Origin of the sequence: Yersinia aldovae 670-83 (genome assembly GCF_000834395.1) — a bacterium.
In the GTDB taxonomy this organism is placed as follows: Bacteria; Pseudomonadota; Gammaproteobacteria; order Enterobacterales; family Enterobacteriaceae; genus Yersinia; species Yersinia aldovae.
Genome location: NZ_CP009781.1, coordinates 346,029 through 461,371 on the forward strand (window position 1 = coordinate 346,029; position 115,343 = coordinate 461,371).

A 115,343-nucleotide genomic window follows, 5' to 3' on the forward strand; every position below is an offset into this window, starting at 1 on the left:
CATCAGCAGCACTATTCCAGCGATAAACCGTTTCACCCGATTGCCAGTTATCCGTTGGAAAATTACGATTGAGGTCAACGCCATTAGCATTAGCACGTAACCCTAGCTGGCAACCATCGGGATTAACTGCCAATATCACATGATGGCGCTGCTGGGCAGGGGATATACTGCGCAGCGCACAGGAGAGAGCAACAATTGCTGCACTTTCATCACCATGTGTTCCTGCAATAATCAAACCGGTGTTAGCCGCCAGGGAGGGCGCTGGAAAATAAAGCAGTGGGGCACCTAATAGAGACTGGCCGTAGCGTTGACCGGGTTTAATTAAATTGCCTCGAGCGGAACGGAGAGTGGTCATGATGTTGATATTATCACTTCAAATATTATGTTAATCCGAAACTACCACTTAATTGTTAAGTGTTCAAACTAATGTAACGTCAATCTGTGTTTACAACATTACACCTGTCCTTTCAGACTTGAAAACGAATAGTCTGGATATATATATAATCGGGCAAATAACTACCGGTGGTTAATTCATAGGGGCGTCCCGCGGGTGGGTTATTTCAACGAATAAAGTGAGTCTGTATATTAGACAATAGTGACTTAGATGCCTTAAGTGTGGTGGGGAAATGGCTGTGACGTTAACCTGCGGATAATGTCGGCTAACGGGGGTTATCTGGCAATCAACTGTGATAACGTCTGTAGCAATACCTCCTTAACACAGGTGTTAAATTGAGTTTTTGATTGCTTAGCTGATATAAAACAGCATTAGCGGCGTCTTTGTGCGCCGTTTTTTTTATTTTCTCATCGTCATGAGGGGGCTTTATCTGCTAGTTTATGTTTATTCGATTTTTTTGTTTCGCTGACATGGAACAACAACGATAAGGTTATCGATTATGCACTATTCCCATTATGTATTGTGCGTCACATTAGTCGGCACTTCGCTGGGAGTGGCAAATGCTGCGGATGTCCCTGCGGGTACGGTACTGGCTAAAAAACAAGAAATTGTTCGTCATATTAAAGATGAGCCTGCCTCGCTTGATCCGGTGAAAGCTGTTGGGTTAATCGAAGCACAGATTGCCAGAGATCTGTTTGAAGGCTTGGTTAATCAGGATGCGCAGGGGAAAATCATTCCCGGCGTTGCTACCAGTTGGCAAACGACCGATAACCAAACGTATATATTCACCTTACGTAAAGAGGCTAAATGGTCTGATGGCAAACCGGTTACCGCACAAGATTTTGTCTACAGTTGGCGTCGCCTGGTTGACCCTAAAAGTTTATCACCTTTTGCCTGGTTTGCGGATCTGGCAGGGATTGAGAACGCCCAGCAGATTATCTCCGGTAAAATGTCTCCTGAGACGCTTGGCGTCAGTGCGGTTAATAACCACACCCTGAAAATAAAACTCAGCAAACCGGTGCCTTATTTCCCGAGCCTGACCGCTAACTTTAGTTTATTCCCGGTACCACAAACCATTGTCGAGAAATACGGTAATGAGTGGACTAAAATTGGTAATCTGGTTGGCAACGGTGCATTTAAGTTGCAAGACCGAGTGGTAAATGAAAAATTAGTCTTAGTTCCCAATAAATATTATTGGGACCATGCTCATACTGTTTTAACCAAAGTGACCTTTATTCCCATTAATCAGGAAGCAAATGCCACAAAACGTTATCAGGCCGGGGATATTGATATTACGGAATCTTTCCCGAAGAATCTGTATCAGAAGCTGCTAAAAGATATCCCCGATCAGGTTTATACCCCAGATCAGCTCGGCACCTATTATTACGCTTTTAATACGCAACGTGCGCCGACCAATGATGTTCGGGTGCGTAAAGCGCTATCTTATGCTATTGACCGTAAAATAATTGCGGAAAAGGTATTGGGCACCGGTGAGAAACCGGCGTATAACTTCACCCCTGACGTCACTGCGGGCTATCATCCGATGGTGAATGTTTTACAGCAACAGGATCAGAATGAATTAAATGCGCAAGCTAAAGCGTTGCTCCATGCGGCAGGTTATGGCCCTGATAACCCCTTGAAGTTATCGCTGCTATATAACACCTCTGATAATAACCAGAAATTGGCTATAGCTATCGCCTCAATGTGGAAGAAGACATTAGGTGTGGATGTCAAAATGGTCAATCAGGAGTGGAAAACGTATATTGATAGCCGCAATACCGGTAATTTTGATGTGGTTCGCGCTTCATGGGTTGGGGATTACAACGAACCCTCAACTTTCTTGTCTCTTCTGACGTCAACCCATAGTGGTAATATTGCCAAGTTCTCTGATGATAACTACGATTATTTGCTAACTGAAGCGGGTAAGCAGACAAATCCAAAAGCGTTGAACGACGATTATAATCGTGCTGAACAGATTATTGCTGAACAGTCGCCGATCGCGCCAATCTATCAATTTACCAATGGGCGTTTAATTAAGCCGTGGGTAAAAGGTTATCCTATCACTAACCCTGAAGACGTGGCTTATAGCCAAACAATGTATATTATTAAGCATTAAGCATTAAGCATTAAGCTATAGGTGATATTGTTTTTTCCACTTGTTCTATTACTTTATAAGTATAGATCAAGTGGATTAACTTCATTCAATTGATTTGCGTTGTGATTGTTTTGGCACAATAGCAGAAACAGAAATCATAAATCCGGTTAGAGATGCTATTATTAATGGAAAGATGAATGCGTCTGATGTCCTCAATGGGTTTTCTATATCAAAAAGCATAACAAAGAAAAATGCGCTGGTAGCAAAAGTCGATGAGGAATATAACTCATTCAGTTTATATTGCAGATTTTCTAATGCGAAGGGCGGTGTTTTTATCGAAATACAATCCCAGGTAATATGGACTGCCATATAAGTGATGCAGATAAGGCAGTAGAATATGGTTAAATCATTAGTGGTTTGGGGAAGATACCAGTGGGTCGCGTTTGGATTCAAATTAAACTACCCGGCTATTTTTCAGGTAAACCCCTGCGGTTACGATTCCGCCGAGGGCGGCAAACGTGAAAGCAAAAGAAGTGGTCACGGTCAATGCAGGAATAAGGAGTGATAAGCCACCGCTCAGTGCAAACCCCGCGCCAGCCCCCCCAATCAATGCTTTTAATAATGTCATTATATCCATAATTTCTCCTCCTTGAATGCAGTGTTGTTGATAACTCTGAGCCAAGTTTATCGCAAAACAAGGCGATTTCTGCGTTATTCTTTATTACTAAACCTTAAACCTACATTCTATTATCACCGGTGCTTCCTCACTATTTTAGGCTATCCCTGACCCTCGCCTTTCAAGATAGTGCTGCTAGCGCTACACTGAGCTAATTGCATGATTAATTTTGAAAAGAGGGTGCTGTTGTGGATGTAGTTGAAGGAAAAGCGCTTCAAGTTTCTGATGCCGTATATGCCTATCAGCTTGACGGTAAAGGCGGTGTGAAACCCATCAGCCTCGATGCGGTTGCTACGGCCGAACAGCCTTGCTGGTTGCATCTGGATTACACTCACCCAGAAAGCGAGGCTTGGCTGCAAAACACGCCTCTGTTGCCAGAAGTGGTGCGGGGTGGTTTAGCCGGTGAGAGTATGCGCCCTAAAGTCACCCGCTTGGGTGATGGCACGATGATAACGCTGCGGGGCATCAACTTTAACCATGATGCCCGTCCAGATCAGCTAGTTACGATTCGGGTTTATATGACAGATAAGCTGATTGTCTCAACCCGACATCGCAAAATTTACTCTATCGATGATGTACTAAACGATCTGCAAAACGGTACTGGCCCGAAGGACAGTGGTAACTGGCTGGTGGAAATTGCCGATGGTTTCACCGACCATACCAGTGAGTTTATTGAAGATTTACACGATAAAATTATCGATCTCGAAGATGATTTACTGGAACAAAAAATCCCACAACGTGGGCAGATGGCGTTGTTACGTAAGCAACTTATTGTATTACGTCGTTATATGGCCCCACAACGCGATGTATTCTCCCGGCTGGCCAGTGAGCGCTTGCCGTGGATGAATGATGATGATCGCCGCCGGATGCAGGAAATTTCAGAACGCTTAGGGCGTGGTTTGGAAGATTTAGATTCGAGTATTGCCCGTACCGCGGTGCTATCCGATGAAATAAGTTCATTAATGGCTGATGCCATGAACCGGCGTACCTATACGATGTCGCTGTTGGCGATGGTGTTCTTACCGACTACGTTTCTTACCGGGCTATTTGGTGTCAACCTTGGTGGCATTCCCGGTAATACCGATTCTTTCGGTTTTGCTGCTTTTTGTCTGATGTTAGTGACATTAATTCTTAGTGTTGCCTGGTGGTTAAGGCGCAGTAAATGGTTGTAGGAACTCAAGAATTAGGCAGTAAAAGAGTTTGCTCGCGATGGGGCTAATCACTGCAAAATTGAGCCATATCAAGATTTGATGGTTATGAGTCAGGCATTATGGTTTTGCAGGTGAATGTGACGTCAAGCGATGGGCGTTGCGCTCCATATTTGTAATACTTTTATTTTGAATTACTGCATAGCACATAATTGTTACGATGCCGATGTTATTTCAACATCGGCATTTTTTTATGCGTTATTTATGAATAAACCATTTGTGATAAATAGATTTTGAATGAAATTTTATAAAAATAAAGGATTAGATAATGGAGCTAATGCCTCATCCTGCGCAATGAGGCAATAAAAGCTGACGACTTATTTAATCTCCAGCACATCAAGGCGCACCGGCTGTAGCTTGCCGGTGCCTTCTTGGTCATCTTCCGGCTGCCAGCCTGCCGGTTGCAGTGGCAATTCTTCCCGGTCAAAGGCCAAATCACCCCCATCGACGATTTCGCTGTCGTGAGTAATACTTTTGAAATCAAACAGTTTATGGTCATTCAAATGTGATGGCACTACGTTTTGCATCGCGCTGAACATGGTTTCGATCCGGCCCGGATACTGTTTATCCCAGTCACGTAACATATCTTTGATCACCTGACGTTGCAGGTTGGGCTGAGAACCGCATAAGTTACAAGGGATAATTGGATACTCTCTGGCAAGCGCAAACCGTTCAATGTCTTTTTCGCGGCAGTAGGCCAACGGGCGGATGACCACATGTTTACCGTCGTCACTCATCAATTTGGGTGGCATACCTTTGAGCTTTCCACCGTAGAACATATTCAAAAACAGGGTTTGCAGAATGTCATCACGGTGGTGCCCCAGTGCTATTTTAGTGGCACCCAGCTCAGTGGCGGTGCGGTATAAAATCCCACGCCGCAGGCGTGAACACAGTGAACAGGTGGTTTTGCCTTCGGGAATAATCTCTTTGACGATCCCGTAGGTGTTCTCTTCAACAATCTGATATTCCACACCTTGTTTGTTCAGGTAGGCTGGCAGGATATCTTCCGGGAAGCCGGGCTGCTTCTGATCGAGATTAACAGCAATTAACGTGAAATTAATTGGCGCACTTTTTTGCAAGTTTTGCAGAATATCCAGCATGGTATAGCTGTCCTTGCCACCGGACAGGCAAACCATCACGCGGTCACCTTCTTCAATCATATTGAAATCGGCAATTGCCTGACCCACATTACGGCGCAGTCGCTTGTGTAATTTATTCAGATCGTAATGTTCTTTTTGATTAACCACTTGTTTCTCTTGCATTTATTCGTGACTCATATTCAGTTGGCATGGCGTGTATTGATGCTATGGCGTAAGTTTATCATTCAACAAACAGAGTTATTAGTATTTTTCAGCTTTAAACCCCCCCCCAAGAGAGCGGCGGTGGTTTTTATTTATACAAGGCGGTGGGTTGTGATGCTGGTTAACCTGGTGGTCTATATGAAATTATTCGAATTGACTATCGTTTTAATAATTGCTCCATCCTCAATATCAACAAAATCGGCAACAATAATGCCCATTTTTTGCTTCTCTCTGTATTGTTTACAGAACCAGATATTCATGCCATCAATCAAGAAATGCCCCTTTGCGCCAGAATACGGCGTTAATATACCTGAGACACTGATGAAGTTAATATATAAGCTTAAGGACAGTTTATCTTTTGCAGACTTCAATAAACTTTCAACAAACTTTCTTTTGAAACGTAGATTCAGGTCGGTATAACCATCATAATGATCTTGGACGTAGATATTAAAGCTGCTATTTTTAACCGTAAATGAGGTGTCATTTTTCCAGGGGAGTGCATTAATACCTATTTTTGCTCCACCATAACGCCGCAATAGCACTATCTTCCCTCTGATTGCGTCAATGATGGGTATTCCATTAATTAAGTAAAACATATCCTTATGGGGTTTAATATAATTATCATACATCACGGCAGCAAAATCTTTGGTGCTATTTTCCGTTGTATGTTCTTGTTTAACAGATAAAATAATAAACTCGCCAGGATGGCGTTTTAAAAAATCAAGGCAGGTGTTGAGAACGTCACCGAATTGTTGTTTTAGAAAAACCGGGCCGTGGTGCAGGGTGAATACGTTATCAATAAGGCGACAGCGGGCATCCAAAAAACGTATACCATTATCAAGTTGTTCTTTTATATTCCATGATTGCGTTTGTGTAAACATACCGCCAAAAACGTCAGTGCGAAATGAAGCAGAATCATGCGTTCCTGGTATGCTTATTTCGCTTAATGCTTTATTACCGTCTATACGTGATATCCAATTTCTCATGTCCATAATATCTTCCTTGTAATTGAGATCTGAAAATAGCGCGGTACTTAATTTGAGGACATTCCAAATTTAGACGTATGAGTAATAGAAGTTGGCACAAAAAAAAGCCAGTCAGGGGATATTGACTGGCTTGATGATTTATTTAATTCAATTTCACTCTGAGCGGGCAATCTCTGCTTTCCCTGCCAGTAGGCTCAGGAAGTCATAACGTTTTTTCAAATCCTTCTCGGCATCCGCATATAATTGTGCGGCCACTTCCGGTTCTTGGCTATTGAGCCGACGAAAGCGTTGCTCATTGAGCAGTGTGGTGGTCAGGTCGCTGCTCGGTGGGCGTGAATCCAATGTCAGCGCCACGTTACCTTCATCAGCGCGACGTGGATCAAAGCGATATAATGGCCAGAATCCGGTGGCAGTTAATTGCTTCATTTGCGCGTGGCTGTAAGCCAGGTCGTAGCCGTGCTCTTCACAAGGGCTGTAAGCGATAATCAGTGACGGGCCGGGGTAGGCTTCTGCTTCCTGAATCGCTTTGACCGTCTGGTTGAGCTGCGCACCGAGGGAGATTTGAGCCACATACACATGACCGTACATCATCATGCTGACGCCTAAATCTTTGCGGGCTTTACGTTTGCCGTGTTCACCAAATTTGGTGACCGCCCCCAGTGGTGTTGCTTTTGATTGCTGCCCGCCGGTATTGGAGTAGCACTGGGTATCTAGCACCAGCACATTGACGTTTTCTGTCAGGCTAAGTACATGATCCAGCCCACCAAAGCCGATATCGTAAGCCCAACCGTCGCCACCAATCAGCCAAATGGACTTATCCACCAGATAATCGGCGTCGGTTGCCAGTTGTTGCGCATCGTTGCCGGGGATAGCGCGTAATAACTCACGCAGTTGTGTTACTTGCTCGCGCCGCACTTCTGGCGTGGCAGCTTGATTGATTAACTGACTGACCAGTCCAGCCGGTAACTGGGGTGCCAATTGATTAATCAAACGGGTTACGCGCTGGCGATGTTGATCGACCGTCAGGCGGAAGCCCAAACCAAACTCGGCATTATCTTCAAACAGCGAATTGGCCCACGCCGGGCCACGGCCATCGGCATTGGTGGTGTACGGTGTGGTCGGCAGATTGCCGCCATAGATTGATGAGCAACCGGTGGCATTGGCAATTAATAGCCGATCGCCATACAACTGGGTCAACAGCTTGATATACGGCGTTTCACCACAGCCGGAGCAGGCACCTGAGTATTCAAACAGCGGCGAGATTAACTGTGAGGTGCGGATATCGATACGTTCGATTTGAGTTTTATCGATCTCTGGCAATTTGAGGAAGAAATCGTAATGCGCTTTCTCTGCCGCCAGATGTTCCAGACGCGGCTTCATGTTAATCGCTTTAATTTCTGGATTCTGGCGATCTTTGGCCGGGCAGACCTCATAACACAAATTACAGCCGGTACAGTCCTCTGGGGCCACTTGCAATACGTATTTCTGGCCGCGCATATCACGCGCTTTGACATCCAGCGATTGCAAACTGTCCGGCGCACCGGACATGGCCGCGGGTTGAACCACTTTGGCACGAATTGCCGAGTGCGGGCAGGCCGCGACACAGTGGTTACACTGCGTACAAAGGTCAGGCTGCCAGATGGGAATGTCTTCGGCAATATTGCGTTTTTCCCACTGGGTGGTGCCGACCGGCCAGGTGCCATCCGGTGGGAAAGCGGATACCGGCAGGGCATCACCTAAACCCGCCAACATGGTGGCGGTAACGGTTTTGACGAAATCAGGGGCCAAATCAGAGACGATCGGTGGCCGCATCGGGCTGTTTTCATTAATCGGTTGCCGCGGGATTTCAACCAACGCATCCAGGGTGGCATCCAGTGCCTGCCAGTTACGAGTAACAATTTCTGGCCCTTTATTGCGGTAACTGCGGTCAATGGCGGCTCTAAGTTGCTCAAGGGCCATTGCCGTTGGCAAGATTTGGGTGAGATGGAAGAACGCCATCTGCATCACGGTATTGATACGGGCACCCAGTTTGCATTCGCGAGCAATTTTAGCCGCATTAATCACAAACAGGCGGGCCTGGCGTTGATGCAGCACTGCCTGAACTTCTTGCGGCAGGCGTTGCCACATTTCATCGGCGCTGAAAGGGGAGTTGATCAGGAAAATACCGCCGGGCTTCAGCCGTTCAGCCATTTGGTAGGTGTCAATAAACTGTAGCTGATGACAACCGACAAAGTCGGCATGACTAATCAGATAGGCTGAGTTGATCGGCGTCTTGCTGACACGTAAGTGAGAAACCGTCAGGCCGCCGGCCTTCTTCGAGTCATAAACAAAATAACCCTGCGCATACAAAGGTGTACTGTTACCGATAATTTTGATGTTATTTTTGGTGGCAGAAACCGAGCCATCACTGCCCAGGCCATAGAACAGGGCTTCCAGTGTGGCGCGTTGCTCAATTGTCTCATCGGTCAGCGGTAACGATAAACCGGTTACATCATCAAAAATGCCAACAGTAAAGCGCGCACGCGGCAAATCCAGGGATAACTCTTTGAAAATAGCCAGTGCGCAGTCGGGGCCAAACTCTTTGGAGGATAACCCATAACGGCCACCTATCACTTTGGGCAATGTGGCGCGTTCACCTCGACTGTAGGCTTCAGCCAGCGCGGTCATCACCTCAAGATAGAGCGGTTCGGCCAAGGCCCCTGGCTCTTTGGTTCTGTCCAGTACGGCGATTTTGGTTACTGACTGTGGCAATACACCTAACAGATGTTCGGCGGAGAAAGGGCGGAACAGGCGCACTTTCAGTACACCGACTCTCTCGCCACGGGTCAGCAAGGTGTCAATCACCTCTTCGCAGGTGCCGATCGCCGAACCCATCAAGATAATAACGCGCTCAGCCTGTGGGTGGCCGTAATATTCGAAAGGCTGATATTCACGGCCAGTCGCTTGGGCAAACGCCTGCATTGCAGCGGCGACATGCTGATAAGTGCTGTTATACCAAGGATTGGTCGCTTCCCTGGATTGGAAATAGGTATCCGGGTTAGCCGATGTGCCGCGCACTACCGGCCGGTCTGGTGTCAGCGCCCGGCTGCGGTGGGCATCTATGCCTTTTTGTGGCAGTAGCTGACGCAGTGTGTCGTCACTGAGCGGCACAATTTTATTGATCTCATGAGAGGTACGGAAACCATCAAAGAAATGAATAAATGGAATACGACTATTAAGGGTTGCCACCTGAGAAATCAAGGCAAAATCCTGTGCTTCCTGCACACTGCTGGCACACAGCATGGCGCAACCGGTCTGGCGCACCGCCATTACATCAGAGTGGTCACCGAAGATAGATAACGCATGGGTTGCCACGGTTCTGGCGGCCACATGCAGCACAAAGGGGGTCAGTTCGCCCGCCAGCTTGTACAGGGTCGGGATCATTAACAATAATCCCTGAGAAGAGGTAAAAGAGGTTGATAGCGCGCCGGTTTGCAACGCACCATGCACCGTGGCGATAGCGCCGCCTTCCGACTGCATTTCAACCACGCGTGGCACATCGCCCCAGATATTCACTTTACCGTCGCCAGACCATGCATCAGCTTGCTCTGCCATCGTGGAGCTGGGGGTAATAGGGTAGATAGCAATCACTTCACTGGCACGATAAGCCACAGAAGCGACAGCACTGTTACCGTCAGTTGTAATCATTAATTTATACCTTCACATTGCTTATCAAGCAGAGGCCGTTTCTCATTAATCGGAAAAGTAGTAATGAAGGTCTCTGATGGCTCACGATTTATTTGAACTAATAGAGAAATTCTAGCAGAGGGTACTTTTGTCAGTTATCGCGTTTGTGTGGCAGCGGTGAACCGATAATGGGTACAAAATAAGGCCGTTAGGCGGGTTTAGGATATATAGCGAGCATTCGGATAATAATTATTACAATTAGAAAACTATTTATTACGTTGTTCGGACATCCGTTGGGTAACACAGTCAAAATCAGTGAGTTTGTAAAATAATTGTGAGATTGATTTAATGAATATTGCATTATGCGTGGGCATAATACCGGTCCGATGTTGATAAGGAGAGATTAACAATGAGCGGTTTTGCTTATTTAATGATGGCAGTTGTGGCTGAAGTGGTGGCTACCACCATGCTAAAAGCATCTGATGGTTTTACGCGGTTAGTGCCTTCGGGCGTGGTAGTGATTGGCTATGGCATTGCTTTCTGGGGGCTTTCTCAAGTGGTTAAAACCATGCCTCTGGGGATCGCTTACGCTATTTGGTCGGGATTGGGGATTGTTTTGGTTTCTATTGCGGCAACGTTTATGTATCAACAAAAGCTGGATTGGGCTGCTATCTTAGGCATGACATTGATTGTGGCCGGCGTCATGGTGATTAATCTGCTGTCCAAGACGCCGATGCACTAATATATTCTGCTTACTTGGCGTTGTAGGGGGCGGCTCTCGCTTACCCGAATCACTGACTTTAGTGAGTTCATCGGGATATATTCGTTTGCTGCCTACCTGCCACGCCAATGGCTTTAGGGATATATTTATAATTAATTGTGGGTAGTGGGGAGAATGAACCCGCTACTTAATATCTAACTGATGTATTCCATCAATAGCCAGTAACTTTTCATATACCTGATCCACGCTTTTTCTTGGTGACAACGTCACGTCCATTGAGAGATCACAATCAGAATCGTCTTCGTCACGTTTTTGCGTCACGGAGAGGTTAATGGGCCGCAGGCGCAGTTTCTGTAGTGCAACCAATACCTGTGGCACACTTTCCGGTAACAGTTTGATGTATATATAATAGTGTTGCCCGAGCAGGCGATTACTTAACTGGCGGAAGATCTCCAATACGATCAATGTCATTAACGTGCCATAAATACCAATCTCATACAGGCCACTGCCGATCACTAAGCCGATTGCCGCCGTGACCCACATTCCTGCCGCGGTGGTTAGCCCTTTAACCATCTGTTTTTGGATCATAATCGTACCGGCACCAAGGAACCCCATGCCGCTAACCACCTGTGCGGCGACCCTGCTCGGATCAAAACTGACGTGTTCGAGTATCAATAAATCCTCAAAACCATACTTGGAAACAATCATAAACATAGCGCTACCGATACCCACCAGAATGTGTGTGCGCAATCCTGCTTCTTTTGCACGTAACTGGCGCTCAATACCAATTAACCCACCCAGCGCCCCGGCAAGGGCAATTCGTAGCAATAAATCCGTGATCATAATTATTTCCTTTTATTTTTGTTCGCACTATAGGTATATGATTATCTATCCGATTAATATTAGCTCATTTGTTTTGCACGAAATTTAAACGTAAAAATAACCTGGTCAGCAGGCTACTCGCCCTGACTTAAGCTAAATTAAATTATCATATTGGCGCTTATTTATGTTGTCTTTTAATTGTAACCGATATTATATAAGACTTTTGCGGATCATCCGTACTGTTTTTCTAAGACAATAACTTTATATATTTCTCACGCCGGAGCAGAAGAATGAACGTATTATCTTGGTTGGCAGGCGGCGCAGTATTCTTTTTAGCCGCTTGTAGCAGCAATGATCCAACGACCGCATCGAACCGTGCTGATGTCGATGAGCCAGTACAACAAGCGACCAGTGCCAGCACGCATCACAACCTGAATATGTCAAACCCGGCATCAGTGAATTGCGCCAATGCGGGCGGCGTTTTGACCCTCGCCAGGCAACTCAATGGCAGCAGTGTGGGGATGTGCCAATTACCAGACGGTAAACGCTGTGAAGAGTGGGCATTAATGCGCGGAGCATGTCCGGCGCGTTAATAAACGGCAGTATTTAATGCATTATTAAATACTGCCGTGCAGACAGGTTTAACCGAGATCAGTTTACCCAGTCTTTTTGTTGGTAAATTAACGTATGAGCATTATTGCTTAGGGTTAACTGCCCCTTGTTTAAGGTCACTTTTACACCGTTGCCCAATGCTTCGCCAATTAGTGCATCCCACTGATTTAACTGCTCATCGGCACACAGCATCCGGGTGCTTGCCAGCCCTTTGGCAGTAAGTACCCCCTCTTTCAGCTCACCCTGGCCCATAAATCGATTACACATCGCGCCGGAAATATGCATTTTTTCGCCGAATTCAATACTCGGTGCAGGGTTTTTTAGCGGGGCTTGACCATTAACACTTAGCAGCACAAAGTTGTGATGCAGCAGATCGTTTTCAGTCACGCTGCGCGTGGTGTCATTGCCGGATTGACTCATACCGCATCCTGTAAGAAGTACGCCAACGATGGCGAAGGGAAGTATTTTCTTCATGTTATCTCCTGCTGCGGTGTGGTTGTGTCGTTATTGTCAAAATCTAACGATAAGGTAATTACGGGGGATTATAACTGATAAGCAGATTATTATAACGGCACGGGGCTGTTTTCAGGATTAATCTGTCTTGGGGATAACAAATAAGCCGCACCCTGATAGGGTGTCTTATTGCACACCCTATCAGTGATACGCGATAGTTAATCAGTCAATAAGATTCGGGCAAGGTTTGTTATCTTTCAATTGTGCGATATTCTGCATTGTGGTGTTAGAAATACTGGTCAGCGCCTCTTCAGTCAGAAATGCCTGATGCCCGGTAAATAACACGTTATGGCAGGAAGAGAGGCGGCGGAAAATATCATCCTGAATCACGTCATTGGATTTATCTTCAAAGAACAGGTCACGTTCATTCTCATAAACGTCCATACCCAGAGCACCAATCTTCTGCTGTTTTAAGGCTTCGATCGCCGCCGCAGAATCAATCAATCCTCCGCGGCTGGTGTTGATGATCATGACGCCTTTTTTCATCTTATCGAAGGACTGTTTATTGAGCAGGTGATGGTTCTCTGCTGTCATCGGGCAATGCAACGAGATGACATCCGACTTATGGTATAAGGTATCCAAATCGACATATTCAGTGCCGAGTTCCAGAGCTTGTTGGCTTGGAAACGGATCATAGGCCAGTAAGTTCATGCCGAAACCTTTCAAAATACGCAGGGTGGCCACACCAATTTTACCGGTACCAATCACCCCCGCAGTACGGTTGTGCATATTGAAACCGATCAACCCCTCTAATGAGAAGTTAGCATCACGGGTTCGCTGATAAGCACGGTGAATGCGTCGATTTAGGCTCATCATCATACCAACAGCATGTTCTGCTACGGCTTCAGGTGAGTAAGCCGGAACACGGACAACCTGAATGCCCAGCTCTTTAGCGGCTTGCAGATCGACATTATTAAAACCCGCACAGCGCAAAGCGAGTATTTTAACGCCAACGGCGGCCAGCTCGGTTAATACTTCGCGGCAACCATCATCATTGACAAAAATACACACCGCCTGACAGCCCTCAGCCATTTTTGCTGTTTTCGGGGTCAACAGAAAGTCGAAAAACTCCAATTCAAAGCCAAAATCTTTATTGACCAATTCGAGGTATTTACGGTCATACTGTTTGGTACTGTAAACGGCTAATTTCATCGTGATTTCTCCGCTAAAATAATGTGATCAATCTAGCATATTTGAATAAATCATACAATTTGAGACAATGAACCATAAATAACAATTATGGTATCTTGCAGGGATTAAAGCACAACGTGAGTCCGGTCGGTGATAAAACAAGGCAAGTCATGACTAAATGCGCAAAAATAGTGGGTTGGTTGTTATTGATAGGGGTAATTTCTCTGCTGGTATTATGGAAAACCCTGCCTCAGTGGTTACCCAAAGTCGCGCAATACTGGCTGCCCGTCGGAACTCAATTGAGAGTGGCACACGCGCCAGTTTGGCATGATGGCGCACTGCGTATTGACCAACTGAGTTATCTGGCGCAGGGCTGCACGCTAACCAATATCTCCCAACTGAGTGTGGCTTATCATCTGGGCCGCTGGCAACTGGGTGCTGATAAAGTGGCACTGGATACTGCCTGCCTGAGTCAGCTTCCCTCCAGTGCTGACAGCGCACCGCAAGACCTGGCTCACTGGCAGCAACAACTATCGCGGCTGGATCTGAATATTGGCAATTTGCTGATAACGCCGTGGCAGCAATATGCCGGCAAACTGACGCTCTCTTCGAAAGGTAAGTTGACACAAGAACTGCGCTATCAGGGCCAGCAGCTCAGTTTTGCCGCCACGTTGGATGAGCAGCAGCAACTTAACTTACATCAATTCTCTATTGCGGTACCCGGCACGCCACAACCCTTCCAACTGCGCGGTAAGATCAAGGTTCCGCTGTCACTGGATGACTGGCCGAGTCAAGGTGCGCTGGCGGGGGTATTGACCACCGGTTATCTCTCTAAGCCATTGTTGCTGAACCTGAACTGGCAGCAACAGCATGGGGTATTAACGTTGACGGAGCAAGGTGACAGCCAACCGCTGGCCTATTTTCCGTGGCAGGTTTCAACCAATCAGATTCAGATTGTGGCAGGGCAATGGCAATGGCCTTACGGCCAGCACCCCCTGAGTGGTGGGGTTAACCTGACCTTACATGACTGGGATAACGGTCTGGAACAGACCTCGATTGATGCCCGCATCAATGTGATCACCTCCGGTAAGAGTGGCAAAGGCAATGCGGTATTGACCGTTGGTCCCGGTAATCTGAGCATGATTAACAGTGATTTAAAGTTCCAGCTCAGCGGGCAGGCGAATCTGGAAAGAATGATTTTGAACGCCACGCTTCCCGGCGTGTTCAGCGGTTCGGTGCTGAACCCCACCTGGGTGCTGTATCCGGGCGCGTTGCTGCGTGCGCATGGTAATGTGACCCCTGAATTGCGTATAAGAGATGCCCGCTGGCCGCTGGCTGGCGTCAAAGTCACTGCGCAGGGGGTTACCGGGCGTTTACAGGCTATCGTCGATGCGCAAGACCGCTATTGGGGCAATTTCAATCTGCATCTGGATGGTCAGGCGCAGGCGTTCTGGCCCGATAAAGGTCACTGGCAATGGCGTTATTGGGGTAATGGTGATCTGCCACCGCTGGCTGCCCGTTGGGATATGGCAGGCAAGGGGAGTTGGCACGACAGGGTGATCACCGTCGATAAGCTATCAACCGGTTTTGATCACTTGCAATATGGCTTGGTCAAAGTCGAAGCACCATGCCTGACATTAACGAAGCCGTTGACCTGGCAGCGTGATAACCACCATCCGGCGTTTATTGCCGGTCTTGAATTGGTCGCTAAGAAAGTGGCATTCAGTGATGGCGGGGGTTATCTGCCGCCAGCGGTGCTCTCGTTGCAACTCAATGGCCGTGATCTGGACAGTTTTCTGTGGCAGGGGCAGTTACAGGCCAACACTATCGGGCCTATCCCGCTGCGCGGTCGTTGGGATGGGGAGCGCTTACGCGGTGAGGGCTGGTGGCCTAAACAGTCGTTGATGGTATTCCAGCCACTTATCTCTAAAGAGCTTGGCATCAAACTGCGTGATGGTGAGTTCTATGCACAGGCCGCATTCTCGGCCGCGCGTGAGCAAGGTTTTACCGCCGGTGGGCACTGGGTGGTGAAGAACGGTGGGATGTGGCTGAAAGACGGCGAGCTGAGTGGTTTGGACTTTGTTATGTCCTACCGATTGAAAAATCACCACTGGCAGTTGGGGGCGAAAGAACCGGTTATGCTGCGGATTGCTGCGCTTAACAACTTATTTGAAATGCAGAATATTACCGCTGATTTGCAAGGGACTTACCCTTACTCAGAAGGTGCGCCGTTAACCTTAAGCAATGTCGGTATGGATATCCTCAATGGGCATATGAGTTTGTCGGCATTACGTTTGCCGCAACATGATGCCGCAGTGTTGAAGCTAAACGCCATCGATCTCAGCGCACTGTTTACTGTATTACAACCGAAGCAGTTTGCTATGTCAGGCAAAGTGAATGGTGAGTTGCCGCTCTACCTTAATAACCCGCAATGGCTGGTGCGCAATGGCTGGATTGCCAATGATGGCATGGTGACTTTGCGGTTGGACCCTGATCTGGCCAATTCGATCAGTGAGAGTAATCTGGTGGCCGGCACCGCAATTGACTGGCTGCGCTACATGGAGATTTATCATTCTTATGCCAAAGTGGACTTGGATAACCTGGGCCACTTGACGCTCAGTTCAAAAATTCATGGCGTGAATACGCAGAAAAATAATAAGCGTGAGATAATACTGAATTACCAGCATCAGGAAAATGTATTCCAGCTCTGGCGTAGCCTGCGTTTTGGCGACAATTTACAAGAATGGCTACAACAAACGCTTTCAGCGCAACCGGCCATTTCATTACAACCTGCCCATTTATCTCAACCAAAAACATCGGCGAGGACCAAGGAATGAAGAGCTTAACCGCGGAACGTATGGCGATAGCACTGGGTGTTTTACTGCTCAGTGGCTGTGTACGCCTTGAAGTCGCGACTCCTGAAAAACCCATCACTATCAACATGAACGTCAAGATTGAGCATGAGATCCAGATCAAAGTGGACAAAGATGTGGAAAGTTTGCTGAAAAATCAATCCAATCTGTTTTAGGGAGCCAATATGACAAAGCAAATTTTAGCCTGGATTGGTGCGAGATCGCGGCAGTTTGGTGCCATAGTGTGTTATATGGCCTTGGCAGGCAGCCTGCTGTTCAGTTCAATGGCGTTTGCCTTGACACTAGAGCAAGCAAAGCAGCAAGGCCGGGTAGGGGAAACGCTGAACGGTTATCTGGCGGCGGTGAAAAAAGATGCTGAAACGCTAGCGTTGGTGGAGCAGATCAATATTGCGCGAACCGAGAAGTATCAGGAAGTCGCCCAGAAAAACCATATCTCTACCGAGGATGTCGCCAAATTAGCAGGGCAGAAGCTGGTTAACCGCGCAGCTCCCGGTGAATATGTGCGTGGCATTAACGGTCAGTGGATGCGACGCTGACCACGCGGAACGAATCGTGCGAGTTAAGACAAGGCAAGCCGTCGTTTAACGCGGCACCCGCCAGAAAAAAGCGCGCCCGAAGGCGCGCAATGATCAAATGACACTATGGGTAAAACGAGGGTAATACACGGTCATTTTCAGTGGCGCGTGACGAAGACACCCGCCATTGCGCAAAAGTGATTCATTAAGCGCTGACAACCTGAGTCAGTAATTCTTTCGCATCTGCCTGTGCTTTGGTCGCTACTTCAGGGCCGTAAGCGATACCCTCGGCAAATACGAACTCAACATCGCTAATCCCGATAAAGCCGAGGAACAGACGCAGATAAGGTACAACCAGGTCTGTTGGGGTATCTTTATGAATACCGCCACGGCTGGTCAGGATAATGGCACGTTTACCGGTCACTAACCCTTCTGGGCCTTTTTCGGTGTAGCGGAATGTCACGCCAGCACGGGCAATCAGGTCAAAATAGTTTTTCAACTGGGTCGGGATATTGAAGTTGTACATCGGTGCGGCAATGACGATGACATCATTGGCTTGCAACTCCGCAATCAGCTCGTCAGACAGCGCCAGCGCATCTTGTTGACGTGGCGTTAATGCCGCGTCAGAAGGGCGCAGGGCACCCACCAATTCACCGTCCAATACTGGGATTGGTTGAGCGGCGAGGTCACGCACGGTAATCTGGTCGTCGGCATGGGCTGCCTGCCACTGTTCAACGAAGAAGTCAGCCAATTGGTTGGACTGTGAATAGGTTGCCAGAATGCTTGATTTAAGAACCAGAACTTTGCTCATCGTAATTCCTTAACAGGTAACAGAGACTTAGGCGATACGCCCTTTCAATGAGATACACTTTATTCATATTTTTAAACCAGTGATAGCGCAATAATTTGCGTTCTTTGTTCGATTTTATTGAATGAAGAAAATAGGCCCGAAATACGGCTTAGGTTACGGCGTAAAGCGAGGCTGTGTTACCCTATCCGATAAGGATTGATACGATAAAAAATGAGTAATAATCAGAATGAGATTAGCGGTTCATATCGTCTATCAATGAATAAAAAAGTCAGCTAATCAGACGAATAGCATAAAACATTGGGCTGATACTGTCAGTGGCAGCCGCATCGTAACAAGGAATACTGAACGTGAAATCTTCGCTCGCAGCGTTATCCACCCAACTTGGTGAGTTGATGCTCCGTGACCAACAGCGTATGCGGCGTCGGCTGCAAGGCGCACGAAAAATCAATGATCCCGACGCCGTGGCGGCCTTTACCCGCGAAATCGAAACAGAGCTTGGCGTTGCCATGCAGCGGGTCAATAGCCGTCGTGCCGCTTGCCCTGCAATTACCTATCCTGCGAATTTGCCGGTTAGCCAGAAGAAACCGGATATCTATAACGCCATCCGCGACCATCAGGTGGTGATTGTTGCCGGTGAAACCGGCTCCGGTAAAACGACGCAGATACCGAAAATCTGCCTGGAGCTGGGCCGTGGCGTGAAAGGGGTGATCGGCCATACCCAACCACGGCGTCTGGCGGCACGCACCGTCGCAAACCGCATTGCCGAAGAGTTGGACACGACGCTCGGCGGTTGTGTCGGTTATAAAGTCCGTTTTAATGATCAGGTTGGCGAGAACACGCTGGTCAAATTAATGACCGACGGCATTTTACTGGCGGAGATTCAGCAAGACCGTCTGCTGCTGCAATATGACACCTTGATCATTGATGAGGCTCATGAACGTAGCCTGAATATTGATTTCATTCTGGGTTATCTGCGGGAGTTATTACCCAAACGGCCAGACTTGAAAGTCATTATTACCTCTGCAACCATCGATCCACAGCGTTTCTCACGTCATTTCAATAATGCGCCGATCATTGAGGTTTCTGGCCGCACCTATCCGGTGGAGGTGCGTTACCGTCCAGTCGTTGATGACGCCGATGATGTTGAGCGCGATCAGCTACAAGCTATTTTTGATGCGGTAGATGAACTGGGGCGGGAAAGCCCCGGTGACATTTTGATCTTTATGAGCGGCGAGCGTGAAATTCGCGATACCGCCGATGCGCTGATGAAGCAAAATCTGCCACATACCGAAGTGTTGCCGCTGTATGCCCGTTTATCAAATAGTGAGCAGAATCGGGTATTTCAGTCTCATCATGGGCGGCGCATTGTGCTGGCGACCAACGTGGCTGAAACGTCGCTAACGGTGCCGGGGATCAAATATGTGATTGATCCCGGCACGGCGCGTATCAGCCGTTATAGCTTCCGCACCAAGGTGCAACGCTTACCGATTGAACCGGTATCCCAGGCGTCGGCTAATCAGCGCAAAGGGCGCTGTGGCCGTGTCTCCGATGGTATTTGTATCCGCCTCTACGCAGAGCAGGATTTCCTCTCTCGCCCTGAATTTACCGATCCCGAGATTCTGCGTACCAATCTGGCGTCAGTTATTCTGCAAATGACCTCACTCGGTTTGGGTGATATTGCGGCATTCCCGTTTGTTGAAGCGCCAGATAAGCGTAATATCCAGGATGGCGTGCGCCTGCTGGAAGAGCTGGGGGCGATACAAACTGCCAGTAATGGCCATCAACAACTGACGCCGTTAGGACGGCAGTTGGCACAGTTACCGGTTGATCCACGGTTGGCGCGTATGGTGTTGGAAGCACAGCGAAGCGGCAGTGTCCGTGAGCTGATGATCATTACTTCTGCGCTCTCGATTCAAGATCCTCGCGAACGACCAATGGATAAGCAGCAGGCATCCGATGAAAAACATCGCCGTTTTGCTGATAAAGACTCGGATTTCCTCGCTTTTGTTAACTTATGGGATTATCTGAAAGAGCAGCAAAAAGCGTTGTCTTCGGCGCAGTTTCGCAAGTTGTGTCGCAGTGATTTCCTTAACTATCTGCGGGTGCGCGAATGGCAGGATATCTACACGCAACTGCGTCAGGTGGTGAAAGAGCTGGGGATACCGGTTAACAGTGTCGTGGCGGATTATCGCAGTGTCCATAGCGCGATATTGACCGGTCTGCTCTCGCATGTCGGCCAGAAAGATGTTGAAAAGCAAGAGTTTACCGGCGCACGTAATGCCCGCTTTGCAGTTTTTCCAGGGTCTGGGTTATTCAAAAAACCGCCTAAATGGGTGATGGTGGCGGAACTGGTTGAGACTAGCCGCCTGTGGGGGCGCATTGCGGCGCGCATTGAACCGGAATGGATCGAACCCCTGGCGCAGCATTTGGTGAAACACCATTACAGTGATCCACATTGGGAAAAAGCGCAGGGTGCGGTCATGGCCTGCGAAAAAGTGACCTTATTTGGCTTACCGATTGTGGCGGAGCGTAAGATCAATTATGGCCCGATTGATCCGCCGCTGTGTCGCGAACTGTTTATCCGGCATGGCTTAGTGGAAGGGGATTGGCAGACGCGTCATGCCTTCTTCCGTGCCAATCTCAAGTTATTGGCAGAAGTCGAAGAGCTGGAACATAAATCACGTCGGCGTGACATTCTGGTTGATGATGAAACACTGTTTAACTTTTACGATCAGCGCATTGGCCGTGACGTAATTTCTGCCCGTCATTTTGATAGCTGGTGGAAGAAAACCAGCCAGACACAGCCAGAATTGCTTAACTTTGAGAAAACCATGCTTATCAAGGATGGTGCGAACAAAGTTAACCCATTGGATTACCCCAATTTTTGGTATCAAGGTTCAATCAAACTGCGCTTATCCTATCAATTTGAACCAGGCACGGATGCCGATGGTGTCACGGTCCATATACCGTTACAAATCCTCAACCAAATTCAAGAGCAGGGTTTTGACTGGCAAATTCCAGGTATCCGCCGTGAACTGATAATCGCACTGATCAAATCTCTGCCAAAACCAGTGCGGCGTAATTTTGTGCCTGCGCCCAACTATGCTGAAGCATTTTTAGCGCGAGTAACACCGTTGGAAACTGGCCTGCTGGATGCGCTGGAGCGCGAACTGCGGCGCATGACTGGCGTGACAGTGTCACGAGAAACGTGGCAGTGGGATCAAGTGCCTGACCATCTTAAAATGACGTTCCGGGTACTGGATGATAAAAATCGCACCTTACGAGAAGGCAAAGATCTTGCTGCACTGAAGTTACAATTGCAGGAAAAAGTACAAGAAACCCTTTCTGCAGTTGCCGATGATGGTATTGAACAAAATGATCTGCACATTTGGAGCTTTGGTGACTTGCCGGTGTGCTATGAGCAACGCCGTGGCGGTTACGAAGTTAAAGCCTATCCCGCATTGGTGGATGAGAAAGACAGTGTGGCGATCCGCCTGTTCGATAGCGAATCCCAGCAGCAGCAAGCGATGTGGCAGGGGACGCGCCGTTTATTACTGCTAAATATTCCTTCGCCTATCAAGTATTTGCACGAAAAACTGCCGAACAAATCCAAGCTGGGGCTGTATTTTAATACCTATGGCAAAGTAATGGATTTAATTGATGATTGTATCGCCTGTGGTGTGGATAAACTGGTTGCGCAATATGGTGGCCCGGTTTGGCAGGAGGCGGATTTTGCGCGTCTACAGGAGAAAGTTCGCGCCGAACTGAATGATACGGTGGTCGATATCGCGCAACAGGTTGAGCAGATCCTGACGATGGTATTTAGTATCAACAAACGTTTAAAAGGGCGGGTTGATATTTCTCAGGCTCTGGCACTGTCGGATATCAAAGCACAGCTTGGTGGTTTGATTTATCGTGGTTTTGTGACCAATAACGGCTGGAAACGTCTGCCCGATACGCTGCGGTATTTGCGCGCCATAGAGCGCCGACTGGAGAAACTGGCGGTGGACCCTCATCGTGACCGCGCCCAAATGGTGCGGGTAGAACACATTCAGAAAATGTGGCAGCAATGGCTCACCAAGTTGCCACCCAAACGCCAGCAGGATGAAGAGGTAAAAGAAGTGCGCTGGATGATTGAGGAGCTGCGCGTCAGCCTGTTTGCCCAACAACTCGGGACGCCTTATCCAATATCGGATAAGCGTATTTTACAAACGATTGAGCAACTCTCCATCTAATACCTCAGTCTATTTAAACCGTCATTTTCAGCGCCCGAAAGCAGAGTCTATTCGGGCGCTGAGTTTATCCGCTCGTTCCGCCTTCCTTATAACATTATCCTTATAGTTCATAAGTCGGATAAGCACAGCCAGTTACCTGACTGTGCTCTCCTAAGAACGGAGCGTGCGACTTTCACCGCACTCCGCTCAAGCCTCTCAAAGGCAATTATTGTTACCCGGCAAACTTCTCATAACGCGGTTTCCAGCGACATATGCCAGCTGTTTCGGCTTTTGTCCCTATTTTCCTTACGTGAACTCCAGTAACTGGCGAATGTCGGATCATAAGGTGTTGCCTCACAGCGGATTTTGGTATGCCGTTTTATCGGGATAGTGACCAGTTGCGTAAGATATTCTGAGAGCGTCACACCATCAATATGTGACTTCCCCCGAAAACACCAGTGCCGCGCATATTCCGGTAAAAAGTACTTTCTGGTTACCCATCTTGCACCTTTGTTCGGATGTCTTCGCTTTGCCCAGCGTTGTAATGTTCTGAATATCTGGCAGTCAACATATCCAAAGGTTTGTTTGGCGACACTGTGTCTGTAATAGTTTCCCCAGCCCCGTAATTTGGGATTGAGTAGTCTGATCAATTCACCTGTAGCCATTGTGGGATGAGATTTGATGAGTGCTCTTATGTTCCGAATGAACGTTAATACGTTGGCTTTGCTGGGTTTAATCAACAATTTATCTCTGTATTTACGAATATTGAAACCCAGAAAATCAAACCCCTGTCTGATGGACGTCGTGATAGTCTTCTCGGGAGAGAGTTCCAGCCCGCGCTCTTTCAGGAACGACACAATTAACGGTTTTATTGTATTCTCCAGCAACTCCCCTGAGGCACCGGTGACCACAAAATCATCGGCGTAGGAGATGAAGTTGACCTTTTCTGCTTTTCTGGGCGCAGCCTGTTTAATGCGCTGCTCCAGTCCTGCCAGTGTCAGTAACATCAGTGTTGGAGAGATAATTCCACCCTGTGGTGTTCCTGCATCAGTATGATAAAACAAGCCTTTATCGATATAGCCAGCTGACAACCATTGGCGTAACATTGATTTGTCTATCAGGATATTATCCATGAGCCATTGATGACCGATTTTGTCAAAACAAGCCTTTATATCGCCTTCAAGGATCCATTGTGCAGATGTTTTCCTACATAACGTTTTAAAACATTGCTCAACAGCATCGGCCGCGCAGCGTTTTGGGCGAAACCCGTATGAGTTTTTGTCCGCTATCGTTTCCGATATCGGCTCCAGAGCCAGCAGATACAGCGCCTGCTGTGCTTTATCAATCATACAAGGGATGCCCAATGGGCGCTGTTTGCCGTTCTTTTTAGGAATATAAACGCGTCTCAGCGGTTTAGCATGATAGCCACGCCGTTTGAGCTGTCCGACAGCGGCCAATTTGTGGTTGTCGGTTCGCCACGTAATACCATCAGTGCCAGCAGTTTTACTGCCTTTGTTTTGAGAAACTCGCCTTACTGCCAGTAATTTGGCGGCATGCGAGTGGGTCAGCAGCCATTGCAGGGATTTTACCTTGCCATAGCGGCCTTCCCGCATTGCCTTTGCAATACGCATTTGCAGCCTTGAAACCTGCTGTTCAATGACCGACCAGTTGATGGACTGCCATTTTGCTGAGGCTGAGGTTGCACCAGACCGTTGACCGGTTACTGTCATTTGCTTTACCTCATTGATAAGGTTCTGAAAACTATCTTGCAAAGAGAGACCAACTGGAAGTGGGCTACGCTTTCGCGTTGAGTAACGTTTAAACTCCTGTCCGGGCCATTACAGTCCGGCTTTCGCTTTTTCCAGTATCCTTTACCCGCAGAGCTATCGGTTGGCCTCGCGGTCAACTTTCCCGAAGGGAGCGCTACGGGCTTACCATGTTCCGTATATCTCGTGTGTCAGGTTAGGTGCCTACTTGAATGCGGAGGGCATGTGGATCACGAGAAGATAACCCCATAGTCTTCTACCCACCCTCGGTGCCTTTTGGCCACAGCGTGTTAACCACTTCCGCTGTTTACCTCGTGACGCGTTCTACGTAGATTCACTTATGTTCACCGTGCTGACTACCTTGCACTTACCCGACTGTGGTTGTCAGGAAGACACGCCTCTCACGATTTGTATCCCACGCATCAGAGTGCGTTTTGTTACGTTGTCAGATCCGCTACTTTATTCAGGATCCTAGGCTCACCTGGTGATACAGGCGGTTCTCTCGAATCGGAGAACAACGATTTATACAGCCTCATGTCGCACTGGGGTTTGAGGTCCAATGGGGCGAAAACCTACGCTAAGCGTCTATATATTCGTTAACCTGTTGATTTAACGGCCTTAGCTCACCTTTTATCACATTTTCAGACAATGTGAATGAGTAATGACCTAACATATTGATATGGCCATGCATCAATGGTGATAATCTGGATATATCTTCTTCATTAATTTCAGTAGGCTGACTATCAGTATTAATATGTCTAAGGGCTTCCTGCATATACAGCGTATTCCATAAAACAGTAGCATTTGTTACCAGTCCCAACGATCCAAGTTGATCCTCTTGCCCTTCGCGATAGCGCTTTCTGATTTCGCCACGTTGACCATGACAAATGGCGCGAGCCACACTATGTCTTCCTTCACCCCTGTTTAGTTGCGTTAGTATTCGGCGACGGTAATCTTCATCATCAATATAATTCAACAGATACAGCGTTTTATTTATTCGCCCCGCTTCAATGATGGCCTGTGCCAGACTGGACGGACGCGTGCTCTTCAATAAACTACGGATTAACTCTGATGCTTGTACAGTACCCAACTTAAGAGAGCCTGCAATCCGCATCATATCGTCCCAGTTAGCCTCAATCAGTGCCAGATTAATGCAACCACGGGCCAGTTCATCAAGAGGGCCGTAATCAGCATTTTTATCTACTCGCCAGAAAACGGCATCTCCGGCGTCCGCCAGACGGGGAGAAAACTGGTATCCCAACAGCCAGAACAGACCGAATATCAAATCGCTGGCACCTGCTGTATCAGTCATAATTTCCTGTGGATTCAACCCCGTTTGCTGTTCAAGTAAACCTTCCAGAACAAAGATTGAGTCCCTCAAGGTGCCCGGTACAACAATGCCGTGAAAACCAGAAAACTGATCGGAAATAAAGTTGTACCAGGTAATTCCCCGATTGGAGCCAAAGTATTTTCGATTTGGTCCGGCGTTAATCGTTTTTACTGGCGTAACAAAACGCATACCGTCAGCAGAAGCAACTTCCCCACCACCCCATCGCTGTGCCAGGCTCAAGGTAGCCTGATAATCAACCAGGCGGGCATTGGCTTTGATAAGCGTTTCGGCCCGAAAATAATTTTGTTTAACCCAGCTCAGGCGATGCCGGGTTAATGATGGAATATTGTGCTTAATCAATGGCTCAAAACCAATATTGCAGGCTTCTGACAGTAATACGGCACAAATGCTGATATGCAGATCTTTCGCTCGCGCATTGGACTCACTGACATGAGTAAATTCTTCGGCAAATCCTGTATGAGCATTGATTTCCAGCAATAGCTCCGTCAGATCCACCAAGGGTAAAAGACGTCTGACTTGCCTGTTGAGAGCTATCAGGCTGGGTGGTTCATCCAGTTTCTCAAGGTTGCTGATAGTCAGCGTAGGATGTTTCCCTGCGTGGTCAATATGAACTGACGCATTATCATTAAAACCCTCAGCTACCGTTTTCCAGGCAAAATCTAACTGTTGAGCCAGCTTTTCTGTTGCCTGCCGAGCATTTACAGGGTGACCTAATGCTCGACAGACAGGGACGCGTTGGGCTTGCCATTCTGCCCCTTGTAACAGTTTTGACCGTGGATCACCCCAACGATCGCTATTCTCAAGGTAAATATCCCGCCGCCTTAATGCATCCTGAAACCGTTCCAGTAAGCATAGTGAATAGCCAGGTCGTCTCACTCGGCCTTCTTCGTCAAAGACCAGTCGTTTCCAGGCACCGGTGATAATATTTTTCGGCGCGTCGTCAAGTATGTGCTTTCTTGAAGTGCCTAGTGACGATAAATAGTTGAAGGCTGCCAGGGTATGTTCTCCCGCCGGAGCAGCCCGAAAAGTTAACTCTCGGAGTACTCTGGGCAGAAAACGGCGAACGCGTCCATATTGTTCAATCATTTCATCCTGGAAATTATTGTCTGCCGGCCGGGCCAACTCATTGACCATTTTGACCGACTCAGCCAGCCTTTCTTTGGGAATACAGGAAGAAATCGATTTTCGGAGGTACGCATCATCAGTTACCTCATCCAGCAGGAGTGCACAGGCTTTTGCCAGCATCAACGAAGAGCGGTCCAGATCCTTCAGCGTCCTCAGCAGCTTCTTTTGCCCCGCTTTTTTAGCCTCTCCCGCAATATTAGTGATCAGCATATCCAAAACATCGATGGCTTCATCCAGCGCAGTGACCTCCAATGATTTAACAAAGGCAATAAGTATCGCTGTACGTTTCTTCATGGGCATACGAGCTATCTTTTTTACCGAGGTAACATTGGCATAGCGGGCGAGACTTTTTAGCTGAGCCGGTGGAAGACCTGTAAAATCAAGTTGCTGAAAACCCAGTTGGTGCAATGTGTTATAACGATCCAGTGCATCATTAAACGCAGGGCTACTAATTGTCACAGGACCTTTTTTCAGTCGCTCGAACATTGATACTCTCTGACCTTCACTAAAGCTGAGTAATTCATCCAGTTGCTGTTTCTGTTCATCATTGGGCAATGCTAGCAATCGTTGCCAAAGCCGGTTAGCCGCTCGTTTGCGGATTTCGGTGATCACTCTGGTGAGTGTTGTGGCCCCTGGTAATAAAATTTTATGCTGTACCAGCCATGCAGTGGCGAAATCGAACATCAGGCTGGGGCGTTCATTGCTAATCCATGCTCGGGTATACAACAATCGGTTCAGCCTAAATGTCCACGGAAACTCCCCGAATTCATGATAGTGATAATACTTTTTGATTTGAGCGTAATGCTCCCAACGGGTTGGTTCTCGTTTGGCGTATTCTGCCAGAATCTCAGTCCGACTGATTGAAAGCTGCCTGGCAACAAAGGTTTGTACATTGCGCGGAACCAAAGTCAAATCAGACAGGAACGCGCCTAAAAATCGGACTGATGTCAGTTGAAGGGCTATCCCAAGACGGTTCTGGTCCCCGCGCCGTTGTGCTATGAATGTCAGGTCATTTTCATCCAGAATAAAATAACGGGACAGTTGTACCTCATTCGGTTCTGCCGCATAACGCCCATAATTTTGTTTCTGCTCTTCGGTCAAAAAATCGATAGGCATTCAGCATTCCTTGCATAAGTATGACTTTGGTCTACTTTTAATCGTCTCAAATATTATGATATTTGATACCTGTCTAAAACAGTCCGAAAGTAGGTTTCAAAAGTCGCATTTCGTGCATTATGATACCACTCAGTATCAAAAACGATAAGTGAGACCAAAAATGGCATTACTGGGGTATGCACGGGTATCAACCAGCCATCAAAAATTGACGCATCAGATTATGGAGTTGAAAAGTGCCGGTATCCGCGAGGATCGCATTTTTACAGATATGATGACGGGGGCAACGGATGAGCGAGAGGGGTTACAGCGTTTGTTGGCCCGTGCAGAGAAAGATGATGTCATCATCTGCACAAAAATGGATCGTCTTGGACGTAACACCGCCGACATGATCCGTGTTGTTGATGGCTGCTACAAGAAAGGAATAGCAATCCGCTTCCTGGAGAATGGCCTCAGCACCGAAGGTACTATGGGGAAAATGGTTATCCAGATCCTGGCCGCAGTGGCAGAAGCTGAGCGTGAACGCATCCTGGAACGGACTAATGACGGTAGAATAGTCGCACTGGCAGCAGGCGTAAAATTTGGCCGTAAGATTCATCCCCGGACACCGGCAGCTCTGACCTTGATTTTGCAGGGTGAAACGGTGAACAGTGTGACAGAAAAAACAGGGGTTTCGCGAGCGACATACTTTCGGCTGAAAAGAAAAATTAAAAATAATGTTAAAAATCAACCACTTTATCATGTTAATTCAAAGTGATATGACGTAAAGGTGGAACTTTTGGAGGAACTGTGCACGGAACCGTCGAGGAAACTCGGGTCTATTCAGTTTTGGAGTTTTGGCTAGTTCGTGAGTCAGAACCTGTAACTGTTCCTCATCCATAAGTTAGCCTGTTTATAATATAGGATTGAACATATCAAAATCAGGCAGATACACAATTTAAATTACAGTCTCCGTTAATGCGATAAAGCCCTTTTTAACGCCGACATCGCTCAGAGCACTTACGCACGTCCTCCCAGCATTTCCCCCACTTTTTCCGCCAGCTAAAAGGGCGCCCGCATACTGTACAAATTTTTGTCGGAAGTTCGTTTTTTTTCAAAGTGATTCTCCTGCGTCAAGTTTTGCCAGCAGCATTTGACCTCGTTGCCAGAGCGCTAGCCGCTTAGATTCAGACAGACGATCGAGGTTTTTGTATGTCATGCCCATGCGATGATTACCGCGCAGCAGTTCGCCGTGTCGCATGACGAAATGCCAGTAGAGCGCATTGAAGGGGCAGGCATTATCTGTAGTGCTTTCACTGACTTTGTACACGCAACTGCGACAGTAGTCAGACATGCGGTTTATATACTGGCCGCTCGCACAGTAGGGTTTAGAACCCAGGTAGCCCCCATCGGCGTGCATCACCATGCCGAGTGTGTTGGGTAGTTCAACCCAGTCGAATGCATCCATATAAATGGCAAGATACCATTCGCATATCTCAGATGGCGCAATGCCCGCGAGCAGTGCAAAGTTGCCCGTGACCATCAGCCGTTGTATATGGTGGGCATAGGCATATTCAAGGCTTTGGCCAATGGCTTGCCGCATGCAGTTCATCTGCGTTTTACCGGTCCAATAGAACTTAGGCAGTGGCCTGCTGTTACCAAAGACGTTGCCACCTGCATAGGCTGGCATCTTCAACCAGTAGACGCCGCGTACATATTCACGCCATCCGATAAGCTGGCGAATAAAGCCCTCGGCCGCATTTAGCTTAATTCTGCCAGACAAATAGGCGGATTCCACATCACTGCATAACTGCCGCACATCCAGCAGACCAATATTGAGAGCGGCACTGATACGGGAGTGGAAAAGAAAGGGTTCATCACAGGCCATTGCATCCTGATAATCTCCGAATCCGGCCAGACCATAATCAAGAAAATAATCCCACAGCGTCTGTGCATCAGCGCGTGTCACCGGATAATCGAAGACGTCGATTGAACCGTAATGGTTTGTGAAATGTTCGCGTACCAGTTGAAGCACTTCCTGAGTGATAGCATCTGCACTAAATCGTGCTGGATAGGGCGCGGCCACGTTTTTGGGGAGTGTTTTCCGGTTATCTGAATCAAAATTCCAATTGCCTCCTATCGGACTGCCGTCGCTATTCATCAACAGTCCGCTTTTACGGCGCATCTCCCGATAGAAAAACTCCATGCGCAACTGTTTTTTATCTTCAGCCCAGGATGAGAACTCATCGCGCATGCACAAAAAGCGAGTGTCGGGATGCCACTGTATTGACAGGCCACACTCTTTAAGCGACTTCTCAAGACGCCAGTCACCGCATTCTGTCAGGTGCAGTTCCTCAGGCTGTAACAGCAACTGCCAGCGCATCAATTCACTCGGCACTGACCCGGTATTTAGCGGGTCATCGAGACGAACGTAATACACACAAATACCCTGCTGATGCAACTCACTGGCAAAGTGACGCATTGCACTGAAAATAAAAACGATTTTTTGCGGGTGATGGGGGACATGGCGTGCTTCCTCCCTCACTTCGACCATAAGAACGGCATCACGTTGAGCGTCCAATTCCGTCAAAGAAGCCAGGTCAAACGATAGCTGATCGCCCAGGACCAAGCACAACCGGCGATTCTTATTCATTAGTTTGAACCTTATAGTAAAGGTAAAAGTCTCTCTGAACGTTATAAAATTGCTTCTTCAGGGGACATCATCAGTATGTCGGAAGATCTCTAAAAGTGAATTTTTTTTGTGGAGTATCTGCCAGCCGAGACAACGCTACTCACTCGTTCATAGGTCCGGACAATTTTCATGGGCAGAGGCCAAAATGAGTCTACTTGACTTGGCTAAGGGGTTCGAGGGCCAATGGAACGAAAACGTACGCTAAGAAGATAAGCGGTTGTTTGTAAATTATTTTTAATCCCCCAAAGATAATAGGCTTGATGCTATGTGAAACGAAAACTCACTTAAGGCGGGGGGACTGAAGTCCCCATAGGGTGCTGCAGTTTAGATATCGAGAACTATTGTACTATAAGGGCTTCCCCGGCATGTCAACGCCGGTTTTATGGTTTCTGTCTGCTCGTCAGTAAAAGAAAGGGGAGAGACTGCGGTACTATAAACGGCCATGATGAATCGTTATCGATTCGGGCCCTGATGAAAGACGCGCGTGAGGTTCTTGTTCGTTAAGCGGATACGTATATCCTGTACAATAGCCAGATAGGCCTCACGGGGTCTAACCCTTTTTCATCAACGAGTTGCAGGTCAGATGGTTATACTGCTTTGTGCTTTAGCTGGCTGAGTACAGCCTGAAATCATCACCGTAATGCAACGATGCCCAGCACAGCCTCGCGTTTTTGGCGGCGATGGCCACAACAGCCCGCCAGTACCCTCTGCGCTCAACCAACGTACAAACCCAGCGGCTGAATGAGTCAGTCCTTTTCTCTGCACCAATCAAAACCGAACGGGCTCCCTGAACCAGAAGCGTTCGCAGATATGAATCGCCCGCTTTCGTTATTCTGCCCAGCTTTGATTTTCCGCCACTGCTGTACTGTGATGGTGTAAGTCCCAGCCAAGCTGCCAGTTGGCGTCCATTCTTAAAATCATGGGCATTACCGATACTGGCGACCAACGCACAAGCCGTTGTGGGACCAATCCCCTTCAGTTCCATCAGTCGTTGGCTGCGGTGATCCGTTTTTGCCATGCGGGACAGGATCCGGTCATATTCAGCGATGTTATCTTCAATGCGATTAATGTGTTCCAGCAGATCATCAACGCATTGCTGAACCTGAAGCGGCAAAGAATTCTTCTGTTCAGAAACCATGTGGCGCAGGGCATCTGTACTTTGTGGAGCGATGACGCCGAATTCAGATATCAAACCTCTTAATCGGTTATATGTTGCTGTTTTCTCTTCGATAAAACCTTGTCTGGTACGGTGTAGACATTGCATCGCCTGCTGACTCTCATCCTTCACTGGCACGAACCGCATATGCGGGCGACGGACAGCCTCACAAATAGCCTGGGCATCAGCTGCATCATTTTTCCCTGATTTACCGGCCATGCGGTAAGGCGATACGAACTTTGCAGCCATCAAACGGGGCTCATGGCCATACTGCCGAAACACTCTTGCCCAGTAATGGGCGCCGGAGCACGCCTCCATCCCGATGACACAAGGAGGTAAACTTGCAATCAACTCTGGAAGCGCTGCACGCGATACTTTGGGTTTAACCAGAACAGTTTTTCCATTTTGATCAACGCAGTGAACAGCGAACACATTTTTAGCAAGATCGATACCGACAGTAGTGATAGTCATAACTAATCCCTCCAAGGCTATGTTTACCCCATGATTACACAATAGTTAATCAGGCGCATATCCAGGGGAAGTCCCTTCCATTCGTTAAGGCCAAATTTCAACCATAAATCGGTTATGCATACCACTTACTGAATTAGTACATAAAGATGGTTTTGAGGTGCATTTTTGAGCTTGGCGTACGCTGTTTGCCATTTCTTCTCTGCTTATTTATGGCATCTCTCGTAATAGCTGATCATCAGCGCTTTATCTGTACTCATTACCGTAAAATTTGGTTTTTCGCCTTTACATACAATGTCGCACGATTTCATATCATGAATTCCGTTAAAATGCATGAGCAGTGACCTTGTGTCACTGCAAAGACTCGTCAGCGCTGGTTGTGTCTGTCCGCACCCCCGAACGTGAAGATATAAGGTGCACCATGATACAGTTGGATCTGATTTGCATCCTGTAAATTATCATCGATAGCCAACCCGGGGAAATCATGTTGTTGGATCAGACCGTATTCTATGTTAGACACAACCGCATACTCTGTGAAATCAGGACTCACCTCATATTTATCGCTGATCATATCTAGCCTTTCGAAGAAAGCCCCCTCATTATTTTCATGCCGCGTTGCCGCCTGGCGAAGGGCATTCAGGTTACGTGTCCTAAGATGAGCTTCACGGTCTGGATCTGCGTATCCTATGAAGTCGGGAATAGGCCATCCCAGCTCTTGAGCTACACGACGCGCGAGAATCTCAGTGGGTCCTAGCTCTATATTACTATCTCTGGATGGATCGCTGGCTCCTGTAACATGATGAATGATCTCGTGAATCAGCCCTTCCTGCCACGATGGCATCTCGTAAGAGTCAGCATCTGGTGCCACACTAAAACTGACATAAGGTTCTTCGTGATCGTCTTCTCCCGCCTCGCAAATGGGGAAAACTAGCTCTTGCCCGACATCGTATTCATATAATTCGGTACACGTCAGTGATTGAATATCATCAACTTCGGCGGGGGATTCTCCGTTGAGTTCGTATTCGTTTCTGTATTTAATGCAACCAAGGTGCACTTCATTATTATGAATGCCATAGCTTACGGCGTCACGAAAGGTCTGTGAGCGGCTCAAAGCATCAAGTACAGTGTTACCGATCATATCGGCCGTATGCTGATCTATGAGCCTGCTACGGCTGTCATGGACGGCGCGAATGACATTTTCGTATAGGTTGCCTAAATCGGCGGTAGAAAATGGTATTCGATTGCCTATATCCAACACGTAATCCGCATAGGCATTGTCCGAATGATTAGGGGCAACGGCAGCAGAGTATCCTTCTTGAGCGGAAAAGTTGAAGCTGGGCTGGAGAGAGGTAATTTTCATGTTGATACCCAATATGATTTTGTACATTTCAGTGTCGCCAACTCGCGAGTACCAAGATTGATTTATCCAGTTCCTTCGAGAATAGGAGCCATTTTTTGCCCTAGTTTCTGGTATCTTGGGCGATGACAGACAGCATAGCTGCCCAGAACATATTTTTATCCCGGCTGAAATAGTTTTCTATCAGGAAAACACATTTTCTCTATAGAGCGCCTGAATGGGGCGTTTGAATTCAACCGGTCCATTCACAGTATTTATACGCTGCGTTACCTGCGCGATCCTCAACTCAAATAGAGCGTAGTTCCCATCGTTCGCAAAACCGTGTCGAATCTTATCACCAGCTCCGTTCGGCTATAGCCAAAGTCGGCGGCAGGAAAGAGCTAACGGGGCGTACCGATATTGAAATCGAGATCAGCAACCAGTGTGACCGCCTGGTTGCCAACGGTATCATTTATTACAACTCCGCGATCCTGTCACGATTGCTGACAAAGCACGAAGCCAGTGGCAACACCAAAGCAGTGGAACTGCTCACCCGGATATCACCGGTTGCCTGGCAGCACATCCTGCTAAACGGACATTACCGATGGGAAGACTATAGATCTCGATACGCTGATTGCCGAACTTGAGCTGTGATGACGGAAATAGACTTTAACGTTAACTCACTGAATCAGAAAATGATCACAAATACCGATAGGATTGCAATACATTTACGCAACAAGCATGTCGTCCGCACGTAATACCAGAAAGTCTGGCTCCAGTACAAACGAACGTTTGTGCAACGCTGTTAAGTCCCAAAAAGTCGATTTATAGGCCAGCCTGAATTTTCGGCGGTTTGGGCGTGGAACCCCAACATAAGTGACCGACAGGGCGGCCACCATAAACTCCACACAGAAGAGTAAATAGTTTCCACTATTCAATGAAACCCAGCTTAAACTGCGCCTTACCGGCCAGTGACACCAGACCCGGGTTCTCCGGATAAGAGGTAAGCAGGGGTAAAAAGACAGCACCGCCAATAATACTCCGGCTGTCGGAGTCTGCCGGTCGTAGCCCCCATATATTCTGGTATGTCATCGGTACATTCTGTCCGTTAATTACCGTATTACCGGTATACAGCATGATATGCCCCTGAATGTATACAAGCGTGGAGAACGGCCTGCCATACTCCGTGAGATAACGAAGCCGTGCGCTGGTATTCTCTTGGCTAAGGTCGATAATCCGGGCTGCGGCCTGTATCTGTTCCGCAGAGTTTCTGGGAAGAAATATACCAAAGGGCATCATGAGGCTGCGCATTTCGGCAGAGCAATCATTATAGAAGTTATAATTTCCCCAGCCATAGGACCTGCCGCTCATCGACTTCATCAGTACAGCCATATTACCGGGCGTCATTTTCCATGGCATGTCGACAAACGCCCCTTCCTTCAGTCTGATCTGGCGAATTTGTGCGCGACCATCACTTTTCCGCACCGGCACAGTAACGTCAAAAAATCCGGGCTGTTTATTCCTGAATGGCATAATGGTTCCGGGGCGTGCAGTAAAATAATACTGTCCTCCTTCATGAACGGAAACCGGTTCTTTAATAAATGCGCCCAGGTTTTTATCTGCCAGCGTCAGCCATTCGGTAACAAACTGCTGATCCACCTCTGCAATATCTTCGTTGTGCACCCACCCGGTGACTGTGGGGGATAAAACGTATTTCCAGCGGCTGTCGCGGCTGACCGCCAGCACGTAGACGGGCGTGCCGGGACGGACTGAGGACATCTGTAAATTGTCAAAAGGGTAGCCCTGCCCGGCCTGACGGGGATCTTCATAAGCCGGGTCATCTGTCGGAAGAACCCTGACCAGCGTTTCCCTGACGGCAATCCCCCGTCCCGAAGAGTGATAAATACGGTCAATGCCGGTGGCAGCGTTGTCTCTTACCTCTAGCTTCCAGCGTTCCGGGTGAACCCTGAAGTTCTCGCCCCAGGAAACACTTTGGTCCCCCAGGTATTTTCTGATGCTAGCATCACGGGCAGCTTCTGCTCCTTTACTCAGGACTGATGCAATGTAAGAAGGGCTCCAGGGAGACTTTTCGCCCGCCCCCATACCAAAATAACGGGATTTCAGGTCAGAAAAATGGCGCTGCTGTGCAGCGGTATCCATAATGGGAACGTTCATACCCGGGCCAGGAGGGAGCCATTTATCGACGGACTGCGGGTAATTGCTCAGCGGGAACAGAGATTTGGTAGGGTCAATATCAACTGCTGGCATATGGCCGGCAGTCATCACGTCATTTAACCCCGGCCTTGGCGGAGCTGTGTGGCATGCCGATAGCAGCAGCGGAACAATCAGGCAAAGGGGCTTTATTCCTTCCGGCATCTGGATTTTTTTCATACAGCAACTCCGGTAATCGGCTGGTCACTCAGCCCGCAGCACGACGATGCACGGTTTCGCGCGCATGTATTCCAGAAACGACGAATCCACCATTTTTCTGTTGGCAGCCAGCGAGGAGGCATTCCTGAATCTAAGTAAAACCGGCCATATTTTTACGTTCACAATCATCTTCCTTAAAGGTAAAAATCTCACTTGTACCTTTAAGGAAGATGATTGTAATTGATACAAAAAAGTGCCATCGGTTGATTACCGGTTGAAAAATCAGGAACCGGATGGTGCGGAATGTGAAGGCCATCACACGACCTGGCTCTGCAGGGTTATCCTGTGGGGCTGATCGCTCAGTGATGCCTGAATGCGAGTGGGTGTCGGAAATCTCGGCGGTTCCGGCGTAGAACCCCATATTGTTCAATCATTTCATCGTGGAAATTATTGTCTGCCGGCCGAGCCAGCTCGTTGACCATTTTGATGGTTCTGTCGTATTAAGGCGTCGTCAGGTAACATGCTGTTTTTTTACGATGTTGCTTGCCCATGTCTCTCATCCGAAAAGCCTTCCGTCGCCTGCATTACCCCACTGATGTTATCGCTCAGTGTGTTCGCGGGTATCTCGCTTATGCCCTCAGCCTGCGTAATCTCGAGGAAATGATGGCAGAGCGTGGCGTTATTGTTGACCACTCCACGTTACACCGCTGGGTCATCCGTCTGGTGCCCTTGCTGGATAAGGTATTTCGACGCCATAAACGCTCAGTAGGTCGTCGGTGGCGCATGGACGAAACCTACATAAAAATCAAAGGTCAGTGGAAATATTTGTGCCGGGCGGTCGATACTGCAGGGCAGACCATCGACTTCCTGCTGACCGCCAAACGGGACGCTGCAGCCGCATTGCGCTTCTTTCGCAAGGCCATTCGTCATCACGGATAACCTGATGTGGTCACCCTCGATAAAAGTGGTGCCAACACCGCAGCTTTAGCCACGCTCAACGCTGAAAAACCTGATGAGGAAGCGATTACCGTCAGGCAGAGTAAATACCTGAACAACCTGATTGAGCAAGATCATCGAAACATCAAACGCCGGATACGGTCGATGCTGGGATTCAAATCGTTTCGACGGTCACAGACGCTCCTGGCTGAGATCTAACAGAGCCACATGATACGAAAAGGGCAATATCAACATTCGCAAAGTGAGGGATTGTCACCTGCGGAACAATTCTTTCTGCTGGCTGCCTAAATAACCGGCAACGCAACTTTTGCTGACTGACCTACATTAATGCGACAGAACCGTTTATTCCTTCATGTTTGCTGTAAGTAATATTTACACCTAAAGAAGCAAAGGGGCAATCCCCCTTTAAAAATGGCTAATTTTAAAAGCGCATGTATTTTAGTAAAAGTACTTCAGTTATCTGTAATATAATAAACCAATGCTGAATCAATTATTTTATCTTCAATTGAGGATATTAATCCTATTTTTATAGCCTCGTCAGGAGTGAACGTTAATCTATTCGATTCACTGTAAAGTATTTCATCTATCTTCTCATTGCTAATGTTAGTACATTTCTCATATGCTCTATGAAACATTTTATTAAATCTATTACTTTCTTTGCTTAAGGCTTGGATGTCACTCGGTCTTACATCACCATTATATTCTATAAATGATGGGTGCAGATAGATACTACCATCAGGTAAAGATTTTCGTTCTTTTGCTGCACACAACATTAATGTTGCAGAAGAGCCTACAGTAGACATGGCAACTGTTGTTACAGGAATTCTAGAGCTTTGAATAGATGATGATGCCATTAGACCTGCATCCATATCACCACCGTAGCTATTTATATAGATATATATTTTCCGAACATTATCTTTTGTATTAATATCGTCAATAGCCTCTATAAGGTTGCTTACTATCTTAACTGTCATATTACCTCTATAGTAAACTTTAGCAACGTCGTTATGTCGCTCTGCTTTTACTGAAAAACTCAGCATTAATATCATTACCAATAAGTTAATACTACTGCGCATTTAACACTCCTTTATTTTATTTTTTTGACTTATACATTTAAATAAAAATAGCTAAATTCATAATTTAAATGAACGTAGCCCGCCTACGGCGGGAGCTAAGACTCTGTTAAAAAGTGACTTTCTTCAGCCATCGTAGCTCGCTATAATCCCATGTATGCACATACCCCGCCCCGCAAAACTCCTCTTCCAAATTGATGATGGCTGGGGCCAGTTACTCGCAAAACACGGCAGATCCGTCCCAGAATGGACCAAGCTCGTCATCGAACGGATGCTTGCTTGCGGTACCAGGGCAATGGGCGTTCGCCGATATTGTTGTGCTTCCTCCCACTGTTCTCACACCAAATACTTCTGCCAAAGTTGCAAAAGCAAAGTGTGCAGCGCCTGTGGCATGAAGGCCACCGAGCAATGGATTGCTGAGCAACAGCATGTTCTCCCCGACTGCGAATGGCAGCACATTACCTTACACCATGCCCGATAAACTCTGGCCCGCCTTTGCCAACAACTGGCCCTTGCTCAATAAACTTTTCGCCTGTGCCGCCAATACTCTGCTCAAATGGGCCAAAAAACTTGGTATCGAAATAGGCCTGTTTGTAGCCCTGCATACCTACGGTCGCCAGCTTAATCAGCATCCCCACATTCATCTGTCCGTCACCCGCGGGGGGCTGTATCTCAAACACGGTGTCTGGCGACCGGTTTACTTCAAAAAGAAAATCGTTGAGCGTTACTGGCGTCAGGCCGTCATCGCCCTGTTGCGGGAAAGCTATGCTGAGCTCGACTTATCCTCTGCTGGCTATGAGCACGTTCGGGATTATCGCGAGTGGTGCCAGTTTCTTGAGGTGCAGTTCCAGCGGCGCTGGAAAATCCACTTTGCCAAAAAGATAAAGCACGCCCGGCAAAACGTCAACTACCTGGACCGTTATCTGAAACGGCCGCCCATTGCCGCCTCAAAGTTGCGCCATTACAACGGCGGAGCCGTTGTTCATCATTACTATGACCACCGGACTCAGCGGCACCGCACACAACGACTTAGCCAGGAAGAGATGCTGTGGCGCTATATCAGTCATATCCCGTCACGGCATTTTAAAATGGTGAGATATTACGGTTTCCTGGCCAACCGCAAACGGGGGAAGTTATTGCCGAGGGTTTATACCGCTCTGGGGATTGAAATGAAGGAAAAACAGCAGAAGCCGGGCTTTGCGTCGCTGATGAAACAATTTACCCATGTGGATCCGTACCAGTGCGTGTTGTGTGGTAGTCGGATGGTTTTTAACAGTGCGGAGGCCGGTATAAAGGCAGAAGAGTTGTTGGCCAGACGTCGGCTGGAGTTCAAAACAGAGCGATGGTTGCGACAGGCAGCATAGGGAAGGTCTGCCTGAAATTTGGATTGGGCATCAAAGCGGTACTTATTTTAATCAATTGTCAGCCTTGCGCTGCCTAATCTGATAAAAATCATGGCCCTATCACCCTATTTTGCCTCTGAACTAAGGGACAACAATGGATCCAACTTCCTAACCATCAAGGGATTGGCCAGAGAGTTCCTACCAAGTTGATGGCCATTAATTTAACAATTAGCGAGTCTGAATCCAGATCGTTAAGTGAACCATGCAGCGGAATCTACTTCGATTGGGAATGGGGCACAGAGCTACCATTCTCATATAGGGGTTCGGGGAGTAACGGAACCCAAAACGCTGTTGATAGGACAATTTGAATGGCTATTTACTTTAAAATCAAGTTATTACTCTTCATTAGCAGCTCTTGGTTATCTTTACTCCCAGTAGTCTGACGCCGACGACGACTCTCATAATACTTCCTGCCCCATTCCCAGTCGAAACGCAACAAAACGGTAGGGCATTATGCCGCCTGTAAGTGCGTTAAAAATACCTCATTCGGAGAGCGATAGCCCAGACATTTTCTCCCTCGCGTATTGAGCAGGTGTTCGAGTGCTGCGACCTTGCGATGGGTGACCTGATTGAAATCTGTTCCCTTCGGGTAAAACCGCCGTATCAGCCCGTTGGTGTGCTCATTCAATCCGCGCTCCCAGGAATGATAAGGGCGGGCAAAGTAGACCGGTGCTCCCGTTATTTTCGTTATCTCCTCGTGCTGGGAAAACTCAGGGCCGTTATCGGCGGTCAGGGTTTTAAACTCGCAGAAAGTATTGGCGACGATGTCCCTGAAAGCGGCGACCACCGTCTCTGCACGCTTGTTGGGCAGTTTGCGAATGATGACCAGCTTGACGGCTTTATCCACCACGGTCAGCAGGAATGACTTCTGGTCTTTGCCAAAAATGGTATCAATTTCAAAGTGTCCGGGCTGTTGTTTGAGGTCCGCTTCGGCAGGCCGGTGCTCAATGCCAACGCGGTTGGGAATAGGACCACGGGTGGCCTGGTCGGTCTGATAGTTATACCGCTTACCCCGATGCGGGAGCTGCTGATACAGGTCTCCGCCGGCCTGGCGCTCCTGCTGGATATAGCGATAGAGCGAGTTCTTGCTGACCGATAAACCAAATTCCAGGAACAGGCGGCCACTGATGACCTCAGGTGAAGTGTGGGTAGACAGCGCCTGCCTGATAAATTCTTAAATGTGCGGTTCAAGCTGGTTAACCACGTTATCCGGACGTGCTTTCTGACGCCGTCCTCTGGCCAGTGTTTCTGCCCTTCTGCAGGAATAAACGCCGTTGAAAGCGGCGTCGGTATTGCGTCTGAGTTCCCGGCTGATGGTAGAGCGCGGAAGCTGAAGCTCCCTGGCAATGGTGGCCTGATTAACCCCATCATCACGACGTTTTTCGATGTAGAACCGCTCTTTCTGAGTCAGATGTTTTCCCTGCATGCAAAGGGATCTCCAGTAGGGCCAGAACGGTGATTTTATCCGGGTCTAGCCAGTGGGTCACTTTGTTGCATTTCAAGTGGGAATGGGGCCCTGGCTATACAACTCTTTTCGCAGTGAGTTATTTGTGTTGTTCAGGAACGTTGACTACCTTACATAGGGGCTTACCGCACTCTCTATTTTATTTACAAGGATCTTTACCATGAAAAAAGCACTCATTATTTCTATTTTAGCATTAGGCGTAACCTCTTTTTCCAGTGTGGCAGCAGATAGCGTAACCATGCATAAAGAGGCGGCCCAGCAACATGAAGCCGCAGCCAAGCAACACAAAAAAGCGGCAAAGGATCATAAGGAAGGCATGCACGAGGAAGCCAAGAAAGAATCCGCTATGGCTACTGAAAATTCAAAAGCGGCTCATGAGAAAACCGTCGCTGCGGATGCTGCAAGCACTCAACACTGATCGTCACTAAACAAGAAAGTGGCTTTATAGCCGCTTTCTTGTTTAGTAGGGGCGTGAGGGCCATTGTAGCAAACGGTTGTTGTACACCCAGTAATCCTCTTCAGTCTTCACGGACACGCGAGCCACGTGATACTTTTCGAGAAAGTACGGTATTGCAGTGTCGGTTACAGCTATATTCATCGTGGATATTTACATAATGAAATACGTGCTTCGACTTCATCGGCCGCTATCACGTTTGTTCTTTGGGACACCGATGTACCTGATAGAGCAGGCCGTGGAGACCGCTGTATGGATCTACCTCAATCTGGCATTCAGTTTGCGGGACATGTGCCGTTCCATCTATCTTGCGCGGTCAGACAGGTGAAGGAGAGCGACAATATCCATAGTTCCCAGGCAAGGATAAGCTCGGGGTTAACCTACTGACTTGTCATTCCCGTGGAAAACCATAGTTTGAAACCAGACCTTGATACTGATGTGTTAACTATCGTTGTTCTGCTTCTTTCCGCTGCTGCGTTCACCCTGTTAGCATGGTGGGCATGGCATTGATGTTGCGGCAACTACAGTGATCCATCGATTGTGGTGGCGTTGATAGTAACCGCCACCTTACACAATCCTTCTTATATGACTCTCCAGTTCGAGCAACTCATTAAGTAAGACATAATGTCCGCCGTGTGCGATCCGAAGAATAGCAGACAGACCAGCTTGACGCTGATGGCTGGCAGTGCTTTGGCGTGGTATTTTGCGATATTGGTACCCGCCCGCTGTATACCCTGAAAACCTTTTTATTCTTGTCGGGTGATGCGCCTTCGCTACCGGTGATCTTGGGGGGCTGTCGCTGATTTTTTGGACCTTGGTGATTGTGACCTCGGTAAAATCCGCCATCTTAGCCATGCGGATTTATAACAACGGCGAAGGCGGGATCCTGACGCTGATAGTGCATAACGGCATGTATATTAAGCACTATTATTATCGATCGGGCCATCAGATAGTTGAAATAAGCCCTACAACCAACAGGAGTCAGCAAGGTGCAATATGTGTCAGGACAATTTCCGTTTGAGGAATAACGGAAACAAGGATGTACTCAGAGCCAATATTCAACTAACGCATATTACCCGCATAAATGATGGCACGGTTATGCAGGGCTTTGAAGCGAATCGAATGTTTCCAGCAACATGGTCATGGCTGCATTGCAATCGTCTTGCTTCGGTGTATCGGCCCGTAGGGCAGTCAATGCACGGTCAATGTCCTTGTCAAGGACGTGCCAATCCTCGGCAGATCGAGGTTTCAATCCCGCTTCGGCCGAATCCCATGCGACTTCTAAATCCTTGATGCGGATCTTTGCTGCGGGCAGATCCCCCTTGTTCACCATGGCAGCAACATCGCTGGCGATGGCGCTAAACGCCGATAAATCGCCGAGCCTGGAGGCCGTTTTGGTCTGTGAGGTTGCCGTGCTCTGAGCCGTTGTAGCCGACGAGGGGCTTTTACCCGCTGGATCGGTAGCATCGTTGCAGCCCACAGCCACAGCCAAAAACAGGACGGTCGAAACCATGGCAACAGGGCGGATGATATAGTCTAGGTTGTTAAACATTACATTATCCTTAATAAGTGAAAAGAGGCTTAATCAGTGGATTGAGAGGATGAGTTTACGTTCAAGCTGAACTGGGCGATAGCCACAAGAATAATGATCACAGAGAGGAACAGGGCACTTGTCCACATAGCCCCCATCCCAAGTCCACCGTAGGTCTTGTCCTGAGTAAGCAGGTCGCCGAGAGATGCGCCGAATGGACGGGTCAAGATGTACGCGATCCAGAAAGTCAGCACAGCATTCCCCCCCATTCGCCAGATGGCGTATGTCACGCCGATTAGCACACCAAAAATGACCGCCCCAAAAGTGAAGCCCAGGCCCAGGGCCTCGGTCGCCAGATCACCTGCCGCGGTCCCCAAAGCGAACGTACACAGGATGGTTACCCAGTAAAATAGCTCTCGCCTGTACGTCACGATATCGTGAATGGACAGAGTACGTTCGACCCGATACCAGACGAAAAAGATCGCTGCAAGCGCCACAGCAAACACAGAGGTGCTGACATACAGACTGATGCCCAGGCCATCGGTAAGCAGGTCGGTGATTTGGGTGCCAACTACGCTGACCAGTACCACCGTCAGCCAGTAAATCCAAGGGGTGTAGCGATGTGTACGTAACTGTATACACAAAGCGACTATTAACAATACGGTCATGACCGTGCGGGTCACCCCCTGCCCCAAGCCCGCATTGACGGCCAGATAATCGGCCCCGGTTTCACCCACCGTAGTAGACATTATCTTGACGATCCAAAATGAAAGTGCGACTTCAGGAACTTTATTGAGCCAGCCGTTTGCTCCGACTGAAGGCCATGTTCTCATGATTTTCTCTTTGTCTGAATAATTGAGCCGCATTCAGTGTAGTCGAGTTTGCTTAGCCCAGGCTTAGGTTAATCACTTTCGTACCGATCAACGTTTGATTAGGCTGGTGAAAAGCCGGTCATGGATACTGCCAGCAAGTTGATAGCATGGTGCTAAATATCCATTAGCAAACTTACGCTACCGACAATCCACACCCCGGAGGGGATAAGCATAAACGTGGAAAAAATGGATTAACATGCAGACTCAATAACAACACTTACAGTGAGAAAACCGCCATTAAACGTCATCGGCGTGGGATAATAAATAGATAATTGCAGAACCGAACCTGCCGACTGGAGCTCCGCTGAAAGCGACGTCAACAGTCATTTTAAATAGCTAAAAATCAACCAGCCATTTACATAGCAGATTGTCCTTCTTAGCCACCTCATTTACGATAGCCAAATTACCTATACTCATTTTGGCCGTATTTTGCGTAAGCCTGTCGGGAATAATCAAATTACTGATTTATCTAATCTTAGCCACTCAATTTACCCCCTTAACTGTCATTCAGGTTCCGTTACACCCCAGACCCCCATATAGCGGAAAAATGCAAAATTGACCTAAATGCCATGGTTGAGAGCGTTAAGTTAGATTGACAAATTTTTGGCGGGTTCCCGCTTACAACCCCAAACTGGGCATTTAAAATCAAATGTCAACCGAGGTCCTGAGTGACACAAACATAACTTTCTCACCAGTTGCTTACACTACTCCTCTCAGTAAAGGATAACTGCGCGCAATCCCGTCAGCGCAGGAAGACACACGTCCCCCCGTTGTAACGGTATAATCATCGGCAATCACTACCGACAGCATTTCCTTACCGTCTTTGTCCATGATATCGAAATGGTTCAACCCATTCCGATCAATCTGAATATTATCCACATACCCCGGGTGGGCTAATTCCTTTAGACGCTCAAACAGCGTCTTCACATCGTCTGGCGTTGTTCCCGCGGGTGGATGGCAGAGTCGATTAATACATTCCAGTGCTTCAGCCTGATGAGTAAAGCAGAAAAAATCTTTAATCTTCTCCCATAAACTCATCTCAGGGGGAATATCCGACATGAGTATATTGTTAATTTTATCATTGCTTATGCAGGCAGGAAAATAGCCGGAACCGATACAAAACGACATTGTACACCCCTTCAACAAACGTTTGTGAATAACTCAACTTTATAGTCGTCGCTAACATACGTTGTGAATAAGGTAAAAGGCTTAATCTATGGCAGATGATGGCTAAATCAGCCACCATAATTGGGGAAGACCTATGTATATAATCTATTGATTAATAATTTAATAGCTATTTAATTTGACCAATTAACGGCGTTTACTGTTCCGTTGCTCCCCAAACCCCAGGATCAACTGGGATCGTTGGGACTGGTAACAAATGCTACTGTTTTATGGAACACGTTGTATATGCAGGAAGCCCTTGGACATATTAATACTGATAGCCAGTCCACTGAAATTAATGAAGAAGATATATCCAGATTATCACCATTGATGCATGGCCATATCAATATGTTAGGTCATTACTCATTCACATTGTCTGAAAATGTGATAAAAGGTGAGCTAAGGCCGTTAAATCAACAGGTTAACGAATATATAGACGCTTAGCGTAGGTTTTCGCCCCATTGGACCTCAAACCCCAGTGCGACATGAGGCTGTATAAATCGTTGTTCTCCGATTCGAGAGAACCGCCTGTATCACCAGGTGAGCCTAGGATCCTGAATAAAGTAGCGGATCTGACAACGTAACAAAACGCACTCTGATGCGTGGGATACAAATCGTGAGAGGCGTGTCTTCCTGACAACCACAGTCGGGTAAGTGCAAGGTAGTCAGCACGGTGAACATAAGTGAATCTACGTAGAACGCGTCACGAGGTAAACAGCGGAAGTGGTTAACACGCTGTGGCCAAAAGGCACCGAGGGTGGGTAGAAGACTATGGGGTTATCTTCTCGTGATCCACATGCCCTCCGCATTCAAGTAGGCACCTAACCTGACACACGAGATATACGGAACATGGTAAGCCCGTAGCGCTCCCTTCGGGAAAGTTGACCGCGAGGCCAACCGATAGCTCTGCGGGTAAAGGATACTGGAAAAAGCGAAAGCCGGACTGTAATGGCCCGGACAGGAGTTTAAACGTTACTCAACGCGAAAGCGTAGCCCACTTCCAGTTGGTCTCTCTTTGCAAGATAGTTTTCAGAACCTTATCAATGAGGTAAAGCAAATGACAGTAACCGGTCAACGGTCTGGTGCAACCTCAGCCTCAGCAAAATGGCAGTCCATCAACTGGTCGGTCATTGAACAGCAGGTTTCAAGGCTGCAAATGCGTATTGCAAAGGCAATGCGGGAAGGCCGCTATGGCAAGGTAAAATCCCTGCAATGGCTGCTGACCCACTCGCATGCCGCCAAATTACTGGCAGTAAGGCGAGTTTCTCAAAACAAAGGCAGTAAAACTGCTGGCACTGATGGTATTACGTGGCGAACCGACAACCACAAATTGGCCGCTGTCGGACAGCTCAAACGGCGTGGCTATCATGCTAAACCGCTGAGACGCGTTTATATTCCTAAAAAGAACGGCAAACAGCGCCCATTGGGCATCCCTTGTATGATTGATAAAGCACAGCAGGCGCTGTATCTGCTGGCTCTGGAGCCGATATCGGAAACGATAGCGGACAAAAACTCATACGGGTTTCGCCCAAAACGCTGCGCGGCCGATGCTGTTGAGCAATGTTTTAAAACGTTATGTAGGAAAACATCTGCACAATGGATCCTTGAAGGCGATATAAAGGCTTGTTTTGACAAAATCGGTCATCAATGGCTCATGGATAATATCCTGATAGACAAATCAATGTTACGCCAATGGTTGTCAGCTGGCTATATCGATAAAGGCTTGTTTTATCATACTGATGCAGGAACACCACAGGGTGGAATTATCTCTCCAACACTGATGTTACTGACACTGGCAGGACTGGAGCAGCGCATTAAACAGGCTGCGCCCAGAAAAGCAGAAAAGGTCAACTTCATCTCCTACGCCGATGATTTTGTGGTCACCGGTGCCTCAGGGGAGTTGCTGGAGAATACAATAAAACCGTTAATTGTGTCGTTCCTGAAAGAGCGCGGGCTGGAACTCTCTCCCGAGAAGACTATCACGACGTCCATCAGACAGGGGTTTGATTTTCTGGGTTTCAATATTCGTAAATACAGAGATAAATTGTTGATTAAACCCAGCAAAGCCAACGTATTAACGTTCATTCGGAACATAAGAGCACTCATCAAATCTCATCCCACAATGGCTACAGGTGAATTGATCAGACTACTCAATCCCAAATTACGGGGCTGGGGAAACTATTACAGACACAGTGTCGCCAAACAAACCTTTGGATATGTTGACTGCCAGATATTCAGAACATTACAACGCTGGGCAAAGCGAAGACATCCGAACAAAGGTGCAAGATGGGTAACCAGAAAGTACTTTTTACCGGAATATGCGCGGCACTGGTGTTTTCGGGGGAAGTCACATATTGATGGTGTGACGCTCTCAGAATATCTTACGCAACTGGTCACTATCCCGATAAAACGGCATACCAAAATCCGCTGTGAGGCAACACCTTATGATCCGACATTCGCCAGTTACTGGAGTTCACGTAAGGAAAATAGGGACAAAAGCCGAAACAGCTGGCATATGTCGCTGGAAACCGCGTTATGAGAAGTTTGCCGGGTAACAATAATTGCCTTTGAGAGGCTTGAGCGGAGTGCGGTGAAAGTCGCACGCTCCGTTCTTAGGAGAGCACAGTCAGGTAACTGGCTGTGCTTATCCGACTAACGTAAACCCCAATGTAATCAATGAAAACTACCCGTTACGATGCGAGGCATTTCCAGAATAGTGAATTAACACGGCTATCTGGCCACGGAGTTATTGTGTGAATCACTTGCTGGCAGTATACCTGCGTCAACAAACGTGCAGCGTGCACAAAGTTTGTCTGATTTTGGTCACCATATTTGATTACTTATGGTGAGTTTGTTAGAGTTTTTACCGAGCAAGGATGGCTTATGTATGAGATTAGTGTGTTGCGTTTGGCACAAAGGGAGCTATTAAAGTTGCCCGCGGGTATTCAGGCGGCATTGATTAAAGCGATGGATGAGCTGGAGGCTTATGGTCATGAATTACGGGAGCCGGAAGTCAGGGATATCGGCCAGGGGCTAAAGGAGCTGCGTGTCAGTGCAAAGGAGGGTATCGGGCGTGGTTTTTTCTTTTACCACGCGAATCGGCAGGTTTATATCATCCATATTCTACAGAAAAAGACGCCAAAAACCCCGAGACGAACCCTGATATTGGCCTACCGGCGTATGAAGGAACTCAAACGGAGATTGCAGTCATGAAAAAACAAGATGATTTTGATGTCATACCCTTCAGTGAGGTGAAAGCCACTGCATTGAGTCAGCCTCAGGTAAATGATGCCTATACCGATTTACAGATCCGGCAGGCGATGATGACTGAGCTGAAGGCGGCTCGTCAGCGATGCAACTTGACTCAGGAGGATGTCGCCCTGCGCGCGGGGCTAAAGAAGCAAAACATTAGCCGCATGGAGAAAGGCATTATTTCGCCCAACCTCACAACTTTAAGCCGTTATGCAGCAGCGTTGGGAGGCACGTTCGTTTTTAAATTCAATTCTGAATCTTCTTGTGTTTCCAAGGAGTGATGGCAACGCGTAATCAGCAAATATGCATGATCACTTAGTGATATTAGCGGCTTTTATCGCCAGCGCCTTTAATCGGTCTTTAATGGCAGGAACGGCTAAGGCTCGGTTATCTGCCAGATAACGATCTTTAGCCGCCGGTGCCGAACTTTGAATCGCAATCAATGACCAACTATTACCTGTTTTCAGCAGCAAGGGTGAGCCACTGTCGCCCGGTAAAGTATCACATTGGTGTGAGAGTACACCTTTCTGAGCCCAGCCAGTGACCAGGCAGTCCTCATGACGATAGAGTGTATCCAGATGATCTAGCGGGTAACCTGCTTGCGTTATCTTGCGGTTAACCAACTTGAGGACTTGAGTCAGCTCAGCCGCGGAACCTTCCCACAACGGTAATGGTTTAATCGGTATGGGCTTTGCGTTAGTTAAGCGGATAAGTGCAAAGTCATAAGCGGCAGCGGCGGGGGGAACAATCCATCCGTCACCATCAGGTTTTAGTTTTTTCCCCAATTTAGTATCAACCAGCGTTTCTAAACTGGTTACCTGATATTTCCAATGGCCGTTATCAGAGATAAAGCGCAAGGCAACGGCGCGATCAATATGACCCGGTGGGGCCAGAACACAATGGCCTGCCGTGAGTGCCAGGCGAGGGGATATCAATGTTGCAGTGCAAAGATTGCCGCTTGCAGTTTCAACCTGCCCAATCGCTTGCCACGGCCATTGGTTACTATTGGTTATCGCTGTCCGATCATCTTTGCCGAAAAATAGCGTAGTTTGATCAGCGATAGTGCTGTCAGCATCTTGCTTCTCCGCAGGAGAGCGCGCTAACGCGGTAGTGACCGAAAAAGGCAATAAACTTAATAGAAATAATGACGATAAGCGCATAAATAATCAGCCCTGCTTTTTTCTGATCGAGGAGTTATCCATTAAACACTCCAGAGGCGTTGCTAGCTAAACCAAACAGCATTTAAGTCTCTAAGTTACTTTGATTTCTAATCGATTCATTGTTCGGTATCGCTAACTATAGACAGATTCAGTCGCACTGTGCATTGCCAGTAATTATTTTTTTGATAACGCTAGAGTTTTTGACTATAAATAAAAAAATAATGTGGTCAGACCGCATATAACTAAAGTCGCCAAGGTAATTTCAAATAAATAACGGCGCAGCATTATCAGCACTCCTGATAAAAAACACCCGGCAAAAACCGGGTGTTGAGTGAATTAGCTGTTACAGGTCAATCGAGGCCGTGAGTTTTCGTTTTCTCGATTCAAACCCTACTATTTTACGGCAGGGGTTGCTGTCGTGGGCGCTTTACTGTGAGTCGTTTTTTTATGCTGTTTTGGGGCTGCTTGTGCCTTTTGTACAGGGGCTGTTTTATCTGTTTTTTTCATCGAATCAGATTTCATCGATTTTTTAGCTTTTTCGTGATGCACAGTTTTAACAGGAGCGCTATGTGAAGGCGCTGTAGCCGTTGGTGCCACCATGTCGGCAGCAAAAGCGCCAGAAGATATACCCATGCTCGCAGCAACAATCAGAGCTAATAGTGTTCTCATGATTTATTCCTCAGTGTTCTATTCTAAAATCGGCCCGTTGGGTCGTTATAAACAGAGTAGAGGAATCATCTCAAACCTTCCGTGAGTCATTGGTTTCGGCTTGTAACCGATTGTACAGGGTAGATTGAGTGAGTTATGTAGCGTTACTCCTATTTTAGTTACAACATACAATATATGGCGCGTACTACAAAGTGCTCAATGCCAGTAAGTGCACATTTGAACGTAAGGTGGGATCTGTTTTTCATCAGGGAGAAACTAAGATGAATAACTACATCACTAATGAATACGTTGCTCGTGACGAAGAGATCTGGCAGACACTATTGCGTTGGCTTATCAGGTAACCCTCTGTGTCGATGCCAGTACATTACGGCTGCTGTTGGCAGGTAAAGGACACCTATTCACTGGCTATTATCGCAAAGACGTCGAACTTTTGTTATCGCAATAAGCGACCAAGCTGGCGGGGCGCTTTACTCTGCCGACTGCCCCTCGCGGAGCAGTGCTTCAATAACCCGCCAAACTTACATTGGATTAGGTGAGTTTAAGATAAGTAGCGCCGTTCCAGATGCTCACGGAAATAACGTGGGTTAAGCGGTTCACCGGTGGCTTTGCTCATCAATTCGGCGGTTGAGTATCGGCTACCATGTTGCCAGATGTTATTTTGCAACCAGTTAAACAGCGCACGAAGATCGCCAGTCGCAATACTCTGGTCTAACCCTGGAATAGCCTCTCGGGCGGTTTGGAATAACTGAGCTGCATACATTGCCCCTAAGGTATAAGTTGGGAAATAACCAAATGCGCCGTCGGTCCAGTGAATATCTTGCATACACCCGTTACGGTAATTACCTTCGGTGCTAATCCCAAGATATTGCTGCATTTTTTCGTTCCACAGCACAGGGATATCATCCACTTCAATCTTACCGGTAATCAACGCTTTTTCTATTTCATAGCGCAAAATGACATGAGCAGGGTAGCTGACTTCATCGGCATCAACTCGAATAAAACCAGTCTTAACCCGTTGATTCAAATTAATAAAGTTCTCTTCTGCAAAAGCAGGTTGATCACCAAATTGAGTTATCACCAACGGGCGGATCACTTGCAGGAACTCATTGCTACGGGCTAACTGCATTTCAAATAATAAGCTTTGAGATTCATGAATCGCCGTTGATCGGGCATGAGAGATGGGCTGTCCTAACCACTCGCGTGGCAAGTTCTGTTCATAACGAGCATGTCCGGTTTCATGCACAATCCCCATCAGCGCGCTGAGAAACTCAGATTCATTATAACGGGTGGTAATACGTACATCCTGAGGAATACCACCACAGAATGGGTGAACACTGACATCCACTCGCCCGCCATCAAAGTCAAAACCCAACAGGTTCATAACACTCAGCCCCAGCTTGCGCTGTTTTGCCACATCAAACGGCCCTTGTGGTATCAGGCAGGACGCATTTGCTTGTTTGGCTGTAACCTTTTGTAATAGGGCGGGAAGCCACTGTTTGAGATCACCAAAGATACGGTCAAGGTCAGCACTGGTGGTCCCCGGTTCGTAGAGATTCAATAATGCATCATAACCTGAAGTCCCCGCCGCTTGCGCGCGAATGGCCGCTTCTTCCCGGCTGAGTTTGACCACCTCTCGCAGATTCTCTGCAAAACCGTGCCAATCATTCGCGATACGTTGCTGCCGCCAGGCATGTTCACATCGTGCACCGGCCAGTGATTTTGCCTCAACCAAGGCTTCCGGTAGCAAGACGGCATTGTCGTAATGACGGCGCATTTCGCGCAAGTTGGCCCGTGCAACGTCATCCAATGATTCAACGTCTGCTTGTTTTAGCCATTCACCGACTCGCTTGTCCGTTAGAATTTGATGCTGCAATACATTTAGCTCCGCCATCGCCTCTGAGCGGGCCAGGTTACCTTTTGGCGGCATCATGGTCTGCATATCCCATCCGGCAATGGCGGAGAGATGCTCGAAGCGGGAAAGGCGGGTAAACGTGGTACGTAAGTGTTGATAAGCGGTAGTCATGTCGCTCTCCATAATAAAAATTGATATCCGTCTAGTGCGTGAATGAGTCCTGCTCAGTAGGCAGTGAATGGGTGTTCTTGACTGGCCAACAGAAGCGGAAACTGGCCCCACCTAATGAGCTGGCATCGACAACGAGGGTTCCCTGATAAGCCAGCGCAATAGAGTGGACGATAGCTAAGCCCAGCCCGCAGCCACCGGTTGCGCGATCACGGCTGGGGTCAAGGCGAACAAACGGCTCGAATACACGGGCGCGTTCTTCCAATGGAATTCCCGGCCCATCATCTTCCACTTGCAGGCAAGCGTTATCACCATCAAACCACAACCCAATACGCAGCCGTTGACTGGAGTAGCGCAGGGCATTGTTAACCAGATTATCCAGCACTCGTTCCATTAAACGCAGGTCAACCACACCAAAGTCACCACGATGAGGGATATCAAGTTCAATTTCACGTTCTTGATGAATCAAGCGCATGTCCGTGACCTTGGCCGCTAACCATTCGGGTAAATCGATAGGTTCGAGATTAAGCGAAACCTGTGGTCTATCCAGGCGCGCATAGGTGAGAAGTTCATCAATTAGCGCTTCCAACTGGCCAATATCGTGATTCAACGCCTGTTGCTCACTTTCAGTCAGATTATCGCTCATGGCTAAACGATAACGCAGGCGTACCAGTGGAGTGCGTAATTCGTGGGCAATACCGTCAATAAGCAGTTTCTTGCTGACAATCAAGGTATTGATATTGTCCGCCATTTGATTAAATGCTACCCCCAACCGATTAAGGCTGGATGTGGGATCAAAATGTGTGCGCTCATCGAGATAACCGGCTCCCAAGCGCTGGGCGGCATTCTCCAATTTAAGCAGATCTTTCCAGTGCGGCCGCATCCAAAGAAATACCGGTAGCGCCAAGGACAGACCAATAAGAAGTAGTAAGGCTAAGTCGAGCAAACGCATTTGATGCAGATAAAACAGATAAGGCACTGGGCCGACAGCAAGGACATAGTGGCTGCGCGGGATGCGTTGTAAAAAGGTATATTCATCATCTAAGGCAATGATTTCGCCCGCCCGCAGGCGCTTATTCAGGCGCTCACCGAGATCACGTTTATCTAATGGTTCTATATGCAGTTGAAAGGACAGGTTTAAATCCAGCGTGGCAATGGTTTTATTCCAATCTTTTAGCGGAATTTCCCGCAATTCGCTGCGCATCAATGACAACGAGCTTTTCATCAAATCGTCCAATGATTGGCGACCCGCTCGTTCTGCGGTGATTTTGTAGACCAGCCCGACCAACATCGCCATCACCATAAAGCAGACGAAGAGCAATAAGAAAAACTGGATAAAGAGCTTTCTCATTGCTGCATTGACTCCCAGGCATTGGGCGCAAACAGATAACCTTTATTGCGCACCGTTTTTATGCGGAACGGTTCAAGGGCATTGTCATACAGCTTGCGGCGTAAGCGGGAGATAGCCACATCAATGCTGCGATCCATTCCGTCATAGCTGACACCGCGCAGATTCTTCAGCAGAGCTTCTCTGTCCATAATGATTCCGGCATGGGTGGCCAGTTCCCATAGCAAATCGAAATCAGATGTTGATAAGGTAATTTCTTCATCACTGAGATTTACTTGTCGATTCACCGGGTCAATACACAGCAGGCCAAAGTGAATCGCATTATGATTGGTCAGCACCGGGCTAAGGGGGTCTTTGGTCTGCTGCTGGTGTTGCCGCAGATGTAAGCGCAATCGGGCCAACAGTACCGCCGGGGGCGTGGTCTTCAAAATGTAGTCATTTGCGCCCATCTCAAGGGAGAGAATATGGTTCATATCACTGTCCAGTGAGGTCAGTAATACGATGGGGCCGTCATAGTTTGGCCGCAGATCGCGGCAGAGCGTCATGCCATCTTTGCCAGGTAACATGATATCAAGCAGCACCAGATCCGGTGCTTGTTGTTCAATAACCGCTTGTGCCGTATCACCGCGTGGTTCAACCAAAACATCAATGTCATGTTTGCCAAGATAGGCCGCAATCAGTTTTCCGACCTCCGGGTCGTCTTCCACAAAAACAATTTTGGTCATGATTTTCAGTTTATAAAAGTATCAGGATTCAGCATAGCGTGCTGTTGATGGCAATGCTACGGACAGTAACGCATTATGCCGGTTAATTAAGACAAGTGACTGACTGCTAGACAACTGGCAAATTATTTCATTATATTAATGAAATTGATTTCATCGTCATCTCTATTTGTTGCGCCTACCGTTTATAGTTCAATACCTGAGATTAATGAATACCTGAGATTAATAAACACCTGAAACTAATGAATAGTTGTATTGTTCAACCGAGGACTAAGGGATGAGTGGCGAACACGTCAGCGCACCACCGTACGGTGAAAAAGTCTGCTTTGATTACACGGAGTTTCTTGCAATATCATGTAAAAAACGCTGGAGTTTTATCGAGGCTATTTATGGCGTGATGCCAATTTTTGGCATGGTAGTGAAAGCGCAAAATGCGTTGAAAAGGACACCACAGGAGCAACTTACCGCGTTAGCGCTACAGGTTTTATCAACTCAGCTCAGTGATGAAACCAATATTATTCGGTTAATTCGGCTGGCTGAACAGCAGGGCATCACGGCTTTGGATATCCAATTACCCTACCCGCTGGAAACGACTCAAATTGGGGCAATTAAGCAGCGGTTCCCAACATCAATGGGGCTGAGTCAGAAGGGGGAATGTCTGTCGGTAAATTTATCGCTGGTCGCAGAGCCGTTATGATGACTTTGCTAATTCGCAATGGACAGGCTGTTTTGGCGTGATTGACGTTTGATGACCAAAACACCCCGAGCCTGCCCATTTGCATTATTAATGCATCATCAGCCAGGTGGCGGGAACCGTGGCGATGAGCACCAGAGAGATCGCGGCTCGCTCTAATTTATTTAGCAGTTTAAGCCCTTCATGCCCTCTGCGTGCATAAATAAACACCAACAACCCAGGGGCGTACAACAGCACCGACAGTAATAGATACAGCAATCCGGCGGCGTAAATTAACCATAAACCATACAAACATGCGCCACTGGCGGCCACAATTAAACGCCAGTCTTGACGTTTCAATGCCACCTTAAATAAGAAGGCACCCACCAGAAAATAGGGTATCAGGATCATTTCTGAAGCAATGGTGAGTAAGGTATTGTAATTGCTGCCGGTCAGCCAGATCAGAATAAGCGCCACCTGAACCGCACAGTTGGTCAACCACAGCGAGGGTGCCGGTGCGCTGTTCTTATTTTGATGACGGAAAACTTTCGGGAATGCACCATGCTTCGCCGCAACCATCGGCACTTCTGCCGCCATAATGGTCCAGCTTAGGTAAGCGCCACAAACGGAAATAATCAGCCCGGTCGCAATAATTAGCTCACCCCACGGGCCAATCATTTCAACCATAATGCCTGCCATTGAGGGGTTGCGCATCGCCGCGAGTTCCGCGCGCGGCACAACACCAAGTGACAATAAGGTAATCAGCAAATAGACACTGAGAGCGGACAGTACCGCCAACATGGTGGCGCGCCCGACATCGTTCTTGTTCCGTGCCCTGGCGGATACCACCACCGCGCCTTCCACGCCAATAAAGACCCAAAGCGTAATCAACATCGTGTCTTTAACTTGCTGCCAGACCGGGGTATGTAAGGCGATGCCGGTAAAGTCAAAAGTAAATGTATCAAGACTGAATGCCAGCCCTGCCAAAACAATAAAACCGCCAATCGGCAACAGTTTTGCCAGCGTCGCCGCCAAATTAATACTGGCCGCGGTCTGAACACCACGCAAGACCAGCGCATGGACTAGCCATAGCAGGCAAGATGCGCCCAGCAATGCCTGCCAGGTATTGCCTTCACCAAAAATGATGCTGCCCGTCTTATCGGTAAAGAAACTTAAGGCGGCAAAAACAATCACTAAATATGAGACGTTGGCGATCACCGCACACAGCCAATAACCCCACGCAGAGAAAAAACCGATCAGGTCACCAAAACCCTCTTTGGCATAAGTAAATATTCCGCCATCGAGATCAGGGCGCAGCCGTGTCAGCAACAGCATGGCAAACGCAAGGAAGATGATTCCAACGCCGGTAATACTCCAGCCGATAAGCAGCGCCGCTGGGCTGGCCACTTCAGCCATGTTCTGCGGCAAACTAAAAACACCTGCTCCCAGCATTGAGCTGAGGACCAGCGCCGTCAGCGCGGTCAGACCGAGTTTTTTTTCCAATGAGGGTTCCTGATTTTAAAGTATTAATGAATGGTGACTGACTTGTTAGCAGCATTATATGAGGCGAATTCAATAATGCTTGACAGATAATAGCCCCAAAATTTTCGGGAGATTTTACGGAGTGAGGGGGGATCATGCAATGATTGGTTATGCGATTTAGGCAAAAAATTATTCAGTCGCATCGGATAGGCTAAGTAACAGAAATAACAAAGGCAGCACTGGGCTGCCTTTGGGATGACCTTACGCTGATTATTTAAACAAATCAGCGCTAACGGAGAGGTTGCCACCGCTTTGGTTCTGCCACTGGCGGGTAATATGATAATACTTCGCGCCTTTAGCCGCAGCACGCTTGGCCACTTCATGAGACACATCGGTCATGCTGTTATAGTGACCGCTAAAGCTAACGGAATCAAAGGGCACCATCTGAGCGGCGGTGGTGTTATTCAATTCCTGGATCTCAGAACCATCAGGAAGCGTTACAGTGTAACGCTTACCGGTAGAGGATTGTGTCTCAAAGAAACGGCCAACATCAGCACTTGGCGTACCGGAAGAGGCCACACCCGGAATTTCAACATTAGCAGCGGCGGCACCGCCTGCGGCCAGGGCTGCACGGCCAGCCTCTGAATCGGCAGGGATAACATCCGGGCTTTGAACAACACGCTTGGCGGCATCCGCTTTATAAATATATGCCGTCACAAACTGGTTGCCGCCTTGGTTAGCATCAACCTGACGCACGATAAAGAAGGAGTACGCGCCTTTCTCTTTTGCTGCTTTGGAAATGGCATCGCTGATATCAGGCTGGCTGCGGAAGAAGCCGCTGACAGACACGGTATCGTAAGGCTGAAGTGTATAGGCTTCAGTTTTTGGCAATTCTTTAACGCCATTAAAGACGCGATACTGAGTCTCTTTGCTGACTTCAGCGGCATCTTTATGATAAACATCGGCCGTTACACGCCAGTTGCCGCCATTGTTGTTGCTGTTAATATCTTGGATATAGAAGGAATCGGCACCCAACTTGTCAGCACGACGCGATATCGCATCTGCTGCTTCATTGATTGCATTAAATCTGCCTGTAATAGTAATGCGATCAAACGGCTTAATGGCTGCTGCTCGCTCTGGTGTTAACTCTTTTGCCGCATGAGCAGCAGAAAGAACCGTGAGCGATAGCAATGCCGATGCGATGACCGTGTATTTCAGCTTCATAAAAAATCCTTTCGCCTTGCGCATTAACGTTAATACGTGCGGAACAATTGATGTGTAACAGAATAGCAGATGATTATTACATGTAATAATGGCAAGTGTCTCAGCAATTTATATGACCAAATGTAGTAATCGTGACGTCTTGCTCAACAATACGTTACCTCAACAATAGAGAATAGCTTTACGAATAATGGTTTTAACGTCATAAGTGCTGATTATTTACATTTTACTAACCTGGGGCCGCATCCTGATTGGGCTGCTTGATCTTCCAGCGGAAGGTTAATTTGGTTCAAAGTTGCAGGACAAGCCGCTGGTAAATGTTATTTTTATAGTGAATTATACAGTGTTCTTTCCACCTGCCAGTTTTAGTGCAAAAACTGCATCACAAGTGCATACAAATATGGATCATCGGTCACATTTTCAGTAGGTTATAGGGAGCTGAAACGCAGCAGGTTTTGCCAGTAACCAAACAGATAGCAATTATATCAAAGACAAGTAAAAGGGATCATTATGCGTATTGGTGTACCAAGAGAGCGGTTGGCCAATGAAGCCCGTGTTGCAGCCACGCCGAAAACGGTGGAACAACTGCTGAAATTAGGCTTCACCGTGGCGATTGAAAGCGGAGCTGGCCATTTAGCCAGTTTTGACGATGCGGCGTACCAGGAAGTGGGTGCCACCATTACGGATACCACCGATGTGTGGCAATCCGATATTATCCTCAAAGTGAATGCGCCTCTTGAGGGCGAAATTCCTCTGATACGGGCGGGGAGCACGTTGGTCAGCTTTATCTGGCCAGCTCAGAACCCTGAACTGCTGCAAACGTTGGCAGAGCGTCAGGTCACAGTCTTGGCAATGGATTCCGTGCCGCGTATTTCTCGCGCACAATCGATGGATGCACTCAGTTCGATGGCTAACATCGCCGGATACCGTGCCATCGTTGAAGCCGCACACGAATTTGGCCGTTTCTTTACCGGGCAAATCACGGCTGCGGGTAAGGTTCCGCCAGCGAAAGTGATGATTATCGGGGCCGGTGTTGCCGGTTTGGCCGCTATCGGCGCGGCAGGGAGCATGGGCGCAATTGTGCGAGCCTTTGATACCCGCCCGGAAGTAAAAGAACAAGTCCAAAGCATGGGGGCTGAGTTCCTCGAGCTGGATTTTGAAGAAGAAGCGGGCAGTGGTGACGGCTACGCCAAAGTGATGTCCGAAGCCTTTATCAACGCTGAGATGGCGCTGTTTGCCGCACAAGCAGCCGAAGTCGATATTATTGTCACCACCGCACTCATTCCCGGTAAACCTGCACCACGGCTGATAACCAAAGAGATGGTGGCGTCAATGAAGGCCGGCAGTGTGATTGTCGATTTGGCGGCCCAAACCGGGGGTAACTGTGAACTGACAGTGGCCGATAAAGTGACCGTGACGGAAAATGGCGTCAAAATCATCGGTTATACCGACTTGCCAAGCCGTTTACCGACACAATCGTCCCAACTTTACGGAACTAACCTGGTTAACTTGCTGAAATTACTCTGCAAAGAGAAAAATGGCGAGATAGAGATTGATTTTGAAGATACGGTTATCCGCGGTGTTACGGTGGTGAAAACCGGTGAAGTGACCTGGCCGGCCCCGCCGATTCAGGTTTCAGCACAGCCACAGGCGGCTAAAGCCGCACCACTAGTAAAAGAAGAGGCAAAACCGTCCTCTCCGTGGACCAAATATATCGTTATGGCGATAGCCATTGTGTTGTTTGGCTGGCTGGCGAATGTGGCACCGAAAGAGTTCTTATCTCACTTTACCGTATTTGCACTGGCGTGCGTGGTCGGTTACTACGTGGTTTGGAATGTGAGCCACGCACTGCATACACCGCTGATGTCCGTTACCAATGCGATTTCGGGCATTATTGTGGTCGGCGCATTGTTGCAAATTGGTCACGGCGGCTGGGTGAGTTTCTTATCCTTTATTGCCGTACTGATTGCCAGTATCAACATTTTTGGTGGCTTCACCGTCACCCAGCGTATGCTGAAAATGTTCCGTAAAAACTAGGTTATATATCCGTCAGGCTTATATAAAAAACCAAGTTGATAAACACAATGAAGGGGTAACTGATGTCTAGTGGTCTCGTTACAGCTGCGTACATCGTTGCTGCGATTTTATTTATTTTCAGTTTGGCTGGGCTGTCGCGCCACGAAACATCCAAACAAGGTAACACGTTCGGCATTACCGGTATGGCCATCGCGCTGATTGCCACCATTCTGGGGCCGGACTCAGGCAATGTTGCCTGGATTATCATAGCTATGGTGATTGGTGGTGCGATTGGTATTTATCTGGCGAAGAAAGTCGAAATGACTGAAATGCCAGAACTGGTCGCTATCCTGCACAGCTTTGTGGGCCTGGCGGCGGTGCTGGTTGGCTTTAACAGCTATCTGGATCACGGCACCACGGTAATGGATGCGGTGATGGTGAATATTCACCTGACCGAAGTGTTCTTGGGTATCTTTATCGGTGCGGTGACATTTACGGGTTCTATTGTTGCTTTCGGTAAGTTACGCGGGATTATTTCATCCAAGCCATTGATGCTGCCGCAACGCCATAAACTGAATTTGGCGGCGTTGGTGGTTTCATTCCTGTTGATGATTCTGTTTGTTAAAACTGACAGTGTGGCGCTGCAAGTGGTCGCATTGCTGTTGATGACCGTCATTGCGCTCGGTTTTGGCTGGCACTTGGTCGCGTCTATCGGCGGTGCCGACATGCCAGTGGTAGTGTCGATGCTGAACTCCTACTCTGGCTGGGCCGCCGCCGCCGCCGGTTTCATGTTAAGCAACGACTTGCTGATCGTGACCGGTGCTTTGGTCGGTTCTTCTGGTGCCATTCTGTCTTACATCATGTGTAAAGCGATGAACCGTTCGTTTATCAGCGTGATTGCCGGTGGTTTCGGCACCGATGGTTCTTCTACCGGTAATGCGGAAGAGATGGGTGAATACCGTGAGACGAACGCCGAAGAAGTGGCTGATCTGCTGAAAAATGCCAGCTCTGTAATCATCACTCCAGGCTATGGTATGGCAGTTGCACAGGCGCAGTATCCGGTGGCTGAAATTACGGCAAAACTGCAAGCCCGTGGCATCAAAGTTCGCTTTGGTATCCACCCGGTAGCAGGGCGCTTACCCGGCCACATGAATGTATTATTGGCCGAAGCCAAAGTCCCTTACGACGTGGTACTGGAGATGGACGAAATCAACGACGATTTCCCAGGTACTGATGTGGTATTGGTGATTGGCGCCAACGACACCGTAAACCCGGCAGCACTGGAAGATCCACGCAGCCCGATTGCTGGGATGCCAGTATTGGAAGTGTGGAAAGCGCAAAGTGTGATTGCCTTTAAACGTTCAATGAATACCGGTTATGCCGGCGTGCAAAACCCATTGTTCTTTAAAGAAAATACCCAGATGTTGTTTGGCGATGCCAAAGACAGCGTGGAAGCAATTTTACGCGCACTGTAAGGGTGATGTCGTCTCTGATTAAGGGCCACCGCGGTGGCCCTTATTTTTTGCGTTGCAATGTGGATTAGACTAACAAGCCAGGGCTATTCAGCATCCTCCAGATCTTCATTACCTTCTATCGGGCAGGTAAATCCTTCTGGTTTAATCGCCAGCAAATCACATTTAAGATGGTCGATCACATGTTCGGTGGTATTACCGATAAAGGCCGCCGATAGACCGGTACGCCCCAGTGTACCTAATACCACAACCCCCGCTTGTAGCTGCTGCGCCAGGTCAGGGATTACCTCTTCAGGCAACCCTTTCTCCACATGAGTGAATTTCTCATCAATACCAAACTGCTGACGTAAGGCTTTCATCGCCACCAGATGTTGACCACGAATCGCATCGTTATAAACGCTGGGGTCAAAATCAGGTAACTCAATGGCAATATTGATTGGCGTAACCGGATAAGCACTGATCAGATGCACCTGCGTTGGGTGGGTTTGGTGGGTTTTATTGAGATTTTCAGCCAGCTCGGTGGTTTCTTTAACCAGCCGTAGGTTGAGTGGATCATGCAGTGGATCTTCACTTGAGATATTGACCGCAACCAGGGCTGAACCACCTTCGGGCCACGGCTGGTCTTTCACCATCCATACCGGGCAGGGGCATTTACGTAATAAATGCCAGTCAGTTGGCGTGAAGATAATAGATTCCAGCCGATCGTGTTGATGGGCCATTTTTAGCAGCAAATCATGCCTGGCATTCAACACTTCCTGAATGATGGCTTCATAAGGACGGTTATGCCAAACCACTTTGATTTCAATCGGCACACCAGCATCAATGTAAAAACGACACTGCTCACTTATCCAGGCAGAACGTTGGCTAATCACCCCTTTACGCATAGCCGTGCGCTCATCAGGTGACAACAGGGTCGTCATGTCATAGGACAAGTCATAAATAGCCAAAAATGCTTTGATCCTGCCACCATTATGTTGCACCAGGTAAACCGCACGTCTTAATGCCGGTTGATCATCCTGATTGGGGTCAATAGCAACCAGAATATTCTGATACTTTGCCATAGAGTCTCCTTACTACCGAGAATTAACAGTTTGTTAGTTAAAGAGTAAACCATGAAAGGGAAAGAGAACAGGTGGGAGATCAAACCAGGCCAATAAATATATCCGTCATCTTTCAAGTTGCAGATCTATTGGCTTCTCTTGTTTGCCGCCTTCCTGCAACTTGAAATCTATAGGATATATACTTATCGGGTTTCTATTTTATTACAGGCCGGGGCGTGGATTACCGGCCAGTTGTGCCAAGGCTTCGGTATTCTCAATGGTGATATATTTACCTTTCACACTCAGAATATCGCTTTTCTGGAAACGGCCCAGTAAACGGCTAATCGTTTCTACGGTAAGACCTAAATAGTTACCGATATCACCACGGGTCATGGTGAGACGGAACTCACGCGGTGAGAAGCCACGCTGTGCAAAGCGGCGGGAGAGGTTGTAGATAAATGCGGCCAGACGTTCTTCAGCATTCTTTTTAGAAAGTAGCAGGATCATATCTTGATCGCTTTTAATTTCTCCGCTCATAAGCCGCATCATTTGCTGACGCAGATTGGGCATCTTGCCGGATAAATCATCCAGCGTATCAAATGGAATTTCACATACCATTGATGTTTCTAATGCCTGAGCAAAACTGGGATGTTGCAGATTACTGATAGCATCAAAACCGACCAAGTCACCCGCCAGATGGAAACCGGTGATTTGTTCATCACCTTCTTCGGTAATGGTGTAGCTTTTAATGGTCCCGGAGCGGATAGCATACAGCGATTTCAGTTCATCACCGGCTTTAAACAGCGCCTGTCCTTTCTGAATAGGTTTTTTCCTTTCAATGATATTGTCGAGCTGATCCAGCTCGTTCTCATTCAAGGTAAACGGAATACAGAGCTGACTGATACTGCAATCCTGACAGTGAATTGCACAACCACCAGACTGGATACGTCGGATAACGCGTTTTTCCGGGATCATAGGGTATTCCCATTAATATTGATATGCGTCAATTTTAACATCTTTTCTGACGTCTGATAAGAGCAACGATAGTTAGCACGCTAAAATATAACCCTCATGCATTAATAACCCCCGTTTTCGTTCTACACCACCGGCGTATCCGGTCAAATTGCCGTGCGAACCGATCACCCGATGGCAAGGGACAACAATAGAGATAGGATTCAATCCATTAGCCATGCCGACGGCGCGGGAAGCGGTAGGGCGATTTATTCTTTTTGCCAGCTCACCGTAACTGATGGTTTCGCCACAAGGAATTTTGCGCAGTTCTTGCCACACCTGACGTTGAAAATCCGTTCCGGCTGTTCTCACCGGCAAGTCATCGATAATGTGCAATTCACCTGCAAAATAGCGCTGGATGCTGTCACTTAGCCCCCCTGGATTACGGCTTTCAGCTAAGGTAAACGCGTTCGCACCATAGTGGTTGCGTAGTAACTTCATCAGGCGTTCATAATGGTCGGTCCAATCAATGGCACGGAGCCGGTTTTCTTCATCAGCAATCAGCAGCAACTCACCGAGTGGCGTCGCCATTTTATCAATCAAAAACGTTTCCATAAGTCTCCGATATGGTGTGGCTCAGGGCAGCTTATGCGCAATTATCACATGAAATAGGGCATCAGCAGATGACAATTTAGAGAGTTCTGCAAAAGTTTGTCGCAATAAATGATGCGCTTTGCTCCAATGACGTTGTCAGACTCATGACCAGCAGCAATTAATTGGATATTATCGATTGTAAAAGTCATTTTATTCAGCGCACAACATTAAGGTGATCATCACATGGAATCGAAACCGGCGCGCATTCTGATCAGTGCCTGCTTGATGGGCAAACCCGTGCGTTATAACGCCACCGCGTTGTCAGTCAGTGACGAAATTATCCAGCGCTGGCAAACTGAGGGGCGGTTGGTGCTTGTTTGTCCTGAGTTGTCCGCAGGGATGCCGGTTCCACGCCCGGCGGCGGAAATTCAACAAGGCCAGGGTGAGGCCGTGTTACAAGGGCAGGCTCGCGTGATTGAGCAATGGGGGAACGACGTGAGTCGCGAGTTCCTGCAAGGCGCTTATCAGACATTGGAATTAGCACAAAAGCACCATTGTGCCGTGGCGATTTTGACCGAAGGCAGCCCATCGTGTGGCAGTAGCCGTATCTATGACGGTAATTTCAGTGGGTCGCAACGGGCAGGTCAGGGCGTGACGACGGCATTACTGCGACGACATGGCATCACGGTGTTCAGTCATCATCAGCTCCAACAGGCAGACGATTTTTTGCGAAACGCCTCACATAACCCGCTCAATAATTAACCGAATGTCATAAAATACCGCTATACTGTATAAATAAACAGTATCACCACAAGGTCGCATTTTTGGTCATTTTATTTTGTTGAAACCATTAAGTCGAGGTAGCGATATGACATTCAAAATAGTAGAAAAACACCCACTGCAAATAGTAGGGATTCGTGTCGTTGGCCCTTATCACGAAACTATCCCTCAAGGTTTTAAACAGCTCTCAACACTCTATACCCAACACCAAATCCCCGCCAAAGATTGGCTGGCTCTCTATTGGGATAACCCTGAGGTCAATCCGCCGGCAGCGTTGCGTGCTGATGTTTCACTTTCTGTTGCCGCCGATTATGTTTTGCCGCCTGAACTGAGTGATCAACTGCAACAGCAAGTTATTCCTGCTGGCATGTATGCGGTTTATCATGCTCGAGTCACCGATGATGATTACGCCAAAGCGTGGAGCGAATTGTACAACCTGCATCTGCCACAGAGCGGTTATCGCCCTGCAAAAGGGGCTTGCTATGAGGTTTACCTCAATGACGGCATCACTGATGGCTATTTTGATATCGATATTTATCAGTCTGTAGAAAAAGCAGAATAAGTTGGGTGTAAATTAGTTTGGTATAAATTAATTGAGGGCAGCCGTTCCAGCGAGTTCGGCTGCTACGTTTTGAGTGATTCAGTGATTCAGTGATGAGTTGATGAGGTAATGGATTGCGCAATAATTAAGGCTAACTGTCATAAAAACGTCATTGGTATGTTCTAGTATCCGTTGTAACCCATTAATACAAATTGTATTACTGTTTTACAACAAGGAATTATATCGATGCAGAACCGCGTATCCACTCTGTCAGGCATAGCGCTATCTACTCTGTTATTGTCCAGCGCTCTGTTTACTCCCAATGCCATTGCTGCCGCCACCGGGTTATATGACCGTGCCGCTCAAGGCGATGTTACCCAGTTTGGCGGCGCACGCCGTTTGACCGGGGACCAGACTCAGGCACTTCGTGATTCGTTGTCCAACAAAACGGTAAAAAATATCATTTTGCTGATTGGTGATGGCATGGGTGATTCAGAGATAACCTCGGCTCGTAACTATGCAATGGGTGCCGGTGGTTTCTTTAAAGGAATTGATGCGTTGCCGCTGACAGGGCAATACACCCACTATTCGTTAGATAAGAAAACGCAGAAACCGGATTACGTGACAGATTCTGCGGCCTCTGCCACCGCATGGTCATCCGGTGTGAAAACCTACAATGGTGCGTTGGGGGTTGATGTGTTTGGTAAAGACCACGTTACTATTCTGGAATTAGCCAAAAAAGCGGGTAAAGCGACCGGCAACGTGTCAACGGCTGAGTTGCAAGATGCAACACCTGCGGCCCAGTTTGCCCATGTCACTGGGCGCAAATGCTATGGCCCAGAAGAAACCAGCGAAAAATGCGCGACCAATGCGCTGGAAAATGGCGGTCGCGGTTCCATTACGGAACAAATGATTGCCGGGCGTGCGGATGTCACGTTGGGCGGTGGGGCAAAATCCTTCAATCAGCAGGCTAAAGCCGGTGAATGGCAAGATAAATCCTTGCGTGATCAGGCGCTGGCTCGCGGTTATGTCATCGTCGAAAACCTTGATGAGCTGAAGGCGATAAAACAGGCAGATCAGCAAAAACCCCTATTAGGGTTATTCAGTCCAGGTAATATGCCGGTACGCTGGCAGGGGCCGAAGGCTTCTTATCACGGTAATTTGGATAAACCGCCCGTGGTTTGTGAGAACAACGCCGAACGCACCAAAGACATACCAACCTTGGCTGTCATGACAGAAAAAGCGATTGATCTGTTGAAAAACAATGAAAAAGGCTTCTTCTTACAAGTTGAAGGGGCATCAATTGATAAGCAAGACCATGCGGCTAACCCCTGTGGGCAGTTTGGCGAAACTGTCGATCTGGATGAAGCGGTACAAAAAGCCTTGGCATTCGCACGGGCTGACGGCAATACACTGGTGATTGTGACTGCCGACCATGCTCACTCTAGCCAAATTATTGAAGCGGATGCCAAAGCGCCTGGCCTAACACAGGCTTTAACCACCAAAGATGGGGCAGTGATGGCAATCAGTTACGGAAACTCTGAGGATGACTCTCAGGGGCATACCGGAACTCAATTGCGCATAGCCGCTTATGGTCCCCATGCAGCAAATGTGGTTGGTCTGACTGACCAAACGGATCTGTTCTTTACCATGCGCGATGCGATGGCACTGAAATAAGTACCGCACATTAATAGTGTGTTGAAGTTATTGACAACCTGTGCGGTACAGAGCGAATAGGCCGATCATAAAGACGCCGCAAAATCATCGCTGATGGTGTGGACGTTTTACTCTTCGACCTATCGACACCGTTTAAGAGCGTATCGTCGATATTTGTCAGCCGTCTGGTTATGGCGATTCTTCATTAATCCCGGAGCACTTTGTCCGGGATTTTTTACGTTGATGTTTTGACGGGCAGGGAGTTTGTCTACTGTGCGAGTCTTTACTAGCTGAATTCAGCGTCAACTGGCATAATTGTTTTATTCCATGTTTTTTCCCGCCAACGCGGTGGGAAAGTGATATAAAATATAATTCTGACTTATTATTTAACCTCTATTTTGTACTTAAGTGCAATTAATAGGGGGGCCGTTGTGTATTACCCAAAAATATCGGCACAAAAGAATTATTTATTAAATATTGCCCTTAACGGCAGCATAAAAATGACTATTTTAAGATAGGAGCATATAAACCATCGTGGCGAAGAAAAAATCGACGGGTACCGGCTGGGTTATCTTATTGGTAGTCGTTTTAGGGCTGATCACCGGTCTCCCAAGAGAGACGTGGATTGCGTTAAGTGCGGCTATCTTATGTCTGTTTTTTGTCTGGCAAAATCTTAAAGAGGCTACACCTCATGCCGGGCCGCCTATCACGCCGGATATGCACAAAATCTCTACAATCCCGGACTTGGGGGGCTACCCGTTAACGGTGTCCCCCACGCAAGCGGAAGAAACGCCAGAAGGTAACTCACCCCAAGGCGAGCAGGCGGCTGATAAACTTAAAGCAAAACAAGCCGAAACCTCAAGAGGATCGTTGGCCCGCGCATCGTGGCTGCGGCCCGGTGAATTGGCTGTGGTTGCCGGGTTAAGTTTGCCCGATGGCATGATTTATATCGGTAATAAATACAAAAGTAACCGCACCGGTGCGGAGCCTGCCTTTATTAACCCTTCAATGGATGTGGCCAGCGAAGAAATAGATATCTCCCTACCGTTGACCGATAACACCCCTGATTATTCAACGTGCAGCCCAGAGGCAAGAAGAGCTTATTTGCAGTGGCTATCGGAAGGGCGTAAATCTCCTACAGCGCATATAGGTTATGTCTTTTTATTCTTCTATGGCCTGGAACACCGGGTATTGATTGATGCAGGTATAGACACAACGGCAAAAAAAGAACTTCCCATTATTGAAATTGAAATTAATCGTCTATTAAATATATATGGGAAACATAATGCATTTAACCATTATGCTCAGAATTTATTAGTTTATATTGCCAGAGTGAATATAGAGCAGAAGCTCTATCTTTCTCCACCGCCACTCAGTCGCGATGCGTCCACCGAGTTACCATTGGCATTACTGGTCGGTTTAGGGCAATTGGCCGTTGACCAGAAGCCGCTCCCCGCGTCGTGGGCATTGGCTTGGGGTGAAGCAGACCCGGCAATCAATCAAGCTACGTCTATGGCGCATTGCGCTGACGTTTTTTCTCAACTTTTCCAACAACGTTATCAGGCGCAGTACGGAGATGGATTTTTATTGTCGGTCAATAAAACGAAGTTGCAGGTTTTCTATCGACCGGCCTCCGCAGGATTAATGGGGCAAGAATTTTTCCACCAGATAGGCGATCTGCCGAACGTAGCAGTGTGCAAATCGCATCGCGATAAACTGCGTTCCATCTTTGAAACATGCCAAAAAGATCTTGATATCTATAACCGCTTTGCCAGCGTCAATCCGCAGAAAAAGAGCACATTAGAAGGGCAATTATTACTGCCCATGCCATTGTGGTCTGAGGCACTAAAAACAGAACTGGAGAGTATTAAGGCCAGAGTGGGCTATGGTTTGTTACTCACCACTCTGGATGAGATTTTTACCCGGCTCAGTATCGCTTGTGCAACCAAACCGCCAGAACGGCTATCTCGTAGCCAGGTGATGGCATTAAGTTATGCGTTAGCCTCGTTGCAAGTTGGTATTGAGCCGGATGCGCGCGCGGATAATCGCACGCCAACCTTGCAAGATACAGTGGCGCTATTCCCTATTGAATCAATGTTGGCCGAATCGGCAAGTTTTGCCGCTTACCGTGTCACCATGTTGGCCGTGGAGCTGGCCTGTGCCGCAGTGATGATTGATGGGCGTATCGCAGAGCCGGAATCAATAATATTGACCAGACATATTGATGCCTGGAGCTATCTTAGCCCCGGTCAGCGAATGCGCTTGAAAGCTTATTTACAGCCGGGGATCAGAAAGAGCAATACCTTGCTGGCGTTGAAGAATAATTTGGAACCGCTGTCGGTGGAAAACCGCCGGGCGATTGCCCGTTTTCTGGCTCATCTGATTCAGGCCGAAGGGACGATTACACCGCAAGAAGTGCAGTTCCTTGAGCGGGTTTATAAGCGTTTTGCCCTGGATAGCAAACTGGTCTATAGCGATCTTGATAGCCGGGCGACGCCAATGACATTGAGCCTGCCCGCACCCACCGCTGAAGTAATTAATGACACTGATCGCGTAAACCTACTCAAAAACGAAAGTCAGGCGTTAGTTGAACGGCTTGAAACGCTTTTTACCACTGAAACTGTGGCCGCTCCGCAAGAAGCAGAAATAAGTGCGCAATCAATGGCTGCAATTTGCGCAGAGATGAAAGCAGACAGCGTAACCTTCTTGAAACTATTGATCTCTCGTGACACCTGGCAACGTGAAAAATTAGCGGATATTGCGGCAGATATGGAAATTAAACTTGATGACGCGCTGATTGAAATTAACCGGAAAGTGTTGGCCGCATTTGATAGTCCACTGATCACCGGCGATGCTATTGTTATGATTAATCGTGAAATATCAGCAGCATTGATGGTTTAAGGCGAGAAAGCAAACCACAATAACCTCACTTGAGCTGGCTCACAATAATCGCTACCATAGCGCGCTTAATGATGTCACAGAGATAATCGTCATGAAATACCAATGGATACTGTTCGACGCGGATGAAACACTCTTTCACTTTGATGCTTATCAAGGGTTGAAACTGATGTTTTCGCGCTTTAATGTAGAGTTTTCCGTACAGGATTTCGACTATTATCAATTGGTTAACCAGCCATTATGGGTTGATTATCAAAATGGCAAGATATCGGCCTCCGAGTTGCAAAATACCCGTTTTGAGATGTGGGCTGAAAAATTGGGCGTGGCAGCAACACGCCTGAACAGCGAGTTTTTGTTGGCAATGGCCGATATTTGTTCCTTATTACCCGGTGCGCGTGAGTTAGTTGATGCACTGAGGGGAAAAGTGAGTATGGGCATTATTACCAACGGTTTTACCGAACTTCAAACCCTCCGGTTAGAGCGCACAGGCTTACAAAATATCTTTTCACCTTTGATTATCTCTGAGCAAGTGGGCATAGCTAAACCTGATGTGGCGATATTTGAGCACGCTTTCAGCTTAATGAATCATCCACCTAAAGAACGTATTCTTATGGTTGGCGATAATCTTCACTCAGATATTCAAGGCGGGATTAATGCCGGAATCGATACCTGCTGGCTTAATACGCACGGTGCCGCCGCAGATAAAAATATTGCGCCGCGTTATCAGGTCAGTTCACTGGCTGAATTAAAAACATTATTACTGGCATAATTTCATTACCTTCCCGTTCAAGCAGGGTCATTGCCGCTATATTGTCAATAATGACCCTGCTCAGATAATAAGTATTCCATGCTTACCCTTGATGTGGCATTAAAGAAGGGGTGCCAACGACGGCGGGTTTCTGGCTTTGTAATGCCTGTTCATCCTGGCTGATACTGCCGCTATTAGCGGCCCAAACACCTTCTTGCGTTTTGGTAACCGCTTGATGTTGCGCATTCAAGTCTTGCCCTATTGCGGCAATATGCGTGCTTTCAGTGCTACCACTGTTATCAGCCCACGGGATTTGTGGATCGGCTGCGCGAGCGATGCTGGTGCTGGCTAACGCAATGATAGCAATAGCAAAAATAGATTTTATTTGAGTGTTCATATTATATACCTGCTTATTGTGATAAATACATTTTCTGTCTCTTAACAGAACCCTCTCACCCAAGCGGATAAATGCCGGGGGAGAGAGGTAACCAGCTTAAGCTGATACCCATACCAAAATTTAGCAACGGGTGCGATACCTGACGCGTTTTATGATTAAAATGTAATCAATATTAACGTTGTGTAATCTGGTGTGTGTTAGCGCGCTTGGTATTTAAAGGGGATATTGCGCGGTCTAACAGATAACCGCGCTCATCGCACTACTGCGTATTAACAGTAGTGCGGGCGACGGGCTTTCTAATCAGTTCAGTATTAGTGACAATGTCACCTCTGATTGGCAACCAGGTCTTCTACTTGATTGAAAATCACCATTTCTGGCCCGAATCGGCGCACCGCAAGTACATCTTCCAACTTCTCTAACTGGCTGATCATTTGCAACAGACGCTGATCATCGACGACTTGCAACCAGATACGGCTTTCCTCGCCACTGGCCAAAGGCATACATAAAATTCCTTCGACGTTAAATGCCCGGCGAGCAAATAAACCACAAATGTGGGACATAACGCCAGGGTGGTTACGCACGGTGAGAACCAGCGTGACCTGCTCTGCGTTTTTATGGGTAGCAACCTGTTGATTATTCATATTATTCGCCTCCAATCATATCGATATTTGCCGCGCCCGGAGGCACCATAGGATACACTTTTTCATCCACATCAATCAGCGCATGAATCAGTACCGGCCCTGGGCGGTTCAGGGCTTGGTGTAATGCGGCATAAGGATCGGTGGCGGAATTCAGGTCGCAAGTGGAAAAACCAAACCCTTCAGCGATATGAATGAAATTGGTGCGATAAGGGTAGTCGGCGGCAAAAATTCGTTTACCAAAGAAAAGCTCCTGTTGCTGATGAACCAGGCCCAGTGATTGGTTATTCATCAAAATAATCTTGACGTTCAGTTGTTCCTGCGCCGCGGTTGCCATCTCCTGAATATTCATCATCAAGCTACCATCGCCGGAAAAACAGACCACTTTGGCCTGTGGTTTGGCTAACGCGGCACCAATCGCCGCAGGCAAGCCGAATCCCATCGTTCCCAGCCCGCCGGACGTCAGCCATTGCCGCGGTCGACGCAACGGATAAGCCTGTGCCACCCACATCTGATGCTGACCCACATCGGTAGTAATGATGCAGTCATCATCCAGCGCCTCGGCGGTGGCCCGAATTAAACCGTAGTGACACAAAGGATTGCCACTATTGGGCTGATTGAACGGAAATTCACGCTGCATATCACTCACGGTAGTTCGCCACTCACTGCGGGCTTGCGCCTCGATCAGCGGTAATAAATGCGTTAATACCTGCTTAATATCTGCATTCATCGCCAAATGGGGACGACGGATTTTACCCAGCTCGGAGGGGTCGATATCGATATGAATAATGCTGGCATCAGGGCAGAATTGCTCGGCTTTACCGATGGCACGATCATCAAATCGTGCGCCGAGAACAATCAATAAATCGGCTTGCTGCATAATCAGATTGGTTGAGCGCGCGGCATGCATCCCTAACATACCCAGCGACAACGGATGGTCAACCGGCATGGTGCCTAATGCCATTAAGGTCATGGTGGTTGGCAAACCTGCTTGCTCTGCCAATTGAATCGCCTGCTGATGCGCCTCTGAACTGACGATGCCCCCGCCCAGGTACAGTACCGGTCGGGCAGCACGATTAATCATGTCAGCGGCCTGCGCGATAGCGCTTAGATCAACCGGGCAAGGTTCATCCGCAACACCGGGTGCGGGCAAGGTATCTAAGTCGATTTGTGCCAATTGCACATCTTTAGGAATATCAATCCATACCGGGCCGGGGCGACCTGATTGAGCAATACGAAACGCGGCCGGAATGACATGTGGTAACTCACTGATATCACGTACCAGATAATTATGTTTGGTGATGGGGATCGACATGCCATAAGTATCGACCTCTTGAAAAGCGTCTGTACCTATCATGGCGGAGGAAACTTGGCCGGTGATACAAACCAGCGGGATTGAATCTAGCTTGGCATCAGCAATGGCGGTCACCAGATTGGTGGCTCCGGGACCGCTGGATGCCAGACAAACGGCCGTTTCCCCTGAGGCGCGCGCCATGCCTTGCGCCATAAAGCCCGCACCTTGTTCATGTCGCGCTAACACATGGCGAATAATACGACTTTGCCCCAGTGCATCATACAGCGGTAACGCGGCTCCACCGGGTATGCCCGCAACAGTGGTAATGCCTTGCTGTTCCAGCAAACGAACGATCAATTGGGCACCTGTATAACGCATTGTTATATCCTTCATCAGGGCCGGTGCGGTAACAGAGTGGGGCAAAAAAGAAACCCCGCTCGGCTCGCGCCGGCGGGGTTTGGGAATCTTTCTGGATTCGTTACCCGTTACGGCGCGCTGCCGACCACCACCACCACTAGGACGCGCACGACTACGACTGCGTCAACATGCGCAGTGTTTTGTAGTAGGGCGAAATTAGCAGTGGAATAGTTCACGGGGTATCTCATCAAGTAGTGTAATAAGCCTTGAAAGATAAACACGATTAGCCCAAAGGCACAAGCGTATAGATTAGGCAGAATGCAAAAATCCAAAGTTGATCACAGAGTTATCGACCCAATAGGGTATTGCCGCTTTAATCAAAAAAAAGTAATAGGTTGTATATTAATGATATTTTTTTAATTTTTGCGGCTTTGACGCACATTGGCAAAAATAGACAAATGGGTGAGGGTAAAAACAAAACTCATTGAAAATCCAAGAGGTAACGTTTTGTTGACACTTTGTTTAAAAGCCAAACAGTAAAGTATCAATCCTTGACGTGAATGGAAACCGCTTGATAAAGCATTAGAAGGGACTTATGCATAAATTGTTACCTTGGATTTTTGTTATTGCTTTAGTGGGGTGCGGTGCGAAAAATAACCCGCACGAAATAGTCGATATCGATAACTACACATCCAGTCGCATTAATAGCATTATTGAAACACAAGCAAAAACAGCGCATAACCGCAGTGCCGGAGACGCGATCACGCAGATTTCAGCCGAATTTTTAGGAACGCCTTATGAAGCTAACAGGTTGGTTGGTTCAAACACTGAACCCGAAAAGTTAGTGATAGACTTCAGAGGGTTAGACTGTTTTACCTACCTTGATTATGTTGAAGCATTGCGTAAAACCACCGCTAAATCTGACTTTATTCAACAGGTGATTCGAACACGCTATATTGATAGCAATGTAAATTATCTACATCGCAAGCACTTCTTTACCGATTGGGCCAATAGAAAACCGTTAAACGCGCAAGATGTTACTGCACAAATTAGCCCTCATGCGGTCACGATAATGAAGCATCTGAATCAGAAAAAGGGGGGTGGGGAGTTTATTCCTTCACTGGGTGTTACCCCACGGAATGTAACGTTTATACCCCCTGAATTTATCGATGACACGGTAATCAGCCAGTTGAGATCCGGTGATTACATCGGTATCTATACCTCAATTCAAGGGTTGGATGTCACACATACCGGCATATTTATCATGACCAACAACGGGCCAATGCTGCGAAATGCATCTTCGCTGAAAGGGAATAACAAGGTTGTTGACTCACCTTTCATGGAGTATGTGAAAAAAACGCCGGGTATTATTGTCCTGCGAGCCTTATAGCCGAGACTTAGGCCATCGTAGTCAGCCGCTGACCGCGATGGCCTGTTTTACTGAGTTTTATTATTCAGCTTTAGGTTGAAGCAATATAACTATTGCGGCCAACTGCTGGCGATGCAATTCACTGATTTCGTTTCCTGCGCAATGCCCTTCATTTTGAGTAATCATTTCACCCAAGCCAACCAGCCAGTCATAAATATAAAAGGCGGTATTATTGGTCGGTGCTAATGATAATTTAGTTAAACGGAGTGAGGCGCTTAACGATGATGCCGATTGAGGGGGATGAGCAAATATTTTATAACCCCGGTTGATGCGACTCTCAGGCCGCTGGTTTTCACTGACGTGTAAAAAACCTAACCAGGCAACAAAATCGCCCAATACCGCCAGAACGCGCGACACCTGACGGTCTGCTTTCATTTCGCGATGCTGGCCAACTTGTTCGTTATCGGCCAGTATGTTGACCAAACTGCCAGCAACATCCAGCCGAATACTGGCGGTGATAAGTTCAGACACTAATAATTCAATCGTGGGCTTAGTGACGCCGAGTAATTCAACCAATGGGCCGTTATCGGGCAGTTGACGCAGGTGATTTATCCAGTAGCGTTGCACGCGGGTGGCGTATTCCATTTCATAATCGTCACTCGCCGCCGGAGCCGGGGGAGTCAGCGGATCTATCGACACGGGCGAGTCGCTAAACAAGTCAATATCAATGCCAATACTGAAAGGCTCGGTGTTAATTTGAGGCTTGCGCGGTTCATTTGAGCCAACCTGTTGCTGTCGCTGGCCGGCAAATAAGTACAGGTGGCGTAACTCTTCGCGTGAGGGAAGTAATCTCTCCAGCAATTCGCCGTGAACCCCGGTTCGTGTTTGCAATGTTTTGAGCAAAATTTCTGCTATACGTTGCTTGTGTTGTGCTTCATTAAACGTCGGTTGATGCCAGCCCAGCAACAGGTTATCAACCAATTCCCGTTGCAGCTCTTGCAGTTGCTCGCTGATGCGTTCAGCTTTGATACCACGGTGAATTTCTTTCGACAGATAAGCAATCATCCGTTCAACGCCACGTTGATCAACTGCCAGCATGGTGCCCCAACTGTCACCGGGGTTACCGACTGAGCGCTGTACCGCTTCATCGTAATTTTTGTCTTTTGCGACGAAAATAGGCGGCTGTTTCTCCGCTACAATGCGTTGGTCAAAAGGTGTTAGCACCCAAATCAGGCCCGGATTACGGCGCGATCGAACTTGAGTATTCTCGCCCTGAGTCTCTTTAACCCAATAATCCAATGCCTTACCTATGTGTTTTACTTCATTTCGCAGGCTTACTGCCTGACAGACTAATAACAAATTGATCTGCTGTTTATCGGTGTAGCGTTCCAGTAAATAGGTGTTCTTAGCCCGCGAAAGCCGATTCGCCAACGGATAGCAATCATCTTCAGCGTGAGGCGGTAGGTCACTTTTCTCACTAAAATTGGGGAAATCCAGTAGATCGACAGTTTCAAACCCCTTTTCCTGTGCCGGCATTTGTAATGGAATAGTTAATTCGACCGTCAACAAGGTAAGCTCGGCGAGTGACAACGTCACCGATTCGCTGGCGTTGCTCTCTGTACAAGGGCGTACCTGAATCTGGACATCGGCGGGGGTATTTAGGTCGCTGAGTGTCGCAACATTCATGATGCCATTGGCGGGTAATAGGGTGTCATCCACCAATACACCCAGCGGGGCCAGGACTTGCTGTACATGACCAAGGTGCTGCAAGGTGTAAGCAAAATGGCGGTAAGCCGCAGTTAATTCCTCACTTTCCCCCCACAGTAAGGCAAACAGTCGCGCGCGATCATCAATGCTAAGGTAAGGAGCCAACGCGACGGCGGCTGGCCAAAAATGGGTTTCCAACGCCTTTTGGCGCACAGCATCATGGCGCAGCAGCGAATCCCAAAGCGCAATCACATCGTCATTGTTGATACCGGCCACTGCCACGGGTTGCCGGTGCATTGCCAACTGTTGGAGATGATCCGTTATATATTGTTCATCCAGCGCATGACCTGCTTTTTCCTGATGGCCATCCAACAAGAAAGCCGTCGCCATAATTCTGGCGATATCCTGTTCACTCAGCAGAGAAAGCCGCACCGGATAAGCCTCATCGGTGATTACCGCGTGATGGCTAAAGCGGGTGACTAAACCACTGGCCTGATAGTCGGGTTTGATTTGCTGCCAGAAGTCCAATGTTTTACCGCCAAGGCGGGTTGCTACCCGGCCATGCTCATCGGCAATCAACGCTGAGATCAGGTATTTTCTTCCCGCACTGGAGTGCCCGAAAAAGCCTATCGTCATCGCATTACGGGATGTCTGCGCCAGATGGCGGGCTTTGTTAGCGACTCGGCGCAGTTTAAGCGCCAGATGATCAGCCTCAATATCCAGACGTGCAGCGTGTCGGCGCACCGTGCTAATCCAGTCAATGGTTTGATCAATGCCTTGAGTCACCTGTTGGAGCTGGCTATGGAGTTGTTGGTTGGTTAACGATTTCATTTTCTAAATACGCTCCCACTATCAATCCAATAATGGGTTGATCCTGAGCCATTGCTGGCTAATGTGTTCAATTTGAGGCGCAAGTGATGTGAGGGGACGCGGCTGCCATCTTGTAATACGGCATCGGCTATCTCAAAACGTTCTGGGCCAATCGATAGCTTATCTTCTTTTGTCAATTGCAATTTGACCTGCAAGACGCTGTCACCGGCAACTTTACGCGCCAGTTCTTGATCGACAATCGACAAGGTATAAAGTGGCGAGGCAGGCCAGCGCTCATTATCAAGCTGACGGAATCCCAGGCACAGAGAACCACGGACTTGGAAATCGGAGGTGGAAGGTAAGCTAAAATGCGGGCTATCCAGATCAATTTCACGGTAGTAGACATTATCTTCAGTCAGGGCCTGACTGCTGTCCAGCATCCCCAGGTAGCGAATGGTTGAATAAGGTTGGAAATCACCCGCTTTAAAGTAGAAACCTGGCAGCCGTAAATCTAACGACAGCAAACACAACATGGCCCCCACTGCGGCGGTGGATTTAGGGTTATCAATGCGGCCATTTTTATTAAATGGATACCAATCATTAGTGTGGTAGCCATCCAGCGATAAAATGCGGTTGTTAGGTAGCGGTTGCAGATGGCGGAATAGCGCTTGAATACCGGGGAAGCGTGACGGGCGGCCAGTGAGTAGCAACACATCGCAAGCATACAGCGACACCACTTCAGACAGAGAACGCAGGTTTTGCGTAATACTCATGCGGTTAGATAAAAACTCAGCGTGCAATTTGCTCAATTTCACCACTAACGGCACATGCAAGATATCAAATAGAGCGGCATTGGCCGGCAATTCCCGCTGGACTTCACTGTTAATGTATTCCAATACGTTATCTGTCGGCTGCTGTGTCAGCAGTTCACCGACGTTGGCGTCAATCTCAGCGGCGGTATCCAGCGGGTCAAAACGTTCATAGGCTTCCAGTATTGACCGGCCAACCGGCATGAAAATTTGCAGCGTCGCTTGCTGGCGCAGTGTCGATTGCCCATCCATCCGGCCTTCATTACCAAAGAGCTTATCCATTAGCCCATCTACGTTAGCCACCCCGGTTTTTTTCAGCATGACCTGTAATGCTGGCAGAATGTAGAGCTGGATGACATCAAGCAGAATATCATCCCCGGCAACTTTGAATCCTTCACGGAACAGCAGGCGTGGGCTAATTTTGACATTATTACCCAGGCCATCGTCCAGCCAGTACTGTGTCACCGCCAGATCAGTAGTGCCCCCACCAATATCAATTGAGGCGATACGCAAGGTTTTCCCTGCGATTTCATCTGCCGCCAACTGCTTATCCGGCCTTGCCATACTGGCGAAGAAGGCGGCAGTGCGCCCCCCGAAATTAACTTGTGTTTCGTTATACAGGTAAACCATCTGACCACAGGTGGCTTCATCCCATTCCATCTGCACGTCAGGCACTGGGACTTGGCTCTTCGCCCAGTCGTGCTCTGTGGCAAAATTCTCATCGGCGGGGTGCCATCCCATCGCTTTCCACACCAGGGCGATAGCCTCATGCATCCGGCGACGGAAAATTTCACGCTCTGGTTTTGGCATCGCTGAGGGCAGGGTAAGAATAATGGAACGTAATTGGCGGGGCGCATTAACATGGGTCATTTTCATCCGCTGCGCCGCGCTGTTAATTTGCATTAGCGCCTGTGACAGTAATTCCGCCAGCATTAACGCCATCACTGCGCTGCGGCTATAGTGGGGTGAGAAAACCGGTAAGCGCTCATCCGCCGGTAAGTTATATAGCGGCTGCCCGTCATCGTTGAGCAAGTGGGTCAGCGGCAGAGCCGTTGCCGGTGTTTCGTGGGATGAGTCGCTTGGCGTGTTATTGAAACGCCAACCGGCAGCATAAGTTTCTTCATCCCACAAATAACGCCGTGGACTGGAAATACCGCTAGAACCCTCGGTTCCTACTCGCTGTAAAGCCATACGGCTGGCTTCCCGGCCAACGCGGGTAATGGTGGGCCAGATAAAGGCGTCATCGCGGCCACTTTCGACTGAAAAGTTGGGTTTACCGAATCTTGCCGGTGCGAATTCAACGCGGCTTTCAAATAATTCGTTATACAGCGAGTGAGGCTCACTTAAATCACGGATTTGTAATTCATAGCTCTGTTTCAACCCATGACTTTCATCAACATGATCTTCCACCAAAATGCCACAGGTATGGGAGTTACCCACGTCCAGAATCAGGTCAACATTCACCGCCGGCTCTTGCAAGGTGCTGGTATTGAGTTTGATTTCCGGTATAGCCAGTTGACGGCCCAGTAATTCCAGTAAGTTCAAATAGTGGGCCTGATACTCAAACTCACGCAGCGACACCGTAATATGGCGCGCGCTGCGCTCTTCTTGTTGTGACGCTTGCTGGGTAAAGACTTCACGTAACCAGCCGTCAACCCAGGTGAGATCGAGGAATTCGGCAATTTCCTCATTGTGGTAAGCCAAGGCAAAACTGAGGCCCGTTTTGATATCGTTCTCATTCGGTGCCAGATTCTCGCAGGCGTGGCCTTCCGGATAGACTTTAGTATCAAAAGCAAGCGTGACGCGCAGGGTATTGCCATCTTGATCCGGCGTATCTAACTGCAATATTTGCACTCTGGCCCAATTATCTGGCCCGCTGACAAAGGCGCGCGGGGGACTAAAACGCAAGAACGGCAGTGGCAACCAGATCTTATTCAGTAGCTTGAGTGATTGTTCCAGCGGGAAGCTAAACTCGGGTTTAACAATTTCAGGGGCAGCCCCCGGAACCATTAGCGCGTATTTGCCATTATGTGAGTGATAATTCAGGCGTAGCAACGGGCCATTAGCACTTTTTCTGACAAATTTGTTAGGCAGTTCGCTATCGGTCTCAGGTGTTAAAGCAAAGTCCAAAAACTGAATACCGCTGTTTTGAATGAGCGTAATTTTCTGTTTATAATCCGTGATCGTTGCCAGCATAGTGTTATTTACTCTCACGCTTCATCATCATAGAAAGGGTGGTATTGGCATCATAGCGACCTTTGCAATCAGCAATGCCCTCAACACCTTGCTTACAGACTATCTCCGGTATTTGATATTTCGAACCATCACTGCATTGCGCTCTATAGCGGCTATTAATCACCAAATTGCCTGATTTCATCAGCCCTGCGGTGACATTGGCGCGGCAAGTAACATTATCGCCGTGGGTGATTCTTACCGTGCCTTTGCCATTTTTGAGCTGATATTTCAAGCTCGGTGCCTTACCGGTGTGCGACGGTTTGATATCCGGGCTGACACGCCAGTTACCGTTAAGGAACGTCGTTGAGCCAATTTTGACCGCCTCAGCAGGGAGGATCAGCGCATTTTTGCTCACAACGCTGGACGGTGGGCTGATTGCTGCAACCGGTTCGGTTGGTGTCGCAGCACTTTCTAATGGCAGGGCAACGGTGGCCTGACTCAACGGGAGTTGCGGCGTAATAAGAGGCTTAGCGACTGGCTCAATGGCCACCGGCGCTACAACTTTAGGTTGTGCAATGATGTCTCTTGGCTCTGCAACGACCGGCGTGGCCGCAATTGGTGTTGCGGGCATCCCGCCACTGAATTGCACTATCAGCGCCACCACCAATGCCAGAACCGGTAATGCCCAACGGATACGCTGCCAGCGCGCGCGCGGCTTGGCGGGGTGGGTCGGGTTGGGCAATTCAGGAGGAAGCACGGGTGCCGGTGGTGTTTCAGTGGTAACCGGCGGGGTCATTGGGGCGGCGTTAGCCACAGGGGGGGCCGTGATTTTCGCCGCCATCGCGGTTTCTGCTGTCATAACCGCAGGTTCAAGGGGTTCAGTGGTCAGACGTAAGCAATCGAGCGGGTCGGGACGCATTTTTTTATCTTGGCTGACAAACCCCCAACAGGTGATCACCGGCTTGCCCGCAACCAGATAAACGTGATTTTGATCAGGGAATTGCAGGGTTTTGGCTAACAAAACACCGAATAACCGCTGGGCGGCTTTTTCGGATTGTTGCGCCCGCTGGCACAATTCGTTGACACTCGACAGGCACACCGACAATTGTTTGATTGCCGCTTTGCGCTCGGTGCTACTGGCTGCCAGCCAGGAGGTCACATTCCCGTCAATCGGTGCATACCAATCAATGCGATCGCATTGTTCATTAAGCTGAGGAATAGCCAGACAGTCAGCGATATGCTGCTGTTTTTTAAGACGTAGCGCTTCTCTTATCTGAAATGCGGAGGCATAAACCGGTTGCCCGTTCTCACCTAACGCCAGAATATCGTCCAAACTGCCACTGCGTAAAAATGATTTTGCCACGCAAAAAAGACCTTTGTAATGATGCCCAAGGCAGAAAAATATGTTGTCTGCGACAACAACTACTTTAGGGCCAAAAGCAGGAATCAAACGGTGGAATAAAGGGCAAAATGCCCCGTTGTTTTCAACCGGCGGCCGATAAGCGCATGGTGCAAAAGAGGGAATGCACAATAAAAGGCATTAATAACGGTGGGGGCCAGGCCAATAGTCACTTTATGAAAGACCTGAATAAGTCTGCGGCTTACCTTATCGCAGGAATAATAAGTAGGAATACGATAAATGAAAATTTTTAGCCGTATGTTGCAGTCAATTAAGTTAAACACCGTTGGGGTGCAGGGTAATGCAACAACTCGGTTGGGACAGGCTTTGTCCCAGGCCTCTAATACCATGGAAAAAAGACCCGAAGCCTCAAAATCGAAGGGTAAAGCACCGCAACCTACCGATAAGATGAAGTTCGAGGCGGCAAAGAGAGGGTTGGAAACCTCAAAACCGAAAGGTAAAGCACCGCAACCTACTGATAAGATGAAGTTCGAAGCCTTAGAAATGAAGGGGAGCGAAGCCGTTAATCGTAAGGCTCCTAGCATTACTGATCTTGCTAACCTTCTTCGTAGTGTTAAGCCTGTTGACCTTGCTAACATTAAAAATGCGCTTACACCTGCGTTGGTTCAATTCGAGCGGAGTCGAATAAATACAAGGGAAGAAAAGCCAAAAAGCCCAGTACATACGAGGAGCGAAGCGCTGAAACCCTGCCGTCCGGCCCCCAAACCGCCCCTTAATTCGCAGTTTAAAGCCGTCACTCGTGACGTCAAAGCAGATCCCGTAGCGGCAAATGTAAAAGAACCTGTCACCACCGGGCAGAAGTTTAGCGGGCAGGGCAGACAGATACAGAGGCCGAGTAGCCCACCGCCAGCGCCTCCGGTGGCCGCAAGTGCAACCGCGTTTGTCACCACCGGGCAGAGTAAGCCGTCACGGGAGCCTGCCGATCTATTACCTCCGACCACTGCTGATGTTTATACCAACAATGTTGCAAATTCACTCGCCGCTGCGCTGAAAGAATTCAAAGCAGATAAGGTAAAGGCAAGAGAAAAATGGTTGGGAGCAGCAAGCAGTCAACTGATCACTCAGCCACTGAAGATGCACCGCACGGAGCAGTAATTTGGCCTTGCTTTAAAACTTCACGTTTAGCTCTGCCAGCTAATTTAGTAAGCTGGCAGTACCGCCTTTACTGGTACTGCAAGGAGCTAGCTTGAATCAATCACAAAATACCGTCCATCTATCCGCCGCTGAGGCGATTGATCGACTGGACACGCTCTATGAGTCAGCTCTGGCAGCGCTGCGTGATGCCATTAGTGCATTTATCCGTGATGGCTCTTTACCTGATGTGGGCGAAAGAGCAAAAGGGGTATTTTCCTATCCGCAGCTCAGTGTCAGTTGGGATGGACGATTGCGTGACCAACAACGCACCCGTGCTTATGGGCGTTTTTCCCGCACCGGTCAATACAGCACCACCATTACCCGGCCGGCCCTGTTTCGCGAGTATCTGACCGAACAGCTTCAGTTGCTGGAAAATGAGTACGGCGCGGTGTTTGAAGTGACACCGTCACAACAAGAGATGCCCTATCCCTTTGTCATTGACGGTTCTAACCTGATTTTAGACCGCTCAATGACCGCCGACCTGGCACTGCATTTCCCCACCACCGATTTGGCCAAAATCGGCGACAGCATCACTGATGGCATTGAAACCGCAACCGCAGATTTCCCGTTATCGCATTTCGATGCTTTGCGTACCGATTTTTCACTGGCGCGGCTAAAACATTATACTGGCACACCGGCAGAACATATTCAGCCGTACATTCTTTTTACCAATTACAGCCGTTATGTTGATGAGTTTGTCAGTTGGGCGTGTGAGCAGATCCTCGATCCTACCAGCCCGTATAAGGCACTTTCCTGTGCCGGTGGCAGCTACATTACGGCAGAAAATGCCGATCCGGGGAAGACCACCTCTGATCTGGCATGGAAAAAGCATCAGATGCCGACATACCATTTAATCGCCGAAAGCGGGCATGGTATAACGCTGGTGAATATTGGTGTTGGCCCATCGAACGCCAAAACCATTTGTGACCATCTCGCGGTTCTCAGACCCCATGCATGGTTAATGATTGGGCATTGCGGCGGGTTGCGTGAAAGTCAGGCGATTGGCGATTATGTGCTGGCACATGCTTATCTGCGCGATGACCATGTGCTGGACGCGGTGCTGCCGCCAGACATTCCTATTCCCAGTATTGCCGAGGTGCAGCGGGCGCTGTATGACGCCACCAAAGCGGTTAGCGGGATGCCAGGCGTCGAGGTCAAACAACGGTTACGCACTGGCACGGTTGTGACCTCTGACGATCGTAACTGGGAGCTGCGTTTTTCTGCCTCAGCACTGCGCTTCAACTTGAGCCGTGCGGTGGCGGTTGATATGGAAAGTGCCACCATTGCCGCTCAGGGATACCGCTTCCGGGTGCCGTATGGCACATTGCTGTGTGTTTCGGATAAGCCGTTGCACGGTGAGATAAAATTACCGGGGCAGGCCAACCATTTCTATGAAGGCGCTATCTCCGAGCATTTGCAGATCGGTATTCGTGCCATCGATTTGCTGCGTGCTGAGGGAGATCAACTGCATTCACGCAAGCTGCGTACCTTCAATGAGCCACCGTTCCGTTAATATCCCCCGCATAGCCCCTCACGGCTGAGGGGCTACTTGCCCGCCCCCGCCAACTGAGAAAATAGGCCAATAATGTGCTGTAACACCGGATCAGCTTTTTGCGCCTTATGAATATGCGCATAAATGCTCAGTTTACTGCTATCCAGAAATGCCGTTTTGACGGTTCTTAGCGGTAACATTGCACACATTTGCGGGGCAAAGGGCGCTGGGACAAACATCACGGCATCAGAGTGAGCCGCATGTATCAGCAGGTTGGTAAACGAGGTGCTGCGGTAGGTGCGGTGAACGGTATAAATATCATCGAATGAAACCAAGTATTGCTCTTTTTCAACCGCGTCCTGCGGCAAGATCCAACCCAATAGCTCTTCGGCTTTTAACTCGTCAAAGGTCACCGCATCTTTGATGCGTGGATGGTCGCGTCGGCATATTAATACCGAGTTAGACTGAAATAGCGGATAGCGCTGAATTGCACTGTCATTCTCAAGGCTAAAACCAATATCAATATCAATTTGCCGCCTTCTTAACAGCTCAATCCGTTTTTGCCCGGAAGGTTGATTGGAGAGGAATTCATACGAAACACTATGGCCCTTCGGTGGGTTTTGCATCATATAGCCCAACAACCAGAATTCAACTAGCGAACTGCTCCGTATCCTGACGGTGCGCATCGCAACGCCTTGCTCGTTAAGCAGCGCCGTTTTGTTAACCCCTGAATCCATCATTTCCAGTGCAGGTTTGAAAATTTTATACAACTCAAGGGTTAAGGCGGTTGGCTGCATCCCATTGCCGCCTCTGAACACAATCGGATCGTTATAATGTTTTCTCAGTTTATTTAGCACCACACTGACGGCGGAAATACTCATGTCCAGCCTTTCTGCGGTCAGTGACACCGTTCCTGTTTCTACAATAGCGCACAAAATTCGGGTCAGATTTAAATCAAGCGAACTTTTCACGCGGAATCCAAAATATTATTTTTCTAACTATCAGTATAGACAGCGCTTTTTGATTTTCAAAAACTAACTTTTCACTTTCTCGATAGCCTTTGAAGCCAACAGAGCCTAAATTTACCTCACGATCCTCATCATCTGTTTTCGATTTATATTTTATCATCAGAATTTTCTGAATAATTATAAATGCAATCCTAATGACTTGCAGGGGGATTGGTAAGGATAATGCCGCGTATGAAAATAGAACCCTTTAAATACCCATATATTAATTGCGGGATTAATAATGCTACTGAAAAGATTAACTTCTTTTTTTATAGTGATTCTGAATTATTGGCATATTCCCTTAGCCAACTGGTTCAGAGCATCGCTGATACCGATTATGCTCATTTAATTAAGGTTAATCTTGTTCATGTGACAGTCATTAATGAAGTTGTAATGGATGTGTTAAGAGATAATGTAAATAATGTCATTGTGTTCGATCTCGATAGCATGTTTTATACTGAAAAAATAAAAGTGATCAATGATCTTAAAAAAACCAATAACAGCCTAAAGTCAATTGCACTTTGTAACGACCAGGAGTTTTTAGTTTATTATAGATTCTATTCCTCTTTTTTTGATTCAGTTTTAAGGAAGAAGATTAAAATCAATGAATTGGTTAAATATTTAAGTGTGCTTATTGATGGTATTGTCGCCCGAAATGGCGCTACCCTCCCCAGTGAACATACCTCATCAAAACATTACTTTTATATGTTAACGGATAAAGAATCAGCCATTTTAAAGAAAATACTCGCTGGAGAAACCAACAAGAAAATAGCCAATAGTTTATTTATCAGTGAGAAAACCGTCTGTAGTCATCGTTCAAAGATCTACTCGAAATTTGGTGTTAGAAGATTATCTGAATTATATTCAAGACTAAAGTACGAATCACTCATTGTCTAATTTCCTTAAGGTAAAGAACGCGCAATAAACTGACTCTGACAATTTAAGTAAAACTCATATTGAACAAGTTTAATTAAACCTAAAAACCTCATTCCACAACAGTGGAAGGAGCGTTGCTATCTATTCTCTCGGAGTTTGTATGAATAAAATTCATCGTATTATAAAAACGTTTATCGTCAGTTTTCCGGTGTTATTAGGCGGATTTTCTATGGTGGAGGCCAAGGCCGAAAGCACACTGAATACTCAATCCGGGCCAATCTATTTATCTCTTTTCGGGCCGGAAACTGATTTTTTAGTGCCTGAAGCGGCAACAATTACCACCATAACCGACAGCACAATTTTTGGTAATCGTGATGCTGACTGGCGGCTGATTGTTTATGGTTCGGTAATCGATAATACCTATGCAATGGTTGCCGCCGGTGCGATCCATCTTGATTCAAAAACTGCCAGCGGCTCCCGTCTGGATAACTACGGCATTCTGGCTGCGACCCAGGCTGGCTCAGGTGTATCCGGTGTAAAATTGGAAAATGGTGGAACAGTTGTTAACCATGCCGGTGCGAGCATCAGTAGTCTGGGTGGATACGGCATCCTATCTAGTAAGGCATTGGCCTACATAACAAATAATGGCGCGATCACCGGTTATTCCAGCGGAATTCGGCTGGCCTCAGGTGGCAGTGTTACACAAGGTAGCACCGGGACGCTCAGTTCCAGCAATGGCGCAGGTATTCTGGCAGACAATGGCACGCTGGCCGTTAACAATGCAGGCATAATAACGGCTGACTCGGCGGCCGCAATACTGGCCAGAGGCACGACATATGGCTCCATATCCAATAGCGGAATGCTGACCGGCACCAATGCCATTTGGATTCAGGGCAATGGTGGCATGGTCATTGATAACGCAGGTACTCTCACGGGGACTAATGGCACTGCGGTTAATCTGAGTGGCAGTAATAACCAATTAATCCTGAAAACGGGCAGTATTATCAATGGCAAGGTTGTCAGTACCGGTGCCAATAATACGCTTGACCTGCAAGGTTCCGGGGCTGCCAATAATGATTTTAGTGGCTTGTCATCAATTTCTGCCACCGACAGCGGTGTTTGGACATTGGGTGGTACGGTGGCGACGACCGCTGCCAGTGCCACAGCATTGGATGTACAAAACGGCAAATTAATTATCACCGGCCAATTGACCAACAGTGGGTCAGGAGCGACAGCCAATGTCTCGCACGGCGGGATATTACAGGTGGGCGATACCACCGGCGGGAGCCTTATCAGCAATGTCAATATTGAGCAAGGTGGCACTCTGGGCGGCTATGGCAGCGTGACCGGCAATGTGTTGAATGCCGGTGAGCTTATTGTCGGACGTGCCTTGACCGGTGGCGACCACGGTGAGTTCACCGTCAATGGCGATTATGAAGGCCAGGGTGGTACTGTAGTATTTGATACCGACATGGGCGCGGATAACGCCTCAACGGACAAATTGATTATCAACGGTTCCAGCTTTGGCGAGAGTCAGATTCGGGTTCAAAGCGCCCACGGTGAAGGAGCCGATACTTATGATGGGATCAAACTGATTAAGGTGAACGGCAATCAGTCTGATGGGCAATTTACGCTGGCAGGTCGCGCTGTCGCCGGGCCTTATGAATATTTCCTGCAACAGGGCACGCTGACGGATTCAACGAACAAAGACTGGTATTTGCGTTCAACCCTTGGCGGAACAGCGCCAGTAAGTGGTGATACGGGATCAGGTACCAGTACCGATGATCCTGGTAATAACGGGGGCGATAATAGCAATAACGGTGACGCTGCCAGCGAAGGTAACGCAGCCAGTGGGGGGCGAGCCGTAAGCTCAAAAACACTGCGGCCAGAAGCCGGTGGTTATATGGCGAATATCGCTGCGGCACAAACGATGTTTAACCTGCGGCTCAATGACCGCGAAGGGCAGGCTGAAAACTCCAGTATGTGGCTGCGGCAGGTGGGTTCACGCACCGGTTTCAGTGATGGCAGCGGCCAGTTACACAGCAGCGCCAATGGTTATGTGGTGCAAGGGGGCGGCGAAGTATTGAGTGCGGCAATGGGTCAGGATGACCGGCTGGGGGTCGGTATGATGGTCGGTTATGGCTATAACAATAATCAGACCCAATCTAACCGCACCGGTTATAAATCACGCGACATCGTTGATGGCTACAGTGCCGGTATGTACGCCACCTGGTATCAAGATGCTAAAACGCAAAATGGCAGTTATGTCGATAGCTGGCTGCAATACAGCAAGCTAAAGGCCAGCGAGCAGGGCGATGAACTGGCGATGCAAAGCTATAACATCAATGGCCTGAGTGCCTCGATTGAAAGTGGTTATCGGATGCCGGTGTATCAGGGAACAAATGGCGAGGTATTTGTGACATCACAGGCACAGGTTATCTGGGATGGGCAGAAAGCGGATACGGTGCGTGATGACAGTAATACGCAAATTCAATCGACAGGCACTGGCACTATCAGCACCCGATTCGGGGTTCGTGTGGCGCGTGATAGTGTCAGTGATCAGGATAAAGGCAAGGATAAGCTGTTCACCGTTTACTCCGAAATGAACTGGCTATATCACAGCAAAGATCCCGGTGTTGCGATGGATAACATTACAGTGAGTCAAGCTGGCAGCCGCAACGTGGGCGAAATAAAACTGGGGGCGGAAGGCAAACTGAATAAGAGCTGCAATACATGGGCCAACGTTGGCCAGCAAATGGGGGGCAGTGGTTACAATGACAGCCGTGTGACAGTGGGCCTTAAGTACGCATTTTAATCGCTGCGGTAAAAAAAATTAAATCTTGATAAGAATAAAACGCTGCGGGAACTCCGTGGCGTTTTTCGTTTGCACATCAGAGGGAGGGGGCTAACTCACCACCTGCTTGATAGAATTATCCCACACTAAAATTAGATGCACTGTTTTTTTATACAGCGCTCCTTTCATCTGGGTAAAATGAGTGATACTCTTACATTGAAAATTCCCAGAGTGAGTAATGCTAAGATGGAAGCGCTAAATTTAATCGCGAATCAAATTGCTAAACAGACACAACATAAAGAACAACAACAATTACAACAAGACAAAGAACTTGTTCGACGTGTGCTGGAAATTTACGATCAAAAAGCTGTTGCTGAAATTCTGAGAAAAGTCAGTAAGTGTGAATGGACTCGTGAAGCCCTTAATCGCTGGTACAACGGGAAATCCATACAAAAGCCTCTAACTGAGGCCGAAATTAACATGCTACAGGAAATGTTGCCTTCCCCGCCGAAAAACCACCCTAACTATCAATTTCGTTTTATTGATCTCTTTGCGGGTATTGGTGGTATTCGAAAAGGTTTTGAGGCCATTGGCGGGCAGTGTGTTTTTACCAGCGAATGGAACCCCTATGCGGTACGGACATATAAAGCCAATTGGTATTGCGACCCAGTAGAGCATCGATTCAATTCTGATATACGTGAAATAACATTAAGTGAAAATACGGAAATATCAGATGAAGAAGCTTATAAGAATATAGATAAGCAGATTCCTGATCATGATATTTTGCTTGCTGGTTTTCCTTGCCAGCCATTTTCATTAGCAGGGGTTTCAAAGAAAAACTCGTTGGGCCGTGCTCATGGTTTTGAGTGTGAAGCCCAAGGGACATTATTTTTTGATGTCGCCCGAATTATTGCCTCAAAGAAACCAGCTATTTTCTTGCTTGAAAATGTTAAGAATCTAAAAAGCCACGATAAAGGCAAAACCTTTCGCGTTATTATGAATACGCTCGATGAACTGGGCTATTCAGTCGCTGATGCAAATGCAGTCGGATCACAAGATCCTAAGATTGTAGATGGAAAGAATTTCTTGCCTCAACACAGAGAACGTATTGTTTTAGTTGGTTTTCGTCGAGACCTTAATATTGATAAAGGTTTTACATTAAAAGATATCCATAAGTATTTCCCTGAAAAACGTCTGACATTTGGCGAATTACTCGAGCCTGTAGTTGATGATAAATACATACTGACTCCACACTTGTGGAAATACTTATACAATTACGCCAAAAAGCATCAGGCGAAAGGTAACGGTTTTGGCTTTGGGCTGGTTGACCCAACAAACAGCGAGAGCGTGGCCAGAACATTATCAGCTCGTTATCACAAAGATGGCTCTGAGATTTTAATTGATCGAGGTTGGGATAAAAATTTAGGGGAAATAGATTTTGATGATAAAAATAATCAGGAAAATCGCCCTCGTCGACTTACACCAAAAGAATGTGCTCGCCTGATGGGGTTTGAAACGCCGGGTAAGGAATCGTTCCGCATTCCTGTATCTGATACGCAAGCTTATCGGCAATTTGGTAACTCCGTAGTCGTTCCTGTTTTTGCTGCCGTCGCTCAGTTACTCGCACCATTTATAGCTGAAGCAGTAAAAGTGCGAAAAGATAAGGCGGCTTAATCATTATGGCTGATGTTCATTCTTCGGAAACTCGCAGTAAAAACATGAGGGCTATCCGAACAAAAGACACGGCCATAGAGGTTAAATTAGCCAAAATACTTGACCTGTTAGGGCTTTCTTACAGGGTTCAGATCCGGGAACTCCCAGGGAAGCCCGATTTTGTTATCGATGACTATCGGGCGATAATCTTTGTTCATGGCTGTTTTTGGCATAAACATAACTGCCATTTGTTTAAGATACCAGCTACACGTACTGACTTTTGGCTTAAAAAAATACAAGGGAATGTAAAAAGAGACAATGACGTTATAAAACATCTCTCAGCCGATGGCTGGAAAGTTTTAGTCGTCTGGGAATGTGCATTACGGGGTAAGTACAAACTAACAGATAATGATATTTCAGCGAGAGTGGAGGAATGGGTTTGTAGCAGTGAAGTAAATGCTCAAATTGATACACAAGGCATTAGTCAGGTAATATTTACTTGACCGAATACAAATTACAAATAACTCAAATCCGGCCATATTTTTTAATTAATGATTATATATTTCCTTGATTTCTTGAATGAAATCATCAAGAGAAATTAACTCATCACGAATCGATTCAGGATATTTTTTGTGAAGAGGCTTCGGAACCACTAATTGAACGCCAGCATCTTTCATTTCCTGGAACTGATTAACAGAGACACCTTCCTGAAGAGTAAAAAGATGAATTTTCTCAATCCGGTCAGCCTCATTCAGAGCCTGGCGCCAGCGATCTTTACAGGTGGTTTTTACTGCAAGCATTCTCAATTTATCTGAAGGATATTCCGTATCATTATAAGCTTCAGAGGAAGGCAATAAAAAGTCAGGCTTTTTATTGCCTTCAGTAACACACTGAGTTGCAAAATCAGTAAGATTATTCTCGACGAACGTATGCTCCAGATGTAATTCCAAAGATCTTCCTGCTCGTGATTTACGCCGATTACTTACTGAATTGGCTAAATTTATAAAATCATCTACTGACGAAAAACCTGCCTTCACCCGATCCAAAACATGTAATTCTTCTATGCGCCGAAACAGAGAATATTCTGCATCGCGTTTTTCAAGTAATAGTTCATCAGGTGTTTGGCTTTTAAACTGGAATACTTCAGGGAGATAACTAATGATCTCCACCCCCGATGGAAATGAAACAGACCATTCTTCTGGGATAGGATAATTGCCGGACTTCCAATCACCGCTTGTTACAGCAAAACCACCAAGAACCTGATTAGATGGGCCAGAAACTGAGAAGCCAGGGATGATCTCACCCGTCATGGATTCCAGCAGTTCTTCCTCTGCCAGGGAATTGCATAGCCACACGTCAATAAAATCGCAGATGCTATCGGGCTGACTATGAAAAGCGAAAACAGTCAGTGCGCCAGTATTTTCTTTATTTAACAGCGGGCTGCCTTTACCCCAACGAGTAATACGTTTTTCATTACGTGTACCATCAAAATGATGGTTATTGTAATAAATAGCTCTAACTTCACTCTCAAGATTTCCATGAGAACTGATTCTTGCAGGCAAAAAAATGTCAGGATTTTTCTTATCAGTTCGTACAATAGAAGAGAACTGTTTCTCAATCACTTCAGTCGGGATATAGACTCCGGCCTGATGTGCGCCTGTTGCGCCCGTATCATTAGCGGAAAGGCGCTTAATGTAGACGTACCAATCGCCAGATGATTTTTCAGATAACCAGTGATGGAAAGCAGACACAACTATTCCCCTTAGTGAGTCTTTTAAGACTAATTAGTAAGTTACAGCAAATGAGTACAGCAATTCAGTATCTATAACACACTCAGCAAAGACCGTACTATTCAGAGTTATCATTTTTGCATGAAATCTGAATTTATCGGTGTAATAAATTGATTGTATTAATATTTGTAGTTCCCAGCTACATATCGACCGCTTCGCCCCGCTCGATAATGTGTGTGCAATAGCACTACGCCGACCAGAACCAGGAAAACCAGCCTATCGGCTAACCCCGCTACCAATGCTGATACTGGATATGCCGCTCGACCCGCCACTCACTCCCATATGCCCGCTATTGGCACAGCCAACCAGCCACAGAGCCAGTATTACTACGATTGCTTTTTTCATGGAGCTTCCTTTGTTATTACTCACAGCCAGCAGCTCATTCAGTATATAGGTTAAGTGAATCGATACCGAATGTATTCGCGAGGAGGATGGTGTGAGGTTAGTTATAGAATATTTATCTGACAGCCGAATAGGTTGCAGCATCAACGATATACAGCGTAAATATAGAGATACCCGTGGCGGATTCGACCTGATTGGTGGCGGTATCTGTTTAATAATCAGATCAACACCTTCGTAACACCCAATCAAGAGAACCGCTTATGCACTTTACTAAGTGTGGGATTGTCACCTGCCGAACAATTCTATTTGCTGGCTGCCTAAATAACTGGCAACGCAACTTTTGCCAACTTCATATCACTAATGCGACAGAACCTACTAGGTTACTGGCAATTTTCCAGTATTATACGATAATCATTATCCATACAGCGTTGATGGTTGGTGGATAAAAAATAAATGTATAATTATTTACTTCGTGAAGTTTTTCAAAAAACAAAATGTCAGGCATTATCGATAAATAATACGGTAACACGAAAAACAAGAATACTTACCAGGATCACTATTCTTATTCATTTATTACTTCCTTTAAGTTTACCCTTCACTCCGGTGATTGCTGCCACTGTCTTATTACCCGAAAACTCCACGGTAATTCACGTCGATACAGAACCGTACCGGCTGGGTACCAATGAAACTGTTGAGTCAGTGGCAAAGAAATACGCTATATCCGTTGATGAACTTAAACGCATTAATATTTACCGCACGTTCGCCAAACCCTTCACGGCATTAACTGTTGGTGATGAAATTGACGTGCCGCGTAAAAAATCTCCGTTCACGGTAGATAATAACGTCACTGTTCCTGCAGAGAACGGGGTAGCAAGTAATGCTGCAGCGGGGGCCGCTCTCTTGTCCCACGGTGATGCAGCCAAATCGGCAGAGAATATGGCCCGCTCAGCGGTCAACAATGAAATCAGCAGTTCGGCACAACAATGGCTGGGCCAGTTTGGTACCGCCCGTATCCAGTTCAACACTAATGATGATTTTGAATTTGACAGCAGTGCTATTGATGTACTGATTCCTCTTTATGATAACCAAAAGTCTTTGTTTTTTACCCAATTGGGGGGACGGAATAAAGACAGTCGCAATACGATTAATATCGGCGCTGGGGTTCGCGCTTTTTTAACTAACTGGATGTACGGTGCCAATACCTTTTTTGATAATGATATTACCGGTAATAATAGACGGGTCGGCATTGGTGCGGAAGCCTGGACAGATTACCTGAAGTTATCTGCAAACGGTTATTTTGGCACGACCGACTGGCATCAGTCTCGTGATTTTGCGGATTATAATGAACGCCCTGCTAATGGTTATGATCTGCGTGCCGAGACTTATTTACCTGCTTACCCGCAATTAGGCGGTAAGTTAATGTATGAGCAGTATAATGGTGATGAAGTCGCATTATTCGGCAAGGATAAACGCCAGAAGGACCCACATGCCATCACGGTAGGCATCAATTATACCCCAGTCTCTTTGGTTACGGTTGGAATAGACCACCGCGCGGGGAAAAGTAGTAAATCCGACAGCAGTATTAATCTCCAGTTCAATTACCGCCTGAGCAATTCCTGGCAGTCGCATATCGACCCCTCTGCTGTGGCCGTTACCCGCACCTTAGCGGGGAGCCGCCAGGATCTGGTTGAGCGTAACAACAATATTGTGCTGGACTACCAGAAACAAGAATTATTACGATTATCATTACCGGAGCAACTAACGGGTTCAGCAGGCGATAATGCTATACTTACAGCACAGATTGAGTCGAAATATGAAGTTCAACGCGTTGAATGGGATGCTAACTCTCTCATTGCTGCTGGAGGTAATATTAGTACGACCTCTCAGAAAGACGTTACAATCACATTTCCGCCATACCAGTATCAAGTAGGTGTAAGTAATATCTATGCGTTGTCTGCTATTGCATATGACGTCAATGGAAATATTTCAAATCGCGCTACAACTCAGATTCATGTGAGTCAGTCGAGTACAATTATTATTAGCACGTTAACTGTACAGACAAATAATGCATCAGCTAATGGAACGGATGTTAATAGCGTAGTTGCCAAAGTCACGGATGCTAACGGTAATCCAATACCAGGGCAAAATGTCATGTTCATGGCAACGAATAATGCATCGGTAATTACCTCGCCAGTAATCAGTGACACAAATGGATTAGCCGTTACAACTATCAACAATACTTTTTCGGGCATTAGTAGTGTTACAGCAAATGTCAATAACACTAATGAAAAATCAGTAGATGTGGTTTTCCTTTCAATAACAGGTGTTTCTGTTAATGTCAATGCTAATCGAGAAACATTTAGTGCTGATGCAGGTTTTCCCAAAACAGGGTTTATCGGAGCAATATTCCAGATAAATATAAATGGGGGTACGACAATCAACAATCAGTTGACTTGGATTAGTAACCATCCGGAATTGGCAACAGTAGATAATAATGGTTTAGTTAGCTTTATCAGTGATTTCCCAAGCAGTACCCCCATATCGATTACCGCCACTCGTAACGGCGGCAATGCACCGTTAATTTATAGTTTTACTGTGAGAAAATGGTTTATTAATCCATTAACTGGAGCAAGCAATAACTATATTGCTGCTGAGACAGCATGTACAAATGCTGGGTATTCAATCCCAATTATACAAGATTTTTTCTTGGCAGCAGAGACTCCTGGTGCTCAGTCTACTCGCGGAGCCAATGGCAGACTTTGGGACGAGTGGGGACGAATGGCAAATTATACCGGGCGACTTGGCCAGTGGCCCGGTGGGGCCTGGAGTAGCACACCTAATCTTAGTGTACCAGGCTTTCTTCTTACGGGAGGGTTGAATCAAGGGCAGGTGAATTCTACAAATAATACGTCTGGGGTCGTCTGCTCAAAGAATATTTAGCTAGTAGTTCGCTACTTAAACGAGAAGGAACCAGGTCAGGAGAGCATAGTATCGCTTGCTATTATTACGTCAGCCTGGTGAATGGGTTGCGAAAGATGAGGCCGTCGCTGAAATTATTGATCCGATCGCCGATACGGTAAAAGTAGTACGTGCTCGGGCCGGCGGGCATAATTTATGCCCGCCGACGAGTGCCCTTTGTGACGTTGGGCGCGCAGGTCATGAAGATTGCGGGGAAGACGCCTTTTGCTGCCGGCGGGGGCTTGGCGTCGTAAATGGAGATAAAGAGACCGTCGCTGTCTCTTTATCTCATTACCGCATTCTTACCCCTTCGTCAGGCGGTCAAAATCTGTGGCATCATGGCGCTCTGGCAATTGTTCGTGCGCGTCTCCCCAAGTGCGATTGACGATACTGCCACGTTGAACGGCAGGGCGCTGGGCGATATTCTCCGTCCAACGGCGAAGATGAGTATAGGATTTCACATCCAGAAACTCGCCCGCGTCATATTGCAGGCCGAGCACCAAATTACCGTACCAAGGCCAGATAGCAATATCGGCGATAGTGTATTCATCACCGGCGATATAGGCTTGATTTTCAAGTTGTTGGTTGAGTAAATCCAGTTGGCGTTTAGCTTCCATCGTGAAACGGTCGATAGCATATTCGATCTTCACCGGCGCATAGTGATAGAAATGACCAAAACCGCCGCCTAAATAAGGGGCTGCACCTTGCAACCAGAAGAGCCAGTTCAGCGCTTCGGTTCTTTGTGGATGTGACTTTGGCAACAAATGACCAAATTTATCCGCGAGATAAAGCAGAATCGCCCCAGACTCAAATACCCTGACAGGTTTAGGCGTTGAGTAATCCATTAGCGCGGGGATCTTTGAATTAGGATTAACAGCAATAAAGCCACTGGAGAACTGATCACCGTCACTGATGTTGATCAAATGCGCGTCATACTCCGCACCTTTCTCGCCCAAAGCCAACAACTCTTCCAGCAAAATCGTGACCTTCTGGCCATTGGGTGTGCCCATTGAGTACAACTGCAAAGGGTGCTTACCTCGCGGCAGGGTAGCTTCGTGTCTGGCACCGGCGGTCGGACGATTAATCTTCGACCAAACCCCGCCGTTTTCATTGTTTTCTGTCCAGACCTTGGGTGGCTGATATTCGTTATCTTTCATCGTGGATGACCTTATTTGAGAATGAATACGAACTTAATAATATTCAGAGTGATTATGCCTCAACCATAAAGAATAACAGGGATAATATTTCTGTCACTCCAGCCCCCTATAGTGAAGTTGCTTTTTACCTTTGGGCAATAAGAATAATCAGGGAACTTAACATGTACATGAAAAAATTCAGGCTGGCACTGCTGGCCAGTAGCATCGTATTCAGTACCACGTTGTGGGCACAGGCGGTCGAGATGCCAGCAACGCTGGCCGGGCATGCCGTTCTGTCCGTGAAATCGGCGGTTGCAACGCCTGCGGATGCACCGATTGATTTACAACAAAGTGGCAAATACACCCGTGATCAACGCGTTAGCACCTTAGGCATTGTCGCCGGTAAATCCGCCGATCGCCCTACGGGTATCGGTTTGCCCATCACCGGCCAACCACTGCAAGGCCATTCTGGAATAAAGCACATGCCGGATGGCACCTATTGGGTGCTGACCGACAATGGATTTGGTAGCAAAGCCAACTCGCCGGACGCCATGCTGTATCTCAATCACTATAATATTGATTTCAAAAATGGCAGCGTAACGCCACTGCAAACTGTGTTCTTGCACGATCCAGATAAAAAAGTACCGTTCCATATCACCAATGAAAGCACTGAAAAACGCTATTTGACCGGCAGTGATTTTGACCCCGAAAGCTTCCAGTTTGCTGATGATGCGCTCTGGGTGGGTGATGAATTTGGTCCCTATCTGATTAAAGCTGATTTAAACGGTAAAGTGCTGGCAGTATTTGACACTCAGGTTGATGGCAAAATTGTGAAATCACCTGATAATCCAACACTTACGTTGCCTGGTGCGCCGGATGGCAAACAGAACTTTCAGGTGGCGCGCTCAAAAGGATTTGAAGGGATGGCAGTGTCACCGGATGGCAGCAAACTCTATCCTATGTTAGAAGGTGCACTGTGGGAGGGGGAACAATTTGAACATATTGATGGCAAACGTTACCTGCGCGTGCTGGAGTTTGATGTTAAGAACCAAGCATGGACAGGGCGCAGCTGGCAATATGTTCTGGACGATAATCAGAACGCCATTGGTGACTTCAATATGATTGATGCGAACTATGGATTAGTGATTGAACGCGATAATGGCGAAGGGACGGCAGATAAAGCTTGTGCCACCGGTGCGGCGACGGATAAATGTTTTAGCCAGATAGCCAAGTTCAAGCGTGTCTACAAAATTGCCTTCTCTGATGACAATGTTGGCAAACCGGTAGAAAAAGTCGTATATATTGATCTGTTGAACATTAAAGATCCGCAGAACCTGGCACGCAAACCGCTAAATAATGGTGTGCTGACGTTCCCGTTTTTTACCATTGAAAACGTTGATGTGGTGGATGCCAACCATATCATTGTTGGTAACGATAATAATTTCCCATTCTCCGCCAGCCGCCAGCCTAATGAGGCGGATGATAATGAGTTTATCCTATTGGATGTAAAAGCATTATTGAGCCAGTAGCCTGACTCAATTCTTTCTAACAAGCCCGTCTGGAGCGGGCTTTTACTCTTGAATATCATGTTTCATACCGCACTGTTGATGCGTCTTTGACTTGCCGCTCAAGAATATTGAGTGTTTTGGATAACACGTTTTCTTGCTCTGTAAACCATTGATCCTTATCAGGCAGAGAAGTGGCCAGCCGCCAGGAATCTTCATCTTCCAATGCGGTTAGTTCACTTAACATTGTGTCAATTTGATCTCTGACTTGGGTGATTTTCCGGCGTAATCGTTCGAGATCGTCAATGCAATCACTGCCCATCAGCGGCCCAAGCCCTTGTTTTAAACTCGCCAGCAAAGCATTAATCGCAGTAAAATCACCGCGTTGGCGCGCTTGATTGAGCTGGACCATAAGCTGATGTGCTTTTTCTTTAAATTCATCCGCGACCAAATCCGGATGGCACAATCGGCTGGCTTGCCGCCATAGGCGGTTTAGCTCCTGGCGCTGATCAGAAGAGAATTTTTGTTCATTTTCGTGTCGTTGTTCGGCTTTTCTTTGTTGCTGCTGATAGCTATCGTACTTATCTTTTGCCTCCTCACGCGCTTTGCGGGTTGACCGCGTATTGCGCGTGCAGAAGCCGTGTTCCAGTTCTTTGATTTCAGCGAGTAGGGCGATGATTAATTCGGTCTGTTGCTGGATCTGTTTTCGCATCTCAAAGGTTGCGTCACACAGTGGGGATAATACCAACCAGCGCTGTTTTAACGATGCTAACGCATCGATCGCCTGAGAGAGATACTGCTGGCAGTTGCGGTAATCATCCTCGCGGCGTCGAGTTTCGGCCTCCGCCCGACGCAGAGTGTTTTCCGCCAACTGCTTGCGTAAATGGAGGATTTTCTTCATTAACGGGCCAAGCCGCACCAGATAGAGATCGTTAAAATCATCCAGCAACTGAAGACGTTCGTCGCGCTGCACAATTAGCTCGCGTAACTGTTCCTCCAGTGCTTTTAATTCCAGTTTGCAGGCAGACAATTCGACATCCTGCCAATGCGTCACCGCCTGTTTGCTCCCAAGCCAGGTCGAGATTGCGTCGAGCGCATGAGTAAATTTCCCTTGCTCAATCGCGATGGCGATAGAAACAAGCACCGCATCCTGAGGTTCACTTTTAAGATAAGAGAGTTGCTGTCGGATAATATCGTCATCTTCAAGCTCAATGGCGCTTTTAATGATCTCCAGCCGTTTAATGAGTTTCTTCATGAAGTCCGGATTTGCTGATAGCGTAAGCAGGGTAAGGACATACTAAACAATGGCTTCAAATTGTTCCAGATGAATAGCGAGAAATTGGGTGCCGAACAATTATCAAGATCGCGCCTGGTGCTGATAAGCGCAATGGCGGGTATTAGTGCTACAGATTTCACGTAGCGTCACCGGGTTAAGGGAAGGGTTTATGGTGCGGCATGTGGACGGGGTCTGTACCAATACCATTTAACATAATATACATTATGCGCACCCATGTAGAGATAGACGGAATTTAACGCTTCTGTGGTCATGATTGGACTGATGCGACAACCACCGAAGGACATGGAATTTTTCTCCAATACAGCAATATCCCTGCGGCATAAAGAATGAAGTCTTTTATGCCGCAGGGGCTTCTGGATGTTAGTGACAATGTCAGAAAAAGAACTCAACCGTCTCAATGCAAGGCAATCAATCCGGTACTGGTCAATCCAGAAGAATTCAGAGCTAGTTTGAAGCGTTGAACATATAACCCACCTTAGAAGTAAAATGTACTGAGGTTGATTATATGAATAAATATCAATTGACTATGATACGTCCATTCAAAGGCTGTATTGGCCGATTGTTAGCATGGTGAATTACTGAGCGAAATTGATTGATTTGTTCAGTAGATGCACTCACTGGCTGATCCAAGACAATCCATCTAACACCTTCAGAACATGGCGGTGTGGTTAGCGAACCGCTGAAACGGTAGAAGTTAAACTGTTTCGGCAGCAGCATTTTGATATCCAGCGGCTTGTTCAGCACGGCAGTCTGATCGACGGCTGCAGGTATTTGCTGCCAGGCCTTCGCCAGTTGAGTATTGGCTTTACCTTCCAGGAACATCAGGGCCAGCACCGCAAGGGCACCGTCTTTGTCTTTGTAGACAAAGTGCGCTTCCAGTGGGAACTGCTTGCCGTCGATCTCATTTTCGCTAGGGGCGTGGAAATGGAACTGCTGCAGAGTGAAGGTGCTGTTATCCAAGCGCAGGGTGTTTCCTTCGCTTACGTTGACTTGAATGGTGTGCCCATTGTTAACGATTTGCTGTTTGCCCTGCTGGAAAGCAAGCTCAAGCTTGCCATGATTGCTTTTCAGTGCGCCCTGAATGTTGATCGGTGACTGATTCTTACTGTTTTCACACAGTGAAAAGTCAGGTGATAGTTTCCCCCAATGAGCTGGGTCTTCCGAGCCTTCATAACTCCAATGAGGAGAGTGTTCTGTTGCAAGACTTGAGCAGCTTATGGACAGTAATACAGCAAAAATTACTTTTTCTTTCATCGTTATAAAACCTACGAACTAATATGGATTCCAAAGTATAAGTACTTCAAAGTGACATTTCTACTATCTGAGGTGTTGCTCTTTGTCATTGCGGGTTCTGGTTTACTCTGTCTAACGATCATCTTATATGTTCATCTGGCTTATCGGTGTCAAACCTAAATATACCCCGCTAACTGGCTAAAACCCATAATGAGAGCAATACTTATGTTTCTACAGAAGTCAGCGCCGTTTGATCGTAAATATCTTTGATGAGAGGAATACTATGAAATTATTTAAAGCTATAACGACGTTAGTTCTACTGGGTGCATTCTCTTCCGGTGCCATCGCCGCCGAGCTGTTAACTAAAGATGAACTGAGTAAAAACCCAGGTCAATACGAAAAGATTGGTAATGTTGTTACTGCCGGTGAACAAGCCCCCAGTGACGCCAAAGAAGAGTTATCCAAAAAAGCAGATGCACTGGGTGGCGATTATTACGTTGTAACATCCGCTAATACCAATACAAAAATTCATGCCACCGCTGATGTGTATAAGAAAAAACAGCTATAGTACTTTAGTATTAACGTATTAATATAAAACCCGCCTTCATATAATCCAGAAGGCGGTTTTGCCTGAGGCCACACAGCAGATTGCTTGGGCCTGAGCACTTAACCCCCCTCCCCGCGCGCCATAATGTCAATATGCTCGTCATTACTTTCTGCAAACGCCAGGGATAAATCTATCCTATTGATTCTTATGTTAATAATATTAATTACGTTACCAAGCGATAAAATATGATTAATAATAATCTTATCCACCTTGATGTTATCTACGTTTTTTGCAATAAGCCATCGGAATAATTCTCTATTATTGCACCATGTCATTATTTTAGGGGGATATCATGATATCAGTTCACGTTCAGAATATGCTAAATAAATACTCTGCGATGAATAATAAGCAGGAGCCGGTGAAAAGCAGCAATAGCAAAATAGGGGTTTTTAAAAAAAACATCACCAAGATTAGCCATGCTCCTATCGCACTTAAATTAGCTAACAGTACAAAGCCTCCTCAGGCCGACATGAGCGCGAGTATAGTAAACGTTACTGCCCAGCCAGCAAGGATTCCGACAGATATCGTTAGCGAATTATCGATACAACTGGAAAAAAGAAATAATGGTGGCCTGGATGGAAATAAGACCCGTAACAGCGGTAATAAATTCGCCGAGGAAATTAACAAACTGAAAGCGCAGGATGCACTGGAGGCCCCTAAACGGGCTGAAGCAGAAGCCAAAAATGATGCCAGAATTGCCGAGCTGATCAAGGCTGAAATAACCTTGGCAAAGGAGGCGGAAATTAACACCAACGCCAGAGCTAAACAGGTTATGGTCGATATCAAAGTTGATAATAAAGGCGTCCCGCTTCCACCGCCATTACCGGTCAGCGAAACAAGTAAAATCAATTTGAAATCTGCCAGCCAGCTCAGCCCTATTGGTCAACAGGCGGTAGCCAGCCCCAATACAGCGATCTCGAATAAATTCATTAGCGAATTAGCCCTAAAACTGGAAAAAAGAAATAGTGGCGTATCGGATGAAAGAAAGACCAGTAATAGCGGTAATAAATTCGCCCAGGAGATTAACGAACTGAAAGCGCAAGACGCACTAGAGGCACCTAAACGGGCCGAAGCAGAAGCTAAAGATAATGCCAGAATTGCTAAGTTGATCAACGCAGAGATAGCATTGACACAGCCGGCAGTCAATAAAACCAGCGCAGCTAAACAGGTTATGGTCGATATCAAAATTGATGAGAAAGGCATACCCGTACCTCCTCCGTTGCGGCCGTTATAGCATGTAAACCGTTAGCTCAGCCAGACGTTGCGGTTGAGTAAGCTCTGCGGGTAATGGCTTTCAACCTTATTCAATAGTATGTTATCGGTATATATTATTGGCAACGAAATAAGGACTGGCTATGATCGTTTTCGTCACAGGTGCAACCTCTGGTTTTGGTGAGGCTATTGCCCGTAAATTTATCAGTCACGGTCATCAGGTTATTGCAACAGGTCGCCGGCAGGAACGCTTAGACCAATTAAAAAACCAATTAGGCGCAAACCTACATATCGTACGCTTAGATGTACGAAATCGTGCGGCCATTCAACACGTTATTGATGAACTGCCCGCTGAACTACAGAATATTGATTTGCTGGTAAACAATGCGGGCCTGGCATTGGGGCTAGAACCGGCTCATAAAGCCAATGTTGACGACTGGGATACAATGATTGACACCAATACCAAAGGTTTGGTGAATATGACACGCGCTCTATTGCCTGCGATGGTTGCGCGTAACGTCGGTCATGTGATCAATATTGGCTCTACTGCGGCGAGTTGGCCCTATGCCGGAGGCAACGTCTACGGTGCGACCAAAGCATTTGTTAAACAATTTAGTTTAGGCTTGCGAGCCGATTTACACGGTACACATATTCGCGTGACCGATATTGAACCCGGCATGGTCGGTGGCACTGAATTTTCATTGGTTCGTTTTGACGGCGACGAAAATAAAGTGGACAAAACCTACGACGGCGCGAACCCACTGACGCCAGAAGATATTGCTGAGGCGGTTTTCTGGGTCGCTACTCTGCCTGCACGAGTCAATATCAACACACTGGAAATGATGCCAGTAAGCCAATCTTTTGCCGGGCTGAATATTCACCGCGAAGTGCAATAATACAGAAAATGAGTGGCTGGGTGGGTGTTCACCGCCCCGCCCCTCATTTACCCGTCAGCCTGCCATAATAATAAATATGTTTTCTTAAGTATTTTCAATGTGAAATTAACTCTGACTTTGAACATTGGGTCTGACAAATTTAGGGGGGATATATAAATCCAATCCTAAGTTGCCACAATACTCTCTAAACATATTTATAGATCCGACGCCGGACTTCTCGTACATCACACCTAATCTGTTTTCTACGGTTCGGTGAGATAGAGAAAGCCTTTTCGCGACCATTTTAGTTGTCATGGGTTGTAATATGAAAAAAATTATCTCAAGTTCTTTCTCGCTGAACAGGTCTGTTGGCGGGGTCAGTGTTAATACTGAAGGTGTACGGCGGTCTATATATTGGGAAAGAGAAATGAAATTTAATTTACTGGCGTTGGTCAATGTTCCTATACATTCACCAATTTTATTGTAAATCGGGAATCTGGGTAAATAGTAAGGTTCCAGTATTCTATCTCGACCATAAAAATGGGTTGAAATAATGGCCACGCGCTTTCCACTTCTCTCCGCCTTTCTGTCATTTGCTTGATATTGTTCGGCAAACTCCGCCCAATCAGCAGGGCATTCGTTATCTAACCGCCCCTCGATATCAAAACCGGCAGGTAAATTCAAAAAATCCAGACCGGCTTGGTTTACGTACACATAACGCGATTGGCAATCTCTCACAACCCACGGTTCATTGCTGTGTTCCATAATGGAAACCAGCGGAAGTGAATTCAAGGATTCTACCACTACGCTTTTTGAATTTGGTGGCTTATTTTGATTTTGTTCATCCATGATCAGCTCAGCCTCTCAAGTTTTGTTTTAACAACAAAAAGAAGAATTCGACAATTGAGTGTAACTGATTAAAGTATACTCAACAGAATTTGCGATTTCAAGCGAGTTTCGAAGATGTGTCTATTATCTATTAATCCTTAAATAGATTTACTTTCCTGCAACTTTCTCAGTATTATATTGGAGGTTAATACTAAAAAACATCCTATCATAATAAATTAAAATACTTATTATTTTATAAACAACAATCGCCACCATTACATTAAAATGGATGATGCTAAAATACGGGTATTGGCGGGGGATATTTAGGTATCTTATTAGAAAATAAACAAATTAAAATATCACCCAAAAACCATTACGAAAGCGGTCACCGCCCTGCCCTTAATTTACCCGCCAGCCGGCCACAATAATCATCATGCCAGCCAACGCAACGCCGGCTCCTATCCAGTCAAATGCCGATAACTTAACGCCATCAACGAACCGTAACCACAGCAGCGCAGTGACCACATAAACGCCGCCATAAGCTGCATAAACCCGCCCACTGGCGGCAGGATGCAAGGTCAGTAGCCAGACAAACACGGCTAAACTGGCGGCGGCGGGCAGTAATAAGCCGATGGAACCGCCTTTACGTAACCACAGATAAGGCAGGAAGCAGCCCACGATTTCGGCCAGTGCGGTGACAAAAAACAGAAATGATGTTTTTAACATAATAGATACTCGTGATATCGCCTGGGTCGCATTAAGGTTACGCCAGACCTGAAATTAACATTACGTTACTCTACATATCCTCAACAGGACTGTCGTTGACTGGTTTATCTGTCGTCAGCAATGATATAATTTAGCTACCGCTGATAGCGTGCCAGTTAACCACATGATTCTCTACCCTCACCGCTGATAAAGGACTTAAGACGATGAAAATAAACAGCCTGCCACGCTTAATTCGTGCATTTCTGCCCACCGTTATACTGATGGTGCCACTGGCCTATCTTGCCCCAGCACAGGCACAATCGGCAAATTGCACGCAGGGCAGTACTTGTGTTTCAGTCGGTGGCAGTAATGATCCTATGACCAAAGAACAGGCTCGCCAAAGCCAGCAACAATGGGACGATACTCACCTGCTGCGTAGCAAAGTGAATACCCGGGTAGAAAAGAGTTTTGATAAATTCGATCGGGCAGTCGATGCCAAAGATAACTGTGATCGTAGTGTAAATTTAAATGCTTATTGGGAGCCGAATACTGAGCGTTGTCTGGATCGTTCGTCTGACCGCCAGATTAATCCGTAATTGAGCGCTATGGTTCGGATTTACTTGAGGTTCCAGCTATTTGGACTATGCTTGAGGCATTGCTTAGGAATCAATATGTTAGGCAAGCTATTCATCCACATAAGGATTTTATGATGAAAAAAACGCTTATTATCAGTACGTTGTTATTATCTTTGGCCCCGCTAGCTGCTGTGGCATCGTGTGAAAGTGTGAAAGCAGAAATCGCGCAGAAGATTATCAGTAACGGCGTGCCTGAGTCCGGTTTTAAACTGGATATTGTCCCTAATGATCAGGTTCAGCAAGCGGGCGGTCAGGTGGTCGGGCATTGTGAGAACGATACTCAAAAGATTGTTTATACTCGGATCACTGACGGCGAATAATCCTGCCTCCTCATCAGGGCGTGCCTTTTGATACGCCCTTTGTCTATTTAGCTGCATTTCCACCTAGCCTGCACATCTTATGAAACGGCCAATTCACCTCTATTATTACCGTGCCCTGCTGCGCCGATTGCTGATATCCATCATGCTGGGTGTGATGGCGGCGGTGATTGTTTGGCTGTTTCATCAAGCGATGCTGGGAATTGAGTGGCTACTTTTCGCCCGAACAGATGGCAGCCTGGTAGCCGCGGCCTCGTCGATCAACGGCTGGCGACGGGCATTAACCCCGGCGCTGGGAGGGTTGGCGGCTGGGTGTTTGCTGTGGGCATATCAACGCTACCAACATCGCCAACCCAGCGCACCGACTGATTACATGGAAGCCATTGAAACCGGTGATGGTCGATTAGATGTCACCGCCAGTCTGGTGAAATCCTTTGCCTCATTATTAGTGGTATCAAGTGGCAGTGCCATCGGCCGTGAAGGTGCAATGGTGCTATTGGCCGCGCTGTTTGCCTCTGTTTTCGCCCAACGCTACGCAAAACCGCAAGAGTGGAAGTTGTGGGTTGCCTGTGGTGCGGCAGCCGGTATGGCCAGCGCTTATCACGCACCGTTGGCCGGTAGCCTGTTTATTGCGGAAATTCTGTTTGGTACGTTGATGCTCGCCTCGCTCGGCCCGGTAGTGATTGCGGCCGTCAGCGCCCTACTCACTACCAATTTGTTACATGGCGGTCAGGAAACACTGTATCAAGTGCAGGCACTTCCTGCCCCGTTGCCAATACAATATGTCTTGATGGCACTTTTAGGATTATTAGCCGGGGTTAGCGGCCCGCTGTTTTTAACCGGAATGAGCGCCAGTGGACAGGCCTTCCGTTCACTGAATCTATCACCGCCTTGGCAACTGGCATTGGGCGGAATGATTGTGGGGGTACTCTCGCTTATTTTTCCTGAAGTCTGGGGCAATGGCTACAGTGTGGTGCAATCACTGCTGACCACCCCCCCTGGAATTTTATTGATAGGCGGCATTTTGGTATGCAAATTGCTGGCGGTATTGGCCAGCAGTGGTTCCGGTGCTCCCGGCGGGGTGTTCACGCCGACCTTATTCGTCGGCGCAGCATTGGGCATGTTATGTGGGCAGATACTTGCCTGGTGGCCGCTCGTGCTGGGTGACAACATTGCACTGTTGATGGCGTTGACCGGTATGGCGACACTATTGGCAGCAACCACCCATGCCCCGATTATGGCCGCATTAATGGTCTGTGAAATGACGGGTGAATATACTCTGCTGCCGGGGTTATTATTATCTTGTGTTATTTCGACAACAATCGCGCGGTGGATACGCCCCATTTCGGTATACCACTCACGCTAACATTTTATTAAAGGCACAGGGTTTATTTTGACTAAATCCCATCAAAATAAGAAATGATTTATTTCATCATGGTGGATAAATCTAAATATTTGGCCAGCGGTTTTTCTTCCGGATGTGGCAGGTAAGGTAATTGCCCTAACTGTGGCGCGGGTATACATTCGCGTAGCAATGCAATTGTTTCAGCATAATGGGCCAGCCCCGGATTAATACGATTAGCCACCCAACCTAATAAAGGTAAACCATCATTGATAATTGCCTGCGCCGTCATTAAAGCATGGTTGATGCAACCTAATTTGATCCCCACGACTAAAACAACCGGTAATTGCTCCTGAACCACCCAATCAGAATAAAAGCGCTGATCGTTCATCATGACTTTCCAACCGCCACAACCTTCAACCACCACACTATCCGCTTTGGCCGATAAACACTGCAATCCTTCCGTCATTTCATTGTAGTTAATTAATGTATTTGTGCAGGCATGGATCACATCCGCTTGCAATGGAAATGGATTAACCTCTTGATACTCTACTTTAATGGATGACGATGCTTGCAATATTACTGCATCCTGATTACGTAAACCCTCTGGCGTTTCGCGGCTCTCGGTCGCAACAGGTTTATAGCCTACGGCGGTTCGGCCATTTTGACTTAAGGCTTGAAGTAAGGCGCGTGACACTACCGTTTTACCTACAGCGGTGTCAGTTCCCGTCACAAATAAACGTGTTAACATAATAATACTCCACAATCAGGCCACGTAAATTCACGTACTTCCGCCGAAAGTGGGCGGAATTGGCAATATGGATAAAAGTCTAGGCGATGCCGACAACTGACAGTTTGCGTTAGCGCAATGTTTTGCCGAACTGAGAGCGGTTTTTAACAGATAGTACAAAATAACAGGCGAAATAGGCATAAGCTACCTACTAATAATTAACTCTTTATTATTAGTGTTAATACATTAGCCTTGCAGTAATTTCACCAGTAATGAGCCGTTATATAATGCGTCTTTTACTAATGCCGCACCGGGCATGGTGCCCTGATTAAAAAACTCCGTTGATTCAACCAGAATATTCTCACTGTATGCCGGTAATGCTTGCTGGCGAATACAAGATGCAATGGCCGGATGCAAAATAGAAGCGGCTTTATTCAATGGTGAGCCAACCAGAATTTTTTCTGGATTGAATAAGTTAACCATAATGGCAATAATCCGCCCGACGCTGTGCCCGACGCCCAGAATAATATCTTTGGCAAGCTGGTCACCGGCTAACGCTGCATCACATAATGATTCTACATTCAGTGGCGAGCCATGTAATAACGAACTCATTGAACCGTTGAGCCGTTGCTGGGCAATTTCTAATATATTTTCAATACTGGCGACAGTTTCAAGGCAACCGTGATTACCGCAGTAACAACGTTTTCCATAAGGGTCAACTTGTGTATGGCCAATTTCAACCACACTGCGGCTCCCGGCATGTAACACCCGGCCGGCGGTGATAACGCCAGCCCCGACGTTGTGGTCAATCACCACCTGAATAACATTCTGACAACCGCGTGATGCCCCATATAGCGCTTCAGCCATCGTCCAGGCGCAAATATCATGTTGCAGATAGACCGGCAATCCGGTGCGTTGCTCCAACGCAGGCCCAAGCAGCATTTCATTCACATCATAAAAGGGCATTTTATGCACAATCCCGGCGGGGGCATCAATGATGCCGGGCATGGTAATGGCGATGGCCGTTAGGCGTTCGAGCTTTTCCTGATGGCGGATAAAGAAGTGGTCAACTTCGCTCAGGATGCGATTAAGCAGCGGTTCAGGGTGGCTATCGGGTAACGGGATCTGCTCTTCAACCACCAGTTTGCTGCTGAGGTCACGCAGCGCAAGTGTTATCGAACCACGGCTGATGCGCCCGGAGACATAATGCCAGGCTTCGGTATCGAGCACCAAACCGATGGCAGGTCGCCCACGGCTACCCACGTCCTGATATTCTGTCTCTTTTACCAGATGGGCTTGCACCAGCTCGCGCACTATCTTCGTAATACTGGCAGGCGCTAGCTGCGCTCTTTTGGACAGTTCAATACGGGATATCGGGCCAAAAAGATCAATCAGCCGATAAACGGCCCCTGCATTGGTTTGCTTGATTTGATCAATATGCCCAGGCTGTCCATCCGTTATCACTGAACCGGCTCCTTCTTTGCCTACAGAGTATTTTTCGCGCTTCTAAATAAATATTATCGGCTATGTTGGGGCTTTTAGCATATGCCGTCAACTATTTGATTAGTTATGTGATTTACTGCACATAATCACCGCTATCCGGCGCTTCATTGGCGGTTATTTACACGCTATCTATATTAGTAATCGATTGAATATTAGACATCATCAAATGAATTAATGCTTCTGCGGCGGCGGTAACCGGGCGATGTTTATGATTGACCAACCAGACTTCGGTGGTGGCATCCGCTTGCGCCAGTGGCAGATATTTTACCCCATCAACTTTTACCCGCGTAAATGAGGCAGGCAGAATTGAAACGCCTAAACCGGAGGATACCAGGCCGACGATGGTCATCGCCTCCCCGACTTCTTGCGTAATATAGGGTGTGATGCCTGAACGCGCTAATATTGTCAGGATTTCATCATATAACGCGGTGCCCACTTCGCGAGAAAAAAACACAAAGGGCTGTTCGGCCAGTGCGCTGAACTTGACGCTGCCCTGCGGCCATTGTGCCAGCGGATGATCTTCATGGACGACCGCCACTAAAGGCTCGCGCAGCAATAAACGGTGTTGTAGCGCAGCCGGCAGCCGGGTATTACGCATCACGCCAAGATCCAGGTGCCCATCCAGTAGCGGCTCAATTTGCTGTTTGCTATTCACTTCGCGCATCTTGATATGCACTTGAGGATGCAGTTGACGAAAAGCCCGCAAACTGCGCGACACCGTGCTGATAAAGGGCGCGGATGATGTAAAACCGATGGTCAGTTCGCCTGATTCCCCACGGTGCAAACGTGCGGCTTTCTCGGAGGCCGCATTAACCTGCGCCAGAATTTGGTAAGACTCCTTTAAAAACAAGGCCCCAGCCTGGGTTAGGCTGACATTGCGATTATTACGCGCCAGCAGGCGGGCACCAATTTGGCCTTCCAATATTTGAATTTGCTGGCTAAGGGGGGGCTGAGAAATGCGTAAGCGTTCCGCTGCCCGACCAAAGTGCAACTCTTCGGCCACCGCAATAAAATAACGTAAATGCCTTAGCTCAATGTTCATCGAACTCCAATGATATGTTTAAAGTCTTATTATGAATAATTAATATATTAGACAAAAAACTGCACTATTTCTATGATCATAAAATCAAAGTAAGACACCGTCATCATAGCCACCACGGTGTTCACACCGTTTTTGATTAAGGATATACCGTGACCACCTCTTTGCGCCCTGCCACTGCTGCTGCGTCTGCGCGCGCCGCAAATGATGATGCCACCCCGTTAGCATCGGCATCCGGCGTTAGACGCTTAAATAAACGCCCTTATATTCAACGCAGTACCCCGGAATTTATCCGCGTTACCCTGGCCTTTTTCACCGCCGGGCTTGCGACTTTTGCCCTGCTCTATTGCGTGCAACCGATCCTGCCATTGCTGTCACAGGACTTTACTGTCTCACCGGCCAGCAGCAGCTTATCCCTTTCCGCCTCCACCGGCATGTTGGCTCTGGGGTTGATGTTTACCGGGCCACTTTCTGATGCCATTGGCCGTAAATCTGTCATGGTGGTGGCACTGATGCTGGCGGCTATTTGCACCTTAATTTGTTCAGTTATGACCAGTTGGCACGGCATTTTGTTGATGCGAGCACTGATTGGTTTGTCTCTGAGCGGTGTTGCCGCTGTCGCAATGACCTATATCAGTGAGGAAATTCACCCCAGTTTTGTCGCATTGTCGATGGGGTTGTATATCAGTGGAAACTCTATTGGCGGGATGAGTGGCCGTCTGATCACCGGTGTATTAAGTGATTTCTTTTCCTGGCGAGTCTCACTGGCGGTCATCGGGTTGTTTGCTTTAGCCGCCGCCGGTCTGTTCTGGCGCATTCTCCCTGCCTCTAAACACTTTCGTGCCAGTTCACTGCGGCCAAGAACGCTGATGATTAACTTCAAACTGCATTGGCGTGATCCGGGTTTGCCGCTGCTATTTGCTGAAGGTTTTCTGATCATGGGCAGCTTTGTCACTTTGTTTAATTATATTGGTTATCGCTTATTGGCTGGGCCTTATTACCTCAGCCAAGCGGTGGTCGGTTTGCTGTCTATCGTCTACCTGACCGGCTCTTATAGCTCCCCCAAGGCCGGTGCTATGACTAGCCGCTATGGCGGTGGCCCGGTGTTGTTAGCGTCAATCACCCTGATGCTGATTGGGGTGGTTATGACCGGTTTATCACCGGTCGCGGTCATTATTATCGGCATGATGATCTTCACCGCCGGTTTCTTTGCTGCTCACTCAGTGGCCAGTAGTTGGATTGGGCGGCGAGCGCGGCGCGCTAAAGCACAAGCCTCATCACTTTATCTGTTTTGCTATTATGCGGGTTCCAGCGTGGCAGGTACTTTAGGGGGTGTTTTCTGGCTAAATTTAGGCTGGGCCGGCGTGGTGGGCTTTATTAGCCTGTTGTTGTTGATGGCATTGTATGTTGGGCAGCGATTACGTCAATTACCCGAAGTAGCAAGAATTTAATCTTAAATTCGCTACACCGTCTATGATTAAGGTGAAACTTAATACCATGCGTTACTGTGGTTGCAATATAGATTAAGTATCTAATGTATATGGGATTTTATCACGATACGATTCTCTTAATTTATTTAATGTCAGGAGACACTATGACAAGTCACTTTCTTACGCTTTGGGACATACTGGCGACGACATTTTCAATTTTCTTTTTTATCGCTTATTTGCTGATCTTATTCCAAGTGATTTCTGATTTGTTCAGAGATCATGAGTTGAATGGGTTCTACAAAGCAATATGGATTATATTCTTGCTATTTATCCCACTGCTTACCTCGCTTTTGTATCTTGTTACTCGCGGCAAAGGGATGGCGCAGCGTTATCGGGCGACGGTGCAGAAATCGGTGGCTGAAACCAATGACTATATCCGCCATGTGGCGGGCAAGTCGCCAGCAGAGCAGATTTCTGACGCCAAGAAATTGTGGGACGAAGGGACGATTACAGAAAGCGAATATCAACAGCTAAAGGCTAAAGCACTGGCTTAATCACTGAGTTTTCTGTTTCATCACGCAGGCTAAATGTCGCGAATCAGGCATTTAGCCTTTTTTGTTTGGTTCTCAATAAAATAATGTAGCCGAATGGCTTATGGCATAGGTTGCCCTTTTCAACTTACTGGAATCCATAAGAATAATAGCCACTGACTTCAGCCGATGTCAGTCGTGTTTCATCACCACAGTGCTTATAATCACCACCTTATTATGTTCTACTTTACCCAGTTTAAGAAAGAGGCTGAAGCGCGGCTCGCTGTATTGGCAGATCACCTGTCCGGATGGGTTGAACCGCCCTTTCACACCGTGTTTAGCCTGTTTTTTCATACAGGTAGATCTCGCTTTTATTAAAGATAGCACCGGACTTTCATGGTGCTGTCTTTAATGTTATAAACACTGTATGTTGTAACTAAAATGACCTTTATAATAGAATGCTATGGCTAAATATGATCTGATAGAGCGTATGAACCGCAGTTTCAGCGCACTGGAAATCGCATTGCAACAGCTCCACCAGCAACTTCATGCGCTGCCACTTCTCGCCGCTCGTGTGTTTTCACTACCTGAAATTGAAAAAGGCACCGAGCATCAACCCATCGATAAAATAGCCGTGACGGCCACTGTCGGTAATAACGCCAGGGATTTGGGATTACGCCATTTCCAGCGCTTATTTATCCATCACCAAGGGCAAAATACCAGTAGCAAGGCCGCCCTGCGCTTGCCCGGCGTATTGTGTTTCTCGGTGACCGATAAACAACTGGGGCAATGTGAAAATATCATTTATCAAATTAATCAGTTGAAAAGTGAGCTGGAACATATCATTACCGTCGAGTCCGGCTTGCCGAGCGAGCAACGTTTCGAGTTTGTCCATACCCACTTGCATGGGCTGATTACACTCAATACATACCGCGCCATTACGCCACTGATCAATCCCAGTTCAGTGCGTTTCGGTTGGGCCAATAAACATATAATTAAGAATATCCCGCGCGAAGAGGTATTGATTCAACTGAACAAAAGTCTGAATGCTGGGCGCGCAGTAGCGCCATTTAGCCGTGAACAATGGGGGGAATTAATTAGTCAGGAAATCAATGATGTTCAACGCTTACCTGAAAATACGCGCTTAAAAATTAAACGCCCGGTAAAGGTGCAGCCCATTGCGCGGGTTTGGTATCAGGAGCGGCAAAAGCAAGTGCAACACCCCTGCCCTATGCCACTGATCGCCTTTTGTCAGTCACAATCAGCGGTCGAGCTGCCCAAGTTAGGTGAATTAACGGATTATGATGCCAGCCAGATTAAACATAAATATAAGCCACAGGCCAAAGCGCTGCATCTTTTGGTGCCAAGGTTACATCTATATGTTGAAAAGGAATGATTACACGCCAGTCAACAGCACTGGCGTGGGCGCTCTTTACTATTCTTTCATATTCCCGACCATATCTTCCGGCCTGACCCATTCATCAAACTGAGCCTCCGTCAGATAACCTAACTGCACAGCGGCCGCTTTTAAGGTCAGCCCCTCTTTATGGGCTTTTTTGGCAATTTCAGCCGCTTTGTCATAACCGATATGCGTATTTAGCGCAGTAACCAACATCAGCGACTCATTCAATAATTGCGCGATGCGATCACGATTTGGCTCAATACCCACCGCACAATGTTGATTAAAACCGCGCATCCCGTCAGCCAGTAAGCGGACTGATTGCAGGAAGTTATGAATAATCAATGGCCGGAAGACGTTCAATTCAAAGTTACCCGATGATCCACCAATATTAACGGCTACATCGTTACCCATCACCTGCGCGCACAACATGGTCATCGCTTCACATTGTGTCGGATTGACTTTACCCGGCATGATCGAACTGCCCGGTTCGTTTTCTGGAATGGATATTTCGCCGATACCGCAACGCGGGCCGGAAGATAACCAGCGCACATCATTAGCAATTTTCATCAGCGAGGTCGCCAGCCCTTTTAATGCGCCATGACTGTGAACCAAGGCATCACATGCCGCTAATGATTCAAACTTATTGGGTGCCGTGATAAACGGCTGTTGGGTTAATTTAGCGATTTCATCCGCGACTCGCACCGCATATTGCGGGTGCGTATTCAGGCCCGTTCCGACCGCTGTGCCTCCCAGCGCCAGTTCACACAAGTGAGGGAGACTCGCTTCAATATGCTGAATGCTGTGCGCTAACATCGCAGCCCAACCGGAGATTTCCTGCCCCAAGGTCAAGGGCGTGGCATCTTGCAAATGGGTGCGGCCAATTTTTACGATATCTCGATAAGCCTGCGCTTTGCCTGCCAGGGTTTTCTGCAATACGTCCAGTTCGGGTAGCAGATGTTGGCGCAGCCCAATCACCGCAGCAATATGCATTGCTGTAGGAAATACATCGTTAGAACTTTGACTTTTATTCACATCATCATTGGGATGAACCAAACGACGATTACCCCGTTCGCCCCCCAATAGTTCACTGGCACGGTTAGCCAACACTTCATTCATGTTCATATTGGTCTGAGTACCCGACCCGGTCTGCCAGATAGAAAGCGGGAACGCATTCGGATGGACATCGGCCAGCACTTCGTCAGCGGCACACATAATCGCTTGCGCCCGTGTTGCGGGTAACAGGCCAAGGTCCATATTAACCTGTGCGGCCGCCCGCTTGGTCAGCGCCAGTGCATGGATCAGTGCTGTCGGCATTTTCTCTTGAGAAATGCGGAAATGTTCCAACGAACGTTGGGTTTGAGCGCCCCAGAGTTGATTGGCAGGTACATCGATTGACCCCATAGAGTCTTTTTCACTGCGAGTCGTCGCCATCACTGTCTCCTTGCCTGTAGAACAGAACGTTACGCTATGTCACGCCAGTTGCTCTGGCAGCAGATAACTATAATGGCATAGTCGTCTTTATGCGATTGATTCGCATTTCTTTCACTTGTGCAACACCCCAAAAGTGAATCGTGATGCGGTAACTACGTCTTCTCTACGAAAATCTGCACCCACGGGTTTTGTAGCTTGAGCCGATGTAAGTATACTCATTACAATCATTTATCTAAGCGTATATCATCCAAATCTATAATATGTTTCACTTATTTCAGATGGCAGAGCATAAACATGCAAAAAATGAAGAATGCAGTACAAAACTATGCCTGGGGTAGCCCTCGCGCCCTGACCGATCTTTACGGTATTCCTAACCCACACGGGAAACCGATGGCTGAATTGTGGATGGGCGCGCACCCCAAAAGCAGCTCTCAGGTCGCCGATGCGAACGGCCAGTGGCATTCATTGCGCACGGTTATCGAACAGGACCCCGATGCGAATCTGGGGG

At 47.5% G+C, this 115,343-nt stretch carries 93 protein-coding genes and 7 pseudogenes (2 of these 100 cut by a window edge); 46 read left to right on the forward strand and 54 right to left on the reverse strand.

Translation table 11 applies throughout. The features are described 5' to 3' along the window. A protein-coding gene (gene mpaA, locus AT01_RS01670; protein WP_042545819.1) for a murein tripeptide amidase MpaA crosses the window boundary here: on the reverse strand, positions 1-355 show its 5' portion. Its footprint begins 347 nt before the window's first position; the window shows 355 of its 702 coding nt (coding positions 1-355); the start codon lies at positions 353-355; its stop codon lies beyond the left edge, outside the window. Between the two features lie 538 nt (positions 356-893). On the opposite strand from mpaA, the gene AT01_RS01675 reads away from it, so the two are divergent. After that, complete coding sequence (locus AT01_RS01675) at positions 894-2,510, forward strand: peptide ABC transporter substrate-binding protein (RefSeq protein ID WP_042545820.1); 1,617 nt, start codon at positions 894-896, stop codon at positions 2,508-2,510. A 433-nt stretch (positions 2,511-2,943) separates the two neighbouring features. On the opposite strand, the gene AT01_RS01685 is transcribed toward AT01_RS01675, so the two are convergent. Further along, a complete protein-coding gene (locus AT01_RS01685) occupies positions 2,944-3,126 on the reverse strand; it encodes a hypothetical protein (RefSeq protein WP_042545821.1) in 183 nt (60 codons plus the stop codon). 227 nt (positions 3,127-3,353) lie between these two features. Here AT01_RS01685 and zntB point away from each other — a divergent pair, with 227 nt between their 5' ends. Beyond that, entirely contained in the window at positions 3,354-4,337 is a 984-nt protein-coding gene (gene zntB / locus AT01_RS01690) for a zinc transporter ZntB (RefSeq protein WP_042545822.1), read from the forward strand. Between the two features lie 353 nt (positions 4,338-4,690). Here the strand turns inward: zntB and ttcA are convergent, their stop codons facing one another. From ttcA to nifJ, 3 genes are all read right to left on the reverse strand, one after another. Further along, the gene (gene ttcA, locus AT01_RS01695; RefSeq protein WP_042545823.1) at positions 4,691-5,635 is read right to left on the reverse strand and encodes a tRNA 2-thiocytidine(32) synthetase TtcA; all 945 of its coding nucleotides are present in this window, start codon (positions 5,633-5,635) and stop codon (positions 4,691-4,693) included. Positions 5,636-5,808: 173 nt separating this feature from the next. Next, positions 5,809-6,666 (reverse strand): phosphatidylinositol-specific phospholipase C, encoded by an 858-nt coding sequence (locus tag AT01_RS01700; protein ID WP_042545824.1) that lies wholly within the window; start codon positions 6,664-6,666, stop codon positions 5,809-5,811. A gap of 147 nt (positions 6,667-6,813) precedes the next feature. Next, positions 6,814-10,347: a pyruvate:ferredoxin (flavodoxin) oxidoreductase gene (gene nifJ / locus AT01_RS01705; RefSeq protein WP_042545825.1), complete on the reverse strand. Its 3,534-nt coding sequence runs from the start codon at positions 10,345-10,347 to the stop codon at positions 6,814-6,816. A gap of 388 nt (positions 10,348-10,735) precedes the next feature. On the opposite strand from nifJ, the gene AT01_RS01710 reads away from it, so the two are divergent. Further along, positions 10,736-11,068 (forward strand): DMT family transporter, encoded by a 333-nt coding sequence (locus AT01_RS01710; RefSeq protein WP_042545826.1) that lies wholly within the window; start codon positions 10,736-10,738, stop codon positions 11,066-11,068. Positions 11,069-11,230: 162 nt separating this feature from the next. On the opposite strand, the gene AT01_RS01715 is transcribed toward AT01_RS01710, so the two are convergent. After that, the gene (locus AT01_RS01715; protein ID WP_042545827.1) at positions 11,231-11,890 is read right to left on the reverse strand and encodes an MgtC/SapB family protein; all 660 of its coding nucleotides are present in this window, start codon (positions 11,888-11,890) and stop codon (positions 11,231-11,233) included. Positions 11,891-12,159: 269 nt separating this feature from the next. On the opposite strand from AT01_RS01715, the gene AT01_RS01720 reads away from it, so the two are divergent. Then, positions 12,160-12,462: a putative hemolysin gene (locus AT01_RS01720; protein WP_004702110.1), complete on the forward strand. Its 303-nt coding sequence runs from the start codon at positions 12,160-12,162 to the stop codon at positions 12,460-12,462. A 58-nt stretch (positions 12,463-12,520) separates the two neighbouring features. On the opposite strand, the gene hslJ is transcribed toward AT01_RS01720, so the two are convergent. Then, the gene (gene hslJ, locus AT01_RS01725) at positions 12,521-12,955 is read right to left on the reverse strand and encodes a heat shock protein HslJ (protein WP_042545828.1); all 435 of its coding nucleotides are present in this window, start codon (positions 12,953-12,955) and stop codon (positions 12,521-12,523) included. A gap of 201 nt (positions 12,956-13,156) precedes the next feature. Then, the gene (locus AT01_RS01730) at positions 13,157-14,146 is read right to left on the reverse strand and encodes a 2-hydroxyacid dehydrogenase (RefSeq protein ID WP_004702106.1); all 990 of its coding nucleotides are present in this window, start codon (positions 14,144-14,146) and stop codon (positions 13,157-13,159) included. 149 nt (positions 14,147-14,295) lie between these two features. Here AT01_RS01730 and AT01_RS01735 point away from each other — a divergent pair, with 149 nt between their 5' ends. Genes AT01_RS01735 through AT01_RS01745 form a run of 3 tightly spaced genes read left to right on the forward strand, consistent with a single transcriptional unit; the run spans position 14,296 to position 17,534 of the window. After that, positions 14,296-16,962, forward strand: coding sequence for a YdbH family protein (locus AT01_RS01735; protein ID WP_042545829.1), 2,667 nt, complete (start codon positions 14,296-14,298; stop codon positions 16,960-16,962). After that, entirely contained in the window at positions 16,959-17,153 is a 195-nt protein-coding gene (locus AT01_RS01740) for a YnbE family lipoprotein (RefSeq protein ID WP_042545830.1), read from the forward strand. Before AT01_RS01735 ends, AT01_RS01740 begins: the two co-directional genes overlap by 4 nt. 9 nt (positions 17,154-17,162) lie before the next feature. After that, positions 17,163-17,534 (forward strand): YdbL family protein, encoded by a 372-nt coding sequence (locus tag AT01_RS01745; protein WP_042545831.1) that lies wholly within the window; start codon positions 17,163-17,165, stop codon positions 17,532-17,534. 184 nt (positions 17,535-17,718) lie between these two features. Here the strand turns inward: AT01_RS01745 and azoR are convergent, their stop codons facing one another. After that, a complete protein-coding gene (gene azoR / locus AT01_RS01750; protein ID WP_042545832.1) occupies positions 17,719-18,324 on the reverse strand; it encodes an FMN-dependent NADH-azoreductase in 606 nt (201 codons plus the stop codon). Between the two features lie 347 nt (positions 18,325-18,671). On the opposite strand from azoR, the gene hrpA reads away from it, so the two are divergent. Further along, a complete protein-coding gene (gene hrpA, locus AT01_RS01755) occupies positions 18,672-22,559 on the forward strand; it encodes an ATP-dependent RNA helicase HrpA (RefSeq protein WP_071841473.1) in 3,888 nt (1,295 codons plus the stop codon). A gap of 227 nt (positions 22,560-22,786) precedes the next feature. On the opposite strand, the gene ltrA (AT01_RS01760) is transcribed toward hrpA, so the two are convergent. Continuing rightward, positions 22,787-24,268 (reverse strand): group II intron reverse transcriptase/maturase, encoded by a 1,482-nt coding sequence (ltrA, locus tag AT01_RS01760; protein ID WP_042545833.1) that lies wholly within the window; start codon positions 24,266-24,268, stop codon positions 22,787-22,789. Between the two features lie 613 nt (positions 24,269-24,881). Then, positions 24,882-27,896, reverse strand: a complete 3,015-nt coding sequence (locus tag AT01_RS01765; protein WP_042545834.1) for a Tn3 family transposase — start codon at positions 27,894-27,896, stop codon at positions 24,882-24,884. A gap of 160 nt (positions 27,897-28,056) precedes the next feature. On the opposite strand from AT01_RS01765, the gene AT01_RS01770 reads away from it, so the two are divergent. After that, positions 28,057-28,650 (forward strand): recombinase family protein, encoded by a 594-nt coding sequence (locus AT01_RS01770; protein ID WP_042545835.1) that lies wholly within the window; start codon positions 28,057-28,059, stop codon positions 28,648-28,650. Between the two features lie 217 nt (positions 28,651-28,867). Here AT01_RS01770 and AT01_RS22540 read toward each other — a convergent pair whose 3' ends face one another. From AT01_RS22540 to AT01_RS01785, 4 genes are all read right to left on the reverse strand, one after another. Next, positions 28,868-28,990 (reverse strand): DUF2256 domain-containing protein, encoded by a 123-nt coding sequence (locus tag AT01_RS22540; protein ID WP_071841474.1) that lies wholly within the window; start codon positions 28,988-28,990, stop codon positions 28,868-28,870. After that, a complete protein-coding gene (locus AT01_RS01775) occupies positions 28,987-30,525 on the reverse strand; it encodes a cryptochrome/photolyase family protein (RefSeq protein WP_042545836.1) in 1,539 nt (512 codons plus the stop codon). Before AT01_RS01775 ends, AT01_RS22540 begins: the two co-directional genes overlap by 4 nt. A 643-nt stretch (positions 30,526-31,168) precedes the next feature. Then, positions 31,169-32,191: an IS110 family RNA-guided transposase gene (locus AT01_RS01780; protein WP_042545837.1), complete on the reverse strand. Its 1,023-nt coding sequence runs from the start codon at positions 32,189-32,191 to the stop codon at positions 31,169-31,171. A gap of 364 nt (positions 32,192-32,555) precedes the next feature. Next, positions 32,556-33,575 carry a M85 family metallopeptidase gene (locus AT01_RS01785; protein WP_144404901.1) on the reverse strand — a complete coding sequence of 340 codons (1,020 nt, stop codon included), beginning with the start codon at positions 33,573-33,575 and terminating at the stop codon, positions 32,556-32,558. 195 nt (positions 33,576-33,770) lie between these two features. Here AT01_RS01785 and AT01_RS20430 point away from each other — a divergent pair. Further along, positions 33,771-34,178 (forward strand): annotated as a pseudogene (locus tag AT01_RS20430) (Tn3 family transposase); the annotation flags it as partial. Positions 34,179-34,454: 276 nt separating this feature from the next. Here AT01_RS20430 and AT01_RS01790 read toward each other — a convergent pair. The 3 genes and pseudogenes from AT01_RS01790 to AT01_RS21525 all read right to left on the reverse strand — a co-directional run bounded on the left by AT01_RS01790 (position 34,455) and on the right by AT01_RS21525 (position 36,315). Continuing rightward, entirely contained in the window at positions 34,455-35,900 is a 1,446-nt protein-coding gene (locus AT01_RS01790; RefSeq protein ID WP_042548451.1) for an SH3 domain-containing protein, read from the reverse strand. 39 nt (positions 35,901-35,939) lie between these two features. Continuing rightward, positions 35,940-36,044: pseudogene (locus AT01_RS21520) on the reverse strand (DUF1460 domain-containing protein); the annotation flags it as partial. 1 nt (position 36,045) lies between these two features. Beyond that, a complete protein-coding gene (locus tag AT01_RS21525; protein WP_042545838.1) occupies positions 36,046-36,315 on the reverse strand; it encodes a hypothetical protein in 270 nt (89 codons plus the stop codon). 128 nt (positions 36,316-36,443) lie between these two features. Between AT01_RS21525 and AT01_RS20435 the strand changes: the two are divergent. After that, positions 36,444-37,139 (forward strand): annotated as a pseudogene (locus AT01_RS20435) (IS6 family transposase). A 164-nt stretch (positions 37,140-37,303) separates the two neighbouring features. Here AT01_RS20435 and AT01_RS01810 read toward each other — a convergent pair. Next, on the reverse strand, positions 37,304-37,927 hold the full coding sequence (locus tag AT01_RS01810) for a ClpP family protease (protein ID WP_042545840.1): 624 nt from the start codon (positions 37,925-37,927) through the stop codon (positions 37,304-37,306). A gap of 154 nt (positions 37,928-38,081) precedes the next feature. Here AT01_RS01810 and AT01_RS01815 point away from each other — a divergent pair. Then, positions 38,082-39,288: pseudogene (locus AT01_RS01815) on the forward strand (IS91 family transposase). Positions 39,289-39,778: 490 nt separating this feature from the next. On the opposite strand, the gene AT01_RS20445 reads toward AT01_RS01815, so the two are convergent. Together AT01_RS20445 and AT01_RS22095 are read right to left on the reverse strand one after the other, a co-directional pair. Further along, a complete protein-coding gene (locus AT01_RS20445; RefSeq protein ID WP_200889097.1) occupies positions 39,779-40,495 on the reverse strand; it encodes an IS30 family transposase in 717 nt (238 codons plus the stop codon). 6 nt (positions 40,496-40,501) lie between these two features. Continuing rightward, positions 40,502-40,753: a helix-turn-helix domain-containing protein gene (locus AT01_RS22095; protein ID WP_042545843.1), complete on the reverse strand. Its 252-nt coding sequence runs from the start codon at positions 40,751-40,753 to the stop codon at positions 40,502-40,504. A 199-nt stretch (positions 40,754-40,952) separates the two neighbouring features. Here AT01_RS22095 and AT01_RS01835 point away from each other — a divergent pair, with 199 nt between their 5' ends. Both AT01_RS01835 and AT01_RS20450 read left to right on the forward strand, forming a co-directional pair. Beyond that, positions 40,953-41,210, forward strand: a complete 258-nt coding sequence (locus AT01_RS01835; RefSeq protein ID WP_042545844.1) for a hypothetical protein — start codon at positions 40,953-40,955, stop codon at positions 41,208-41,210. Between the two features lie 711 nt (positions 41,211-41,921). Then, positions 41,922-42,144, forward strand: a pseudogene (locus AT01_RS20450) (KUP/HAK/KT family potassium transporter); the annotation flags it as partial. A 198-nt stretch (positions 42,145-42,342) separates the two neighbouring features. Here the strand turns inward: AT01_RS20450 and AT01_RS01845 are convergent. From AT01_RS01845 to AT01_RS01855, 3 genes are all read right to left on the reverse strand, one after another. Next, entirely contained in the window at positions 42,343-42,798 is a 456-nt protein-coding gene (locus AT01_RS01845; protein WP_042545846.1) for a hypothetical protein, read from the reverse strand. 29 nt (positions 42,799-42,827) lie between these two features. Then, positions 42,828-43,610 carry a COG4705 family protein gene (locus tag AT01_RS01850; RefSeq protein ID WP_042545847.1) on the reverse strand — a complete coding sequence of 261 codons (783 nt, stop codon included), beginning with the start codon at positions 43,608-43,610 and terminating at the stop codon, positions 42,828-42,830. A gap of 738 nt (positions 43,611-44,348) precedes the next feature. Next, complete coding sequence (locus AT01_RS01855; protein WP_052489931.1) at positions 44,349-44,777, reverse strand: hypothetical protein; 429 nt, start codon at positions 44,775-44,777, stop codon at positions 44,349-44,351. 219 nt (positions 44,778-44,996) lie between these two features. Here AT01_RS01855 and AT01_RS01860 point away from each other — a divergent pair. From AT01_RS01860 to AT01_RS01875, 4 genes and pseudogenes are all read left to right on the forward strand, one after another. Then, positions 44,997-45,257 (forward strand): annotated as a pseudogene (locus AT01_RS01860) (Tn3 family transposase); the annotation flags it as partial. Between the two features lie 613 nt (positions 45,258-45,870). Continuing rightward, positions 45,871-47,352: a group II intron reverse transcriptase/maturase gene (gene ltrA / locus AT01_RS01865; RefSeq protein WP_042545833.1), complete on the forward strand. Its 1,482-nt coding sequence runs from the start codon at positions 45,871-45,873 to the stop codon at positions 47,350-47,352. Positions 47,353-47,696: 344 nt separating this feature from the next. Then, positions 47,697-48,026, forward strand: coding sequence for a type II toxin-antitoxin system RelE/ParE family toxin (locus tag AT01_RS01870; RefSeq protein WP_042545849.1), 330 nt, complete (start codon positions 47,697-47,699; stop codon positions 48,024-48,026). Beyond that, complete coding sequence (locus tag AT01_RS01875; RefSeq protein WP_042545850.1) at positions 48,023-48,346, forward strand: helix-turn-helix domain-containing protein; 324 nt, start codon at positions 48,023-48,025, stop codon at positions 48,344-48,346. The genes AT01_RS01870 and AT01_RS01875 overlap by 4 nt, the downstream gene beginning before the upstream one ends. Positions 48,347-48,376: 30 nt before the next feature. Here the strand turns inward: AT01_RS01875 and AT01_RS01880 are convergent, their stop codons facing one another. The 5 genes from AT01_RS01880 to rstA form a co-directional block, all read right to left on the reverse strand. Then, positions 48,377-49,225, reverse strand: coding sequence for a trypsin-like serine peptidase (locus AT01_RS01880; protein WP_042545851.1), 849 nt, complete (start codon positions 49,223-49,225; stop codon positions 48,377-48,379). A 393-nt stretch (positions 49,226-49,618) separates the two neighbouring features. Then, complete coding sequence (asr, locus tag AT01_RS01885; RefSeq protein ID WP_042545852.1) at positions 49,619-49,894, reverse strand: acid resistance repetitive basic protein Asr; 276 nt, start codon at positions 49,892-49,894, stop codon at positions 49,619-49,621. Positions 49,895-50,432: 538 nt separating this feature from the next. Further along, entirely contained in the window at positions 50,433-51,917 is a 1,485-nt protein-coding gene (locus tag AT01_RS01890; RefSeq protein ID WP_042545853.1) for a carboxypeptidase M32, read from the reverse strand. 31 nt (positions 51,918-51,948) lie between these two features. Next, positions 51,949-53,265: a two-component system sensor histidine kinase RstB gene (gene rstB / locus AT01_RS01895; protein ID WP_042545854.1), complete on the reverse strand. Its 1,317-nt coding sequence runs from the start codon at positions 53,263-53,265 to the stop codon at positions 51,949-51,951. Beyond that, a complete protein-coding gene (gene rstA / locus AT01_RS01900) occupies positions 53,262-53,987 on the reverse strand; it encodes a two-component system response regulator RstA (protein WP_042545855.1) in 726 nt (241 codons plus the stop codon). The genes rstB and rstA overlap by 4 nt, the downstream gene beginning before the upstream one ends. A 274-nt stretch (positions 53,988-54,261) precedes the next feature. Between rstA and AT01_RS01905 the strand changes: the two genes are divergently transcribed. Further along, on the forward strand, positions 54,262-54,681 hold the full coding sequence (locus AT01_RS01905; RefSeq protein WP_042545856.1) for a hypothetical protein: 420 nt from the start codon (positions 54,262-54,264) through the stop codon (positions 54,679-54,681). A gap of 87 nt (positions 54,682-54,768) precedes the next feature. Here AT01_RS01905 and AT01_RS01910 read toward each other — a convergent pair whose 3' ends face one another. Both AT01_RS01910 and ydgH read right to left on the reverse strand, forming a co-directional pair. After that, positions 54,769-56,160, reverse strand: coding sequence for an amino acid permease (locus AT01_RS01910; protein ID WP_042545857.1), 1,392 nt, complete (start codon positions 56,158-56,160; stop codon positions 54,769-54,771). Positions 56,161-56,409: 249 nt separating this feature from the next. Then, positions 56,410-57,363, reverse strand: a complete 954-nt coding sequence (gene ydgH / locus AT01_RS01915; protein WP_042545858.1) for a DUF1471 family protein YdgH — start codon at positions 57,361-57,363, stop codon at positions 56,410-56,412. Positions 57,364-57,870: 507 nt separating this feature from the next. Here ydgH and pntA point away from each other — a divergent pair. Together pntA and pntB are read left to right on the forward strand one after the other, a co-directional pair. After that, positions 57,871-59,397, forward strand: coding sequence for a Re/Si-specific NAD(P)(+) transhydrogenase subunit alpha (pntA, locus tag AT01_RS01925; protein WP_042545860.1), 1,527 nt, complete (start codon positions 57,871-57,873; stop codon positions 59,395-59,397). Positions 59,398-59,459: 62 nt separating this feature from the next. Continuing rightward, a complete protein-coding gene (pntB, locus tag AT01_RS01930) occupies positions 59,460-60,851 on the forward strand; it encodes a Re/Si-specific NAD(P)(+) transhydrogenase subunit beta (protein ID WP_042545861.1) in 1,392 nt (463 codons plus the stop codon). A gap of 83 nt (positions 60,852-60,934) precedes the next feature. Here pntB and uspE read toward each other — a convergent pair whose 3' ends face one another. The 3 genes from uspE to ogt form a co-directional block, all read right to left on the reverse strand. Next, positions 60,935-61,909, reverse strand: a complete 975-nt coding sequence (gene uspE / locus AT01_RS01935) for a universal stress protein UspE (RefSeq protein ID WP_042545862.1) — start codon at positions 61,907-61,909, stop codon at positions 60,935-60,937. A gap of 201 nt (positions 61,910-62,110) precedes the next feature. Continuing rightward, the gene (locus tag AT01_RS01940; protein ID WP_004702060.1) at positions 62,111-62,863 is read right to left on the reverse strand and encodes an FNR family transcription factor; all 753 of its coding nucleotides are present in this window, start codon (positions 62,861-62,863) and stop codon (positions 62,111-62,113) included. Positions 62,864-62,935: 72 nt separating this feature from the next. Further along, positions 62,936-63,454, reverse strand: a complete 519-nt coding sequence (ogt, locus tag AT01_RS01945; protein WP_042545863.1) for a methylated-DNA--[protein]-cysteine S-methyltransferase — start codon at positions 63,452-63,454, stop codon at positions 62,936-62,938. Positions 63,455-63,676: 222 nt separating this feature from the next. Between ogt and AT01_RS01950 the strand changes: the two genes are divergently transcribed. From AT01_RS01950 to yjjG, 5 genes are all read left to right on the forward strand, one after another. Further along, entirely contained in the window at positions 63,677-64,195 is a 519-nt protein-coding gene (locus AT01_RS01950; RefSeq protein ID WP_042545864.1) for a DUF523 domain-containing protein, read from the forward strand. Between the two features lie 106 nt (positions 64,196-64,301). Then, a complete protein-coding gene (sbmC, locus tag AT01_RS01955; RefSeq protein ID WP_042545865.1) occupies positions 64,302-64,775 on the forward strand; it encodes a DNA gyrase inhibitor SbmC in 474 nt (157 codons plus the stop codon). A 225-nt stretch (positions 64,776-65,000) separates the two neighbouring features. After that, positions 65,001-66,431, forward strand: a complete 1,431-nt coding sequence (phoA, locus tag AT01_RS01960; RefSeq protein WP_042545866.1) for an alkaline phosphatase — start codon at positions 65,001-65,003, stop codon at positions 66,429-66,431. Between the two features lie 513 nt (positions 66,432-66,944). Then, entirely contained in the window at positions 66,945-69,311 is a 2,367-nt protein-coding gene (locus tag AT01_RS01965) for a tellurite resistance TerB family protein (RefSeq protein WP_042545867.1), read from the forward strand. Positions 69,312-69,402: 91 nt separating this feature from the next. After that, on the forward strand, positions 69,403-70,077 hold the full coding sequence (gene yjjG / locus AT01_RS01970; RefSeq protein WP_004702049.1) for a pyrimidine 5'-nucleotidase: 675 nt from the start codon (positions 69,403-69,405) through the stop codon (positions 70,075-70,077). Positions 70,078-70,159: 82 nt separating this feature from the next. Here the strand turns inward: yjjG and AT01_RS01975 are convergent, their stop codons facing one another. From AT01_RS01975 to AT01_RS22455, 4 genes are all read right to left on the reverse strand, one after another. After that, positions 70,160-70,453, reverse strand: a complete 294-nt coding sequence (locus tag AT01_RS01975) for a hypothetical protein (protein WP_042545868.1) — start codon at positions 70,451-70,453, stop codon at positions 70,160-70,162. Between the two features lie 323 nt (positions 70,454-70,776). Beyond that, positions 70,777-71,094, reverse strand: a complete 318-nt coding sequence (gene ilvN, locus AT01_RS01980) for an acetolactate synthase small subunit (RefSeq protein ID WP_042545869.1) — start codon at positions 71,092-71,094, stop codon at positions 70,777-70,779. A 1-nt stretch (position 71,095) separates the two neighbouring features. After that, positions 71,096-72,763: an acetolactate synthase large subunit gene (gene ilvB, locus AT01_RS01985; protein WP_042545870.1), complete on the reverse strand. Its 1,668-nt coding sequence runs from the start codon at positions 72,761-72,763 to the stop codon at positions 71,096-71,098. 107 nt (positions 72,764-72,870) lie between these two features. Beyond that, on the reverse strand, positions 72,871-72,990 hold the full coding sequence (locus AT01_RS22455; RefSeq protein ID WP_071841477.1) for an ilvB operon leader peptide IvbL: 120 nt from the start codon (positions 72,988-72,990) through the stop codon (positions 72,871-72,873). Between the two features lie 347 nt (positions 72,991-73,337). On the opposite strand from AT01_RS22455, the gene AT01_RS01990 reads away from it, so the two are divergent. After that, positions 73,338-74,132, forward strand: a complete 795-nt coding sequence (locus tag AT01_RS01990) for a DUF1460 domain-containing protein (RefSeq protein WP_042545871.1) — start codon at positions 73,338-73,340, stop codon at positions 74,130-74,132. A gap of 60 nt (positions 74,133-74,192) precedes the next feature. Here the strand turns inward: AT01_RS01990 and AT01_RS01995 are convergent, their stop codons facing one another. From AT01_RS01995 to AT01_RS02005, 3 genes are read right to left on the reverse strand one after another with little or no spacing between them, the layout of a single operon-like run. Then, positions 74,193-76,649 carry a putative virulence factor gene (locus tag AT01_RS01995; RefSeq protein WP_042545872.1) on the reverse strand — a complete coding sequence of 819 codons (2,457 nt, stop codon included), beginning with the start codon at positions 76,647-76,649 and terminating at the stop codon, positions 74,193-74,195. After that, complete coding sequence (locus AT01_RS02000; RefSeq protein WP_042545873.1) at positions 76,646-79,633, reverse strand: virulence factor SrfB; 2,988 nt, start codon at positions 79,631-79,633, stop codon at positions 76,646-76,648. Before AT01_RS02000 ends, AT01_RS01995 begins: the two co-directional genes overlap by 4 nt. 4 nt (positions 79,634-79,637) lie before the next feature. Further along, positions 79,638-80,975: an SrfA family protein gene (locus AT01_RS02005; protein WP_042545874.1), complete on the reverse strand. Its 1,338-nt coding sequence runs from the start codon at positions 80,973-80,975 to the stop codon at positions 79,638-79,640. Positions 80,976-81,251: 276 nt separating this feature from the next. Here AT01_RS02005 and AT01_RS02015 point away from each other — a divergent pair, with 276 nt between their 5' ends. Continuing rightward, on the forward strand, positions 81,252-82,127 hold the full coding sequence (locus AT01_RS02015; protein WP_042545876.1) for a hypothetical protein: 876 nt from the start codon (positions 81,252-81,254) through the stop codon (positions 82,125-82,127). A gap of 91 nt (positions 82,128-82,218) precedes the next feature. Continuing rightward, positions 82,219-83,679 (forward strand): AMP nucleosidase, encoded by a 1,461-nt coding sequence (locus AT01_RS02020; RefSeq protein ID WP_042545877.1) that lies wholly within the window; start codon positions 82,219-82,221, stop codon positions 83,677-83,679. 32 nt (positions 83,680-83,711) lie between these two features. On the opposite strand, the gene AT01_RS02025 is transcribed toward AT01_RS02020, so the two are convergent. Beyond that, positions 83,712-84,629: a LysR family transcriptional regulator gene (locus AT01_RS02025; protein WP_071841478.1), complete on the reverse strand. Its 918-nt coding sequence runs from the start codon at positions 84,627-84,629 to the stop codon at positions 83,712-83,714. After that, positions 84,613-84,786, reverse strand: a complete 174-nt coding sequence (locus AT01_RS21935) for a hypothetical protein (protein WP_158503528.1) — start codon at positions 84,784-84,786, stop codon at positions 84,613-84,615. The genes AT01_RS02025 and AT01_RS21935 overlap by 17 nt, the downstream gene beginning before the upstream one ends. A gap of 62 nt (positions 84,787-84,848) precedes the next feature. Here AT01_RS21935 and AT01_RS02030 point away from each other — a divergent pair, with 62 nt between their 5' ends. From AT01_RS02030 to AT01_RS02045, 4 genes are all read left to right on the forward strand, one after another. Beyond that, on the forward strand, positions 84,849-85,562 hold the full coding sequence (locus tag AT01_RS02030) for a helix-turn-helix transcriptional regulator (RefSeq protein ID WP_042545878.1): 714 nt from the start codon (positions 84,849-84,851) through the stop codon (positions 85,560-85,562). Between the two features lie 139 nt (positions 85,563-85,701). Beyond that, a complete protein-coding gene (locus AT01_RS02035) occupies positions 85,702-88,356 on the forward strand; it encodes an autotransporter family protein (protein ID WP_042545879.1) in 2,655 nt (884 codons plus the stop codon). A gap of 225 nt (positions 88,357-88,581) precedes the next feature. Beyond that, positions 88,582-90,009: a DNA cytosine methyltransferase gene (locus AT01_RS02040; protein WP_042548454.1), complete on the forward strand. Its 1,428-nt coding sequence runs from the start codon at positions 88,582-88,584 to the stop codon at positions 90,007-90,009. A gap of 5 nt (positions 90,010-90,014) precedes the next feature. Continuing rightward, positions 90,015-90,491 (forward strand): very short patch repair endonuclease, encoded by a 477-nt coding sequence (locus AT01_RS02045; protein WP_042545880.1) that lies wholly within the window; start codon positions 90,015-90,017, stop codon positions 90,489-90,491. A gap of 45 nt (positions 90,492-90,536) precedes the next feature. On the opposite strand, the gene AT01_RS02050 is transcribed toward AT01_RS02045, so the two are convergent. Both AT01_RS02050 and AT01_RS22430 read right to left on the reverse strand, forming a co-directional pair. Further along, the gene (locus AT01_RS02050; protein ID WP_042545881.1) at positions 90,537-91,739 is read right to left on the reverse strand and encodes a type II restriction endonuclease; all 1,203 of its coding nucleotides are present in this window, start codon (positions 91,737-91,739) and stop codon (positions 90,537-90,539) included. Between the two features lie 255 nt (positions 91,740-91,994). Beyond that, the gene (locus AT01_RS22430) at positions 91,995-92,123 is read right to left on the reverse strand and encodes a hypothetical protein (protein ID WP_004702015.1); all 129 of its coding nucleotides are present in this window, start codon (positions 92,121-92,123) and stop codon (positions 91,995-91,997) included. Positions 92,124-92,573: 450 nt separating this feature from the next. On the opposite strand from AT01_RS22430, the gene yrIlm reads away from it, so the two are divergent. Together yrIlm and AT01_RS22150 are read left to right on the forward strand one after the other, a co-directional pair. Further along, positions 92,574-95,060 (forward strand): YrIlm family inverse autotransporter adhesin, encoded by a 2,487-nt coding sequence (gene yrIlm, locus AT01_RS02055; protein WP_042545882.1) that lies wholly within the window; start codon positions 92,574-92,576, stop codon positions 95,058-95,060. Between the two features lie 55 nt (positions 95,061-95,115). Then, a pseudogene (locus AT01_RS22150) lies at positions 95,116-95,332 on the forward strand (succinylglutamate desuccinylase/aspartoacylase family protein); the annotation flags it as partial. Positions 95,333-95,380: 48 nt separating this feature from the next. On the opposite strand, the gene yghU reads toward AT01_RS22150, so the two are convergent. Next, positions 95,381-96,235, reverse strand: coding sequence for a glutathione-dependent disulfide-bond oxidoreductase (gene yghU / locus AT01_RS02060; RefSeq protein WP_004702010.1), 855 nt, complete (start codon positions 96,233-96,235; stop codon positions 95,381-95,383). A gap of 161 nt (positions 96,236-96,396) precedes the next feature. On the opposite strand from yghU, the gene AT01_RS02065 reads away from it, so the two are divergent. Next, on the forward strand, positions 96,397-97,743 hold the full coding sequence (locus AT01_RS02065; protein WP_042545883.1) for an esterase-like activity of phytase family protein: 1,347 nt from the start codon (positions 96,397-96,399) through the stop codon (positions 97,741-97,743). A gap of 55 nt (positions 97,744-97,798) precedes the next feature. Here the strand turns inward: AT01_RS02065 and AT01_RS02070 are convergent, their stop codons facing one another. Together AT01_RS02070 and AT01_RS02075 are read right to left on the reverse strand one after the other, a co-directional pair. After that, positions 97,799-98,974 carry a coiled-coil domain-containing protein gene (locus AT01_RS02070; RefSeq protein WP_042545884.1) on the reverse strand — a complete coding sequence of 392 codons (1,176 nt, stop codon included), beginning with the start codon at positions 98,972-98,974 and terminating at the stop codon, positions 97,799-97,801. 558 nt (positions 98,975-99,532) lie between these two features. Then, a complete protein-coding gene (locus AT01_RS02075; RefSeq protein ID WP_042545885.1) occupies positions 99,533-100,270 on the reverse strand; it encodes a carbonic anhydrase in 738 nt (245 codons plus the stop codon). Positions 100,271-100,532: 262 nt separating this feature from the next. On the opposite strand from AT01_RS02075, the gene yahO reads away from it, so the two are divergent. The 3 genes from yahO (at position 100,533) to ydfG (ending at position 102,964) form a co-directional block, all read left to right on the forward strand. Further along, complete coding sequence (gene yahO / locus AT01_RS02080) at positions 100,533-100,817, forward strand: DUF1471 family periplasmic protein YahO (RefSeq protein ID WP_042545886.1); 285 nt, start codon at positions 100,533-100,535, stop codon at positions 100,815-100,817. Between the two features lie 331 nt (positions 100,818-101,148). Then, entirely contained in the window at positions 101,149-102,090 is a 942-nt protein-coding gene (locus AT01_RS02090) for a hypothetical protein (RefSeq protein WP_042545888.1), read from the forward strand. Positions 102,091-102,211: 121 nt separating this feature from the next. Further along, positions 102,212-102,964: a bifunctional NADP-dependent 3-hydroxy acid dehydrogenase/3-hydroxypropionate dehydrogenase YdfG gene (ydfG, locus tag AT01_RS02095; protein WP_042545889.1), complete on the forward strand. Its 753-nt coding sequence runs from the start codon at positions 102,212-102,214 to the stop codon at positions 102,962-102,964. Between the two features lie 105 nt (positions 102,965-103,069). On the opposite strand, the gene AT01_RS02100 is transcribed toward ydfG, so the two are convergent. Then, positions 103,070-103,792: a helix-turn-helix transcriptional regulator gene (locus AT01_RS02100; protein ID WP_042545890.1), complete on the reverse strand. Its 723-nt coding sequence runs from the start codon at positions 103,790-103,792 to the stop codon at positions 103,070-103,072. Between the two features lie 378 nt (positions 103,793-104,170). Beyond that, positions 104,171-104,497, reverse strand: coding sequence for a YnfA family protein (locus AT01_RS02105; RefSeq protein ID WP_042545891.1), 327 nt, complete (start codon positions 104,495-104,497; stop codon positions 104,171-104,173). Positions 104,498-104,700: 203 nt separating this feature from the next. Between AT01_RS02105 and AT01_RS02110 the strand changes: the two genes are divergently transcribed. The 3 genes from AT01_RS02110 to clcB all read left to right on the forward strand — a co-directional run bounded on the left by AT01_RS02110 (position 104,701) and on the right by clcB (position 106,794). Further along, positions 104,701-105,072, forward strand: a complete 372-nt coding sequence (locus tag AT01_RS02110; RefSeq protein WP_042545892.1) for a DUF1283 family protein — start codon at positions 104,701-104,703, stop codon at positions 105,070-105,072. A 113-nt stretch (positions 105,073-105,185) separates the two neighbouring features. Beyond that, entirely contained in the window at positions 105,186-105,431 is a 246-nt protein-coding gene (locus tag AT01_RS02115; RefSeq protein ID WP_042545893.1) for a DUF1161 domain-containing protein, read from the forward strand. A gap of 79 nt (positions 105,432-105,510) precedes the next feature. Continuing rightward, positions 105,511-106,794, forward strand: a complete 1,284-nt coding sequence (gene clcB / locus AT01_RS02120) for a voltage-gated ClC-type chloride channel ClcB (protein ID WP_042545894.1) — start codon at positions 105,511-105,513, stop codon at positions 106,792-106,794. Positions 106,795-106,852: 58 nt separating this feature from the next. On the opposite strand, the gene bioD is transcribed toward clcB, so the two are convergent. The 3 genes from bioD to AT01_RS02135 all read right to left on the reverse strand — a co-directional run bounded on the left by bioD (position 106,853) and on the right by AT01_RS02135 (position 110,045). Then, positions 106,853-107,521 carry a dethiobiotin synthase gene (bioD, locus tag AT01_RS02125; RefSeq protein WP_042545895.1) on the reverse strand — a complete coding sequence of 223 codons (669 nt, stop codon included), beginning with the start codon at positions 107,519-107,521 and terminating at the stop codon, positions 106,853-106,855. A gap of 225 nt (positions 107,522-107,746) precedes the next feature. Further along, positions 107,747-108,964, reverse strand: coding sequence for a sugar metabolism global transcriptional regulator Mlc (mlc, locus tag AT01_RS02130; protein ID WP_004701978.1), 1,218 nt, complete (start codon positions 108,962-108,964; stop codon positions 107,747-107,749). A 157-nt stretch (positions 108,965-109,121) separates the two neighbouring features. Next, complete coding sequence (locus AT01_RS02135; protein WP_042545896.1) at positions 109,122-110,045, reverse strand: LysR family transcriptional regulator; 924 nt, start codon at positions 110,043-110,045, stop codon at positions 109,122-109,124. A 149-nt stretch (positions 110,046-110,194) separates the two neighbouring features. On the opposite strand from AT01_RS02135, the gene AT01_RS02140 reads away from it, so the two are divergent. The 3 genes from AT01_RS02140 (at position 110,195) to tus (ending at position 113,398) form a co-directional block, all read left to right on the forward strand. Then, positions 110,195-111,493: an MFS transporter gene (locus AT01_RS02140; RefSeq protein ID WP_042545897.1), complete on the forward strand. Its 1,299-nt coding sequence runs from the start codon at positions 110,195-110,197 to the stop codon at positions 111,491-111,493. Between the two features lie 143 nt (positions 111,494-111,636). Beyond that, positions 111,637-112,026, forward strand: coding sequence for an SHOCT domain-containing protein (locus AT01_RS02145; protein WP_042545898.1), 390 nt, complete (start codon positions 111,637-111,639; stop codon positions 112,024-112,026). Between the two features lie 439 nt (positions 112,027-112,465). Beyond that, positions 112,466-113,398 carry a DNA replication terminus site-binding protein gene (tus, locus tag AT01_RS02150; protein ID WP_042545899.1) on the forward strand — a complete coding sequence of 311 codons (933 nt, stop codon included), beginning with the start codon at positions 112,466-112,468 and terminating at the stop codon, positions 113,396-113,398. Positions 113,399-113,437: 39 nt separating this feature from the next. On the opposite strand, the gene fumC is transcribed toward tus, so the two are convergent. Continuing rightward, on the reverse strand, positions 113,438-114,835 hold the full coding sequence (fumC, locus tag AT01_RS02155) for a class II fumarate hydratase (protein WP_042545900.1): 1,398 nt from the start codon (positions 114,833-114,835) through the stop codon (positions 113,438-113,440). A 294-nt stretch (positions 114,836-115,129) separates the two neighbouring features. Here fumC and manA point away from each other — a divergent pair, with 294 nt between their 5' ends. After that, a protein-coding gene (gene manA / locus AT01_RS02160) for a mannose-6-phosphate isomerase (RefSeq protein WP_042545901.1) crosses the window boundary here: on the forward strand, positions 115,130-115,343 show its start. 956 nt of this gene lie beyond the right edge of the window; only the first 214 of its 1,170 coding nucleotides appear in the window; it begins with the start codon at positions 115,130-115,132; the stop codon falls past the right edge of the window.

What these genes read in the sequence shown, in the direction of transcription:
- AT01_RS01675 (WP_042545820.1), top strand. Translation starts at nt 894, where the DNA reads ATGCACTATTCCCATTATGTATTGTGCGTCACATTAGTCGGCACTTCG.
- AT01_RS01685 (WP_042545821.1), bottom strand. Translation starts at nt 3,126, where the DNA reads ATGGATATAATGACATTATTAAAAGCATTGATTGGGGGGGCTGGCGCG.
- ttcA (WP_042545823.1), bottom strand. Translation starts at nt 5,635, where the DNA reads ATGCAAGAGAAACAAGTGGTTAATCAAAAAGAACATTACGATCTGAAT.
- AT01_RS01700 (WP_042545824.1), bottom strand. Translation starts at nt 6,666, where the DNA reads ATGGACATGAGAAATTGGATATCACGTATAGACGGTAATAAAGCATTA.
- nifJ (WP_042545825.1), bottom strand. Translation starts at nt 10,347, where the DNA reads ATGATTACAACTGACGGTAACAGTGCTGTCGCTTCTGTGGCTTATCGT.
- AT01_RS01710 (WP_042545826.1), top strand. Translation starts at nt 10,736, where the DNA reads ATGAGCGGTTTTGCTTATTTAATGATGGCAGTTGTGGCTGAAGTGGTG.
- AT01_RS01715 (WP_042545827.1), bottom strand. Translation starts at nt 11,890, where the DNA reads ATGATCACGGATTTATTGCTACGAATTGCCCTTGCCGGGGCGCTGGGT.
- AT01_RS01720 (WP_004702110.1), top strand. Translation starts at nt 12,160, where the DNA reads ATGAACGTATTATCTTGGTTGGCAGGCGGCGCAGTATTCTTTTTAGCC.
- hslJ (WP_042545828.1), bottom strand. Translation starts at nt 12,955, where the DNA reads ATGAAGAAAATACTTCCCTTCGCCATCGTTGGCGTACTTCTTACAGGA.
- AT01_RS01730 (WP_004702106.1), bottom strand. Translation starts at nt 14,146, where the DNA reads ATGAAATTAGCCGTTTACAGTACCAAACAGTATGACCGTAAATACCTC.
- AT01_RS01735 (WP_042545829.1), top strand. Translation starts at nt 14,296, where the DNA reads ATGACTAAATGCGCAAAAATAGTGGGTTGGTTGTTATTGATAGGGGTA.
- AT01_RS01740 (WP_042545830.1), top strand. Translation starts at nt 16,959, where the DNA reads ATGAAGAGCTTAACCGCGGAACGTATGGCGATAGCACTGGGTGTTTTA.
- AT01_RS01745 (WP_042545831.1), top strand. Translation starts at nt 17,163, where the DNA reads ATGACAAAGCAAATTTTAGCCTGGATTGGTGCGAGATCGCGGCAGTTT.
- azoR (WP_042545832.1), bottom strand. Translation starts at nt 18,324, where the DNA reads ATGAGCAAAGTTCTGGTTCTTAAATCAAGCATTCTGGCAACCTATTCA.
- ltrA (WP_042545833.1), bottom strand. Translation starts at nt 24,268, where the DNA reads ATGACAGTAACCGGTCAACGGTCTGGTGCAACCTCAGCCTCAGCAAAA.
- AT01_RS01765 (WP_042545834.1), bottom strand. Translation starts at nt 27,896, where the DNA reads ATGCCTATCGATTTTTTGACCGAAGAGCAGAAACAAAATTATGGGCGT.
- AT01_RS01770 (WP_042545835.1), top strand. Translation starts at nt 28,057, where the DNA reads ATGGCATTACTGGGGTATGCACGGGTATCAACCAGCCATCAAAAATTG.
- AT01_RS01775 (WP_042545836.1), bottom strand. Translation starts at nt 30,525, where the DNA reads ATGAATAAGAATCGCCGGTTGTGCTTGGTCCTGGGCGATCAGCTATCG.
- AT01_RS01780 (WP_042545837.1), bottom strand. Translation starts at nt 32,191, where the DNA reads ATGACTATCACTACTGTCGGTATCGATCTTGCTAAAAATGTGTTCGCT.
- AT01_RS01785 (WP_144404901.1), bottom strand. Translation starts at nt 33,575, where the DNA reads ATGTACAAAATCATATTGGGTATCAACATGAAAATTACCTCTCTCCAG.
- AT01_RS01790 (WP_042548451.1), bottom strand. Translation starts at nt 35,900, where the DNA reads ATGCCGGAAGGAATAAAGCCCCTTTGCCTGATTGTTCCGCTGCTGCTA.
- AT01_RS21525 (WP_042545838.1), bottom strand. Translation starts at nt 36,315, where the DNA reads ATGGGGTTCTACGCCGGAACCGCCGAGATTTCCGACACCCACTCGCAT.
- AT01_RS01810 (WP_042545840.1), bottom strand. Translation starts at nt 37,927, where the DNA reads ATGCGCAGTAGTATTAACTTATTGGTAATGATATTAATGCTGAGTTTT.
- AT01_RS22095 (WP_042545843.1), bottom strand. Translation starts at nt 40,753, where the DNA reads ATGCAGGGAAAACATCTGACTCAGAAAGAGCGGTTCTACATCGAAAAA.
- AT01_RS01835 (WP_042545844.1), top strand. Translation starts at nt 40,953, where the DNA reads ATGAAAAAAGCACTCATTATTTCTATTTTAGCATTAGGCGTAACCTCT.
- AT01_RS01845 (WP_042545846.1), bottom strand. Translation starts at nt 42,798, where the DNA reads ATGTTTAACAACCTAGACTATATCATCCGCCCTGTTGCCATGGTTTCG.
- AT01_RS01850 (WP_042545847.1), bottom strand. Translation starts at nt 43,610, where the DNA reads ATGAGAACATGGCCTTCAGTCGGAGCAAACGGCTGGCTCAATAAAGTT.
- AT01_RS01855 (WP_052489931.1), bottom strand. Translation starts at nt 44,777, where the DNA reads ATGTCGTTTTGTATCGGTTCCGGCTATTTTCCTGCCTGCATAAGCAAT.
- ltrA (WP_042545833.1), top strand. Translation starts at nt 45,871, where the DNA reads ATGACAGTAACCGGTCAACGGTCTGGTGCAACCTCAGCCTCAGCAAAA.
- AT01_RS01870 (WP_042545849.1), top strand. Translation starts at nt 47,697, where the DNA reads ATGTATGAGATTAGTGTGTTGCGTTTGGCACAAAGGGAGCTATTAAAG.
- AT01_RS01875 (WP_042545850.1), top strand. Translation starts at nt 48,023, where the DNA reads ATGAAAAAACAAGATGATTTTGATGTCATACCCTTCAGTGAGGTGAAA.
- AT01_RS01880 (WP_042545851.1), bottom strand. Translation starts at nt 49,225, where the DNA reads ATGCGCTTATCGTCATTATTTCTATTAAGTTTATTGCCTTTTTCGGTC.
- asr (WP_042545852.1), bottom strand. Translation starts at nt 49,894, where the DNA reads ATGAGAACACTATTAGCTCTGATTGTTGCTGCGAGCATGGGTATATCT.
- AT01_RS01890 (WP_042545853.1), bottom strand. Translation starts at nt 51,917, where the DNA reads ATGACTACCGCTTATCAACACTTACGTACCACGTTTACCCGCCTTTCC.
- rstB (WP_042545854.1), bottom strand. Translation starts at nt 53,265, where the DNA reads ATGAGAAAGCTCTTTATCCAGTTTTTCTTATTGCTCTTCGTCTGCTTT.
- rstA (WP_042545855.1), bottom strand. Translation starts at nt 53,987, where the DNA reads ATGACCAAAATTGTTTTTGTGGAAGACGACCCGGAGGTCGGAAAACTG.
- AT01_RS01905 (WP_042545856.1), top strand. Translation starts at nt 54,262, where the DNA reads ATGAGTGGCGAACACGTCAGCGCACCACCGTACGGTGAAAAAGTCTGC.
- ydgH (WP_042545858.1), bottom strand. Translation starts at nt 57,363, where the DNA reads ATGAAGCTGAAATACACGGTCATCGCATCGGCATTGCTATCGCTCACG.
- pntA (WP_042545860.1), top strand. Translation starts at nt 57,871, where the DNA reads ATGCGTATTGGTGTACCAAGAGAGCGGTTGGCCAATGAAGCCCGTGTT.
- pntB (WP_042545861.1), top strand. Translation starts at nt 59,460, where the DNA reads ATGTCTAGTGGTCTCGTTACAGCTGCGTACATCGTTGCTGCGATTTTA.
- uspE (WP_042545862.1), bottom strand. Translation starts at nt 61,909, where the DNA reads ATGGCAAAGTATCAGAATATTCTGGTTGCTATTGACCCCAATCAGGAT.
- AT01_RS01940 (WP_004702060.1), bottom strand. Translation starts at nt 62,863, where the DNA reads ATGATCCCGGAAAAACGCGTTATCCGACGTATCCAGTCTGGTGGTTGT.
- ogt (WP_042545863.1), bottom strand. Translation starts at nt 63,454, where the DNA reads ATGGAAACGTTTTTGATTGATAAAATGGCGACGCCACTCGGTGAGTTG.
- AT01_RS01950 (WP_042545864.1), top strand. Translation starts at nt 63,677, where the DNA reads ATGGAATCGAAACCGGCGCGCATTCTGATCAGTGCCTGCTTGATGGGC.
- sbmC (WP_042545865.1), top strand. Translation starts at nt 64,302, where the DNA reads ATGACATTCAAAATAGTAGAAAAACACCCACTGCAAATAGTAGGGATT.
- phoA (WP_042545866.1), top strand. Translation starts at nt 65,001, where the DNA reads ATGCAGAACCGCGTATCCACTCTGTCAGGCATAGCGCTATCTACTCTG.
- yjjG (WP_004702049.1), top strand. Translation starts at nt 69,403, where the DNA reads ATGAAATACCAATGGATACTGTTCGACGCGGATGAAACACTCTTTCAC.
- AT01_RS01975 (WP_042545868.1), bottom strand. Translation starts at nt 70,453, where the DNA reads ATGAACACTCAAATAAAATCTATTTTTGCTATTGCTATCATTGCGTTA.
- ilvN (WP_042545869.1), bottom strand. Translation starts at nt 71,094, where the DNA reads ATGAATAATCAACAGGTTGCTACCCATAAAAACGCAGAGCAGGTCACG.
- ilvB (WP_042545870.1), bottom strand. Translation starts at nt 72,763, where the DNA reads ATGCGTTATACAGGTGCCCAATTGATCGTTCGTTTGCTGGAACAGCAA.
- AT01_RS22455 (WP_071841477.1), bottom strand. Translation starts at nt 72,990, where the DNA reads ATGAGATACCCCGTGAACTATTCCACTGCTAATTTCGCCCTACTACAA.
- AT01_RS01990 (WP_042545871.1), top strand. Translation starts at nt 73,338, where the DNA reads ATGCATAAATTGTTACCTTGGATTTTTGTTATTGCTTTAGTGGGGTGC.
- AT01_RS01995 (WP_042545872.1), bottom strand. Translation starts at nt 76,649, where the DNA reads ATGAAATCGTTAACCAACCAACAACTCCATAGCCAGCTCCAACAGGTG.
- AT01_RS02000 (WP_042545873.1), bottom strand. Translation starts at nt 79,633, where the DNA reads ATGCTGGCAACGATCACGGATTATAAACAGAAAATTACGCTCATTCAA.
- AT01_RS02015 (WP_042545876.1), top strand. Translation starts at nt 81,252, where the DNA reads ATGAAAATTTTTAGCCGTATGTTGCAGTCAATTAAGTTAAACACCGTT.
- AT01_RS21935 (WP_158503528.1), bottom strand. Translation starts at nt 84,786, where the DNA reads ATGATAAAATATAAATCGAAAACAGATGATGAGGATCGTGAGGTAAAT.
- AT01_RS02030 (WP_042545878.1), top strand. Translation starts at nt 84,849, where the DNA reads ATGCCGCGTATGAAAATAGAACCCTTTAAATACCCATATATTAATTGC.
- AT01_RS02035 (WP_042545879.1), top strand. Translation starts at nt 85,702, where the DNA reads ATGAATAAAATTCATCGTATTATAAAAACGTTTATCGTCAGTTTTCCG.
- AT01_RS02040 (WP_042548454.1), top strand. Translation starts at nt 88,582, where the DNA reads ATGGAAGCGCTAAATTTAATCGCGAATCAAATTGCTAAACAGACACAA.
- AT01_RS02045 (WP_042545880.1), top strand. Translation starts at nt 90,015, where the DNA reads ATGGCTGATGTTCATTCTTCGGAAACTCGCAGTAAAAACATGAGGGCT.
- AT01_RS22430 (WP_004702015.1), bottom strand. Translation starts at nt 92,123, where the DNA reads ATGAAAAAAGCAATCGTAGTAATACTGGCTCTGTGGCTGGTTGGCTGT.
- yrIlm (WP_042545882.1), top strand. Translation starts at nt 92,574, where the DNA reads ATGTATAATTATTTACTTCGTGAAGTTTTTCAAAAAACAAAATGTCAG.
- yghU (WP_004702010.1), bottom strand. Translation starts at nt 96,235, where the DNA reads ATGAAAGATAACGAATATCAGCCACCCAAGGTCTGGACAGAAAACAAT.
- AT01_RS02065 (WP_042545883.1), top strand. Translation starts at nt 96,397, where the DNA reads ATGTACATGAAAAAATTCAGGCTGGCACTGCTGGCCAGTAGCATCGTA.
- AT01_RS02070 (WP_042545884.1), bottom strand. Translation starts at nt 98,974, where the DNA reads ATGAAGAAACTCATTAAACGGCTGGAGATCATTAAAAGCGCCATTGAG.
- AT01_RS02075 (WP_042545885.1), bottom strand. Translation starts at nt 100,270, where the DNA reads ATGAAAGAAAAAGTAATTTTTGCTGTATTACTGTCCATAAGCTGCTCA.
- yahO (WP_042545886.1), top strand. Translation starts at nt 100,533, where the DNA reads ATGAAATTATTTAAAGCTATAACGACGTTAGTTCTACTGGGTGCATTC.
- AT01_RS02090 (WP_042545888.1), top strand. Translation starts at nt 101,149, where the DNA reads ATGATATCAGTTCACGTTCAGAATATGCTAAATAAATACTCTGCGATG.
- ydfG (WP_042545889.1), top strand. Translation starts at nt 102,212, where the DNA reads ATGATCGTTTTCGTCACAGGTGCAACCTCTGGTTTTGGTGAGGCTATT.
- AT01_RS02100 (WP_042545890.1), bottom strand. Translation starts at nt 103,792, where the DNA reads ATGGATGAACAAAATCAAAATAAGCCACCAAATTCAAAAAGCGTAGTG.
- AT01_RS02105 (WP_042545891.1), bottom strand. Translation starts at nt 104,497, where the DNA reads ATGTTAAAAACATCATTTCTGTTTTTTGTCACCGCACTGGCCGAAATC.
- AT01_RS02110 (WP_042545892.1), top strand. Translation starts at nt 104,701, where the DNA reads ATGAAAATAAACAGCCTGCCACGCTTAATTCGTGCATTTCTGCCCACC.
- AT01_RS02115 (WP_042545893.1), top strand. Translation starts at nt 105,186, where the DNA reads ATGAAAAAAACGCTTATTATCAGTACGTTGTTATTATCTTTGGCCCCG.
- clcB (WP_042545894.1), top strand. Translation starts at nt 105,511, where the DNA reads ATGAAACGGCCAATTCACCTCTATTATTACCGTGCCCTGCTGCGCCGA.
- bioD (WP_042545895.1), bottom strand. Translation starts at nt 107,521, where the DNA reads ATGTTAACACGTTTATTTGTGACGGGAACTGACACCGCTGTAGGTAAA.
- AT01_RS02135 (WP_042545896.1), bottom strand. Translation starts at nt 110,045, where the DNA reads ATGAACATTGAGCTAAGGCATTTACGTTATTTTATTGCGGTGGCCGAA.
- AT01_RS02145 (WP_042545898.1), top strand. Translation starts at nt 111,637, where the DNA reads ATGACAAGTCACTTTCTTACGCTTTGGGACATACTGGCGACGACATTT.
- tus (WP_042545899.1), top strand. Translation starts at nt 112,466, where the DNA reads ATGGCTAAATATGATCTGATAGAGCGTATGAACCGCAGTTTCAGCGCA.
- fumC (WP_042545900.1), bottom strand. Translation starts at nt 114,835, where the DNA reads ATGGCGACGACTCGCAGTGAAAAAGACTCTATGGGGTCAATCGATGTA.